Here is an 84,635-nt window from a genome sequence, read left to right on the forward strand (position 1 = left end):
CTCCCGATCGCCGGCCTGCCAGCGCGCCAGCCACTTGTAGCCGACGTCAGGACTGATGTTGAACCGACGGCACAGTTCGCGCCGGTTGGCGCCCTCCTGCAAAGCCAGCCGCACAAACTCGTGACGCTGATCCATCACTGACACCTCGCTCCAAGGCATGGACGGCCTCCCGAATCGGACCAATCCAGCCAATGTTGATGTGTCAGCTATGTCTCCGAACACCCGTCAGTGATCTGTCCGGGCTAAACACTTCGCGGGCGATGACAGTGATGGATGCGGCCAGCAGCGTTTGCTCGGGCTGACATCGCGCCACGGCTTCGGCAAGTCCTGCCCAACAAGTCCTGCCCAAGACGGCAAGATCTACCGATGCCGAGATATCCCTGAACGCCAAAACACCAGTCTCTTCAAGGCTCCGACATCGGCCCAGGAATTGCTCTCTTAGGTTGAGTCCCAAAGACTCGGATTTAGTGGGAAGGAGCGTTCCATGATTGCAGGTCTATCCAGCGCGGCGTTGCCCTATCTGCGTCCTGCATCAACGTCCGGTTCCAATGCGACAACGACATCAGATCTCCAGCCGGAGGCGTCGACTGCAACTGACGCTGCGACCAGCAGCCCCGGAATCAGCGTGTCGCAACTCAAGCCGCTGCAAGGCGCCAAGCCGATCTCGGTGGCGGATAACCCGGTCCTGCGCGACCTGATGGCAACGAATTGGCTGATGACCCACGGCGCGAACGCGACCCAACCGGCCGTCTCGGACGATGCGCCTGAAAATACCTATGCCCAGGTGAAGGTTGACGGCAAGGTGGTGGCCACACTGTACAATGGCGGGTCCTCGACGATGACCAACGCGGCGGCCGCAAAGATCGGCAAGCTCGAGGATCCTCCCGGTCTGAGTGGACCTGATCTGGCGCAATGGCGGGCCGACAATTACGCCAAGCTGCTTGGCGGCACCGTCGAAAAAGCGTCCACCGCGATCACGCAATCGCAATGGACACCGCGTCAGAGCAATTCTGCGACCTATAGTCGCGATCAACTCGACGCGGCCTTCCAGGCGATGCTGGCCGAGGGCCAGAAGGCCGCCGTGCAACTGCAATCGTCCTATCTCGCCTCGCGCGCGCAGCCGGGGACAGGCGCAGATATCAGCGCCTGACCTGAGAGATGGTTTGAGGACGCGCGGCATCCAGGCGACGAATTTTGTCAAAGCACATCAAGCAAAATCATCCCGTCAAGCAAAATCATCCCGGCTAACGCCGAACAACGAGCAGCCATCGTCGGCGTTCAACGCCCGCGATGTCGCGCGACAAGAGCTGCTCGCCTGGATAGTCCGATGGTCGGTCGTTCGGGAAAATCGGGAAGCGTGGCACGAGACGCACTGATGTCGCCCCGTCCTCCGCTGTCATTCCCCGCGAAAGCGGGGAATCCAGTACGCCGCGGCCTCTCGATTCAATCACTACGGCCTCTGGGATACTGGGTCGCCCGGTCAAGCCGGGCGACGACAGTGAGTGTTGGGCTAGCAGCGAGGCCTAGTCTGCGACGAGGATCAATCCTCGACCCCATAGCGGTGCAGGTCGTTGCCGTGCGTATCGAGCCACTTCTTGGCGCGCTCCATCGACGGGCAGGCCTTTCCGCAGACGCGCCAGAACCGCGCCGAGTGGTTCATCTCAACGAGATGGGCGACCTCGTGCGCGGCGAGGTAGTCGAGCACGTAGGGCGGCGCGAGGATCAGGCGCCAGGAGAACGACAGCGAGCCAGCCGAGGTGCAGGAGCCCCAACGGCTGGACTGATCGCGGATCGAGAGGCGCTTGACCCTGACGCCGAGCTCGACGGCATAGGCCTCCGCCGAGCGCTGGAGATCGTGGCGCGCCTCGCGCTTGAGGAAGTCGCTGACGCGGCGGTCGACATGCTCGATCCCGCCGGCGACGCAGAGAATGCGTTCACCGCTGTCGCGCACTTCTGTCCATACCGTGCCGCGCGTGCCGGCACGATGAACGATACGATGGGCCGTGCCGCGTAGCGGTATCACTGTGCCGGGTTGGAACGGCGCAGCCTTCGGCAAACGACCAAGACGTGCAGCGATCCACGCGCCGTGACGTTGTGCGAAGTCCTTGGCTTCGGCCAGCGTGCCGCGCGGCGGGATGGTGAGGATGGCTTCGCGATCGCTTGGATGAATTCTGAGCGTGTAGCGGCGCGCGCGGCGGTGCCGGCGCAATCGAATCGCAAAAAACTGCGATCCATGGGTGATGACCAGGGTCTTCGGCTCGTGGGGCCGTCGATAGAGGAGTGCGCGAGTGGCCATGTCTGTCAGTCCGGGGGGCAGGAGGGCGCCCGGATTCTGCCATAACCGCCGCCAGGGAAAGCGCTCGGCGCAAAAACAAATCATTTGCCCAATATACAGCGGTCTAGCGTCCGGGAGACCCTACAGACTGGGGTTGGAACCCGGTTTTTTCGCCCCCGCTGAACGCATGCGGCACCCCCAAGGGCTGAGGTGGGAATCACTCCTATGAAGCTACCTAAATACCGCGAATCTGGAGGGAACCAACCCCTGCCGGAACCTCCGACAGGGCGCCGATTTTCAGCGGGAAAGCCGAAAAACGCGCTTATTCGGCCGCGAGGGCCTGCAACGAGCTCGGATTCGCAGCCGAGACCATGAAGTCATGGATGCGCGGCACGATTTCCGACTTGAAGCGCGAGCCGTTGAACACGCCGTAATGCCCGACGCCCTTCTGGACGTAATGAACGCGGCGGTGATCGGGGATCGAGCTGCACAATGTGTGTGTTGCTTCGGTCTGACCGAGCCCGGAGATGTCGTCGTTCTCGCCTTCGACCGTCATCAGCGCCACGCGCGTGACCTTCGAGGGGTCGACGCGTGTTCCGCGATGGGTCATCTCGCCCTTCGGCAGCGAGTGCTTCACGAACACGGTGTCGACCGTCTGCAGATAATACTCGGCGGAGAGATCCATCACCGCGAGATATTCGTCGTAGAAGTCGCGATGCTTGTCGACGAGGTCGCCGTCGCCCTTCACCAGATTGGCAAACAGGCGCTTGTGGGCGTCCATGTGCCGGTCGAGGTTCATGCTGATGAACCCGTTGAGCTGCAGGAAGCCCGGATAGACGTCGCGCATCATGCCCGGATGCGGGAACGGCACCTTGGTGATGACGGTGTTGCGGAACCAGTCGATGCCGCGCTCCTGGGCGAGCTTGTTCACCCCGGTCGGATTGCGGCGGGTGTCGATCGGGCCGCCCATCAGCGTCATCGAGGTCGGCACGAAGGGGTCGCGCCGCGCTTCCATGATCGAGACGGCGGCAACGACGGGAACGGAGGGCTGGCACACCGCCATGACATGGGTGTTGCCGCCAAGGACGTGCAGCATCTCGATGACGTAGTCGATGTAGTCGTCGAGATCGAAGCGGCCATCGCTCAGGGGCACCATGCGGGCGTCGGCCCAATCGGTGATGTAGACCTCATGCGCCGGCAGGAACGCCTCGACCGTGCCGCGCAGCAGCGTCGCGTAGTGGCCGGACATCGGCGCCACGATCAGCACGCGCGGCTGCGGGCTGCGCAAGGGACGGGCGAACTTGCGATCGAAGTAGAGCAGCTTGCAGAACGGCTTTTCCCAGACCGAGCGGACCTCGACGGGAACGCGGATGCCGTTGACCTCGGTGTCGTTGAGGCCCCATTCCGGCTTGCCGTAACGGCGCGTGGTGCGTTCGAACAATTCACAGGCCGCGGCGACGGACTTGCCGACCTCGGTGCGCGCCCACGGATTGAGGGGATTCTGAAACAAGAGCTTGGTCGCATCGGTGACCGCGCGCGCCGGATTGAGAGAGGCCTGCCCCATCTCGTACATCCAGTACATCGGCGTCGTCAGGACCGGACTGCCTTCGGCCGCCAGGGGCGGCGCGCCGCCGAACTCACCAATAGGCATTGTTAAAATCCTCTTCGCATCGCAACATACTGCCGAATGCGTAATATTGCGTCAATGCATGGTTCCGTACATCTACGGAGCCGGAACGGCTAAATCAGCCTGAATCCACGGGAAAGTGAGATTATTCACCGCTCGAGAGCAGCGAGCCGTGCTTCTTGGCGCTCCGCAAAAGGGCAAGGAATGCCCCAAAAGATGCAACCAGCAGCACCGCATTGATGGCCAACGCACGCAACATCAGATCGATCCGGAGGGTCTGTTCGATCAGGAGCGCCCGCATTCCCTCGAACACATAGGTCGGCGGCAGCGACCAGGCGACGTATTGCAGCCATGCCGGCAGCACGCTGACGGGATAGTAGACGCAGGCGAGCGGCATGATCGCGAACATCAGGGTCCAGACGATGCTCTCGGCGCCAAGGCCGTTTCGTAAGACCAGCCCCGAGACGAAGATGCCGACCGCCCAGCTGGTGAAGATCAGATTGCAGAAGAATGCAATCAGCGGCAGACCGAGGGCGTAGACGTTGAAGTGAAACAGGAACAGCGCGAGCAGCGTCATCGGGATGACGCCGATCGCGAGCCGGATCATGCTCATGATCATCAGCGACAGCAGAAACTCGATCGGCTTCAACGGGCTCATCATGAGGTTGCCGATGTTGCGCGCCCACATCTCCTCCAGGAACGAGATCGAAAAGCCGAGCTGGCCGCGGAACAGGATGTCCCAGAGGATGACGGCGCCGATCAGCGTGCCGCCGGCGCGTGCGAAGAAATTGGCGTTCTCGGCGATGTAGAGCTGGAGAAAGCCCCAGGTGATGACCTGGAGCGCGGGCCAATAAAGCAGCTCGAGCAGCCGCGGCCAGGACGACATCAACAGGTACCAGTAGCGCAGGATCATCGCGCCGATGCGATGGATGGAAATGCCGCGGTGAAGGGAGAGCTCGGTCATCGCGCCGCCTCCTTCGCACCGTTCACCCGCCCGCGCGCGACGTCCAGGAACACCTCCTCCAGCGTGGTGCGGTTGTAGCGCGCCATGATGGCCTCCGGCGTGTCGTCGTCCTCGATGCGGCCGCGCTTCATGATGATGACGCGGTCGCACAGACGCTCGACCTCGAGCATGTTGTGCGAAGCCAGAAGGATGGTCGCGTTGTTCTCCTTGCGATAGCGCTCCATATGCGCCCGCACCCAGTCGGCCGTATCCGGGTCGAGCGAGGCGGTGGGCTCGTCCAGCAACAGCAGCGCGGGCTGGTTGATCAGCGCCTTCGCCAGCGCGACGCGGGTCTTCTGCCCGGCGGAGAGCTTGCCGTTGGCGCGGTCGATGAATTCGGTGAGATCAAGCTCGTCGGCCAGCCTGGCGATGCGATCGGAGACGTTCTTCACCGCATAGAGCTTGCCGAACACGGTGAGGTTCTGCCGCACCGTGAGGCGCATCGGCATGTCGACATAGGGGCTCTCGAAATTCATCCGCCCCAGCACCGCCGCGCTCTGCTCCGGCATCCGATGCCCGAGCACCTGCACGCGGCCGGAGGTCGGCAGCACCAGGCCCATGATCATCGCGATGGTCGTGGTCTTGCCGGCACCGTTGCCGCCCAGGAGCCCGGTGATGCTGCCACGCGGCAGCGAAAAGGAGATATCGTCGACGGCGCGGGTCTGCTTGTAGACCTTGACGAGGTGATCGACCGCGATGGCCGCAGAGGAGCCGCGCTCCGCGACAGTCGGCGGACTTGAAGCTTTGTCGTTCCCGGTCATGCTAGCCGTTCTTCTGCTATTGCAGCGGATAGCGCAAGGCTTGTAATCCGGGTGGTTCCGCGAGCCCCGCGTTTGTGACCGAGAAGGCACCGCCACATTGGCCGAGATGACCGAGACTGCCGATACCGATTTCCGCCACGCACAGCGGCATATCCGCCTGGACACGATCCTGCGGCTGCGCTGGCTGGCGGTGCTCGGCCAGCTCGCGGCGATCTTCATCGTGGCACAGGGGCTGGAGTTCAACGTCGAGATCGTCCCCTGCGTCAGCATCATCGCGCTGTCGGCGGCGCTCAACCTGGCGCTCCAGACCGTGTCCAATCCGCTGCAACGGCTGGAGCCGATGCAGGCGGCCGGACTGCTGGCGCTGAACATCGTGGAGCTGGCGGGGCTCTTGTTCTTCACCGGCGGACTGCAGAACCCGTTCTCGTTCCTGTTCCTCGCGCCCGTGCTGATCTCGGCCACGGCGCTGCCGGCCCGCCWCACCTTCGGCCTCGGCCTGCTCGCGGTGGCCTGTGCTTCGGTCCTGTTCTTCTTCCATCTGCCGCTGCCCTGGGATTCGGACGATCCCCTGGTGCTGCCGCCGATTTATCTCATCGGCATCTGGCTCTCGATCGTGCTCGCGATCGGCGTCACCAGTCTCTACTCGTTCCAGGTGACGGAGGAGGCGCGCAAGCTCGCCGACGCGCTGGCTGCGACCGAGCTGGTGCTGACACGCGAGCAGCATCTGACCCAGCTCGACGGCCTGGCTGCCGCAGCCGCGCACGAGCTCGGCACGCCGCTCGCGACCATCTTCCTGATCTCGCGCGAGCTGGAGAAGACGGTGAAGGACCCAAGCTTCGCCGCCGACCTGAAAACCCTGCGCGAGCAGACCCAGCGCTGCCGCGACATCTTGAGCAAGATCACCCAGCTTTCCTCCGAAGGCGCACCGTTCGACCGCATGAAAATGTCGGAGCTGATCGAGGAGGTGGTGGCCCCGCACCGCGATTTCGGCGTCGACATCAAGGTGCGGATCGCAGTGGCGGCCTTCGCCGAGCCGATCGGCTCGCGCAACCCCGCGATCCTCTACGGGGTCGGCAACATCGTCGAGAACGCGGTCGATTTCGCCCGCACCACCGTCGAGGTGAATGCATGGTGGAACAAGGACACGATCGAGCTCGTGATCTCCGACGACGGCCCGGGCATTCCGCCTGATATCCTTAACCGGATCGGCGAGCCCTATTTGTCGCGGCGGCGCAATCTGGATGACGGCGGCGGCGAGCGGCGCGGGCTCGGACTTGGCGTGTTCATCGCGCGCACCTTGCTGGAACGCACCGGGGCCAAGGTCTCGTTTACCAACCGGACCTTTCCGGAACACGGTGCTGTGGTTCACATCAATTGGCCGAGAGAGCGTTTTGAGACTATCGAGACGCTCGAAGAAACAATAGGATAGGCCGCGACCTTGCGTCGCACAGCAGGGCCGATCGACTATTTGCGGCCTTGGCACCGCCTGATTGCGACGCCATATGTAGATGTGCAGAGAGAGGACAACACCTTGAACGCCATCGCCGAACTGAACGAACAGACCGACCGCTCGCTTCTCATCGTGGAGGACGACAAGCCGTTCCTGGAGCGGTTGTCGCGCGCGATGGAGACCCGTGGCTTTGCGGTGACGTCGTGTGACACCGTCTCGGATGGCCTCGCGCAGATCGGCAAGGCCGCGCCCGCATTCGCCGTGGTGGATCTGCGGCTCGGCGACGGCAATGGTCTCGACGTCGTCTCCGCGCTGAAGAAGAAGCGCCCCGAAGCCCGCGCGATCGTGCTGACCGGCTATGGCAACATCGCCACCGCCGTGACCGCCGTGAAGATGGGTGCGATCGATTATCTGTCGAAGCCCGCGGATGCCGACGACGTCGTCGCCGCCCTGCTCTCGACCAGCTCGGAGAAGTCCGAGTTGCCGACCAACCCGATGTCCGCCGACCGCGTCCGCTGGGAGCACATCCAGCGCATCTACGAGATGTGCAACCGCAACGTCTCGGAGACGGCGCGGCGGCTGAATATGCACCGTCGTACGTTGCAGCGGATCTTGGCGAAGCGCGCGCCGAGGTAACGGTCTCGTAGGGTGGGCAAAGGCGCGTAGCGCCGTGCCCACCGCTTCTACTTCAATCCTGATCGGCTTGGATGGTGGGCACGCTTTCGCTTTGCCCACCCTACGGCGTCCGCGTTCGCCGCGCCGCTACTCCCAAAAATCCGCGTGGCCCTGCGGGTCGACCAGACGGTTGATCCGCAGCGCTGCCGCCATCGCGAAACGCACCGTCATCTGCTTGCGCGTGGCAGCGGCGATCTTGTGCTCGGGCGCCTCGCACTGCATGTGCGCGCCATAGGCGTCCGCGATGATCAGGCCGGTGTCTTGCGGAAAAATCTCGCACGGCAGATCCTGCGTGAAGGCGAAGAACAGCCGGTCGCAATGGGCGCGGTATTCGTGCCATTTCTGGTCGGCACGCAAATCCTCGACCGACGATTTGATCTCCACGATCCAGATCTCGCCGCGCTCGTTGAGCGCCACCAGATCGGCGCGCCGGCCCGACGGCAGCGGCAGTTCGCTGATGCAGGTAAAGCCGAGCGAGCGCAGCAGCCGCGCCGTGCCGCGCGCGATCGCCAGCGCCGTCTCGGACTGGCGGCGGTCAGGCGGCGGAACCAGGGCGATGTTGCGGGCGGGGCTGTCCATGGGGGGAGCTTAGCCGATTCCGGTGGGCCCGTCATTCCGGGGCGCGACGCAGTCGCGAGCCCGGAATCCATAGCCACAGGGAGAAGTTGTCGGGTGAGCAGGTAACTCCGAGTTTTGGCCAAACTACTCCCTGTGGTTATGGGTCCCGGGCTCGCGACTACGTCGCGCCCCGGGACGACAGCGGAGTGCGGGAACCTCGCCTCCCCCACGCACTTATCACGCAGCCGCCACACCTCGGCGGAGCATCGAGGCTGCTCGCGCATGATCGACGATCTCTGGTACAAGAACGGCGTGATCTACTGCCTCTCCGTCGGCACCTATATGGATGCCAACAGCGACGGCGTCGGCGACTTCAAGGGCCTGCTGCGGCGGCTCGACTATTTGCACGGCCTCGGCATCACCACGATCTGGTTGATGCCGTTCCAGACCTCGCCGGGCCGCGACGACGGCTACGACATCGCCGACTATTACAGCGTCGATTCCCGCTACGGCACGCTCGGCGATTTCGTCGAGTTCACCCACGGCTGCAAGCAGCGCGGCATCCGCATCATCATCGACCTCGTCGTCAACCACACCTCCGACCAGCATCACTGGTTCAAGGAGGCGCGGCGCGACAGGAATTCGCTCTATCGCGACTGGTATGTGTGGTCGGACAAGAAGCCGGCCGGCGCCAACAAGGGCATGGTGTTTCCCGGCGTGCAGAAGTCGACGTGGACGCGCGACAAGGAAGCCGGCGCCTGGTTCTTCCACCGCTTCTACGATTTCCAGCCCGATCTCAACACCTCAAATCCGCATGTGCAGGCCGAAATCCTGAAGATCATGGGCTTCTGGATCCAGCTCGGCGTCTCCGGCTTCCGCATGGACGCCGTGCCGTTCGTGATCGCCACCAAGGGCGCGAAGGTGAAGAAGCCGGTCGAGCAGTACGACATGCTGCGCGCGTTCCGCGAATTCCTGCAATGGCGGCAGGGCGACGCCATCATCCTCGCCGAAGCCAACGTGCTGCCTGAGACGGACATGGAATATTTCGGCCGCGACGGCGACCGCATGCACATGATGTTCAACTTCCACGTCAACCAGTATCTGTTCTATGCGCTGGCATCCGGCGATTCGCGTCCGCTGGCGAAGGCGTTGAAGGCGACCAGGCCGCGGCCGGCCAGCGCGCAATGGGGTCTGTTCCTGCGCAATCACGACGAGCTCGATTTGGGACGCCTGACCAAGGCGCAGCGTGACATCGTGTTCAAGCGCTTCGGCCCCGACAAGGACATGCAGCTCTACGACCGCGGCATTCGCCGCCGCTTCGCGCCGATGGTCGGCGGCGACCGAAGGCGGCTCGAGCTCGCCTACAGCCTGATGTGCACGTTGCCGGGAACGCCCGTCATCCGCTACGGCGACGAGATCGCGATGGGCGACGATCTCTCGCTCCCCGAGCGCAATTGCGCGCGCACGCCGATGCAATGGTCGACCGAGCCGCATGGCGGCTTCACCAAGAACGATAAGCCGGCATGCCCGGTCATCGACACGGGCCCCTACGGCTACGAGCACGTCAATGTCGCAAAACAGCGGCGCGATCCCAATTCCATGCTGAACTGGACCGAGCGCATCGTCCGCATGCGCAAGGAGGTGCCCGAGATCGGCTGGGGCGACTTCGTGATCATTCCGACGCGCGATCCCTCCGTGTTCATCATGCGTTACGACTGGCGCAACAATTCCGTGCTGTTCGTTCACAATCTGGATGAGAAGCCGCGCGAGATCGCATTCTCGGCGGGGCTGTCCGGCGAGGCCGGCGCGCACCTGATCAACCTGCTCGCGGAAGATCACAGCCACGCCGACAAGCGCGGCCAGCATCGCGTCGTGCTGGAGCCCTATGGCTATCGCTGGTACCGCGTCGGAGGGCTGGATTATTTGCTGAAGCGGAGCGACATCGACGGGAATGCCGCGGGTAACAAGCATCCGGGGTAGGTGCATCTCCGCACACGGCCGTCGTCCCCGCGAACGGCTACATGTGTGGCGGCATCACCACCACGCCCTCGTTGCCGCGCAGATCCAGCACGCCTTCCAGCCTCTCGCCCTCGCGATCCAGAAACGTCGACAGCAATATCTCGCTGTTGAAACGGATCGCGCTGGTGGTCACGGCGATCGGGTCGGGCCCGAGATTGAGCACGACGATGATCGCGATGCCCTCGGCCTCGCGGCGATAGACCAGCAGATCGCCTTGCGCGGCGATCGGATGGTAGTCGCCCTCGACCAGCGCCGGAGATGCCTTCCGCAAGGCAATCAGCCGCTTGTACAGACTGAGGATCGAACGCGAATCGGCTTCGAGATCGGTGACGTTCTCGCGGATATGGTCCTCCGGCAGCGGCAGCCAGGGCCTTACGCCGGAGAAGCCGCCGGTCTGCGAAGAGTCCCACTGCATCGGCGTGCGGCAGCCGTCGCGACCCACCCCGATGCCGGGCACATTCTTCTCGAAGGGATCGCGCACGTCCTCAGGGGAGATCGCCAGCTGGTGCATGCCGATCTCGTCGCCGTAATAGAGCGTCGGCGTACCGCGCAGCGTCAGCAGCAGCATGGCAGCGACGCGGGCCTGCTCCGGCCCGACGCGGCTTGCGACGCGCGGACGGTCGTGATTGCCGAGCACCCAGTTCGGCCAGGCGCCCTTCGGCAGCGCCTTCTCGTAATCCTCGACGATTGTCTCGATCGAGCGCGCGCTCCAGAACGTCGAGAGCAGCGCGAAGTTGAACGGCATCTGCGCGCCGGTGAGATCGTTGCCGTAATAGGCCATCAGCCGGTGCAGCGGCAGATAGATCTCGCCGATCAGCACGCGATCGCGATACGCGTCCGTGACGCGCCGCATCTCGGCGATGACGTCATGCACCTCCGGCTGGTCGGTGGAGTATTGCGTCAGGATCCTCTCGTTCGGCGGCCGGCCCTCGACGTAATGCGGGTTCGGCGGGTTGTCGCGGAATTCGGCATCCTTGATCAGGTGCCAGATCACGTCGACGCGGAAGCCGTCGACGCCCTTCTCCAGCCAGAACCGCATCGCGTCGTAGATCGCCGCGCGGACATCCGGATTGCGCCAGTTGAGGTCCGGCTGCTCGGCAAGGAAGGCGTGGTAGTAATATTGACCTGTCGTCTCGTCGAAAGCCCACGCGCTGCCGCCGAATTCGGACAGCCAGTTGTTCGGGACACCGCCATCGGCGGCCGGATCGCGCCAGACGTACCAGTCGCGTTTGGGATTGTCGCGCGAGGACCGGCTCTCGACGAACCAGGGGTGCTGGCTTGATGTGTGGTTCGGCACGAGGTCGAGGATCAGCTTCAGCCCGCTGTCATGCGCAGCCGCGAGCAGCGCATCGAAATCCGCCATCGTGCCGAACAGCGGATCGATGCCGGTATAGTCGGAGATGTCGTAGCCGAAATCGGCCATCGGCGACGGAAAGATCGGCGACAGCCAGATCGCATCGACGCCGAGTGATTTCACGTAAGGCAGCCGCCGCAAGATGCCGGCGAGATCGCCGACGCCGTCACCGTCTGAGTCCTGAAAGGAGCGCGGGTAGATCTGATAGAAGATGCCGTCGCGCCACCAATTGTCGCCGCCCTGAGCCATGCCGGAAAACCCACCCAAAAATCTGCGTCTCGCGCGAGTGAACGCGGAACGAACGCCGCGGTTCAAACCAGCAGGCGAATTGGGACGGCCGTGTGACGGCGGGTGCGGCTGTTCCCGGGCGAGGCACGAATCTTTTGCTTGGCGGCATGGCAAAAATCGGCATTGTGAGGCCCATGACCGAGCAAAACGACACCCAAGAATCCCAACAAGCCAAGGCCGGCGCGATCATCGTCCCCGTGACGCTGTTCGAGCAGAACTGCACCATCATCTGGGACGAGCCCGGCAAGAAGGCCGTGGTGATCGACCCCGGCGGGGACGTGCCGAAGATTCTGGACGCGATCAAGCAGACCGGCGTCACCGTGGAGAAGATCTGGCTGACCCACGGCCATATCGACCATGTCGGCGGCGCGGCCGAATTGCGCGATGCGCTGAAGGTGCCGATCGAGGGGCCGCATATCGCGGATAAATTCCTGCTCGACAACGTGGTCGAGAGCGGCGCGCGCTTCGGCATGACGGAGGTGCGCAATTTCGAGCCGGACCGCTGGCTCGACGAGGGCGACAGCGTGTCGATCGGCGGCCTGCAGTTCGACATTCTGCACTGCCCGGGCCACTCGCCCGGCAGCGTGGTGTTCTTCAACAAGGACTTGCGTTTTGCCCATGTCGGCGACGTGCTGTTCGCCGGCTCGGTCGGGCGCACCGACCTGCCCGGCGGCAGTCACGCCACGCTGATCAACTCGATCAAGACCAAGCTCCTGCCGCTCGGCGACGACGTCGGCTTCATCTGCGGCCACGGCGCCGGCTCGAGCATCGGCCAGGAACGGATGACCAATCCGTTCATCACCGGCGAGATGTGAGCGTTACTCGGCGGCTTCCGCCAACGCCGCGGTGTCACTGAGGTTGCGTTCGCCCCATTCGCGGATGGCCGCAACGACCGGCACAAAACTCTTGCCCTTGCGGGTCAGGCGATACTCGACCTTCGGCGGCACCTCGCCAAAATCCTTGCGGTCGATCAGGCCGCTTTGGGTCAGCGCCTTCAATTCGCGGCTGAGCACGCGCGGGGTGATCTCGGCGCTGCCGGCCGCGCCGCGCAACAGGCCGCTCCTGATCTCGCCATAGCGGCGCGGGCCGACCCTGAGGTCCCAGACGATGCGGAGCTTGTACTTGCCGCTGATCATCTTCTGAAAGGCCGTAACCGGACAGGTGCGCGCCGGGGTTGCCCTTGCCATGTCGCCTCCTCCATACGCAGCCAGCGATTCTTGTTTTGACGCGTTTTCTTTACGCGAACCGGTATCCACTTCGCTCGAAAACGCTATGCGATAAGGATAGGAGCGACGTCGAAAAAGTCCATACTATCAATTTTGTCCATACTTGCAGGATCGCCTGCACGGCGCAGATGATGGCGCACCAGACGAACAGGGAGCGTCACATGAAGCACTTCATGATCAGGTACGAATTCAGGAACGGCACGACGGAAGCCTGGCACCAGGAGATCGGCCGCTTCATCAAGGCGATCGAGGGCGATCCGGAGTTGAAGGGGCGGATCGGCTATCGGGTCCTGAAGAACCGCGACGACGCCAGCTATTTCCACCTCGCCAGCGTCACCGACGAGGCCGCGCAAAAAGCGCTGCAATCGCGCGACTTCTTCAAGGCCTATCAGGAGATGACGCGGAAGGTCGCCGGCGGCGAGGTGACGGTGGCGCCGATCGAATGGATCGATCAGACGGCGTAGCCGTCATTCCGGGCTCGCGACTACGTCGCGCCCCGGGGCGACAGTGGGCTACTTCATCAATCCCGCAGCGGTGAGTGCGCGCGTGATGATCTGGCCGAGATCGAAGCCGCGCGCCGCCTCGCGCTTCGGCTCGGCCGGCTCTTCGGCGACGGCGGCGCGGATCGAGCGGGCGAGATGCGGCGCGGGTGAAAGCGCCGGCTTCGACGTCCCAGGCCCGGCCTTCTTCCCGGCCGCGTCCGGAATCCAGCCGGTGAGGCCGAAGAACTTTGCGATGTGGTACGACGAGGAAATACCGGCCTCGATCAGGAATGCGCCTTCGATGCCGTAGCGCTGATCATTGTCGGCGAGGCCGAGCGGCGTGCCGTGGGCCATGTCGGTGATGGCGTAGGACTCGACCAGCGTTTCGCCGTCCTTGTTCCACCAGGCCTGGCGCGGATAGCCATCGACGATCGTCTCCGCCATCGGCACGGCCGGCAGATCGTGCAAATCGAGCCACTGCTTGACGATCTCGCTGGCGTTGCCGGGATTGACGGTGCGGTCGGCGCTGCCGTGCCACACCGACATCTTCGGCCACGGCCCGCGATGGTTCGAGGCACGCCGCACGAAGTCGCCGAGTTCGCGCTCCGGCCGCTGCGGCGAATGAAACATGCCGTCCAGCGCCTCGCGCAGATTCGAGGCGATGCCATAGGGCAACCCGGCGATCACCGCACCGGCCGCGAAGACTTCGGGATAGGTCGCGAGCATCACCGACGTCATGCCGCCGCCGGCGGAGAGACCGGTGATGAAGACGCGCTTGGGATCGATGCGGTGTGCTTCCGCCATATGCGCGATCATTTCGCGGATCGACCGCGCCTCGCCGCCGTCCCGCGCAGTGTCTTCCGGATTGAACCAGTTGAAGCAGGTGTTGCCATTGTTGACGCGTTGCTGCTCGGGCATCACCAGCGCGAAGCCGTAATGCTTCGCGAGCGTCGACCATCCCGCGCCGAGATCGTAAGCAGCGGCGGTCTGGCCGCAGCCATGCAGCACGACGACGAGCGCGCGCGGCTTCTGGAGCTGCGCCGGCACGAACGCGAACATGCGCAAGTTTCCGGGATTGTCGCCGAAGCCCGTGACTTCTTCCAACGGGCTGGACACGTCCGCGCTCCGGCCGAATTCGGCAAGGCGCAGACCATCCACCTTTGGCAGATGTCTCAAGAGAGCGAGATTTTTGGCAAGCGACACGGCAACTCCTGGCAGGCGACGTTCAACGTTCACCCAAACCAAATAGTTGCTGCGGTGCAAAATAAAAAGCCCGTGTGCTGTCTATCACCCGAAATCACGCAAAATCCGCAGGAATACGCATGAATTAACCGCAATGCCTCAACTTCGTGCAGAGACGCGGCGCATCCACGCCAGAAATGCGGCGCAGATCGTGATTAACGCCGCAAACGCGGCGAGCGAAACGAAGAAGCCTGCGCGCGCCGATTGCAACGCTTCAACCGCGAAGAACGCCGCGCCGATTGCGGCCACTCCGGCCGCATTTCCGATCTGCGCCGTCGTGCCGTACATGCCGGACGCCGAGCCTGCCGCGACAGGCTTCACCGTCGAGAGCACCGCACCGGATAGCGGCGCCATCACCATCCCCTGGCCGCAGCCGAAGATGATCATGACGAGCGCGAGCAGGATCGGCGCGGGCGCATCGATATACCCCGTGACCAGCGCGAGTGCAGCGAGGCCCGCGATCTGCAGCATGCAGCCTTCGATCAACACCTTGGTCCCGCGATGGCGCGCCCGCGCGCCGCTGTGGCGCGACGCGACCACGAAAGCCAGCGCGAGCGGAATGAAGGCCATGCCGGCTGCGAGCGGCGGGATCTTCAGGCCGCGCTGCATGAACAGCGTCATGACCAGATAGAACGAGAGGTTGGCGACGAAGAAAAAGAACGCCGCGCCGAGCCCGCGCAGGAAGGCTGCATCGGACAGCAGCGTCAGATCGATCAGCGGCATGCCGCCGGCGCGCGCCACCGCATGCTCGAGTTTCAAGAAGGCGAAAAGGATCGCGCCGCCGCTTGCCATCACGGCCCAGAGCCACGGCGCCCAGCCGACATCGTGACCGAACAGCAGCGGTCCGATCAGGCACAACAGCCCCGCGAACAGCACCATGCTCCCTTTGATGTCGAGCCGCGTGCCGGCCCGGCGCGGCACTGACGGCATGATGCGCCAGGCGGCAGCCGCAATGACGAGGCCGCAGGGCACGTTGACGAAGAACACCGAGCGCCAGCCGGTACCGGCGAGGTCGATCGTGACCAGGAGACCACCGAGCAGGAAGCCCGCGGCGCCCGCAAGCCCGAGCACGATGCCGTAGATGGCGAAAGCGCGGCTGCGCTGTTCGTCGGTGAACAGCAGATGCAGCGTCGCCAGCACCTGCGGCACCATCAGCGCTGCAGTCGCGCCCTGCGCCAGCCGCGCGATGATCAGCTCCGCGCCCGATTGCACCAGCCCGCACCACAGCGAGGTCACCGTGAAGCCGAGCACGCCGGCCAGGAAGACATTCTTCGTGCCGTGGATGTCGCCGAGGCGGCCGCCGGTGACGACCAGCGTGGCGTAGGCGATCAGATAGATCGCGATGACGGATTCGATCTGCGCCGGCGTCGCGTGCAGGTCCGCCGCGATAGTGGGAATGGCGACGTTCACGATGAAGGCATCGACGCCGAACATGAACTGCGCGGCGACGACGATCGCCAACACGCCCCAGCGGCGCGACGAATCGACTTGTTTTGTGACGGTTTGATGCATTTTCGCGCGAGCCTTCGGCGATTTATTTGCGCGCAAAACTCGCAGATCGGCGTCATCGGCGCGATTACCTCCGAGGTAGGACTTGCCGCTTTGGCCCGATTGCTGCATGGCAATTCCCGCTGGTTTTGCGGGCTCGGAAGTTTTCCGGATGTACGACTACGACATGGTGGTGATCGGCTCGGGCCCGTCGGGGCGCCGGGCTGCGGTGCAATGTGCCAAGCTCGGCAAGGCCGTGCTGGTGGTGGAGAAGGGCCGGCGGGTCGGCGGCGTCTCGGTCCATACCGGGACGATTCCTTCAAAGACCCTGCGCGAGACCGTGCTCAATCTCTCCGGCTGGCGCGAGCGCGGCTTTTACGGCCGCTCCTACAAGGTGAAGCAGGACATCGCGGCAAGCGACCTGATGATCCGTCTTCAGAAGACGCTCGACCATGAGGTCGAGGTACTCGAGCATCAGTTCAGCCGCAACCTGGTGCGCACCGCCAATGGCGAGGCGCGGCTGGTCTCACCGCACGAGGTCGAGATCACGAGCTCAAATGGCGAGGTAAAGGTGGTGTCGGCCGCCTTCATCCTGATCGCCTGCGGCACGCGCCCGTTCCGCCCCGACTACGTGCCGTTCGACGGCACCACCGTGCTCGACAGCGACGAGATCATCGAGCTGGCAAAGCTGCCGCGCAGCCTGGCTGTGATCGGCGCCGGCGTGATCGGCGTCGAATACGCCACCATCTTCAGCGCGCTCGACGTGCCCGTCACACTGATCGAGCCGCGGCCGACCTTCCTCGATTTCATCGACAAGGAATTGATCGACGAATTCGTGCACGAGCTGCGCGACCGCAACGTCGCGCTGCGGCTCGGCGCCAAGGTCAATTCGATCGAGAAGACTGCGCAGGGTGGCATCGTCACGCATTTGTCGGACGGGCGGCACGTCACCACTGAAATGCTGCTGTTCGCGGCGGGGCGCGTCGGCGCCACCGATCGGCTCAACTTGGAGGCCGCCGGCATCGTCGTCGACCATCGCGGCCGCATCTCGGTCGATCCCGTGACCTTGCAGACCAGCGTGCCGCACATCTACGCCGCCGGCGACGTGATCGGCTTTCCGAGCCTTGCTTCCACCTCGATGGAGCAGGGACGCGTCGCCGCCTGCCACGCGCTCGGCATGGAGCCGCTCGCGCCGCCGGAGTTCTTCCCTTACGGCATCTATTCGGTGCCGGAGATATCGACCACAGGGCTCACCGAAGAAGAGGTGCGCACGCGCGGCATTCCCTACGAGGTCGGCATCGCACGCTTCCGCGAGACCTCCCGCGGCCACATCATGGGGCTGAACAGCGGCATGATGAAGATGATCTTCTCGACCAAGACGCGCCGGCTGCTTGGCGTGCACATCCTCGGCGAAGGCGCCACCGAGCTGATCCATATCGGCCAGGCCGTGCTCAACCTCAAAGGCACCATCGACTATTTCATCCAGAACACGTTCAACTATCCGACGCTGGCGGAGGCGTACAAGATCGCCGGGCTGGATGCGTGGAACAGGATGACGCGGTAGCGGCGTTCTTCGCGGCGAATTTGGCGAACAGTCCCATTGCGGCCATTTAGACCCTCATGGTGAGGAGCCCGCGAAGCGGGCGTCTCGAACCATGCAGGCCAAGCAGGTCGTTGCAGCGTCTCAACGCATGCCTGCATTCCGCCGCGCGGGACACCGCGCGATTGCGTTAAGTGCCCCCACCACGTAGCCTCGCCACCTCAACAAACAGAAAATTCAGCCGGAGAGAACGCCATGGCGCGCCTGAAGTTCGGAGCCTTCCTTGCCCCGCATCACCCGATCGGGGAGCATCCGATGCTCCAGTTCCGGCGCGATCTCGACCTGGTCGAGCAGCTCGACGCGCTCGGTTATGACGAGTTCTGGTGCGGCGAGCACCATTCCTCCGGCTGGGAGATGATCGCCTCGCCCGAGATGTTTCTGGCCGCGGCCGGCGAGCGCACCAAGCGGATCAAGCTCGGCACTGGCGTGGTGTCGCTGCCCTATCATCATCCCTTCAACGTCGCCCAGCGCATGGTGCAGCTCGACCACATGACCGGCGGCCGCGCCATCTTCGGCTCCGGCCCCGGCGCGCTGGCGTCGGACGCGCACACGCTCGGCATCGACCCGATGACGCAGCGCGACCGCCAGGACGAGGCCATCGGCGTGATCCGCCGCCTGTTCAACGGCGAGCGCGTCACCGCGAAGAGCGACTGGTTCACCATGAACGACGCCGCGCTCCAGCTCCTGCCCTTGCAGGAGGAGATGCCGTTCGTGGTGGCCTCGCAGATCTCGCCCTCGGGCATGACGCTCGCCGGCAAATACGGCATCGGCATCATCTCGCTCGGCTCGATGACGACGCAGGGGCTGATGTCGCTGCAACAGCAATGGCAGTTCGCCGAGGACGCCGCCAAGAAGCATGGCACCAAGGTCGATCGCGCGAACTGGCGCGTGCTGCTGACCTGGCATGTTGCCGAAACGCGCGAACAGGCCCGCCGTGAGGCCGGCGCCGGCCTGATGCGCTGGCACAACGAATATAATGTCGGCACGCTGCAGCGGCCGGGCCTGACCGCGTTCGCCTCGCCCGACGAGGCCGTGGACAAGACCGCTTTCGTCGACGGTGCGGCCTCCGTCATCGGCACGCCGGACGACCTCGTCAAGATGATCAAGAACGTGATGCAGGTGTCGGGCGGCGTCGGCGCCGTGATCGGCTTCGTGCACGATTGGGCCAATCCCGAAAATACCCGCCGAAGCTGGGACCTGGTGGCGCGCTACGTCGTGCCGGAGATCAACGGCTATATCGACGGACTGCGCAAGTCGCAAAAGTTCGTGATCGAGAACCGCGCGATCTTCGAACGCGCCGGGCAGGCCGTGATGGCGAAGATCATGGAGAACGAAAAGGCTGCAGAGGCCTTGAAGGTGACCGGCGCCGGCCGCGTCGCCATTCCCGCCGTCAACGCCCCGGATTTGCAGAAGGAAGCGGCGAAGCGGTAGGCCCGTCGGAACTACGCTTGTAACGACGTTCACAAGAAAGACATACCGGCCTGTGCTATGCTGACCCCCGTCAGCTGGCGCGGGTCGTAGTCATCTGTGTTCGCGCGCCTGTTCGGTCGGTCAACCGGAGCAATCGTCATGTCGATGCAGAATGTCGCCCCTGCGCTTCCGTTCACCGCACCCAGGCGCAACGAGCTGACGCACATTCCCGGCGACGAGGGCTGGCCGATCATCGGCAAGACCTTTCAGGTGCTCGCCGATCCCAAGGGGCATATCGAGGCGAACGGCGCCAAATACGGCCCGGTCTACCGCACCCATATTTTCGGCGAAACCAATGTCGTGCTGCTCGGGCCCGAGGCCAACGAGCTCGTGCTGTTCGACCAGCAAAAGCTGTTCTCGTCGACCCATGGCTGGAACAAGGTGCTGGGCCTGTTGTTTCCGCGCGGCCTGATGCTGCTCGATTTCGACGAGCACCGGCTGCATCGCAAAGCGCTGTCGGTCGCGTTCAAGTCGGGGCCGATGAAGTCGTACCTGAGCGATCTCGACCACGGCATCGCCGCGCGCGTCGCGCAGTGGAAGGCGAAGCCTGGCGAGATGAAGCTCTATCCGGCGATGAAGCAGCTCACGCTCGACCTCGCGGCGGCGTCGTTCCTCGGCGCCGACATCGGGCCGGAGGTCGACGAGATCAACCGCGCGTTCGTCGACATGGTCGCGGCCGCCGTCGCCCCGATCCGCCGGCCGCTGCCGGGCACGCAGATGGCCGCCGGCGTGAAGGGACGCAAACGCATCGTCGCCTATTTCCGCGAGCAGATCCCGCTGCGACGCGGCAATCACGGCGGCGACGATCTGTTCTCGCAGCTCTGCCGCGCCACCCACGAGGATGGCGCCCTGCTCTCCGAGCAGGACATCATCGACCATATGAGCTTCCTGATGATGGCGGCGCACGACACGCTGACCTCGTCGCTGACCTCCTTCATCGGCGAGCTCGCCGCCAATCCGGACTGGCAGGATAGATTGCGCGCAGAGGTTCTTGCGCTGGGGCTCGCACCGGGTTCGCCGAGCAGCTTCGACGACCTCGAAAAAATGCCGCTGTCGGAGATGGCGTTCAAGGAGGCCCTGCGGATCAAGCCGCCGGTGCCGTCGATGCCGCGCCGCGCGATGCGCGATTTCACCTTCAAGGGCTTTACGATTCCGGCCGGCACCGCCGTCGGCGTCAATCCGCTCTACACCCACCACATGAAGGACATCTGGCCGGAGCCGGATCGCTTCGATCCCTTGCGCTTCACCGAGGAAGCCCAGCGCAACCGGCATCGCTTCGCCTGGGTGCCGTTCGGCGGCGGCGCGCATATGTGCCTCGGCCTGCACTTCGCCTACATGCAGGCGAAGTGCTTTGCCCGGCACTTTTTGCAGAACCTCGAAGTATCGCTGGAGCCGGGCTACAAGCCGGACTGGCAGATGTGGCCGATCCCGAAGCCGCGGGATGGCTTGAGGGTGCGGGTGAAGGCGGCGTAGGCGCCGCTCTCTTGTCCCGGACGCGCTGCAGCGCGTAGCGCTGCTGCGCAGAGCCGGGACCCAGTATCTTGCGACACCGTCCGCTCCGAGAGATGGGCCCCGGCTCTGCAGCGCACCGCTGAAGAAGCGCTGCGCTGCGTCCGGGGCACGAGACCTGCCGCGAGCGCAGGTCTCGTACGGTGGGCAAAGGCGCGCAGCGCCGTGCCCACGATTTGCCGCCACGATCTGCCGCGATGGAAAGAATTGGTGGGCACGGCGCGCGAAGGGCGCGCCTTTGCCCACCCTACGGCACCGCCGCCTATCCGCTACGCCCCCTGATCGAACGCCTTGCGCATGGCGACGTAACCCTGCTGCTGCTGGCTCCAGTTGCGGCCGCCGGTGACGGCGCCGTCGACGACGAGATCGTGTCCGTTGACGAAGCTGGATTCGTCGCTCGCCAGAAACACCGCGGCCTGCGCGATGTCATCGGGGAGGCCCGCGCGCGGGATCGGCTGTGCGGTCTTGAAGACTTCGCGCATCACGGCAGGCGTCGCCTCCGCCGCATCGGTCGCGAGCCCCAGCGCCTTGCCGAAAATGCCGGTCGCGATCGCGCCGGGCGAGATCGAGTTGACCCGCACGTTGGACTCGCCGAGCTCCATCGCCACGCATTTGGTGAGATGGATCACCGCCGCCTTGGCCGCGCCATAGACGACCGAGGAGGAAAAGCCGGCGAGACGGCCTGCGATGCTGCCATTGTTGATGATGCTGCCAGACCCCTGCTTCTTCATGACGGGCGCGGCATGCTTCATGCCGAGCATGACGCTGCGCACCAAGGTCGCCATCGCCGCGTCGAACCGCTCGACATCGAGGCCTTCGATGCCCCCGGTCTGCGCCGGGCCGCCGGCATTGTTGAACAGGCAGTCGATCCGGCCGAACCTCTCCACCGCGAGCGCGATCAGCGCCTGCATCTGCGCTTCGACCGTCACGTCGGTCTGGCGAAAGATGCAATTGACCCCGAGCTGCTTCGCCAGCGCCTCGCCTTCCGGTATGCGCCGCCCCGCGATCACAATTTTGGCACCTTCGGCAACGAAGACTTCCGCGGTACGCAGGCCGATCCCGCTCGTCGCGCCTGTAATCACCGCAACCTTGCCATCCAACCTACCCATGGAATGTTCCTGTTTTCGAATGATTTGATGTCAAATGGCGGACGCCGATCGATCTCGGCGCCGCGACAGTCACTATTCCTGCCGGTCTGCGACAAGGCAAGCTTTGCTTGTGCATGCGACATGCGTAACATTCCCGCTCCTTTCTCGATTTACGCGCGCATAGCGCAACCGGGCCGGGCATGGAGAAGCTGATCGACGAATTCCGCAAGGGCTGGCAGGGCGTGGCAGCGCCATCGCTCGCTCTGAGCCTCGGCTTCGCGGTCGCCTGCCTGCTGGTTGCGACGGTGGCGCGCTGGGGTCTCGCGCATGTGCGGCCCGACGTCTACTTCACCCCGTACTTTCCGGCCGTGTTCTTTGCCGCCGCATTCGGCGGCTTGCGGATCGGCATCATCACCGCGCTGGTCGGCGGCGTGCTCGGCGTCGTCGTCAATTTCAGCGACGCTCTTGCCGATCGCTCCAGGTTCACCTTGCTGACCCTTTATTGGGGCGTCTCCGCCCTCACCATCTGGGGCGTCGAGCATTATCGCGGGATGCTGGCGGCACAGCGCCGGATTTCCAAACGCCTGATCGAGGAAGAAGAATACCGCAAGCTGCTGGTCGACGAGCTCCAGCACCGGCTGAAGAACAAGCTGTCGACCGCGCACGCCGTGCTGCACCAGGTGCTGCACGACCAGCCGCAGGTCTGGGCCCGGATCGATCCGCGGCTACGGTCGCTGGCCGCAACCGACGATCTGATCTCGCGGATCGACAAGGGCGGCTGCGATATCCGCGATCTCCTGATCGCGGAGCTCGGACCTTACGGCCATGTCCGCTTCACGCTCAACGGCGACCGGCTGTTCCTGCCGCCGAAGCTCGCGGTCACGCTGTCCCTGATGTTTCACGAGCTCGCCACCAACGCGGGCAAATATGGTGCGTTCTCCGCGCCGCGCGGATTATTGCAGGTGTCGTGGACCGTCAGCGGCGACCGTCTGACCGTCACCTGGGACGAAACCGAGGGCCCGAGCATCGACAAGGTCTCCGAGCCCGGCTTCGGCACCAAGCTACTGAAGTCAGCGCTGTCGGCTTTCGACGGCAAGTCTGAGGTCTCGTATCTCAAGACCGGCCTGCATTGCATCATGCAATGCCGCATCCCGCAGAACGGTTAGACGCGGCACGAGCGCAAGAGATGCGCGCCCCGCTCGCAGTTTCGTTGCGCGCGTTGACGCTCCGTTAATGACGATGGGTCGGGCGCGTCGCATCGCCGCAAAACACCCCCGTATTTCTCCGTACCCCTTAACCAAACCTAAGAGGGAACTGCGCAAGATCGCGTCCATTGCAAAGGCGCGTTGAAACAACAAGATTCATGACTTCTATGAACGACAACAGATATTCCGGCGCGAGTGAAGCCGAACTCGGATTTCTCAAGGAAATCGTTAGAATGCTGCCTGCCGGCCTGACCGTGCAGGACGCGCAGGGCGAGCTTCTGCTGGTTAACGATGTCGCGGCCGCCCAGCTCGGCATGGACGGCAGCCGTCCGTCGCCCGATCTGACGCCGCGCCGGGCAGCCTGCCAGCGGGCACTGAGGTCCGGCGAAGCGGTCATCTCCGAGGAAGCGCTCCACGACGGAGCTGCACGCCAGGTGCTGCTGACCACCCATCGCCCCGTCCGCGTTGCCGGACGCGAGCTGCTGATCTCGGCGTCCTCCGACATCACCGAACAGAAGAATTTCGAGGACCAGCTATTTCGCTCGGCCTATTTCGACGAGCTGACCGGCCTGCCCTCGCGGCGCGTGATCGAGCATCGCGCCGGCAGCCTGCTCGCGCGCGACGGCAAAGGCGAGCGTTTCGCGCTCGCCTTTCTCGACGTCGACAATTTCAAGCACATCAACGACTATTACGGCCACGCCGTCGGCGACGCGCTGCTGGTCGAGCTGTCGAAGCGGCTCGGGCGCGACCTGCGCGATTCCGACATGCTGTCGCGCATCTCCGGCGACGAATTCCTGCTGCTGCTCTCCCCGATCCAGAGCCAGGAGGAAGTCGCCGAATTCATGCAAGCGACGCTGGAGCGGCTGACCGCACCGTTCTTCATCGACAATTCGGAGGTCTTCGCCTCCACCTCCGTCGGCGTCAGCCTCTATCCCGACCACGGCCGCAGCTTCGAGACGCTGCGTCAGAACGCCGACATCGCGATGTACCGCATCAAGAACAGCGGCAAGGGATCAGCGGCCTTCTTCGACGCCAGCATGGAGCGCGAGGCGCTGGCGCGGATGAAGATCGAGCAGTCGCTGCGGCTCGCCATCCTCGAAAAGCGCTTCTGCTGCGCGTTCCAGTCCAAGGTCGACATCCGCACCCAGGCCGTGACGGGCATCGAGGCATTGGTGCGCCTGCGCGACGACGAGGGCGTGATCCAGGCGCCGGGCTCGTTCATCAACCTTGCCGGCGAATTGGGACTGATCGACGAGCTCACCCATCTCGTGCTCGCCGAGATCGTCAAGTCGATCGACCTGATCAACGACAGCTTCGGCGCGGAAGCGACCATCAGCATCAACGTCGCCGCCAAGCAGGCCGGCAACCCCGAATTCATGCGCAGTTTCGCGCGGGCGCTGGACGAGACCGGCTTTCCGCAGCGCTTCATGATCGAGGTGACGGAAGACGCCTTCGTCGCCAAGAATCATTTCCAGGCCGAGATCCTGCCGATGTTCCGCAAGCTCGGCGTCGGCATCTCCATCGACGATTTCGGCACCGGCTATTCCTCGCTCTCGGCGCTCGCCGACATCACCGCCGACGAGATCAAGATCGACCGCTCGTTCATCACCGACATCCATAAGCGCCCGCGCAGCCAGGGTATCTTGCGCGCGATCGAATCCCTGAGCGAAGCGCTCGGCATGACCGTGATCGCCGAAGGCCTCGAATCCTTCGAGGAGCTGGCCTATCTCCAGGCCGCGACCAAGATCCGCTACGCGCAAGGCTATTATTTCGCCCGGCCGATCTTCCTGGAGGAGCTCAAGCTCGCGACCCCCGCCTCCAGCGAATCCCGTCCCGGCGTGTCCAACCGCCCGACGCAGCAGAACCGGCAGGGCTATTCGCGGGCGAGCGGGTACCGGCGGTAGGGCGACAACGGCGCAACGAGTACCGCCGTCGTCCCGGGGCGCGCAAAGCGCGAGCCCGGGACCCATAACCCCAGGGAGCAGATGTGGAGCGAGGCTCCCACTCCTAGTCTTCGCCAAACTTCTCCCTGTGGGTATGGGTCCCGGGTTCGCTTCGCGCCCCGGGACGACGGCAATTGCTGAGCTGCTTACGTGCCATTTCCCCCTTTGAAATTGCTGCCCTTTTGCTAATACACAGGCGGACTTCCCTGAGGTACGCCATGCCCTCCTCCCCCGACGTCAGCGATCCCGCCTATGTCCGCGCGCGGGCGATGGTGACGCTGTTCGAACGGCTGGAGCATCTGTGCGAGGGCGCGATCGCGATCGACCGCGGCGGACGGGTGATCTACGTCAACGAGAAATATCTGGCCTCGCTCGGCCTCAAGCACACCACCGAAGCGATCGGCCGGCCGATCGAGGAGATCATCCCGAACAGCCTGATGCGGAACGTCGCCGAGAGCGGCGAGCCGATCCTGCTCGACATCATGGAGCTCGGCGGCGAGCAGCTCGTGGTGACGCGCATGCCGATCGAGGACGAGGACCGCAACGTCATCGGCGCGATCGGCTTCGTGCTCTACGACCACCTCGAAAGCCTCAAGCCGCTGCTCGCCCGCGTCACCCAGCTCGAGAGCGATCTGCGGCTGGCGCGGCGGCAATTGTCCAACGCCCGCGCGGCGCGCTTCACCCTTGCCGATTTCGTCGGCACGACACCGGCGATCGCGCAGGCCAAGGAGTTCGCCAAGCGCGCGGCGCGGCAGAGCGTGACCGTGCTGCTCACCGGCGAGACCGGCACCGGCAAGGAGCTGCTGGCGCAGGCGATCCACAATGCGTCCTCGCGCGCGGAAAAGCCGTTCGTCAGCGTCAATGTCGCGGCGATCCCGGAAACGCTGATCGAGTCCGAATTCTTCGGCACTGCGCCGGGCGCCTATACCGGCGCCGACCGCAGGGGGCGCGAGGGCAAGTTCCGGATCGCCGATGGCGGCACGCTGTTCCTCGACGAGATCGGCGAGATGCCGCTGCAATTGCAGGCCAAGCTGTTGCGCGTGCTGCAGGAGCGCGAGATCGAGCCGCTCGGCTCGGACAAGATCAGCAAGGTCGATGTGCGCGTCATTGCCGCGACCAACGTGGACTTGCGCAAGCGCGTCAGCGACGGCGCCTTCCGCGCCGATCTCTACTACCGCCTCAACGTGCTCTCGATCGACCTGCCCCCTCTGAGAAAATGCCTCGACGATCTGCCCGACATCTGCGCGCGGCTGATCGAGGACATCAGCGCCTCCGGCGATTTCCTCAATGCCAGGATCACGCCGAGCGGATTGTCGGCGCTCGCGCGCTACGACTGGCCCGGCAACGTCCGCGAGCTCCGCAACATTCTGGAACGCGCACTGATCCTGAGCGATTCCGGGCGCCTGACCGGCGACGATTTCGTTCACATCCTGCCGGTCAGCGCGGAGGCCGGCCCTGGACCGGCGCCGCAGATGACCGGCTCGGTCGTGCCCTATGCCGAAGCCGAGGCGGAGTTCGAGAAGCAGACGCTCGAACATGCGCTCGCCGCCAGCAACGGCCAGATCTCGGAAGCCGCGCGGATGCTGCGCATCTCGCGCGCGACGTTCTACAAGAAGCTCGCCAAGTTCGGACTGGCGTCGGGATCGCCGCCTGTCTGATTTTCGAGACGGCACGTGTCCGGAGTCTCGGACTCCTGACACCGCCATATCGGCGCTCGCCTGTGGCATTCGCGCGTGATCCGCCGCAATTTCAGCCATTCCCGCGCCAAGCCCCGGATCTGGCGCAGGGCTTGCTCTGAGGCGGCCTGAGGAAACGCATGGGCTGATGTGAAGCCAGGGGATCGTTAACGCGAACTCATCGCGGCCTGCGACGATCCGGCACGCGCACGTCAAGAGACTGTCACATGAGCCTCGTGCAAGCTCCGCCGGAAGGTGGAATTGCAATGTATGCACACTTGTGCAAATCGCTGTGATCAAGGCAGTTCATTCAAGGAGGAAATCATCGTGCGTCGATCGCTCATTCTCACGGCAGCCATCCTCGGCCTGGCCGCGAACACCTCCGCGCAGGCCGACGACCTCAAGGTCGCACTGATCTACGGCAAGACCGGCCCGCTCGAAGCCTACGCCAAGCAGACCGAAACCGGCCTGCAGATGGGTTTTGAATACGCCACCAAGGGCACCATGATGCTCGACGGCCGCAAGATCGTCGTCATCACCAAGGACGACCAAGGCAAGCCCGACCTGTCGAAGGCCGCGCTCGCGGAAGCCTATCAGGACGACAAGGCCGACATCGCGATCGGCACGACCTCGTCCGCCGCGGCGCTCGCCATCCTCCCCGTCGCCGAGGAGAACAAGAAGATCCTGATCGTCGAGCCCGCGGTCGCGGACCAGATTACCGGCGAGAAGTGGAATCGCTACATCTTCCGCACCGCGCGCAACTCGTCGCAGGACGCGATCTCGAACGCGGTCGCGATCGGCAAGCAGGGCGTCACCGTGGCGACGCTGGCGCAGGACTACGCCTTCGGCCGCGACGGCGTCGCCGCTTTCAAGGAGGCGCTCGCCAAGACCGGCGCGACGCTCGCCGCGGAAGAATACGCCCCGACCAACACCACCGACTTCACCGCGGTCGGCCAGCGCCTGTTCGACGCGCTGAAGGACAAGCCCGGCCGCAAGGTGATCTGGGTGATCTGGGCCGGCGCCGGAAATCCGCTGGCCAAGCTGCAGGACATGGACCCGAAGCGCTACGGCATCGAGCTGTCGACCGGCGGCAACATCCTGCCGGCGCTCGCGGCGTATAAGGGCCTGCCCGGCATGGAAGGCGCGACTTATTACTACTACGAGATCCCGAAGAACCCGGTGAACGACTGGCTGGTCGCCGAGCACCAGAAGCGCTTCAATGCGCCGCCGGACTTCTTCACCGCGGGTGGTTTTGCCGCCGCGATGTCCGTCGTCGCCGCCGTCACCAAGGCGAAGTCGACCGACACCGAGAAGCTGATCACGGCGATGGAAGGCCTGGAGTTCGACACGCCGAAGGGCAAGATGGTGTTCCGGAAAGAGGACCATCAGGCGCTCCAGAGCATGTATCACTTCAAGGTCAAGGTCGATCCGAACGTCGCCTGGGCCGTGCTCGAGCCGGTGCGCGAGCTCAAGATCGAGGACATGGACGTTCCGGTCCGCAACAAGCGCTGATATCGAATCCCCTCTCCCCGCCCGTGCGGGGAGAGGATCCTTCCCTATTCCAGAGTTATCCTCATGGCCCTGACGTTAGAGACGCGCGACCTCACCATCCGCTTCGGCGGCCATGTCGCGGTCAACAACGTCACCTGCACGTTCCGCCCCGGCGAGCTCACCGCCATCGTCGGGCCGAACGGCGCCGGCAAGACCACCTATTTCAACCTGATCTCGGGCCAGCTGCGCGCTTCACACGGCAGCATCCTGTTCGACGGCACCGACATCACCCAGCATTCCGCGCCGCTGCGCACCCGCGCGGGCCTCGGCCGCGCCTTCCAGCTCACCAACCTGTTTCCGAATCTCACCGTGGAAGAGAACGTCCGCCTCGCGGTGCAGGCGGCCAGCGGCACCCATTACGACATGCTGCGGCCCTGGATGGTCCGCCGCGACCTGATCACCCGCGCCGATTCCATCCTCGACCAGGTCGCACTCGGCAATCGCCGCGGCGTCGCGGCGACTGCGCTGTCGCATGGCGACCAGCGCAAGCTCGAGGTGGCGCTGATGATCGCGCTCGAACCCAAAGTGTTCATGTTCGACGAGCCGACCGCGGGCATGAGCATCGACGAGGTGCCGGTCGTGCTGAACCTGATCGCGCAGCTCAAGCAGGACAAGAGCAAGATCATCCTCCTCGTCGAGCACAAGATGGACGTGGTGCGCTCGCTCGCCGACCGCATCATCGTGCTGCACAACGGACAACTTGTCGCCGACGGTCCGCCGGCCGAGGTGATCGCCTCACCGATCGTGCAGGAAGCCTATCTCGGCGTTGCTCCAAAGAGTGCCGCATGACCGATCTGCTCAAACTCTCCGGCGTGCACACGCATATCGGCCGCTACCACATCCTCCAGGGCATCGACCTCGCAGTCCCCCAGGGCCAGACCACCATGCTGCTCGGCCGCAACGGCGCCGGCAAGACCACGACGCTGCGCACCGTCATGGGCCTGTGGCAGGCCTCCAGCGGCGAAATCACGCTTGCGGGCGAGCGCATCGAGAGCCGCGCCACGCCCGACATCGCGCGGCTCGGCGTCGGCTACGTGCCGGAGAGCATGGCGGTGTTTTCCGACCTCACGGTGAAGGAAAACCTGGTGCTGGCGGCGCGCGACGGGCCGCTCGACGATACCCAGCTCGACTGGATCTTCGGCTTCTTCCCCGCACTGCGCCGGTTCTGGCTGTCGCGCGCGGGAAGCCTCTCAGGCGGACAGAAGCAGATGTTGTCGATCGCGCGCGCCATCGTCGAGCCGCGCAAGCTGCTGCTGATCGACGAGCCGACCAAGGGATTGGCGCCCGCGATCGTCATGGCACTGATCGAGTGCCTGAAGGAGATCAAGCGCAAGGGTGCGACGATCCTGCTGGTCGAACAGAATTTCTTTGCCGCCCGCGAGCTCGGCGACAACGTGCTGGTCATGGACAACGGCACCATCGTTCATCGCGGCGAGATGGCGGCGCTCGCCGCCGACGTGCCGCTGCAGGAGCGGCTGCTCGGCCTGAGCCTGGAGGCGCATCAGTGACTGAACTCGCCGCAAATGATCCGCTGCCGAAGCCGAAGCGCGATCTCGCGCCGATCCTGCTGCCGATCGCGCTGGCGCTTGCGATGATTCCTCTGGTGGGGTCACCCAGCACCTGGCTGACGCTGACCGCCGCGAGTCTCGCCATGGGCATGATGATCTTCATCATGGCTTCGGGGCTGACGCTGGTATTCGGCCTGATGGACGTGCTCAATTTCGGCCACGGCGCCTTCATCGCCGTCGGCGCCTATGTGGCAACCCTCGTGCTGGCGCCGTTCGCGGCCTCGATGCAGGCGGATTCACTGTGGATGAACCTCGCCGTGCTGGCGCCGGCAGCGCTGCTGTCGATGGCAGTGTCCGGCGCGCTCGGCCTGGTCGTCGAGCGCGTGCTGATCCTGCCCGTCTACGGCCAGCACCTGAAGCAGATCCTGATGACGACGGGCGGCCTGATCGTCGCCGAGCAGACGCTCTATGCGCTGTGGGGGCCGCAGATCATCCCGACACCCCTGCCGACCTCGCTGCGAGGCTCCTTCATCCTCGGCGACGTCGCGATCGCCAAATACCGTGTGCTGGCGATGCTGATCGGCCTCGCGGTCTTCATCGCGATCCAGCTCGTGCTCAACCGCACCAAGCTCGGCCTGCTGATCCGCGCCGGCGTCGAGAACCGCGAGATGGTCGAGGCGCTCGGCTATCGCATCCGCCGCCTGTTCCTCGGCGTGTTCATGACGGGATCGGCGCTCGCCGGCCTCGGCGGCGTGATGTGGGCGCTCTATCGCGAGCAGGTCCATGCCTCCATGAGCGACGACCTCACCGTCCTGATTTTCATCGTCGTCATCATCGGCGGCCTCGGCTCGATCGGTGGCTGCTTCATCGGCGCCATCCTGGTCGCGATGGTCGCCAATTACGGCGGCTTCCTGGTGCCGAAACTCGCCCTCGTCTCCAACATCCTGCTGATGGTCGCCATTCTGATGTGGCGGCCGCGCGGCCTCTATGCGGTGACCAGCCGATGATGCTCCTGTCAGGCGATCCGCCGAAGAGCCGCGTGCTCACGCTTCTCCTCATCGTCATCATCCTGGCGCTGGCGGCGACGCCGTTCCTGTTCCCGGGCGCCAAGGCGCTGAACGTCGCGGCCAAGATCTGCGTCTTCGCCGCGCTCGTCGCCTCCTACGACCTCCTGCTCGGCTATACCGGCTCGGTGTCGTTCGCCCACACCATGTTCTACGGCATCGGCAGTTACGCGATCGCGATCGCGCTGTACGGGATGGGCCCGAACTGGGCCGCGGTCGCAACCGGCATCGTCGTCGGCCTGCCGCTCGCGGCGCTGCTCGCGCTCGCGATCGGCCTGTTCTCGCTGCGGGTCGCCGCGATCTTCTTTGCCATGATCACGCTCGCCGTCGCCTCCGCCTTCCAGGTGCTGGCCTCGCAGCTCTCCTGGCTGACCGGCGGCGAGGACGGGCGCAGCTTCCAGCTGCCGGAATTGCTGCGGCCCGGCACGGTGCTGATCTCCAAGAACCTGTTCGGATTCGAGATCAACGGCCGCATCCTCACCTTCTACCTGGTGTTCGCCGTCTCGGCCCTGATGATCCTCGCTTTGTTGCGTGTCGTGAACTCGCCGTTCGGACGCGTGCTCCAGGCGATCCGCGAGAACCGCTTTCGCGCCGAGGCGCTCGGCTTTCGCACCGTCTTCCACCTGACCTACGCCAACTGCCTCGCCGCGCTGGTCGCCGCCAGCGCCGGCATTTTGAACGCGCTGTGGCTGCGCTATGCCGGTCCCGACACCTCGCTCAGCTTCTCGATCATGCTGGACATCCTGTTGATGGTGGTGATCGGCGGCATGGGCACGATCTACGGCGCGATCATCGGCGCCACCATCTTCATCCTCGCCCAGAACTATCTGCAATCGCTGATGGGCGTCGCCTCCAAGGCGGCGAGCGAAGCCGGCCTGCCGTTGCTGCCGGGGCTGTTGCATCCCGATCGCTGGCTGCTGTGGCTCGGGCTGCTGTTCATCGCCAGCGTCTACTTCTTCCCGACCGGCGTCGTCGGACGTCTGCGCAATGCCGGCCGCGACAAGAGTGCGGGCGCTTCGCATTAAGCTGCGGTTAATGATGCAGCGCAGCGGTTGTGATGGGCACGGCACAACCGCGACGTGATTCCCGCCCCACTGCATACGGGCGCGACTGCACAACCGGATTAATGCTTAGGTAACTGGCTTTCCTAAGGTTTGCGCCATTTGTGCGGTGTATTCCTGTCCTTCCAGGGAGGGGGGAAATGCGCCAGGTCTTTTCCACGGTGACAGCCGGAATGTCATCAGCCGCGACCAACGGCTGGGCGGCCTTGGCGCGGCGTGGTCCTGTCCTCTGGCTGACCCTGTGCGGTGTGTTGCTGGTCGCCGGGATCTTCGCCGTGACCGCCATGGCCGTCGGCGAATTCCGCGAGCGCACCCTGGCCAACCGCGAGCGCGAGCTGGAAAACACGGTGCAGCTGATCGCGCGGCACTTCGATCAGCAATTCCAGGATTCCGACGTCGTCGCCGCCGACCTGATCGGGCAGATGAACCTGCCGGAGATCACTTCGCCGGCGATGTTCCGCGAGCGCATGTCCGGGCTCGCGACGAACCAGATGCTGCGGAGCAAGATCAGCTCCGTCTCCTATCTCGGCGACATCGCGATCTACGATGCCGACGGCGAGCTGATCAACTGGTCGCGAGCCGAGCCGCTGCCCAAGATCAACGTCTCCTCGCGCGCCTATTTCCAGACGTTCAAATCCGATCCGATGGCCGAATCGGTCATCCTGGAATCGGTCCGCAGCTTCATCATCGGCAAATGGACCACGATCGTCGCGCGGCGGCTGAGCGGCGCGGACGGCACCTTCCTCGGCGCCATGGTCCGGCGGATCGATCCGGACAGCTACCGGCAGTATTTCGCATCTGTCGCGCTTGCCGAGGGTACGGCGATCTCGCTGTTCGATCGCGAAGGCAAGATGCTGGCCCGCTATCCGCATGTCGAAGAGCTGATCGGCAGGAATTTCAAGGACGCGCCGCTGATGCGCAAGATGCTGGCCGAGGGCGGCCGGCACACGCTGCGCGTCAAGGGACCGATCGACGGCGAGGACCGCCTCGGCTCGGGGGCCTCGCTGTCGCATTTCCCGCTGGTCATTGTCGCGACCAACACCACGAGCGCCGCGCTGRCCGACTGGCGTCAGCAGACCGGCTTCATGGTCACCACGGCAACGCTTTCGGCGATCGTGATCGCATTGATCCTCTTCCTGATCATCCGCCAGATCAGCCGGCAGAACCGGGAAGCCCAGGAGCGGATCGAAGCGGAACGGCTGCGGCTCGACACCGCCCTGAACAACATGTCGCAAGGGCTGATCCTGTACGATGCCGCCGGATTTATCGTCACCTGCAACCGCCGCTACTCCGAGATGTTCGGCCTGTCCGACGACATCATCAAGCCCGGCTGTCACATCCGCGAGGCGATGCAGCATCGCAAGGAGCATGGCACGTTCGGCGGCGACGTCGAGACGTTTTGCACCGATGTGATGCGGGTCGTCGCCGAGGGCAAGGCCTCCAGCAGGATCCACGAACTGCCCAACGGCCGCGCCTTCCAGGTCATCAACACCCCGCTGGCGCAGGGCGGATGGGTCGCCACGATCGAGGAAATCACCGAGCGGCGCAATCTGGAGCAGGAACGCGACCGCAACTACATGTTCCTGCGCGAGATCATCGATCACATCCCCTCGCAGATCACGGTGAAGGATGCCCTGACGCGGCAATATCTGCTGGTCAACCGGACCGCCGAGGAGCAGTTCGGCCAGTCGGGTGACGTCATCGTCGGCAAGACTCCTTTCGACATGTATCCGGAAGCCGCCGCCAGGATCGTCAACGACGACGACAGCAAGGCGCTGCAGGCGCCCGGGGGATTGTTCAAGGACGAGCACGCCTGGCAGAGCCAGACCAAGGGACCGCGCTACATCACCTCGACCCGGATCGGCATTCGCGACAAGTCCGGCGAGCCGCGCTACCTCATCAGCGTCGTCGAGGATGTCACCGAGCGGCGGCGCGCCCACGACAAGATCGCGCATATGGCGCATTACGATGCGCTGACCGACCTGCCGAACCGCACGCTGTTCCGCGAACAGATCGAACGCGAGCTGGCGAAGGTCGCCGGCGGCGAGCAGTTCGCGCTGCTCTATATCGACGTCGACGAATTCAAGGGCATCAACGATTCGCTCGGCCATCACGTCGGCGACGAGCTGCTGAAGGCGATCGCGACCCGGCTGCGCGGCTGCCTCAAGAAGAGCGACCTGATCGCGCGGCTCGGCGGCGACGAATTCGCGGTGATCCAGAGCGGAATCCAGTCATCTGCGGACGTGCTGTCATTCGTGACGCGGATCTACGAGGCGATCCGCCAGCCCTATCACTGCCTCGGCCATCAGCTCTCCACCGACGCCAGCATCGGCATCGCGCTGGCGCCGCAGGACGGAACCGATCTCGACCAGCTCATCAAGCACGCCGATCTTGCGATGTACGGCGCCAAGGCCGAAGGACGCCGCACCCATCGCTTCTTCGAGCCGGAGATGGATGCGAGCGCCAAGGCGCGCCTGACCATGGAGCAGGATCTACGCCAGGCGCTGGTGAACGGCGGCTTCGAGATCCACTACCAGCCGCTGGTCGACCTGCGCACCAACGACGTGTCGGGCTGCGAGGCGCTGCTGCGCTGGCGGCATCCCGAACGCGGCTGGGTGTCACCGGCGGAGTTCATTCCGATCGCCGAGGATACCGGCCTGATCAACGAGCTCGGCGACTGGGTGCTGCGCATGGCCTGCAACGAGGCCGCGACCTGGCCGGCGCATGTGCGGATTGCGGTCAACGTCTCGCCGGTGCAGCTCAAATGCGACACGCTGGCGCTGCGGATTGCCGGCGCACTCGCCGCCTCCGGGCTCTCTCCCTCCCGGCTCGAGCTCGAAATCACCGAGGCCGTGCTGATCCGCGACGACGAGGCCGCGCTCTCGATCCTGCACCAGCTCCGGTCGATCGGCGTGCGCATCGCGCTCGACGATTTCGGCACCGGCTATTCCTCGCTGAGCTATCTGAAGCGCTTCCCGTTCGACAAGATCAAGATCGACCGCTGCTTCGTCGCCGACATCGCGGAGACCAGTGGCGCGCCCGTGATCGTGCAGGCGGTGGTGAACATCGCCGCGGCGAGCCACATGACCACCGTCGCCGAGGGCGTCGAGACCGAGGCGCAGCGCGAGATGCTGCGCGCGCTCGGCTGCACGGAGATGCAGGGTTATCTGTTCAGCAAACCGAAGCCCGCCGCCGAGGTGCGAAAGCTGTTCGGTCCGAACGATGCCGCGCCGGTGGCGGCGGTGGCCTGAGATGGCGAAGCCGCGGAAAACGTCAGCGAAAGGCGTCGACGTCGCGGATTCCTATGCCGTGCGGCTGATGCAGCATCTGGTGGTGCCGACCTTCGTGATCGACCCCAAGCGCCGCGTCGTGATCTGGAACAGAGCCTGCGAGCGGCTGACCGGCGTTCCCGCCGCGGAGGTGATCGGCACGACGAAACACTGGCAGGCCTTCTACGAGACCCGGCGCCCCTGCCTCGCCGACCTGGTCGCGCTCGACCGTCCCGAGCAGCTGCCGGAGTTTTATTCGGAATATGCCGCACGCGGCCACAACGGGCTCGGCTTTTCCGCGGAGAACTGGTGCGTGATGCCCAAGCTCGGCAGCCAGCTCTATCTCGCGATCGACGCCGGTCCTATCCACGACGAGGCCGGCCATCTGATCGCCGTGGTGGAGACGCTGCGCGACCTCACCGATCAGAAGCGCGCCGAGATGGCGCTGAAGGAGCTCGCCACCAAGGACGGGCTGACCGGCCTGTCGAACCGGCGCGCCTTCGACCAGATGCTGATGAGCGAATGGGCTCGCGCCCAGCGGACGCAGAAGCCGATGGCGCTGCTGTTCGTCGACGTCGATCATTTCAAGCTGTTCAACGACCGGCACGGCCACCAGAGCGGCGACGAATGCCTGCGTGCGGTCGCTGATGTCGTCAGCCGCCACGCCGTGCGCCCGCTCGACCTCGCCAGCCGCTATGGCGGGGAAGAGTTCGCGCTGATCCTGCCCGACATGGATTGCGATGCCGCCTGCGCCATCGCCGAGGAGATCCGCGGTGCCGTCATGACCTTGCGGATCGCTCATGGAGCTGTTGGAGCCGGCGACCACGTCACCCTCAGCGTCGGCGTCGCCAGCCATATTCCCACTGAGGCCGACGGCAGCCCCGACCGGCTGCTGGGTGCGGCCGACGAGGCGCTCTATGCGGCAAAACGGCTCGGCCGCAACCGCGTCATCTGCTCCGAACGCCTGCTGGCCGAGTTCGCGCGCGCCGATCGCGGCTCGCCCGGGATTCAAGTCGCCGCCAATCGCCGGTCCAGCCGCGGCTGACGTTCATCCCACCGAAGGTTCTATTGCGTTCGGCCTGACCAACAGGTGATGTTGCGCCGGAACAACACTCACATTTTCTTCTCGAAAAGCCGCAATTTCTCGGGCGCTCGTTTGAATATAGATAAGTCGTTGCCTGGAGCCGTATTCGCTTTGAAATTTCCCTGTCCATCTCGCAGTGCCCTCCCCTCCGCCAAAAACGCCATCGCCTGGTCGCGAGTGACGGCCGAACCCGGCTCGGCCGCCAAGACCAACCGCTGATGACCGAAGCAGCCGGTTCGTTTCGCGGACGTGTCCACCGCGGAACGCAGCAAATTGGTGGCACCTGCATCGAGCTCGAGGCCGCGGGCGAGCGAATCCTGCTCGACCTTGGCCTTCCGCTGGATGCCGACGGCGCGTCCGACGATCTTCTCCCGCCTGTGGCCGGGCTTCGCGTCGAAGATCCAACCCTGCGTGCGGTTGTCCTGTCGCACGGACACGGCGATCATTGGGGTTTGCTCCCCCTGTGCAGACCCAATGTCCCCCTCGCCATGGGCGCTGCGACCGCGCGCATCATGTGTGCGGCAGCTCCTTTCGTGCCCAACGCCTTCGTGCCCAATGTTTCATTCGAGCTGAACGATCGCAGAACCTTCCAGATCGGCCCGTTCAGCATCACGCCCTATCTTGTCGATCACTCGGCCTATGATGCCTATGCGCTGCTGATCCAGGCTGCCGGCCGGCGTCTGTTCTACAGCGGCGACATCCGTGCGCACGGTCGCAAGGGCGGTCTGTTCGAACGTTTGGTCAGCCATCCGCCCCGCGATATCGACACGATGCTGATGGAGGGGTCGAGCCTCGGCCGTCTCGACGAGCACACGCAATTCCCGACGGAGGACGACATCGAGGCGAGGCTGACCCAGAGTTTTAAACAGCCAGGCTTCGTCATCCTCTCGGCGTCCGCGCAGAACATCGATCGCATCGTCAGTATCTATCGCGCCTGCAAGCGCAGCGGCCGGACGCTGCTGCTGGACCTCTATGCGATGGAGATATTGCGGGCCACCGGCAACGAGCGCTTGCCGAACGCCGGCTGGCCCAATTTGTCGGTCTATGTGCCGGAATATCAGCGGCGACAGATCGCAAGGAACAAGCGCTTCGACCTGCTGGATCCCTACAAATCCGCACGGATCTACCGCGAGCGCATCACCGAGATCGCCGATCGCACCGTGATGCTGTTTCGTCCGGCAATGGCCCACGACGTGGAGGCCGCAAATCTCTGGCCCGGCACCAGAGCGATCTGGTCGCAATGGGACGGATATCTGAAGGACGGTCCTGGCGCCAGACTGAAGGTGGATCTCGCGACACGCGGCGTTCCCATCGAGATCATCCACACCTCGGGCCACGCCAGCATCCTGGATCTCAAGCGGCTCGCGAACGCAATACAGCCGGACAGGCTGGTGCCCGTTCACACATTCGAAGGCGACAGTTTCTCCAGATATTTTGACAACGTCACGCGACGCAGCGATGGCGAATGGTGGGAGGTATGAGATGAGCTTCAGACGCGGAATCCGGGGCGACGACTTTCGCAAGGCACTCGAGACACTCGCCCAGCAGGATGGCTGGTGGAAAGACGTTCTCGCCGATCCCACACTCATCATCGGCATTCGGGACGAATACCTTAACGTCTATTGGCAGGGGCAATCCATCTTCAAAGTGTCATTCAAGGGCGGGAAAGTGACCGCCTCGACGCACGAAAAGTATCTGCTGAATCCGGACTTGAAGGATCAGATTTCGCTCGTCGAGGGGAAGTTCTCCTTCGGCAAGGCCGAGCAAAGGATGCTGACGCGCGACTACGAAGGCGCAGAGACGCTGGCGAAGCTCAAAAGGGCTGCATCGGCCTATTCCGGACAGGAGAAGGAAGGCGTCCACGAGATCGCGACGTCCAATCTCTCCGTCGTCGACGTGGAGATTGCGATCAACGCCTCGGGCATCCCCGGTATCAAGCGGAAGCTCCCCCGCATGGACCTGGCGAACTTCGAAACGACGGCAAACGGCGTCGATCTGGTGTTCTGGGAGGCCAAGATGTTCAGCAACCCCGAGCTGGAAAATCGCGATATTGTCGGTCAGATCGAGGACTATCAGAAGGTGATCGACGCTCACAAGACGGAGATCGATGACAGCTATCGATGGGTTGCGAAGAATCTGGCCAAGATGGCGGAATGGAGCAACGGGCGTCGCAGCGCAGTTGGAGCGATCAGCGCCGTTGCGGAGGGGGGGCAGCTCAACGTGAACAGCGCCAATATCGGACTGCTCGTCTATAATTTTACCGAGGATCAACGCGATCGCAAGGACGAGGGCGGCAAGAGGCTGAATGACAGAGTGATTGAATCGCTCGCGCAGGTGGGCGTGGGCCCGAAGCGGATCAGGTTCAAAGGCACGCCAAAGGGTCTCACCATCTGAGTTGGCACGAGAGAGAAACCTGGCTTTGCCCCTTCCCGAAGACGAACTGCTCACCTTCGCGATCGGCGACATCCACGGCTGCTTTGACAAGCTGACGTCGCTGCTCGCCGCGTGCGAGGAGCTTCGCGGCGAGCGGAGCGCGCAGTTTGTGCTTGTCGGAGACTATATCGACCGGGGACCCCAAAGCCGCGAGGTGATGGATTTTCTCGTCGCCAGCGAGGGGAAGCAGGACTGCCCCTTCGTCTGTCTGCGGGGCAACCATGAGGAGATGCTGCTTCGCGCGGCCGACATGGAGCGCACCGACCGCGACCTCATGAATTGGTGGGGCAACGGCGGCGAGCAGACGCTCGACAGCTACGGGATCGACGATCCCGCCGATCTGCCGAGCGAGCATCTCGACTGGATACGCGCGCTTCCGCTGACGAGAATCGAGCATGGGCGGCTGTTCGTCCATGCTGGACTACGGCCGGACGTGCCGCTGGCGTCACAATCCGAGCGGGACCTGCTGTGGATCCGGGTACCCTTCCTGTCGTCGGATCAAGACCACGGGCTTTTCGTTGTCCATGGCCATACGCCGGTCCGGACCGGGACACCCGATCTGCGGGCCAACCGATTGAACCTCGATACCGGCGCCTGCTTCGGCGGCCCGCTCACGGCGGCCGTGTTCGCCACCTCGGAGACGGGCCCGTTGATGTTCGTGACCGATTCCGGCGAGATCTCGGGACCGGCCGCCCTCCGGGATTGAAGAGCGAAGCATAAGACCAGGAATTGGGCGATGCCGGGCGTCCGGGCCCGGGCAAAGCGGAGGTTGCCCACCCCCCGCCAATCGGCTAAATGAACCTCGACTAGCACCCGTAGCTCAGCTGGATAGAGCGTTGCCCTCCGAAGGCAAAGGTCACACGTTCGAATCGTGTCGGGTGCGCCAGTCTCCTTTCTCTTTACCGAGACTGTACTCTTTACCGAGACTGTGTGCGGGGCCGAGATTGTGTGCCGGCTTTTGACGCTGTGACGGCACCATCCATCAAATGTTGCGGCTCGCAATCTGGCCTTCGCAACGTCGCGCGCGCGTCCGGCTAAGCATATCGAATGGAAAAGCGGTCACAAATCTCTGACCAATTGCGCAATTGATTGCACCCTTAAATTGTACTATTGTTCATGGGTTGCGGAAAATGAGCCTGATCGCGGCACGTTTCTGGTCGCGATCATCGGGGCAGGTCCGGTTGTAGGCGTGATGTCGCAGACCGATATCCGGTTATTGTCGGACTGAATCACCCCAGGAGCGCTCGTCCCGCAAGCAATGAGCCAACACTGAACCTGCTTGACGACGTCAGTCCAGTGGCGGCGCCAGGAACAGGGCTTCGCAATCAACCAAGTCGGGAGGGGTGCTTCAGATGAAAACCATCGCCCAGTTCGTCGAGGATCGCATTACGACGCTTTCCGACCTGAAAGACGCACTCCAGACCGCGATGCAATTGGAGTTCTCCACCATCCCGCCTTATCTTTGCGCGCAATGGTCGATCAACAGCGACCCGGGCGGCGTCGGCGGTATGATTGAGGACATTGTGGTGCAAGAGATGTATCACTTTGCCCTGGCAGGCAACATGCTGACCGCGATCGGCGGCGTGCCATCCATTGCCAATGCGACCTTCATTCCGAGCTACCCGACCAATGTCCTGCCCGGAGAAATTCTGCAAAAGTTGCCCGTTGATCTGAAGCCGCTTACGCCAGATCAAGTTCAGGTCTTCATGCAGATCGAGTATCCGGAATTTCCACCGGTTGCGCTCGCCGCAAGAACGGGACCCGCGACGATCGGTGATTTCTACGATGCGATCGCCGAGGGTTTCACCACAGTCAATCCCGCGATCAATGCCAGCGCCTTCGCGGTCAATTCGGGGGAAGCAACGCCGATCAAGAGCATCGCCGATGCGCAGGCGGCGATCCAGCTGATCAAGGCCGAAGGTGAAGGTACGGAAGGCTCTCCTAACCAACCCCCAACCGGTAATGCAACATTCGCCCACTATTATGTCTTCAAGGAAATCTACACCGAGAAAACGCTGGTGCAGGATGCGGCGGGCCACTGGAGCTTTACGGGAGCACCAATCCCGTTTCCGACCTGGTTCGATTTTCAGCAATCGACCGTCACACCGAGTCCGTCGCTTGCGTTCAATCAGGCCCTGTCGCAGCTCTTGATCGGCCTTCAAACTTGCTGGACAAGCGGTACAAGACCCAGCATCGGCGCCATGTTCACACTTCAGTCGCTTGGCACGGACCTCATCCAGCAGGGCATTCGTCCTGAGTTCCTATGGGCGCCTCCGTCGGCATGAACTCCGGATCTGCCGCCGGCCTCCCAGAACAAGCACTCACGTCAGCATCGAGATGATCGACTGGATCTGATCGGAGGCGGACGTCACCAGGGCGTCATACGACGTATGACCGTGCGCGGCAGCCTTCAAAATGCATTCGGCGACAGCGGCTTTCAGACCGAACACCGACTGATCGGCTGGTACGCTCGCCATCACGGTCTCGAGGGCCTGGCGCATGGTCTGAATGAGCTCGGAGCTGTATTGCATTGGCTGTCCTCCGCGCTCCCATGTAGGAACGCGTGCCTAGGCTCGCCACTCACAAGCCTGAGATTGCCCTTTGATGAGCCTTGGACAAATCGCCTCAATTCAAGCGCCAGATGGCCGCATTGAGCAGGCCGGCAAAGGCGACCCAGGCTGCGTAAGGCACGAACAACGCGGCGGCCAGCCTGTCCCGTGACATCTCGATACTGATGTAGGTCACGATCGCAACGAACAGGCAAATGAGTATGACGAGCGCGGCTCCAATCTGGTGCATCGTGAACATCGCCGGAGACCAGACGAAATTGAGCGCCAGCTGCGCGGCCCAGACCTGCATCGCTCGACCCGACGGCTCACGGCGAAAAGTCCGCCAGCCCGCAACCGCGATCATGATGTAAAGGATAGTCCACGCCACCGGGAACGCCCAGTTCGGCGGCACGAAACCCGGCTTGGCAAGGGCCGCATACCATTCTCCCGGAAGATTGGTCGCACCGATCAGCCAGCCGATGCCGACCACACCGACGACGAAGGCCAATAGCTGAAGCATCCATCACCTCGCGCTTCTCTTCGGGCAACTGTATCATCGTTCCATGAGCGAATCCGGCACGGTGACTGGCGATGTCTCGCCCGTCCGCAAGATCATCCATATCGACATGGATGCCTTCTATGCGTCCGTGGAGCAGCGCGACAATCCGGAGCTGCGCGGCAAGCCGGTCGCCGTCGGCGGCTCCGCGGAACGCGGCGTCGTCGCGGCCGCGAGCTACGAGGCCCGCAAGTTCGGTGTTCGCTCCGCGATGCCGTCGGTGACCGCGAAGCGGCAATGTCCCGACCTGATCTTCGTCAGGCCGCGCTTCGAGGTCTACAAGGCGATCTCCAGGCAGATCCGCGACATCTTTGCCGAGCACACGCCAATCATCGAGCCATTGTCGCTCGACGAGGCCTATCTCGACGTGACCGAGAATTTGCAAGGCATCCCGTTGGCGCGCGACGTCGCCTTGCTGATCCGTGAGAAGATCAAGGCCGAGACCGGCCTCAACGCTTCGGCGGGCATCTCCTACAACAAGTTTCTTGCAAAGCTCGCCTCCGATCATCGCAAGCCCAACGGTCAGTTCGTGATCTCGCCGGAGATGGGACCCGCCTTCGTCGAGACGCTGCCCGTCGGCAAGTTCCACGGGATCGGCCCGGCGACCAGTGCGAAGATGAATGCGCTCGGCCTGTTCACCGGCCTCGATATCCGCAACCAGACGCTGGAGTTCATGAATGCGAATTTCGGCAAGTCGGGCGCCTATTACTACTGGATCTCACGCGGCGTCGACGAGCGGCCGGTCCGGGCTAACCGCATTCGCAAGTCGATCGGCGCGGAGACGACGTTCTCGACCGACCTCGACGAATACGGCGCGCTGGCCGCCGAGCTCAAGCCGCTCGTCGACAAGGTCTGGCGCCATTGCGAGACGACCGGCAACCGCGGCCGCACCGTCACCCTGAAGATCAAGTTCGCCGACTTCGAGATCATCACGCGCGGCAGGTCCGTCACAGCGCCGGTTGCGGGCCGGGACGACCTGGAGCGGCTGGCCTGCGGCCTGCTCGAAGCCGAGATGCCGCTGCCCAAGCGCGTCAGGCTCCTGGGGGTATCGCTGTCTGCCCTCCAGGACGGCGACGATGCGGAGCCGCAGCTGACTTTCGGCATTTGAACCAGCCTGGAAAGCCCCGCCGCGAACGCGAAATCCTTGTCCGCGGCGCGGCTCCAAACCAGTCATGGAAGGTGGCGGGATTTTCAGACCCGCCACCCGTAGAAGCCGATCCGCTCGGGCCAATCAATGCCTCACATGCTCGAACACGACGATCACACCCGTCGGCTCCGGCTCATGGGCCATCAGGCGCGTGAGGTCGGCATCGCTCCAGTCGGCGAGGCTGACGACTTCGCCGGTCTGGCACTCGGCGCTGACCGACGGCGTCGGCTCGAGCACCTTCAGGCCCGTTTCGTCGACGAAGAAGGTGTGTTCGCCGAACATGCTGTTGAGCTGCGGCATGGCGGGATGTTCGTCGGGCAGCACCTGGGCGCCGAGTTGGTTGACGGTCTGCTTCACCTGTTCGGATGTGAGCTTCATGCGCTGCTCCGTTTCTGTCGTGCCGGGTTTCAGTGAGTTGAGCCAAAACGGGCGTTCCCTGCGCCTGTGTCGCCTGGCTCAAATTCCCGAACGGGTGTTGCGCACGAATGTTCCGGAAAAATGCATTTCGTGATCGCGAGTTTCATCTGCCGCGCTCACGGCACGGGATCGCCACACGATGCACATGATCCGCCTGTCGATGCCGCTATTCGACGGCTTCGACGATCCGGATGTCGCGGTCGGCACCGTCGCCGAGCAGGTCGTGAGCGGCCTTGTAGGCGGGACTTTCATACGCCGCCTTGGCTCGCTCGACGCTGTCGAACTCGATGAGAACGACGCGTTCCATCAGGCCATGCTCGTAGGCCGCAACCGGCATCCCGCGCGCGAGCACGCGTCCACCGGCGGCCTCGATGGCCGGACGCGACAGCTTGGCATAGGCCGCCATGGCGTCGGGGCTCTTGATCGCGCGATAGGTCGCAACCCAATAGGCTTTTGCCATTTTTGTTCTCCTGGTTTCTCGTGACTTAGTGTTCGCCTCGGTTCTCGCCAACCGAGAGCGCGCAGATGCGTGACAGATATGTGTATGGCAGACCGGTCTCCTCGGCCCACGCGTTGAACTGTGCCTGCACCTTTGCGAGATCGCCCTTTGATTTGACCTCTTCGGCGATGTCGAGGCCGGCATCGCGCAGGCAGGCGACGACATCCCTGGAGGTGACAAAACCATCCCAGCCGACGAAGCGCAGCAGCATCTGCCCGGTGTTGCCGCCGAGCCGGCTGCCGCGCTTGGTGAGGAGATCGAGAAGGCCGACCTCGTTGGATGGCGGCCATTTCGCCAGAAACTTGCCGAAGCTGCCGTGCTCTTTCGCGATCTCCTGGACGAAGGCCGCGTTGTCGCGCACCGACATGATTTTGGCGCCGTTGCGCACGATGCGCGCGTCGCGCAAGAGGCCCTCCCAATAGTCCTCGGGCTGGAAGGTGAGCTTGGCCGGCTGGAAATGCAGGAACACCTCTTCAAATCCGTCCCATTTCGAATCGATCACGCTCCAGGCAAAACCCGCGCAAAACACCCGCCTGGTCATCTCGGCGAGGATGCGATCGTCGCCGAGCTTGGCCAGCCCCTTCAGGTCGGGCTTTTCGGGCATCAGCTTGTCCAGTGCCTTGGGGCCGCCCTTGCGTTTCTCGGCGCGGGCACGAATGGTCTTGAAGGAGGTCATGCGGATACGGGCGTTTGAGGATGCGCCACGACATCAGAATTCGATGACACGGTCCAGCCCCGCGGTGCCAGGCTACTTGCGCACGCCAATGCACCGCAGCATGCGGCCGGCCATTGGCCTGACGAAGAAAGCAGCCATTCTGGTCTGCTTCTTGCTTTGTAAATAACGTTTTGGAATTTCCAGACCTTTTCAAACCCGCCCATGGATTTTCAATGCGTTGCCTGGTCGTGGCCGATTTGCACTACTCGCTGCCGCAGCTCGACTGGCTGGCCAGCGCGGCGCCGCAGTTCGACCTCGTGATCTTCGCCGGCGATGCACTCGACATCGGCTCGATGGTGGATTTTCGCGCGCAGATCGTGGTGGTGAAGAAATACCTCGCGTTGCTCGCGGCGCAGACCCGCGTGATCCTCTGCTCCGGCAATCACGACCTCGACGAGCGCAATGCGGAGGGTGAAAAGATCTCGCGCTGGATCTCGGAGGTGCGGGAGCTCGGGATCATTTGTGACGGCGACAGCCTCACCATCGGCGACACGCTGTTCACGGTGTGCCCGTGGTGGGATGGCCCGCTGGTCAAGCAGCGCATCGTCGCGCAGCTGCGCGACGCCGCCGCCAACCGTCCGCAGCGCTGGATCTGGGCCCATCACGCGCCGCCGGCGAATTCACCGACGAGCTGGGGCGGCAAGCGCTTCTTCGGCGATGTCGATCTGGTGCAGTGGATCATGCAGTATCAGCCGTCGATGGTGATCTCGGGCCATGTGCACCAGTCGCCCTTCATCGCCGACGGCTCGTGGTTCGACCGGCTCGGGCAAACATGGGTCTTCAACGCCGGCCTGCAACCGGGCCGGCCGCCCACGCATATCGTGCTGGATCTCGCTGCGGACAAGGCGTTCTGGCTGGCTGCGGGCGAGGCGCAGTGGATCGACCTCGGCGCGCCGCTGAAGCGGCCCGCAAACACCGTCGAGGAGCCGCCGGACTGGCTCACATCCTTGGATCGGATTGCCGATCCGAGCCTGGCGACACCTCGAGCGGTGGCAGGTTGATCATGCTCTGGAGCACCTCGCCGACCATGGCGAGATGCGTGCCGTGGCCGGCATATTGCCGCTTGAGATCGGCCAGATAAGTGTTGGCGACGTTGAGCCGCTGCGCCAGCGTGCGCGCGAGCAGCAGCGCGACCTCGGGCCGCTGGATGAGGAATGACGCCGCGTCCTCGAACTCATAGATGACCGAATCCGAGCTGGCCCGCACCGTCGCGGTGTGCGGCAGCCCGAGCAGCACGGACATCTCGCCGAACACGGCGCCGGGCTCTGTGATGGCCGCGACCACCGTGTCGCCCTTGAGAACGTCGAGCTTGCCCTCGACGAGCACGTAGAGGTGGCCGCTGCTGGTGCCGCCCTCGGTGACGACCGACGTGCCGGCCTTGACCTGCCGCTCCGTTCCGCCGGTGCAATGATCCAGAACTGCGCGCATCGCCGATGCTCCCATCGCTGGGGAAATCCAGGCGATACTAGAGCACGATCCGTGCCAGGCGGCAACGCGCGGACGGCTATCGCGACAAGCGCTTTGCGAGGTGAACCGACTGCCAGTCTCCGAGGCCGGTATCCCGGAAGCCCGCCTTCTTTGCCAGACCGCGCATCTCGGCATTTGTCCGCGCAGTCTCGGCGGCGATCATCTCGTGGCCAAGATCGGTCGCACGCGTCTCCATCGCGGTCATCATCTGCAAGCCAAGGCCCAGGCGCCGGAACGCATCGGCGACCGAGATGGCAAACTCGCCATGCCGTGCAGGCGCATCATAGGCGTAGTTCGCTTCGCCGATGATGGTGTGCTGCCCATCCTGCCTGACTTCGGCGAGCAGGGTGAAATGACCGGGCCGGCCCGTCCTCGCCACGCATTCGGCCGCGACCAGGACGAAGTCGGTACGCGCGCCCATGAAGCGCTTGTTGCGCGACGTCGTGGACAGGCCGGTGAAATAGACCGACAGGTTCTCGACGTCGGATACGCTGGCGGTCCTGATGCAGACCATGCCCTTCGCTTCGACCAGTTCGACCGGCTCGACGACGGCTCCCGGAAACAGCTGTGACATGCGTGATGCTCTCGGCAGGTTGCGTGGACCGCACACCTAACCGAGACCGCGCTTCCGCGGCTTGGACACCACTGCCAATCATGCGGCTGAAAACGAACAGCTCGTTGTCCCGTGCCGTGCATCACACACGGGAGAGTGACGGCACCTCGTCGGGCATGATCGCTTGGAGGCCGCCGAAGCGGCGCTCGCGGCCGTGGAACGACGCCAGCGCCGCGGAGAGATCGCCCGCGTCGAATTCGGGCCACATCCGCTCGGTGAAGTGCAGCTCGGCATAGGCGCCTTCCCAGAGCAGGAAGTCCGACAGCCGCTTCTCGCCGGAGGTGCGGATGATGAGATCGACGTCGCGCAGGCCGGCTTCACCGGTGACGAGCTGGGAGAAGGCTTCGCGGGTGAGGCTCGTCAGTGCCGCCGCCTTCGCTGCGGCGTTGAGGATGGCATCGCGCGCGGAATAGTCGACCGCGATGCGCAGGTGAAGCGTGCCGCCCTGCGCGGTGGCGTCCTCCGCGCGCGCGATCGCATTGGCGATGCCGTCGGGCAGACGGTCGCGGCGGCCGATCACAGTGAGGCGCACGCCGTTCCTGGCGAGGCTCTGCACCTCGTTGGCGAGATAGAAGCGCAGCAACGTCATCAGCGCGGCGACTTCGGTTTTCGGCCGTCGCCAATTGTCGGTGGAGAAGGCGTAAAGTGTCAGCGTCCCGATGCCCTGCTTGGGTGCGGCCTCGACGATGCGGCGGATCGCCTCCACGCCGGCCTCGTGGCCGCGCAGGCGCGACAAGCCGCGGCGCGTCGCCCACCTGCCGTTGCCGTCCATGATGATGCCGACGTGAAGCTTCTCGTTGCGAGAGGTCATGTCGCTTTGCATTGCAAAGTCTCCGGTCAAAAAAGGGGGGATCAGGTCGAGATGATACCGAGACGGCCGAGCGGCGGCGCGTCGCGGCCGGCGGCCTTGGCGGCGTCGCGCACCAGCCGCTCGAGCACGGCGAGATAGTCGAGGAAGCGGCGGCGGCCGGCCTTGGTCAGGCGGCAGGTCGTGTGCGGGCGGTTGCCCTCATAGCCCTTGGTCACCTCGACGAGGCCGGCCTCCTGGAGCACGGCGAGATGCCGGCTGAGATTGCCGTCGGTGAGGCCGCAGAGCTGCTTGAGGTCGGCGAATGCCAGGCCCTTCGGATGCGCCATCAGCGAGGTCAGAAGCCCGAGCCTCGCCTTCTCGTGGATAACGCGGTCGAGCCCTTCATAGGAAAAGGGTGCGCTGTCAGTCTTCGACATCATGGTCTCCGGACGCGAAATACAGAATGCCCGCCATCACCGACTGCCCGATCACGAAGGGCAGCCCCATGGTCCACGGCGATAGCGTGTGAGTCCGGCTCGCGAGCACCACGACCGCGAAGCCGGAAATGAAATACCAGGCGCCGGCGAGCGCGACGGTGCGCGGCAGCGAGCGGACGGAAGCGAAAATGCCGAGCGACACCAGGATCTGCCACAGGCCGGGCAGCAGCCACAGCGTCTCGCTCGCGAACTTCCACATCACCACCGCGAGCAGCACGCCGGCGACGCCCGCGGGCAGGAACTGCTCGACCGCCTGATGGATCATGGCATCGGCCAGGCCGGAATGATGACGGCGCGAGCGCGCGCGCATCTCGATGCCGATCATCAGAACGGAGAGCACCGCGGCCATGAACCAGCCGAAGAAGAAGCCGACCGGCTCGCTTGTGGGATCGCCGAGCAGCCAGAATTGGAGGATTGCGGTAAGAAGCGCGACGGCGCCCGTCGCAGCGATCGTCGCCGGGCCATAACCGCGGAACGCCGTGCCCGCCGCAATCTGGTTGCGGATCGCCACGATGTCGGCCAGTGCCTTGTCGAGATCGCGCATTGGCAACGCCAAAACCCCGCTCCGCCCAATTGTCCGGGACCGCCCGCCCCGCTACTTTGTATTGCAAAGTATATAGCACCGCAAAGTAAAGGCAAGCCCGGCGAGGAGGTCCTGTCCGGACAAACAACTGCCGATTGCACTGCGTATCCTCCCGCGGATAAGATGGATCGAAAAGCATTATGGGGGGATGGTATGTGGCTTAAGTCGTTTGTCGTTGCATCGCTTTTGCAGGCGAGTGTCGTCGGAGCTGCCCATGCGAAAGGACCATTCGGCAGCGTCAATGTCGGCAACTGGATCGGCGGCGCCTTCAGCAATGACGAGACGGGCGCTTTCTCCCATTGCGCCGCGACGACGCCTTATGCGAACGGCGTCATCCTCGTCGTGAGCCAAAATGCAGCCGGCACATGGTCACTCGCCTTTGCGAGTCCCAGCTACCGCTTCAACAAGGGCGAGAACGCCGCGATCGACGTGACCTTTGACGGGCAGGAGCAAGCCAGGCTGTTCGCCACGGCGTACCAGCCCAACATGCTCACGGCCATCATGCCGGTCAATGTTGTGCGCACGTTTCAGAAGGCGAGCCTGATGGTGGCGACAGCCGGCCGCGCCGTTCTGAATTTCGATCTGACCTCGACCGGGCCGGTGATCGCCGCATTGGCCAATTGCGTGACCAAGGTGAAAGCCGACGGGCTCGACAAGGCCGGCGACTTCACCAAGGTCGCCGCCAAGCCGCAGCCTGCGCCGGACAAGCAGGCGCCGCCGGCCGGCGGCAAAGTTGCCAGGGCCAAGACCGGCACCGGCTTCGTGGTCAGTGCGAACGGCCACGTCGTCACCAACAACCATGTGATCGACGGCTGTGTCGGCGACATCAAGGGCAACCTCACCGGTGAGGCCGCGATGGTGCTGCGCGTCGTGTCGAGCGACGTCAACAACGATCTCGCTTTGTTGCAGGCGCCGTCGACGACGACATTCAAGGACTTTGCGCGGATCCGCGATCGCTCGATCCGCTCCGGCGATTCCGTCATCGTAATCGGCTTTCCCTTCCATGGCTTGCTCACGTCGGACTTCACCGTGACGACCGGTATCGCGAGCTCGCTCAGCGGCATGCGCAACGACACGCGTTTCCTGCAAATCAGCGCGCCGGTGCAGCCCGGCAATAGCGGCGGCCCGCTGTTCGACACCACCGGTCAGATCGTGGGCGTGGTCACCGCAAAGATCCCCGCACTGCGCATCGTCGCTGCGACCGGCAACATTCCGGAGAACATCAACTTCGCCATCAAGACCGGCATGCTGCGCGACTTCCTCGACAATTCCGTGGTGCCCTACCAGACCGCCGAACCGAAGGGCGAGCTCAAGACCACCGACATCGCCGGCAACGCGCGGCCGTACACGATGCTGATCTCGTGCAACGGCACGGGGCAGGCCGACGCCAAGCGGTAGACTGCGCTTCAGCCTCCGCTGTCATGCCCCGCGACCCGGCTACGCCAAGGCTTTGCCGGGGCTTCAGTCTAGGGGCGCCGAAGCTTCAGCGTCGGCGGCGAGCGGGGCATCCAGTACGCCGCGGCTTCTAGATTCGACACGACCGTCTCGGAGTACTGGATCGCCCGGTCAAGCCGGGCGATGACACCGTTGGTGTGGGCACAGGGCACCCGCCGTCTCACCCGTGGCAGCACGCTCCCTTCGCCTGCGGCTCGTACTGGTCGCGCAGGCGGACCCAGTCCATCGGATAGGGCAGGCCGTCCTCGTGACGACCGAGCGGGGTGAGGTCGAGATATTGATAGGCCGCGTTCATCATGTCGAGACCGCGGGCGAAGCATGAATAGGTATGGAAGATCTCGCCGGCCTCGTTGCGGTAGAACACGCTGATACCGGGCAGCTCCGGACCGTAGAACGGCGTGGTGCCGAAATTGTATTTCGACACGCCCTTGTCGATCTGCTCGCGCGTGAACGAGACCTCGTAGTCGTAGTTGAAGTCGTTGCTCCCTGACGAGACCCAGTCGAAGGTCCAGCCCATCCGCTTCTTGAAGGCCTCGAGCTTGGCGCTAGGTGCCAGTGAGATCGCAACCGTGGAGGTGTCGCGCGCGGCGAGGTGCGGCACCATGCGATCGAGACCGTCGGCCCAGAACGAGCAGCTCTTGCACGCGGCCTCCCAGTCGGGTGCGAACATCACATGCTGCACCACGAGTTGCGGGCGGCCCCCGAAGAGATCGCCGAGCGTCACCTTGCCGTTCGGTCCGTCGAACACGTAGTTCTTGTCGACCTTCACCCAGGGCAGCGCGCGGCGCTGCTCGGCGAGGCGCTCCCGGGCCTGGCTGAGCTCCTTCTCATGCGCCAGGTGGGCCTTGCGGGCCGCGATCCATTGCTCGCGCGAGACGATCTGATGTTGCTGCACGGTATCCTCCTTGGTGTCAGGCGACGAAGGCGTCGAGCTTGTCGAGGCACGAGCTCCAGCCGCGCTGGTGATTGTCGCGTGCGGTTTCGTCGAAGAACTGGGCGTGATGGAAGATCATCAGCGTGCCGGCGCTATCCGGCTTCAGCGTGATCGTCACCAGCGATTCGCGCTCCGGCGTCGAATGCCAGGCCCAGGTGAACACCAGCCGCTCGTTCGGCACGACCTCGCGATAGATGCCGCCGGCCTCGAAATATTCGCCGTCGTCACCGGTGAAGCTGATGCGGTAGCGGCCACCGGTACGTACATCGAGCTCGGCGTCCAGCGTCGCCGGCTTCATGTTCGGCGGCCCGAACCACTGGACTAGCTGCGCGGCTTGCGTCCAGGCGGCGTAGACTTTCTCCGGCCGTGCGCGGAGCCGGCGCGTGAGCGTGAGGCTTGGACGTTCGTTTGGACGCTCGCTTGGACGTTCGGCTGTGCGGGGATCGGCGTTGACGGCTGCGTTGGCCATGTCTTGTCCTCCACGAAGGTGGCGAGGCGGTCGAACTTCTCGGACCAGAACTGCGCGTAGCGATTGAGCCAGTTCATCGCCTGCTCCATCGGCTGCGCGGTGAGCCGGCAGGACACCGTGCGTCCGGTCTTCTCCCGCACGATCAGGCCCGCATCCGTGAGCACGTCGAGATGCTTCATGATCGCCGGCAGCGAGACCGGAAACGGCGCGGCCAGCTCGCTCACCGACAGGCCGTCCCGCTCGCCGAGCCGCGCGAGAAGGGCACGCCGCGTCGGATCGGACAGCGCCGCAAAGGTCCGGTCGAGCGTCTCGCCTCTATACTTAACCATTTGGTTTAGTATAAACGTGAACGAGAAGGCGTCAAGCAGGAACCCGCGCGTCCGGATCTGCACGACTGCGTGATCAGGCAGTGCTCAGTGTGAGGCGCGACTAGTACGGACGAACGTACCGACCGCGTAGTGACGGCTGAAGCGGAGGCCGTACGGCCACCTGGGCAGGATTTTGCGCGCAATATCCCTTGCGGCCCGACGCGCTCATCTGACACTGCTCGCGGGTCTGATAGGAGCAGTCGCCGGGATAGCCGTATTCCGAGTTCTGAATGCACCACGCGTAATCATAGTCCGCGCGCGCCGGGCTCCCGCCAGCGAGCCACACAAGGACTATGGTGCCCAGCACAAATTGCGCCTTGCCCATGACCGACCTCCCATGTTCGCCGCGCGACATCCGACCTCACAGAGTGAAAGGCTCGCGGAGCCGGTTTATTCCGGAGCGATCGCGCAAAAATACGCGGCTGCGCAATGCGCGCGGCTAGTACGGTGCGACGGGCCGCGCGCGACGGTGCGGCCGAGGTTGCGGCTGCGGCGCCTGGCCATAGGCCACAAGCGGATTGGGCCCGCAGTACAGCAAGCGGCCGGAGACGCTGGCCTGGCATTGCTCATAGGTGCTGTAGGCACATTCGCCGGGATAGTCATACTCGCCGCCCTGGGCGCACCAGGGATAGTCGCGGGCCGCCGCGGGCGTGACGGTGACGAAGCCGGCAAGGACCGTCGCGCCCAGCGTCAGCAGCGCCAATTGCGTCTTGCGCATGATCCAGACTCCTCTCTTCACAGGGCGAGATACGCGCCATGTATCATCAGGTTTCGCCGCGCCGTTTTATTCCAGATCAACGGAACGAAGTACGCAAGAAAAAAGCCCTGCCAGGCGGCAGGGCTCCAATCTCAGGGATCACAAGATCGCTACTCGACCTTCAGGCCGGCGAACTCGACGACCTTCTTCCACTTCTCGGTCTCGGCCTTGATCTCCTCGCCGAACGCCTCCGGCGTCTGCACCCGCGGCTCGCCGCCGAGTTCGACCAGTCGCTTGGTCATGTCGGGCTCCTTCATGAGCGTATTGATCTCATTGTTGAGCTTGGCGATGATCTCCTTGGGCGTGTTCTTCGGCGCGCCCATGCCGAACAGCGCGCTGGCCTCGTAGTCCTTCACGGTCTCGGCGATCGCCTGCACGTCGGGCAGCTGCGGCGAGCGCTCCGTGGTGGTGACGCCGATCGCGCGAAGCGAGCCGGAGCGGATGTGCTGGATGATCGAGGGCATGTTGTCGAAGATCACCTGCACCTGGCCGCCGAGCATGTCGGTGATCGCCGGCGCCGCGCCGCGATAGGGCACGTGCTGCATCTTGCAGCCGGTCAGCGCCATGAACATCTCGCCGGACAGATGCACCGAGGTGCCGTTGCCGGACGAAGCCATGTTCACCTTGCCGGGATTGGCCTTCACATATTCGATGAACTCGGCGACGTTCTTGGCCGGAACGTCCTTGTTGACGGTCATCACGTTCGGCACCCGCTGGAACGAGGCGACCGGCGCGATATCGCGCACGAAGTTGAATTTGAGGTTGGTGTAGAGCGAAGCGTTGATGAAGTTGGCCGGATTGACCAGTTGCAGCGTGTAGCCGTCGGGCTCGGCATTGACGACCGATTCGGTGCCGATATTGTTGCCGGCGCCCGGCTTGTTCTCGATGACGAATTGCTGGCCGAGCCGTTCCGACAGCCGCTGACCGATCAGCCGCGCCAGGATGTCGGTGGCTCCGCCCGGCGGATAGCCGACCACCCATTTCACGGGCCGGGCCGGATAGTCGGCGGCAAGGGCCTTCGACAGCGGGGTGGCTGCAAGCGGACTGGCTGCGAGCAGGCCCAGCGCGGTACGGCGAGTGATCATCTCAAGGGTTCTCCCAACGTGTTGTTCTTGAAAGCCAGATGGCTTCAAAGTCGACGCGGTTGTAACAAAGCTTGCCGCAGGCGGAAAGTGCGCCCGGCGCATCACGACGAAAGGATAAGGCGTGCCGGTCAAGGTCGAAGCCCTCGATCATCTCGTCATCAACGTCGCCGACGTCGCAGTGACCGCCGAGTGGTACCGCAGGATTCTCGGCATGGAAGTCAAGGTGTTCGACCCCGGCGGCGGCAAAGCGCCGCGGACTTCGTTGCAATTCGGTAACCAGAAGATCAATGTCCGGCCGCGCGATGCCGACAAGGTGGAGTGGTTCACCGCGGACCATCAGACCGCCGGCAGCGAGGATCTGTGTTTCCTCACCTCTGCCGCGCCCGACGAGGTGGTGGCGCATTTGACGGCACAAGGCGTCGCGATCGAGGAAGGCCCGGTTCCCAAGCAGGGCGCCCGCGGCACGCTACGCTCGGTCTATTGCCGGGATCCCGATGGCAGTCTGATCGAGATTTCGTCGTACGAGGACGGTGGTCGATAGGGCCGCGCTGCCGGTCCAAGCGCCGTCATTGCGAGGAGCCCTTGCGACGAAGCAATCCAGACTGCCCCCGGCGGAGACAGTCTGGATTGCTTCGCTGCGCTCGCAATGACAATGGAGAGAGCGGGCGCTACACCTCCCCCGATTTGCTCCCCGCGCCATCCGATGGCAGGAAGACGCAATAATCAAAAGGCAGCCGCCATCAAGATGCAGGCTGCACGGGGAGGATTCATGCCTATCCAACAGACCGCAGCCGGACTCGTAGGACCGTTCGACGGGCTCGACGTGCCCTGGCTGCTGAAGCTGCGCGCAGAAGTGCGACGCGATCATGCGTTCCTGATCTGGGCGCCGTTCGGCGCGCCGGCGCGGCGCTGGAGCTATGGCGAGTTTCACGAGCGCGTCGGCGCGCTCGCGGCGGGGCTGGCGAGGCGCGGCGTGAAGCCGGGCGAATATGTGCTCATTCATCTCGACAATTGCATCGAGGCGCTGCTGGCCTGGTTCGCCTGCGTCGAACTGGGCGCCATCGCGGTGACCACCAACACCCGCTCGGCACCGGCGGAGATGGAATATTTCGCCGATCATTGCGGCGCGGTCGCCGCGATCACGCAGCCGGCCTATGCCGAGCTCGTCGCGCAAAGCTGCCGCAACATCCGCTGGCTGGCGGTGACCTCGCACGATGCGGGCGCGGCGCCCGCGCGAGCGGCCTCGCGCGGCGACAGTTTCGATGCACTGTTCGCCGATAGCGCTGACCGGCCGCTTCGCGCGACCGACCCGTTCGCGCCGTGCAGCGTGCAGTACACGTCAGGCACGACCTCGCGCCCGAAGGCGGTGCTATGGACCCACGCCAACGCGCTGTGGGGCGCCAAGATCAACGCCGCGCATGAGGACCTTCACGCCAGCGACGTGCACCAGACCTATCTGCCGCTGTTCCACACCAATGCGCTGGCCTATTCGATGCTGGCAACGCTGTGGGTCGGCGCCACCTGCGTGATCCAGCCGCGGTTCTCTGCGAGCCGCTTCTGGGGCGTCGCGCGCGAGCACGGCTCGACCTGGACCTCGACGATCCCGTTCTGCATGAAGGCGCTGCTCGAGCAGGAGATCCCGAAAGACCACAAATTTCGCCTGTGGGGCACCGCGATCAACGAGCCGCCGGCGTTTGCTGCGTTCGGCGTCAAGATGATCGGCTGGTGGGGCATGACCGAGACCATCACCCACGGCATCGTCGGCGAGGTTGACCAGCCCAACATCCCGATGTCGATCGGGCGCGCCGCGCCCGAATATCAGATCCGCATCACCGACGATGACGGACGGCCGACCGAGGTCGGCGACACCGGCAATCTCGCGATCAAGGGCATCCCTGGGCTGTCGCTGTTCGCCGAGTATCTGCACAATGAAAAGGCGACGCGCGAAAGCTTCGACGAGCACGGCTTCTTTCTCACCGGCGACCGCGTCGAGCGGCTGGAGAACGGCTTCATCAGGTTCGGCGACCGCGCCAAGGACATGCTGAAGGTCGGTGGCGAGAACGTCGCGGCCTCCGAGATCGAGCAGGTGATCGCGGTGGTAGCAGGCGTGCGCGAGGCCGCGGTGGTGGCGAAGAAGCACCCGATGCTGGACGAGGTGCCTGTTGTCTTCATCATCCCGCACGGCGGCGTCGCGGGCGCTGCGCCTGATCTGCATGATCGCGTGATGGCGGCCTGCGGCGCGGGACTCGCGGATTTCAAGGTGCCGCGCGAAATCAGGCTGGTCGACGACATGCCGCGCTCGACGCTGGAGAAGGTGGCGAAGGCGGAGTTGCGGAAGATGGTGGGGTGAGCGGCCGCGCCAAACGACGACTCTCGTAGGGTGGGCAAAGCGGCTTGTCCGCCGTAGCTCGAAGAGCGAAGGCGGAAGCGTGCCCACCATTCATGCAGCGAATGAGGATACATGGTGGGCACGGCGCGCGAGGGGCGCGCCTTTGCCCACCCTACGGCATCGTGCTCAGAACGATCCCAGCGCCACCGGCCGGAACGCCTGCAGCAGTTGCTGATCCAGCTTGCCGCCCATGCCTTCCATCATCGTGAAGGCGCGCGAGTGGGTGAAGGGCATGCGGTAGGCGCGCTTCTCCACCAGTGCCGCGTAGATGTCGACGATCGTCGTGACCCGCACGATGTCGCTGATCTGGTTCGACGACAGGCCGTTCGGATAGCCAGAGCCGTCGAGGAATTCGTGGTGATGCAGCACGACGTCGAGCATCTCCGGCGGGAAGCCGCCCTGCTCCGCGAGCGCGTCATAGCCGCGGCGCGGATGCTGGCGGACCTCGGCCATCTCCTCGTCGGTGAGCTTGCCCGGCTTGTCGAGCAGCACGGAGGGAACGAAGGCCTTGCCGACGTCGTGCAACAGCGCGGCGCGGGTCAGGCGACGCTGGTCGTCCTCGCGCATGCCGAGATGCTGCGCAAAGGCGACGGCGAAGCCGGTGACGAACAGGCAGTGGCGGTAGCTGCCGACATGATGGCAGCCGACGGTGGTGAGCCATTCGCGCAGCGATGAATGCTTGATCGCCTTCAGGATCTTGCTCTCGGCGGCGATGACGTCGTCGAAGGTCAGGGGCACGCCGAGCGGCAGCTTCTCGAACATCTTCCTCAGCACCGCATGCGCCGCCTCGACGCCGCGATTGAGCGTCTTGCCGCGATCGGTTGCGTCGTAAGTGGCGGTGTCGGGGAACGCGGCGCGGATGCGCTGAAGAATTGCATCGGGCTGAAGCGGCCGCGAGATCGTGTCGGTGGCGCCCAGTGCCCAGGCCTGCATGGTGCCGTGATGCAGGGCATCGGCGAGCACGAACAGCCGCGGCATCGTGCGATAGGCATCGCCGCGCAGCTTGTTGCGCACCCGCTGCACGCTCTCAGGCGAGCGCAGATTGATGTCGACCACGAGACCGGACAGATCGCGCGACGGCTGCTCGGGAATATCCTGCGTCGTCACCGTCGAAACGTCGCCCACGGCCTTCAGGATGCTGGCAAGCTCGGTGCTCTCGTCGCTCCGGTCGGAAGCGAGCAAGAGCCGGCGTTTGGCGGCGGATTTGGCTGGCGCGTTCATGGCTTCCCCAGAGCACGGGAGTATATTTGGCGTCAGCCTAAGCCGGATCAGGTTCTCCGGCCCTTAAGAGGCGTGCTCAACGGAACCCTCCGGAATTGGGTGCAATTTTAGGGATTTTGGGTCCCCGCCCTGCTTCCAGTCAAAACGGCGAAAACAACCCCATGCACAGTAGAACCGGCCTTGATGGCAAAGGGATATTTCAAGCACCCAACTTCGTCATGGCCGGGCTTGTCCCGGCCATCCACGGCCTTGGCCCGCGGCACGAAGAACGTGGATGCCCGGGACAAGCCCGGGCATGACGGTGAATGTGGGATGCACAGGATCCCAAAACAAATCCGCCGGAAGTTGCCCTCCGGCGGATCAGCTTACTTGGCAATTGCGCCTCGCCTCACGCCTTCATCGCCCCCTTCACGGCCTCGGCCGTGATCGGCAGGGCCCGGATGCGGGCGCCTGAGGCGTTGAAGATGGCGTTGCCGATTGCCGGGGCAATGACCGTCACAGCGGGCTCGCCGACGCCGGTGGCCTTTTCGCCGTTGGCGATCACGGCGACGGCGACCTCGGGCATCTGGCTCATGCGCAAGGGCGTGTAGCTGTCGAAGTTGGTCTGCTCGATGCCACCGTCCTTGAGCGTCGCCTTCTCGTACATCGCCAGCGACAGGCCCCACAGCGCCGCGCCCTCGACCTGGGCACGGATGTTGTCGGGATGCACCTGCGTGCCGACGTCGGTTGCGACCGTGAGCTTCTTCACGGTCACCTCGCCCGACGGCGCCACCGCGACATGGGCGACGCACGCCGTCCAGCTCGCGGTCGCGCGCTCCTGCGAGGAGACGCAGGCGACGCCCATGCCCTCGCCTTTCGGCAATTGCTTGGTACCGTAGCCGGACAGCCCCATCGCGGCGAGCAGCGTGTTGCGCAGCCGCTGCGCGCCGCCGTCGTTCTTGCCCTTGCCGTCGAGCAGCGCGATGCGGAACTGCGCCGGGTCCTTGCCGGTCGCAGCTGCGATCTCGTCGATCATGCTTTCGACTGCCCAGAACGTCCAGCCGGGCGCCACCGAGCGAAGCTGCCCGGACGGCGTCGCATTGTGCGCGAGCTCGTTCTTGATCGCGCGCACATAATGGTTGGGCACCGTGTAGAAGAAGTCGGCCCCGTTCACCGTGAAGGAATCGAGCGGGCCCTTCTTGTCGACCGAGGGCGTCAGGAAGTCGGGGATGCCCCAGCGCGCGGTCGGCCAGGCCGAGACGACGTCGTGGCTGAGCACTGTGAGCTTGCCGTCGCTATCCACGCCGGCCTTGACCTTCTGGTAGGTGAGCGGACGCGAGAAATCCATCGTCATGTCGTTCTCGCGCGTATAGATCACCTTCACCGGCTTGCCGATGGCCTTCGCCGCCTGCACCGCCGGCACCATCATGTCGGCATCGAGCCTGCGGCCAAAACCGCCGCCGAGCCACATCTGGTGCATCACCACGAACTTCGGATCGATCCCGGCGGCGCCTGCTGCAATCGCGCCGGAGCGCGTCGCGAACTGGTTGCCGGAATAGATGTGCAGGATGTCGCCCTTGAACTCCGCCGTGGCGTTCATCGGCTCCATCGGCGCGTGGATGTTGATGCTGGTGGTGTACTCCGCCTCCAGCACCTTTGCGGCCGAGCCGAACGCCGCGTTGGGATCGCCGTCCTTGACGAAGAACTGGCCGGAATCCTCGAGCTTCTGAAGCCGCTTGGCTTCGTCGAGCAGCGACTCGCTCGAGACCTTCGCGTTCGGACCGCCGTCATAGGCGATCTTCAGCGCCGCGGCCGCTTTCTTGGCGTTGGCATAGGTGCTGGCGACCGCGACGACCCAGCCCGATGTCGTGCCGGTCTTGTCGTCGAGGGTGATGGCCTTGATGAAGCCCGGCACCTTCTTCGCAGCCGAGTCGTCGACCGACTTCACGGTGGCGCCGAAGCGCACCGGCGGCGTCACCACCGCGCCATAGGCCATGCCCGGCAGCATCACGTCGATGCCGTACTTGGCCGTGCCGTTGGTCTTGGAGGGGATGTCGAGCTGCGGCACCGACACGCCGATCATGGTGTACTGATCCGGCGTCTTCAGCTTGATCGCCTTCAGCTCGTCCGGCGTGAAGGTCTTGGTCGCCTTGCCGCTCTTCACGACATCGGCGAACGACATCTGCTTCTTCGACTTCGGATGCGAGATCACGGAATCGCGCACCACGAGCTCCGACGCCGGCACGCCCATCGCGGCCGCCGCGCCTTCCGTCAATGCCGTCCGTCCGGCTGCGCCGGCCCGGCTCATCGCGTCGAAGTTCATCATGGTCGACCAGCTGCCGCCGGTGATCTGCGCACCCAGCACGGGGTCGTTGAACTTCGGATCGTTGGAGGCAAGCGCGACGCGCATATCGCTCCACTTCGCGCCCAGCTCCTCGCAGACAATCTGCGCCATGGTGGAGGCGATGTGCTGGCCCATGTCGGCCTTGCCGCAGGTCACGGTGACCAGGCCATCGGGCGCGATCGCATACCAGACGCTCGGCTCGAAGTTCGAAGGCGCAGCGAGCGCCTCACCGATGCCGGGCACGCCGGCATAGCCGAGCACGAGGCCGGTCGCGGCCGTGCCGACCAGGAAGGAGCGGCGGCTGAGATCGGTCGCCTCGGGTGTGACGGTGTTCACGTGCTTATTCATGTGGGCCTCCGTTCGTTGCCGGAGACGGATGCGGTGCGCATCTCGGTAGCGGCGCGCATGATCGCCTTCTGGATCCGCGAATAGGTCATGCAACGGCAGAGATTGCCGTCCATATGCGCCACGACCTCCTCCTTGGTCGGATTGGCATTCTTGGCCAGCAGCGAGGCCGCCTGCATGATCTGCCCGGACTGGCAGTAGCCGCATTGCGGCACCTGCTCGGCGATCCACGCCTTCTGCAGCGGATGATCACCCTTGGCGGAAAGGCCTTCGATGGTGGTGATCTTCTTGCCGGCGACATCGCCGACCATGGTCTGGCACGAGCGCACGGCTTCGCCGTTGACGTGCACGGTGCAGGCACCGCACAGCCCGGCACCGCAGCCGAACTTGGTGCCGGTCATCTGCAATTGCTCGCGGATCGCCCAGAGGAGCGGCGTGTCGTTCGCCGCATCCACGGACAGACTCCGCCCGTTGATGGTGAGAGTTGGCATAGGCGTCTTCCCCTGCCGGTGCATGAAGCCGCTTACGGCGGCAACTTGAACAATGGACGCCCACCGGGCTGGCGCCCACCTTGATCGCAAGAATGATCGGGTTCGCAGCCAGAGGCAAATGCAATTTGGAATCGATCGAAACTATCGCGGCAGCTCAGTGTTGTGCGTTGCGACAACGGCACCCGATGCAGCGACTGGACGCAACAGAGAATGCATCAGGCATGCGTGCCATCGCGTTCAGGCAGTTTCTTCCAGGTAACTTGACCGGCTAGAATGTAACCGCCGACGCGGATGCCCCTTCTCCCCTTGTGGGAGAAGGTGGCGCGAAGCGCCGGATGAGGGGTATCTGTCCGCGAACTCGATGGGCAGTTTCGCGTGCGGAGAGATACCCCTCACCCGTCTCGCCGCTTACGCGGCGAGCCACCCTCTCCCACAAGGGGCGAGGGTGCACCGTCATCGTGGCTAGATAGAACAACAAGGGCGGAAGCAATGCCAAAAATCGATCGGGACGGTGTCGGGATCTACTACGAAGTTCACGGCGACGGTCCGCCGCTGCTGCTCACCCACGGCTATTCCTCGACCTCGGCGATGTGGCATGGCCAAGTCGACGCGCTCGCGAAGGACCACAAGCTCGTCCTGTGGGACATGCGCGGCCACGGCCAGTCCGACTATCCCGACGATCCTCATGCCTATAGCGAAGCGCTCACCGTCGGCGACATGGCCGCGATCCTCGATGCGGTCGGCGCCGGGCGCGCCATCATCGGCGGGCTCTCGCTCGGCGGCTACATGTCGCTCGCGTTCTATCGCGCTTATCCGCAACGCACCCGTGCCCTGCTGATCATCGACACCGGCCCCGGCTTCAAGAAGGACGACGCGCGCGAGGCCTGGAATGCACGGGCGCTTGCGACCGCCGACAAGCTCGACCATGAAGGTCTCGACATGCTGAAGTCGGCGACACGCGAGCGCGCCACCGCGAGCCATCGCAACGCCAGGGGATTGGCGCTCGCCGCACGCGGCATGCTGACCCAGCGCGACGCCCGCGTGATCGAGCTGCTCCCCGACATCAAGGTGCCGTCGCTCGTCGTGGTCGGCGCCGACGACGCGCCGTTCCTCGCGGCGTCCGACTACATGGCCGCAAAAATCCCCGGCGCACAAAAGGTCGTGATCCCCGCCGCCGGTCACGCCGTCAACATCGATCAGCCCAAGGCTTTTATTGACGCGGTGACGCCTTTCCTGAAGAACTTGCCGGGATAGGACGGTCGGACAGGGACACTGGCAATGAAGCAAGCGATACTGGCTGCGAGCGCGGTGCTGCTATCGATGTCTGTGCAGGCTGAGCCGTTCGGCGGCACGCCGCCGCGCCGGCCCTTCGTTGCGACCTTGTCGAACAACACGCCGCTCGCCTTCGGCATGGATGCCGAGCAGACCGCGCGGGCACTGGGGCAGCCGCTGCAATATGTGCGCGGACGGCCCGGCAACGAGATCTATCTCGCGCTTCGCAACCTCGGCGGCAGCGGTCTGATCCCCTACCGCCATCGCCTGTTCCTGCAGTTCCGTCACGGACGGCTGGCGGGATGGAAGGAAGACTACGGCGAGAACTGGATGTGGGAGTGAGAGCGACGCACAGCCGCCTCCCCTCATCCTGAGGAGCTTGCGGAGCAAGCGTCTCGAAGGATGAAGGCCCCCGCTGCTGCTTCTCGGCCTCCATCCTTCGAGACGCGCTGACGCGCTCCTCAGGATGAGGGGAGAGATTAGAGTTCGTAGTAACCAAGAAGGACAACCCGCGTGGGACAAGACATCAAGCTGACGGCTTCCGACAATTTCCAGCTCGGCGCCTATCGCGCCGATCCCTCAGGCGCCCCGAAGGGCGCGGTGGTGGTGATCCAGGAGATCTTTGGGGTCAATCACCACATCCGCTCGGTCTGCGACCGTATCGCCGGGGAAGGCTATGTCGCGATTGCGCCGTCGATCTTCGACCGGACCTCGCCGAACTTCCAGTCGGGCTACACGCCCGACGAGATCGCCGAGGCGCGCAAGTTCGTCGCCAGTCCCGACTGGGACGCGATGCTGCGCGACACCCAGGCCGCGATCGACGCGGTGAAGAGCGTCGGGCCGGTCGGCATCATCGGATTTTGCCTGGGCGGCAGCGTCGCCTTTGTCGCGGCGACGCGGCTGTCGGGCCTGAAGGCCGCGATCGGCTACTACGGCGGCGCCGTGGTGCGCTTCGCCGACGAGAAACCGAAGGTGCCGACACAACTGCATTTCGGCGAGAAGGACGCCGGCATTCCCCTGACCGACGTCGAGACCGTCAAGGCGAAGCGACCGGATGTGGAGGTCTTCATTTATCCAGGCGCCCAGCACGGCTTCCATTGCGACGAGCGGCCGAGCTACGACAAGGCGAGCTCGGATGTCGCCTGGCCGCGCAGCCTGGCGTTTTTCGCGAAGCATTTGAAATAGCGCGCGCGGCTCTCTCCGCTGTCATTCCGGGATGCGCCGCAAGGCGCAGGCCCGGAATCCATAACCACGAACTGGGGTTATGGATTCCGGGCTCGCGACTTCGTCGCGCCCCGGAATGACAGAGCGAGTGCGTGCGCCTGGCCTCAAAGCAGGAATCGGGTGGCTGCATCACGGCGCCCGGCGATAGAGCTGGCCGATCAAGCCAACTCGCGCCGGGAGATCACCATGCAGCAAGCCATCACGCACCTCGTCATTCGCAATCCGTTCGGAACCATGGACGTCCCGGGCCCGGACGATTCTGAAGTCATGGACTACGCGGCGACCGCCACGCTGGCCGGCGATGCGGCCGACATCAACGCGGCGGCATGGACATCCATTGCCGCCCTCTCCGATCCGCTCGAGGGCATCTGGGCTAGCAGATGGAATGGCGGCGCCGATCCGACCATTGCGGGCGATACGCCGGACAGATGGAAAGAGGGGCACGCCGAAGTCCGCGTCGCGGGGAGCCGGATCTATCTGCGTTTCGACTGGGACCATGGCCGCCGGCACGGCCTGATCGATGCTGCGCGCGAGGGCGCGCGCCTGGCTGGAAAGTACATCAACCTGACTACGCCTGCGATCACGCGGCCATGGGTCGGGCACGTGGTCGATGGCACGCGCATCGACGGATGCTTTCCGAACGGGCGGCTGGATTTCAGGCGGTGAGCTAGAACCAGCGCTCGCCGACGAACACGGTGTCGCCGGGGCTCAAGGGAGTGCCGAGCGGGACGATGGCGCGCATCGCGCCGCCGGCTTCGGTGTGCGTGACGGTGACCACGTCGCGCTTGGCGCGGGGCGAGAAGCCGCCGGCGATCGCGACCGCGCTTTCGACCGTCATGTTCGGCACATAAGGATATTGGCCGGGTGCGGTGACTTCGCCGAGGATGAAGAACGGGCGGTAGGCTTCGATCTCGACCGCGACCGAGGGCTCGCGGATGTAACCGTTGCGGAGGCGCGCGGCGATTTCACCGGCGAGACCCGCCGGGGTGCGGCCGCGGGCCGGCACCCCGCCGATCAGCGGCATGGTGATCGAACCGCCGGCATCGATGGCGTAGCTGTTGGTGAGGCCTTCCTGGCCGTAGACCACGACGCGCAGCCTGTCGCCTGCATCGAGATGATAGGAGGAGTCGTAGCGCACTGGCGCCGCCATCGGCGCGGCGTAGCCGACCGGCATGGGTGCAGGCGACGAGGCAAAGGAATTGCGCAACGCGCCGATGGCGCCGCCACCGTCGGCGACGACGACCGGCTGTGGTGCGCCATAGGGCTGACCATAGGCCATGGAGTCGAGATCGGCACGGGGCTGCATGACCGCGACGGGACCGGCGGTCTGCATGCAGCCGCCGAGGGCAAGCGCGGCGGACGCTGCCAAGGAGGCTGTCAAGATCGACCATCGAAACGCGCGTGCAACCGGCACCGGACCTAATCCCTCGAAACGAGACGGCCCCAGTCTTGCACTGGTTATGGTTAACAAAGCGTTGAGGGGGGCAGCGCGGCAATGCGGATGCGATGACACCGCACACTCCGTCATGCCSGGGCTTGTCCCGGGCATCCACGTTCTTGGTGCCGCACGAAGATCGTGGATGGCCGGGACAAGCCCGGCCATGACGAGTTGTTCGTGGCGAACTTACGCGCTCACGCCCACGCCGATCGGGCAGGACACGCCGGTGCCACCGAGGCCGCAATAGCCGGCGGGGTTCTTCGCCAGATATTGCTGATGGTAGTCCTCGGCGAAATAGAACGCGCCGGCGGGCGCGATCTCGGTGGTGATGGCGCCGAGACCTTTTGCAGCAAGCGCCTTCTGATAGAGCGCCTTCGATTCATCGGCCGCTTTCTTCTGCGCATCAGAGTAAGTGTAGATCGCGCTTCGGTACTGCGTGCCGACATCGTTGCCCTGGCGCATGCCCTGCGTCGGGTTGTGGCTCTCCCAGAACGTCTTCAGGAGTTTCTCGTAAGAGATTTTCTTCGGATCGAACACGACCAGCACCACTTCGGTGTGGCCGGTGCGTCCCGAACAGGTCTCCTCATAGGTCGGGTTCGGCGTGTGGCCGCCGGCATAGCCGACAGCGGTCGCGTAAACACCGTCGCCGAGCTGCCAGAATTTGCGCTCGGCGCCCCAGAAGCAGCCGAGCCCGAACACGGCCTGCTCGAGGCCCGCGGGATAGGGCGGCTGCAACTTCGCGCCGTTGACGAAATGGGTGGTCGCGGTGGGAATGGCTTGCGCACGGCCCGGCAGCGCCTCCGTGGCGCTCGGCAATGCGGTGGTCTTGCGCATGAACAGCATGATTGGCTCTCCGAGACGAGCTGTCCGTCGCTTGAGCCAATGCAAGAAGCCAAGGGCTCAGGCGGCGCGCTCGCGATCAAGGTGGGAATATAGGTATCTACGCAGGAGGGGGCAGCTCTGTTACGGCTGCCGTCAACGCGAAGTTCAGTCTCGGCGGGAATTGAAAGATCAATCCCGGGAATAACCGATCAGCGGCTTCCGCGGGCGGAACAGGATCATCAGCAGGATGCCCAAAATGCCGAGCACGGCGAAAACCGGCTGATCCAGCACGAGGCGGATCACCGAGGTCCAGAGCCAGGGCGCCTTGGCCTCGACCCAGGTCCGGAACGCCGTCTGGCTGGCCTGGTTGATGTCGTTCCAGAACTGGCCGAACCGGGTGAACCGCAGGGTCTGGTCGGCCACCCAGCGGGCGCCGTCATAGACCATGAAGATGAACCCGCCGGCCAGCAGCAACAGCCCAATCAGTCGGAAAAAGCCGCGGATCATGCCTCACCTATATGGTCGTCCGATCGGACGACCTCTGCAATGCCGCCAGCCAATAGCCGGGCGACGGCAGAAATTCAACCTCTTCAGGGCGTTACGGCGCGCGCTAGAGCGCCCAAGGCCCGTTTTCCAGCCCCGGAAAGCGTTGACGGTGCCGCAGACCCCCTCTATAAGGGCGCCAACTGGCGGTGGGCGCAATCCTGCCGCCGCTGTTCTTTGAGCAGTTGCAGGCTCCATGAGCTTTAATGGCTTGGAGCCTCAGAGACGACCGCAAGGCCGTCGCTCATGTTCCGGGAACAGCCCAGCAACCGAACACCCTAAATCCGAGCGTCGATTAAGCGGTCAAGCAGCCGGCGCTACCCGACCAAGACGCGACCGGTACCGCAAAGGATATTGAGACCATGGCCAATACCACTTCCGCCAAGAAAGCGACGCGCAAGATCGCCCGCCGCACCGCCGTCAACAAGTCGCGCCGCACCCAGATGCGCGGTGCCGTGCGTACCGTCGAGGAAGCCATCGCGACCGGCGACCGCGCCGCCGCGCTGAAGGCGATGGCGAGCGCCGAGCCCGCGCTGATGCAGGCCGCGCAGCGCAACATCGTTCACAAGAACAACGCGAGCCGCAAAGTCTCCCGGCTCACCGCGCAGATCGCCAAGCTCGCGAAGTAAGCTCGTCGAGTCATCCGATCGACTRATCGGATCGACATCGCGCTCGTCAATCAGCCCGGCTCGCGCCGGGCTTTTTGTTGCCTGTCACAATTCACGCTTGCGGTCGTTGGGCGACTACTCTTCCGTTGGAAGACTCGTGTCGTCTTCGCTGCGCTGCGCCCGTAATTTCACTGGCGGATGTTTTTGCAACAGCGGAAACTTTCACTGCGCTGCGAAAAATCCCTGCGGGGCGGGCTTAAGTTGAATCCGCGCGCGCGAGAGTTCTGCACACCGTAGTTTTCCCGGAACCGGTTCGCGATGGAGTTACCCTGCGAAACGAGACTCAAAAAGCGGTGTCTCAATAATCACTTATCGACATAGCGCCGACAAGCATTTGGAAAAATTGCCCGCAAGGCGTGCGCGTGACGCTTTTGTAAAAAATTTTTGGCGGTGGCGGAGATTTGTCACATGACGCGCGGCGCCTTCGAATCTGTGCACGGATTCAAACTCTTGCTCGCAAGCCTGTGCACAACTCCCGCGCGCCGTTAACGCTGGTCAAGTTTTTAGTCGCCTCAAGTGTGAATCAATTTCGTTGCGAGTCTTTCCGCATAGTGTATTCCTTAAGTCGTCCGCAGCGCCCACGATCTCAAGACCAGCGCGGTTTTAGAAACGGGGCGAGCGTGCAAATCGGCGGCGGTGTGCACGTAGGCGACGCTTCAACAAGCGATTGTCGGTTCAAAACCCATAGCAATATGGGAACGGTAGCTCTTTGTCTGAATGTCTCCAAGTGGGATCTTCGATCCCGCTCGCGCCAGACGCAAACGAGAGATGTCATGAAACTACCGCGACACACGTGATGGCGTAGCCGAGCGGACGAACAGTGCAGACGGGCGGGACATCGGCGACTTCAGTCGCAGTTGTCTTCAGGACACGCAGGACCTTGCCGTGAGCAATCACGGCAGGACGGGGAGGGTATCATGTCTTACGGACTCAACGCGGTATTGAAACAAGCCACCTATTCCAACGATGCCGGTTTAGATCAGCCCAACCTCCAGCCTCCCGCGTGTGACGGAGCGCCGAGTACGCGCTGACCTCGCGACCCCTCCATCTCTGACATCGCCAATCCGACCCGCGGCGTTCGCGCCGAACGGCGGAGCTGTGTCCGACGATGGAATCGCTCGAGGTCGTGCCCTTTGAAGGATCCTGGCGGGACCCCTTCATGGCACTCACAACGCAACTTTATCTCTCAATAGAAGTTTTTTGACGATGAACACATCGGAACAGGATCGCTGGTCACGCGTGAAGAGCCGGCTGCGCTCGAACGTAGGCGAAGACGTCTATACGAGCTGGTTCGCCCGTATGGATCTGGAAGGCGTGCAGGAGGAGAGCGTGCGGCTCTCGGTGCCGACGCGCTTCCTGAAGAGCTGGATTCAGGCGCATTATGCCGAGCGCGTACTGTCGTGCTGGCAGGCCGAGGCGCCGGAAGTTCATCGCATCGATCTCACCGTTCGCTCCGCGGTGCGCCCGGTTGTGCAGCAGAAGGAGACGCCTGCGCCGGTCGAAACACGCCGCGCACCCGCGCCGGAACTGCGCTCGACGGCGACTGCGCCGGTCTCCGCAAATCATGACGCGCTCGGCGGCTCGCCGCTCGATCCGCGCCTGACCTTTGCAAGCTTCGTCGTCGGCCGCTCCAACACGCTGGCGCATGCGGCGGCTCGTCAGGTCGCCGAAGGGCGTCGCGGCGATCCCGTCATGTTCAACCCGCTCTACATCCATGCCGGCGTCGGCCTCGGCAAGACGCATCTGCTCCAGGCCGTGACCTGGGCCGGCAATTCCGGCAACGAGCGCAAGGTGCTGTATCTCACGGCCGAAAAATTCATGTACGGCTTCGTCGCCGCGCTGAAGACGCAGACGGCGCTCGCCTTCAAGGAAGCGCTGCGCGGCATCGACGTGCTGGTGATCGACGATCTCCAGTTCCTGCAGGGCAAGTCGACCCAGGCCGAGTTCTGTCACACGCTGAACGCGCTGATCGATGCCGGCCGCCAGGTCGTGATCGCGGCCGACCGTCCGCCGTCCGACCTCGAAAGCCTCGACGATCGCGTGCGCTCGCGTCTCGCCGGCGGTCTCGTGGTCGAGATGGGCTCGCTCGGCGAAGAGCTGCGGCACGGCATCCTGAAGTCGCGCGTCGCCGCGGCCCGCGCCCATCACGCCACCTTCGACGTGCCGGAGGAGGTGCTGCTCTATCTGGCGCGCACCATCACCCATAACGGCCGCGACCTCGAAGGCGCGATCAACCGGCTTCTCGCGCATTCGAAGCTGAACAACCAGCCGGTGACGCTGGAGATGGCCGAGCGCGAGGTCCGCGATCTGGTCCGGCCGCAGGAGCCGAAGCGGATCAAGATCGAGGACATCCAGCGCGTGGTGGCGCGGCAGTATAATGTCAGCCGTTCCGACCTCCTGTCCTCGCGCCGCACCGCCAACGTGGTCCGTCCGCGCCAGGTGGCGATGTATCTCGCCAAGACGCTGACCCTGCGCTCGCTGCCCGAGATCGGCCGCCGCTTCGGCGGGCGCGACCACACCACGGTGCTGCACGCCGTGCGCAAGATCGAGGCGCTGGTCAACAAGGACACGGCGCTGTCCGAGGAAGTCGAGTCGCTGAAGCGCCAGCTTCAGGAATAAACGCCTAAGGCTCCTGCCATTCTCCCGCCGCCCCGGCCATGCCTGGGCGGCGGTGTTCGTTTGCCGGGACGGCCGCCCTCCTTTTGGGCTGTAAATCGTGGGGAACCACCCCGCAATCCCTTGAAACGGATGGCTTTCCGCGCCACCTTGCGCGACCCTGACGGCTTTGGTCATATCGGCTGGATGATCCGGCTTTTCGGGGTCTTCGATGCCGTGGCGCGCGTCCCGCCGCCCGGCTTTTCCAACGTTGTGTTTCCTTGGGGATCGGGCGAGTAGTGCAATGAAGGTTACGGTCGAACGCGCGCAACTCCTGAAATCGCTGGGTCATGTCCACCGCGTGGTCGAGCGCCGCAACACCATTCCGATCCTCGGCAACGTGCTGGTCCGCGCCGAGAACGCGAAATTGTCGCTGAAGGCGACCGACCTCGACCTCGAGGTGACCGAGACGCTCCCGGCCGAAACCGCGACCGCGGGCTCCACCACCGTGCCGGCGCACATGTTCTACGACATCGTGCGCAAGCTGCCCGATGGCTCGCAGATCGTGCTGGAGGCCGACGGCGACCGCGCCGTGCTGGCGATCCGCGCCGGCCGCTCGCGCTTTACGCTGCAGACCCTGCCGGAGAATGATTTCCCGGATCTCGCCGCCGGCGACATGTCGCATTCGTTCTCGCTCGCCGCCAAGGACGTCAAGCGGCTGATCGACCGCACCCAGTTCGCGATCTCGACCGAAGAGACGCGCTATTACCTCAACGGCATCTATCTGCACGCCGCGGGCACGGCCACGGCCGCCACCCTGCGCGGCGTTGCCACCGACGGCCACCGGCTCGCCCAGCTCGACCTGGTCCAGCCCAAGGGCGCCGACGGCATGCCCGGCGTGATCGTGCCGCGGAAAACCGTCGGCGAGGTGCAGCGACTGATCGAGGACAACGAGGCCGAAGTCACGATCGAGCTGTCGCAGGCAAAGATCCGCTTCACCATCGGCAATGTGGTGCTGACCTCGAAGCTGATCGACGGCACCTTCCCCGACTATGGCCGCGTGATCCCGCAGGGCAACGACAAGGAACTCGTCGTCGACAAGAAGGATTTCGAGAACGCGGTCGACCGCGTCTCCACCATCTCCAGCGAGCGCGGCCGCGCCGTGAAGCTCTCGCTGTCGCCGGGCAAGCTGGTGCTATCGGTCACCAACCCGGATTCCGGCAGCGCGACCGAAGAGCTCGAAGTCGAATACGCCTCCGACGCCCTCGATATCGGCTTCAACTCGCGCTACCTGCTCGACATCGCCGCCCAGATCGAAGGCGACGTCGCCACGCTGAAGCTCGCCGACCCCGGCTCGCCGACGCTGGTGCAGGACAAGGACGACAAGAGCGCGCTGTACGTGCTGATGCCGATGCGGGTGTGAGGGACGTGTTCCCTCGCCAGCGCACACTGCCTTTAGAACCAAGCGCGATGCACGTTACTGCGCCCTCTCCCCTTGTGGGAGAGGGCTGCACCGGTGTTTGACGCAAACTCACTTGGGTGAGGGGTTGGTGCCACGAGACCCGTCCCATCGACCTACCTCCCCGCCTCTCCGCCAATTTGCACGGAAGATGCGGCACGAGCCGACTGACGCCGAAAGGGCAATGTGGCGCTTGCTGAGGGATCGTCGGCTCTCCACATTCAAGTTTCGCCGACAGCAGCCGTTCAAGAACTACATTCTCGACTTTGTCTGTTTCGAGAAAAGACTCGTGATCGAGATTGACGGAAGCCAACATGCAGAATCAGAAAGCGATGCAGCTCGAGACGCGGCCTTGTCCGCCGAAGGTTTCGCCATAGCCCGCTACTGGAACAATGACGTGCTACAGCAGCCCACTTCTGTGTTGGAAGACATCCTTGCAAAGCTTGCCGGGCGGTAAGATACCCCTCACCCGTCGCCTCACTTCGTGAGGCGCCACCCTCCCCCACAAGGGGGGAGGGAAGGCACTGCCCGGCAATGACGAGTTAAAATGACCCCCTCCCGCATTCAACGCCTGACGCTGACGCATTTTCGCAATTATCGGGCGGCGGGGCTCGAGACGGCGGCCGACATGGTGGCGCTGGTCGGGCCGAACGGGGCCGGCAAGACCAATTGCATCGAGGCGATCTCGTTCCTGTCGCCAGGCCGCGGCTTGCGGCGCGCCACGCTGGAAGATGTCGCCGACAACCAGGGCGACGGCTCCTGGGCCGTGTCGGCGCAGGTCGAGGGCGCGCTGGGGCTCGCCACGCTCGGCACCGGTATCGACGCGCCGCGCCCCGACAGCACGATCAGCCGGCGCTGCCGCATCGACCGCGAGCCGGTGAATTCGGCCACCGCCTTCGGCGACCATATTCGCATGGTGTGGCTGACGCCGGCGATGGACGGGCTGTTCATGGGCGCGGCCTCCGAGCGGCGGCGCTTCTTCGACCGCCTGGTGCTGGCGATCGACAGCGAGCATTCCAGCCGCATCTCCGCGCTCGAACGCTCCCTGCGGTCGCGCAACCGCCTGCTCGAGACGCGCAATTACGACGACCATTGGTGTGACGCAATCGAGCGCGAGACCGCGGAGCTTGCGGTCGCGGTCGCCGCAACGCGCGGCCAGACCGCAGCGCGCCTCACCGGCATGCTCAACGCGCGCGCGCAGGAATCTGCCTTTCCGTCCGCTCAAATCGCGCTGGACGGCTGGATGGAGAACGCGCTGCTCACGGAGACCGCGACGTCGGTCGAGGACCGCTACCGCCAGATCCTGCGCGACAACCGCCCGCGCGACGCCATCGCCGGCCGCACCACCGACGGCCCGCATCTCACCGATCTCCAGGTGATCTATGCGCCGAAGAGCATGCCGGCGCGCGATGCCTCGACCGGCGAGCAGAAGGCGCTGCTGATTGGCCTCGTGCTGGCGCATGCGAGCCTGGTCGCCGAGATGACCGGCATCGTGCCGCTGCTGCTGCTCGACGAGGTCGTCGCGCATCTCGATCCGAACCGGCGAGCGGCGCTGTTCGAGGAGCTGCGCAAGCTCGGCGCGCAGGTGTGGCTGACCGGCGCCGACCCCGCCGCCTTCGCCGACATTGGCGCAGGCGGCGATGTCTTTGACGTCGAGAGCGGACGTGTCTCCGCCCGGCGATAGACCGCGCCGTTGAACCCGGCCGTTTGCAATCGCGACTAGCCTTTGAGGCCGCGGCGATGCCTGTCACGGCCTTCGCCAGCGCGCAAATGACATCACGCGCGAATACCCTGGAGAATGAGATGCGGACGGTAAGGACCGGGGTGCGAGTCCCGGCTCAATGGCTGGCCTTTGCGTGCGGCCTCCTCTTGCTCGCGGTCTGCATGCTCGCAGCAAGCGCCAGCGCCTGGGTGCCGCATCTGTCGCCGCTGTTCGCGTCGGCGCTCACGCCGGACCCTGCTGCCAAGCTGCCCGCGCCGACCCGTTACAGCTACCGAGGAACGCACACCACCGTCGTCAAGGGCGTTGAAACGCCGCTCCGCACCAGGCTGGAGGCCACCGTGCCCGCCGAGCTCGGCGACGTCCTCGCCTTCTACCGCACCGAGCTCAGCAAGCTCGGCTGGCAGGAGCAGCGCGATGGCGCGGTGGTCTCCGCCGATCACGTCAAGCTCGCCTTCGCCTCCCCGCTCGGACCTGGCATGCTGGCGCTCGACCGCAAAGACGCCAGCACCGCCGTCAATCTCGTGCAGAAGAATGCATCTGTCGCGGCCAATGCGAACGTGATGCCCGAGCCCGGCCAAGCGAAGCTGGTGTTCTCCAATATCAGCGAAACGGAAGCCACGCTCACGATCAACGACCGGACCATCAGGCACGCCGCCGGCGCCTACGCGGTTTCGCTGGATCTGCAGCCCGGGAGATATTCCTACGAGGTGAGCGTGCCGGGCCATCCAGCCACGACGAACATCCTCAACTTCGCTGCCGGCGATACCTGGGAGCTTACGATCGGGCGCGACGGAGAGGCTTGGTCGCCGCTCCTGCTGTATTGAACCTCACGGGTTTCTGCCGCGACTTCTCGTCTGAGGCCGCGCCGACGGTGTCGCAGGCTGCAAATGCGCACGCCTGAGCCGTGCGCGATATCCTGGAGACGTGATGATGTCGATGATCCCGCGCGGGACCCAAGTCCCGGCACGATGGCAGCTGCTTGCCTGCGGCGTTGCCCTGATGGCGAGCTGCTCGATCGCGGCCGCTGCCGACGGAGGCATTGTCGACGTCCATGCGCTGCCGCAGCTCGAGGGCGCGGTGGAAGACACCTCGCGCCCCGATCCCTACCGCGTCGAATACCGCATGCCGACGCCGGAAGCCGTGACATCGCCGGCGGTGAAGAAACTCCTGAGCGCCGACGGCTGGGTGCCCTATGTGAGGCCGCTGGAGGAGAAGAGCACCACGCTGAACTTCAAGAAGGGACGGCAGGGCCTTTCGGTTCACTTCACGCAGGCCCTCGGCCGGCCCGATCAATCCGTTGTCTACTACACGACCGACCGGATCTACGGGAACGTGCCGTTTCCGGACGGCGCGAGCGACATCATGTTCGATGGGACCCGGCCCTATCTCGGCTGCATCGCGCCCAGCGCGCTCGATGCGACGTCGGATTTCTACACCAGCCAGATGGCTGCGATCGGCTGGCAGAAGCTGACGCCGGAAATCGCCGCACGCTGGACGACCAGCCTGGATGAGACCGTTCCCAACGGACTGCGCGCCTTCTACGCGCACCCCGACGGCAAGGACACCGGCTTCTACCAGCAGAAGCCGGTCATGCTGACGCTGACGCGCCGCGACGACGGCCGCACCAATGTCGATATCCGCGTCGCGCCCTTCGCCCTGCCCAGCGAGCTCAAAGCCGATAGCGATCTGGCCGGGCTGCCGCGGCCGAACCCGACCAAGACGGCCAGGGGCCTCGGCAGCGCAAGCTCCAACAAGCGCGAGATGTCGGCCGCCGCGATGGCCGAGCTGCCCGCCGTGCTGGCCTTCTATCACCGCGAGCTCGCCGCGCGCGGCTGGCAGGAGGATGGCAGCGCGCCGCTCGCGCCCGGCGACGAGGTCGCGATCAAGATCTCCAACGCCGAGGAAACCGGCGTGCTGCGGCTCGGCCGCAAATACGATTTCACCATGGTCAGCCTGACCGCGCAGGTGAAGGACTCCGCGCTTGCCGCCCGCGCCAAGGCGAAGAAAGAAGCCGATGAGAAATTTCTTGGTGACGCGCTCGGTGCGGCCAAGCAACTCATCGCCGCCGACGAAGCGCGGCGCAAAGTGCAGGCCGGCGCGCTGTCCGACGCGCCGCTCAATGCGCTCGCCGACAGCAAGACGCCGGTGCCGCTGCCCGAGACCGCCGAAGGCGTGACGTTCGAAGGCGGCGACGGCCGGCTCGAATTCTCTTCCACGTCGAGCGTGAAGGCTCTCGGCAGCTTCTACCGCGCATCGTTGAAGAACGCGGGCTGGAAAGAGCAGCCCTCCGTCATCAACCAGCCCAACATGGCGGTGATGGAATTCTCCAAGGCCGGCAAGTCGATCTCGATGACCGTGATGCAGATGGGCCCGAAGGTGAATGTCAGCGCCAACGGCACCGGCCTCATGGTGGCTGCGGCGAAGCCGGTTGAGGCCAAATCGGCAGAAGCAAAGCCGATCCAAGCCAAATCGACCGAGCCGCTGAAGCCCGATCCCGATTCCGCCCTGCCGGTGCCGACGCAGCGCAGCTCGAGCGGGATCAGCTCGACGAAATTCCCCGGCAGCGACCAGTCGTTCCGCAAGGAGCTTGAAGCCAGCATTCCGGCTGAGCTCTCAGATGTCCTCGCCTTCTATCGCGCAGAGCTCACCAAGCGCGGCTGGCAGGAAAAGACTGACGGCGCGACGGTCACCGCCGATCGAGCGGAGCTGGCGTTCACCTCGCCGGAAGGTCCGGCCATGCTGAAGCTCGGCCGCGCCAGGGAGGAGACAACGGTCAGCCTGGTGCAGCGGAATCCGCAGGCCGCGGCCAAGGCCGACATCATGCCCAAGGCGGGCCAGGCCAGGCTGATGCTCGGCAATATCGGGCCGAAGGAGGCGTCGCTGACGATCAACAAGCAGACCATCAAGATCGCGGCCGGCGCCGGCGGCCCGCAATCGCCGAAAGGCCCGATGCTCGACCTGCCGCCCGGCAAGTACCAGTACGCGCTGCGTATGCCCGGTCAGCCCGCCCGCACCGACACCCTCACCGTTGCCGCCGGCGATGCCTGGGGCCTCCTGGTGGGGCCAAGCGGCGACGTGCTTCCGCTGCAAATGTATTGAGGTGCGACGAAGCAGGTGCGCCCACGCGCAGCCGGCGTTTCGGACCCGTGGGCGGAAAGTTGATCTAGATCAACAGAGCGTTGCGGCATTGCCTCCCGAATAGGCGTCAACAGGGTTCTGACGTCTCCAAGAGGGAGCTTGCAATGACGCGTACCCGTCACGTTGACGATAGCTCAAAGCCAGAAAGCCGCTTACTAAACCACCGCAACTTGCTGCTTTGTGGCACCGCACTGACCGTCGCTTTTTGGCTGTGTGCTCTGGAGACGACCTGCCTCGCGCAGCAAACCACCGGCACGCCGGGTTCGCCGAGCGCCACGACAACCATCGATGGCAAGCAGCTTCCGCCTGAACCTCCGAAGTTCGAAGGCGTGATCAAGGAAGATGCCGCGGACTCCAAGCCATACTGGCCACCGTCCGTTGTGCCGCCCAAAGGCGCGCCGAACGTGCTGCTGATCATGACCGACGACCAGGGTTATGGCGTGACCGGCACCTTCGGTGGGGTGGTCCCGACCCCGAACATGGATCGCATCGCCAAGGCGGGCCTGCGTTACACGCAGTTTCACTCGACAGCGCTCTGCTCGCCGACGCGGGCAGCGCTGATCACCGGCCGCAACCACCACTCGGTCGGGTTTGGCGTGATCGGTGAAATGTCCACCGGCTATCCGGGCTACGATTCCGTCATTGGCCAGGAAAGTGCGACGATCGGGACCATTCTGCGGGATAACGGATTTGCCACCTCGTGGTTCGGCAAAAACCATAACACCCCAACCTATCTGTACAGCTCGGCCGGGCCGTTCGACCAATGGCCGGTCGGAATGGGATTCGAATATTTCTACGGCTTCATGGGCGGCGAGACCGACCAGTGGACGCCTTACCTTTTCCGCAACACGAGCCAGGTTTTTCCATGGGTCGGCAAGACCGGCTACAACCTCATCACCGACATGGCGGATGACGCCATCAACTACATGAACGGACTGAACGCGGCGGCGCCCGAGAAGCCGTTCTTCGTCTACTACGTGCCTGGCGGCACCCATTCCCCGCATCAGCCGAAGAAGGAATGGAGCGAGAAGTTCAAGGGCAAGTTCGACATGGGTTGGGAGAAGCTGCGCGAGCAGATCTTCGCCAACCAGAAGAAACTCGGGGTGATCCCGGCGAACACCCAGCTCACCGCCTGGCCGGATACGCTGCCGAAATGGGACTCGCTCTCGTTCATCCAGAAGAAATTGTACGCGCGCGAAGCCGAGGTGTTTGCCGGCTATGCGGCCTATACCGACTACGAAATCGGCCGCGTCATCCAGGCGGTCGAGGACATGGGCAAACTCGACAACACCCTGATCATCTACATCAGCGGCGACAATGGCACCAGCGCCGAAGGCACGCTCGAGGGCACGCCGAACCAGATGACCGCCTACAACGGCATTCTGAAACTGCCCGAAACCGAGCTGATGCTGCATTACGAGGATTGGGGCTCCGACAAGACCTACCCGCATATGTCGGTGGCGTGGTCGTGGGCCTTCGATACCCCGTTCAAATGGACCAAGCAGGTGGCATCGCACTTCGGCGGCACCCGGCAAGGCATGGCCATCTCATGGCCCGGTCATATCAAGGACGTTGGCGGCATCCGCAGCCAATTCCATCACATGATCGACATCGTGCCGACGATTCTTGAAGCCACCGGCATTCAAGCTCCCGACACCGTCAATGGCATCAAGCAAAGGCCCATCGAGGGCGTCAGCATGGCCTATACGTTCGACCAAGCTAACGCCAACGCGCCGTCAAAGCGCAACACGCAGTATTTCGAGATGTTCGCGAACCGCGGCATCTATCACGATGGTTGGTATGCATGTACGACGCCGCCTGCGCCTCCCTGGCTTCTGGGCACCGCCAAGCTGCCGGGGATCAATGAATACAAGTGGGAGCTTTACAACATCGCCGAGGATTACTCGCAGGCCGATGATCTCGCAGCCAAGAATCCCGACAAGCTCAAGGAGTTGCAAGCGTTGTTCCTGTCGGAGGCGGCGAAATACCAGGTCTTTCCGCTGGACAACTCGGTCCTGCCCCGCATTGTGACACCGCGCCCAAGCGCGACCGCCGGACGAACCGTTTTCACATATTCTGGTGAGAACGCTGGCATCCCTGACGCTAACGCTCCGAGCCTTCTCAATAAGGATTACACGATCACGGCCGAGGTTACCGTTCCTAAGGGCGGCGCGGAAGGAATGATCGCAACTCTAGGCGGTCGCTTTGGCGGATACGCCCTCTACCTGCTCAAAGGCAAGCCGGTCTTCGTATACAACTTGCTCGATCTAGAACGGTACCGCTGGGAAGGCGGCATTGGCGGTCGCGACTTGTTTACCGATGCGCTCAAGCCGGGCAAGCACACCATTGTATTCGACTTCAAGTACAACGGACCCGGCCCGGGCAAGGGTGGCACCGGTGTACTGACGGCCGATGGCAAGCTGGTGGCCGCAAAGACGATCCCGCACACGATTCCGTTTCTTATGGCCATTGACGAAACGTTTGACATCGGCAGCGACACCCGCACGACGGTGGACGACAGCTATAAGCTGCCCTTCCGCTTCACCGGCAAGATCGACAAGCTGACCTTCAAGCTTGGCGCGACGCAAATGACGGAGGATGAGCAAAAGGTCATTCGACACGCGCTCGAAAGGGCGAGGGACTAAGCGCGACAAGTCGTGGCGATTCATGTCGGCCCCAACGCCACGACTCATCCTTCTTCGCTAGGAAATCGTTCGGCGGGATCCGCTTCGAAAGCCTGCGCGAAATATCATCGCGTATAGAAGGGAGCGCCGGCAGTGGATTCTTCATTTGGCGCGCTGGATGCGTTGCCGGCGCCGGCGGCCCGCAATCGCCGCAAGGCCCGATGCTCGACCTGCCGCCCGGCACCTACCAGTACGCGCTGCGCCTGCCCGGGCAGCCCGCTCGCAACTGGACCCTGACCGTAGCCGTCGGCGACGCCTGGGGCCTCCTCGTGGGGGCCAAGCGGCGAGGTGCTGCCGCTCCAGACGTATTGATCCCGCCGCCTGTGGCTTTAGCGGCCAGGTTGAACCTGTCCGGTTCGCGAGGCGACTAGTCGTCCGGAGGCCGCGGCGACCAGGTCGCAGCCGCTGCATCGCGCGAAGATCACGACGTGCGACATCCCCGGAGAGTAGGCATGACGACGGTGAGGCGTGTGATGAGAGGTCCGGCACGGTGGTTGCCACCGCTGTGCGGCCTCGCTCTTCTCGCGGGCGGCCTGGTCGCCGCAGGCGCCGGCGGATGGCTGCCGCACCCGTCACCGCAAACTTCGGCCGCACTCACACCGGCGGATCCAGACGCCGAGATGCCGGTGCCGAAGCAACACAACTTCTCCAGCTCCAACACCACCCATATGACCGGCATCGAAATCCCGCTGCGGGTCGGGCTCGAAGCCCATGTGCCGGCCCAGCTCAGCGATGTGCTCGCCTTCTACCGCACGGAGCTCGCAAAGCGCGGCTGGGAGGAAAGGCCTGAAAGCAGTGTGGTTGCCGCCGATCATGTGCAGCTCGCCTTCGCCTCCCCCAAGGGGCCGGCCACCCTGAAGCTCGGCCGCGCGCAGGACGAGACCATTGTCAGCCTGGTGCAGCGGAATACGGAGGCCGCAGCCAAGGCCAATTTCCTGCCGATAGCAGGACAAGCGCGGCTGATATTCGGCTATCTCGCGCCGGACACGGCTTCGCTCACGATCAACGATCAGACCATCAAGATCGCGGGCGGCGTCGATCACCCACAAACGCTGGATCTGCCGCCCGGCAAATATTCCTACAAGCTGGTCGTGTCGGGCTATCCGGTGCGCACCGATACCATCACCGTGGCCTCAGGCGAGGCCTGGTCCCTCAGCTTGGGCGACGACGACAAGAAGCCGGATCAGATCTACTGAACCCAGTGACCTGTTCAGAGGCGCCACGGCGCCTGGGAACGCGCTTCTCCGCCCCGCAAAATCCACGCCTTCAAGAGCTAAAAACAGGACCTCGAATCGCCCTTTTCGCAAGCCCCAGAATCGGCCTTCGAGAGCCTTGAAAACCGGCAAAAAATCCCTATTTCGTCAAAGGGTTGCCGGAAGATACTTTGCGCTAGGCGCAAGCGGTCTTTCATGGCACAAATAGCCTGCAAATCAGCGCCTTTTGCGCGGCTGATTCGGGCGACATCTCGAAGGCCTCTCATGACAGAACCTGCTCGGCAGACGCCTGCCGAAAACGAGCCCTCAAATCCGAGCGATTACGGGGCGGAATCGATCCGCGTGCTCAAGGGTCTCGACGCCGTCCGCAAGCGCCCGGGCATGTATATCGGCGACACCGACGACGGCTCCGGCCTGCATCACATGGTCTACGAGGTCGTCGACAACGCGATCGACGAGGCGCTCGCGGGCCACGCTACGCGCGTCGACGTCGTGCTCAATGCCGACAATTCCGTCACGGTGCGCGACGACGGCCGCGGCATTCCCGTCGACATCCACAAGGGCGAAGGCATCTCCGCGGCCGAGGTCATCATGACCCAGCTCCATGCCGGCGGAAAGTTCGACCAGAATTCCTACAAGGTCTCCGGCGGCCTGCACGGCGTCGGCGTCTCTGTCGTCAACGCGCTGTCCAGCAAGCTCGGCTTGCGCATCTGGCGCGACAACAAGGAGCACTACATCGAGTTCGCCCATGGCGATGCGGTCGCACCGCTGGTGGTGGTCGGCGACGCGCCGGGCAAGCGCGGCACCGAGGTGACGTTCCAGGCCTCGACGGAAACCTTCAAGAACATCGAATATGATTTTGCGACGCTGGAGCACCGGCTGCGCGAGCTCGCCTTCCTCAATTCCGGCGTCAACATCGCCCTCTCCGACATGCGCCATGCGGTCGAGAAGCGCGAGGAGATGCACTATTCCGGCGGCGTCGAGGAGTTCGTCAAATATCTCGACCGCAACAAGAAGGCGATCGTACCGGCGCCGATCATGGTGCGCGCGGAGGCCAACGGCATCGGCGTCGAGGCCGCACTGTGGTGGAACGACAGCTACCACGAGAACGTGCTGTGCTTCACCAACAACATCCCGCAGCGTGACGGCGGCACCCATCTGGCCGGTTTCCGCGGCGCGCTGACGCGCCAGGTCAACGGCTATGCCGAGGCCAACGCCAAGAAGGAAAAGATCGCGCTGACCGGCGACGACTGCCGTGAAGGCCTCACCGCCGTTCTCTCGGTGAAGGTGCCCGATCCGAAATTCTCGTCGCAGACCAAGGACAAGCTGGTGTCCTCGGAAGTGCGTCCCGTGGTCGAGAACGTCCTCAACGAGGCGCTCCAGGCCTGGTTCGAGGAGCACCCGTCCGAGGCCAAGATGATCGTCGGCAAGGTGATCCAGGCCGCCGCGGCGCGTGAAGCCGCACGAAAGGCGCGCGAACTGACGCGCAAGAGCCCGCTGTCGGTCTCCTCGCTGCCCGGCAAGCTCGCCGATTGCCAGGAAAAGGATCCGGCCAAGTCCGAACTCTTCATCGTCGAGGGCGACTCGGCAGGCGGCAGCGCCAAGCAGGGCCGCAACCGCGAATTCCAGGCGGTACTGCCGCTGCGCGGCAAGATCCTCAACGTCGAGCGCGTCCGCCCCGACAAGATGCTGGGCAGCGAGCAGATCGGTACGTTGATCACCGCGCTCGGCACCGGCATCAGCGACGAATTCTCGATCGAGAAGCTGCGCTATCACAAGATCATCGTGATGACGGACGCCGACGTCGACGGCGCCCACATCCGCACGCTGCTGCTGACCTTCTTCTACCGGCAGATGCGCGACATCATCGACGGCGGCTACCTCTATATCGCACAGCCGCCGCTCTATAAGGTCAGCCGCGGCAAGTCCGAGCAGTATCTGAAGGACGAGCGGGCGCTCGAGGATTATCTGATCGACACAGGCCTCGACGACTGCGTCTTCATTCCCGGCGTCGGCGGTGATCGCACCGGCCGCGATTTGCGCTCGCTGGTCGACGACGCCCGCACCGTCCGCAGCGTCCTGCGCAATCTGCACAGCCGCTACAATCGCAAGGTGATCGAGCAGGCCGCCATCACCGGCGTGCTCAACAAGGCGATCTACGGCGATCCCGAGAAAGCCGCCGCAGCGGCACAATACATCGCGGGACGGCTGGACAACCAGGCCGAGGAGGTCGAGCGCGGCTGGGTCGGCCAGTACGTGGAAGGCCAGGGTTTCCAGTTCGAGCGCACCGTGCGCGGCGTCAAGGAAGCCGCCGTCATCGACGCCGCCTTCCTGGGCTCGGTCGAAGCCCGCAAGCTCGACGAATACACCGTGAAGCTCCAGGACGTTTATGCCCGCCCCGGCAAGCTGCGGCGCAAGGACGTCGAGCACATGGTCTACGGCCCGGTCGACCTGTTCGAAGCGGTCACCGACGCCGGCCGCAAGGGCATCACGCTGCAGCGCTACAAAGGTCTGGGCGAGATGAACCCGGAGCAGCTCTGGGAAACGACGCTGGACATCGATGCGCGCTCGCTGCTGCAGGTGAAGGTCAAGGAGGTCGACGAGGCCGACGACATCTTCACCAAGCTGATGGGCGACGTGGTCGAGCCGCGCCGCGACTTCATCCAGGAACACTCGCTGAGCGCGACGATCGATATCTGAGGCGCGCTGCTTCCGCAGCGTCATGGCCGGGCTTGTCCCGGCCATCCACGCCTTGCTCCGCGGAACAAAGAACGTGGATGCCCGGGCCTTCGCCTCGCCGAAGCGGCTTCGGCCGCGCAGGCGGGACAAGCCTGGGCATGACGGTTAGGCCGATCCCAGCATCGCTGAACCTCACCCCCCACCATCGCGACGAAACGGCATGAACCCGTAAGGCCAATTCCGGCCGGGAAAACGCCATGCCATGATCGCCTCCGCGTCGACCAGTTCCGCCCTCCCCTCCCGCCGTCTCGGCATCATCGGCAGCATTGTCGGTGTGCTGGCGCTGATGGCGGCGGTGCTGCCGCACTGGGTGGTGCCGATGATCTTCCCGCCGCCCCCGGCGGACCAGGTCATCGTCGACAGCGGCCATCGCATCAAGGACCGCGTGATCGCGCGCGTGAAGGGCGTGGAGTATCAGGCCCCCAAGGTCGAGAAATCGGCTGGACGGAGCTGGAGCGAAACCGCTTCGGCCACCGCGATCTCGCTCGGCCTGCTCGCCATCCTGCTCTCGGTCCTCGCGCTGATCTTTCGGGAGGAGCGGCTCCTTGCCGCCGTGGCCGCCATCCTCGGCACCGGCGCCATCGCGATCGAGATTTCCTTCGTCATGATCGGCGCGCTGATCCTGATCGCGATCCTGTATGTGGTCGCGAATATCATCGGGCTGTTCTGACCACCCGCGCCTACAAGCACCCAGCCTCATCCTGAGGAGCCCGCGAAGCGGGCGTCTCGAAGGATGGCCGCGGGCGAGATATCCGGGCCTTCATGGTTCGAGACGCGCGTTCCGCGCTCCTCACCATGAGGGATTGGCAGCCTCTCCGAGGCTAACGGATCGGCAACGGCCGGTGGCCGCCGCAATTGCTCCCGCGCTCAATTCTCTGTAGTTTCCGCCCGAAACAGCCCCACCCAACAGGACAGCGAGAACCCCGTGGCGCCCATCCAGTACATTGTCGAGGGCGGTCACCGGCTCTCGGGCTCGATCGAGCCGTCCGGCAACAAGAATTCGGCGCTGCCGATCATCGCCGCCGCCCTGCTCACCGAGCATCCGGTGACGCTGGAGAACGTGCCGCGGATCCGCGACACCGAGACGCTGGTCGAGCTGATCCGCTCGGTCGGCGCGGCGGCGGAATGGACCGCCCGCAATACGCTGCACATCCACGCCAAGAGCATCCGCGCCGCCGACCTCGACCCCGAGCTCTGCGTCCGTATCCGCGCCTCGATCCTGCTCGCAGGCCCCCTGCTCGCCCGCTGCGGCGAAGTGATGCTGCCGCCGCCCGGCGGCGACGTCATCGGCCGCCGCCGCCTGGACACCCATGTGCTCGCGCTCGAACAACTGGGCGCCAAGGTCACCGCGACCGACCGGCTCGAATTCCGCGCGGCAAAGCTCGCCGGCGCCGACGTGTTTCTGGACGAGCCGAGCGTCACCGCAACCGAGAACGCGCTGGTCGCGGCGGTCGCCGCCGACGGCGTCACCCATTTGCGCAACGCGGCCTCCGAGCCGCATGTGCAGGACCTCGCCAATTTCCTGGTCGCGCTCGGCGCGCGAATCGAGGGCATCGGCACCAACACCATGATCGTGCATGGACCGGCGACGCTGGGCGCCACGACCTACCGGATCCAGCCCGATCATATCGAGGTCGGCTCGCTGATCGGGCTTGCGGCCGTCACGCGCTCCCCGCTTCGCATCGTGCGCGCCGGCGTCGAGCATCTGCGCTCGATCCGCATGGGGTTCGAGCGGCTCGGCATCGTCTGCCGCATCGAGGGCGACGATCTCATCGTGCCCTCGAACCAGACGCTGAAGATCCAGGACGATTTCGGCGGCCACGTGCCGAAGCTGGAAGACCAGCCCTGGCCGGCCTTCCCGGCCGATCTGATGTCGATCGCGATCGTCACCGCCACGCAATGCGACGGCGTGATCCTGATGTTCGAGAAGATGTTCGAATCGCGGATGTTCTTCGTCGACAAGCTGATCGCCATGGGCGCGCGAATTGTTCTCTGTGATCCTCATCGCGCCATCATCGCCGGCCCCAGCCGCCTGCGCGGGGCATCGATGATCTCGCCCGACATCCGCGCCGGCATGGCGATGCTGCTCGCCGCGGTCTGCGCCGAGGGCACCTCCACGATCAACAACGCCGACCAGATCGAGCGCGGCTACGAGCGCATCGACGAACGCCTGAACGCGCTCGGCGCGAAGATCAGGCGCGTGCCGGAGAGGAAGGGCTGAGGGCTCCTCTTCCCTTCTCCCCTTGTGGGAGAAGGTGGCGCGAAGCGCCGGATGAGGGGTATGTCTCCGCGAATCCACTCTGATTTGAATTCGCGGAGACATACCCCTTGTAAGTCGAAGCGCCGCAGGTCTGCTATTGTAGACGTTGCGGTGACGGACGGGAGCCCGCAAACCCCCAGGTCGTTGCAGGCCGTGGGTGAGAGAGGTGCCCCGTCCGTTAGTCCATTGAACCCGAACAGTCGCCTGGGCCGCAAAGTGCGAAGCCCGATTAGGCAAGGAAGGGTGACCATGGATATCATCGCGGTTGGTATCGACG

Annotated in this window: 77 protein-coding genes, 1 tRNA gene and 2 pseudogenes; 46 read left to right on the forward strand and 34 right to left on the reverse strand. The window is 64.3% G+C overall.

Annotated elements, in window-relative coordinates:
- The coding region (locus AC1DW2_RS32925; protein WP_477008055.1) for a helix-turn-helix domain-containing protein at positions 1-159 on the reverse strand (159 nt) is incomplete at its 3' end.
- A 325-nt stretch (positions 160-484) separates the two neighbouring features.
- Between AC1DW2_RS32925 and AC1DW2_RS32930 the strand changes: the two genes are divergently transcribed.
- Positions 485-1,150 carry a hypothetical protein gene (locus AC1DW2_RS32930; RefSeq protein ID WP_441497890.1) on the forward strand — a complete coding sequence of 222 codons (666 nt, stop codon included), beginning with the start codon at positions 485-487 and terminating at the stop codon, positions 1,148-1,150.
- Positions 1,151-1,540: 390 nt separating this feature from the next.
- On the opposite strand, the gene AC1DW2_RS32935 is transcribed toward AC1DW2_RS32930, so the two are convergent.
- The 4 genes from AC1DW2_RS32935 to AC1DW2_RS32950 form a co-directional block, all read right to left on the reverse strand.
- Positions 1,541-2,380, reverse strand: a complete 840-nt coding sequence (locus AC1DW2_RS32935; RefSeq protein WP_441497889.1) for a M48 family metallopeptidase — start codon at positions 2,378-2,380, stop codon at positions 1,541-1,543.
- Positions 2,381-2,597: 217 nt separating this feature from the next.
- Positions 2,598-3,926 (reverse strand): polyhydroxyalkanoate depolymerase, encoded by a 1,329-nt coding sequence (locus AC1DW2_RS32940; protein WP_063980052.1) that lies wholly within the window; start codon positions 3,924-3,926, stop codon positions 2,598-2,600.
- Positions 3,927-4,047: 121 nt separating this feature from the next.
- Positions 4,048-4,866, reverse strand: coding sequence for an ABC transporter permease (locus tag AC1DW2_RS32945; protein ID WP_063980053.1), 819 nt, complete (start codon positions 4,864-4,866; stop codon positions 4,048-4,050).
- Positions 4,863-5,666 (reverse strand): ABC transporter ATP-binding protein, encoded by an 804-nt coding sequence (locus AC1DW2_RS32950; protein WP_354177166.1) that lies wholly within the window; start codon positions 5,664-5,666, stop codon positions 4,863-4,865. Before AC1DW2_RS32950 ends, AC1DW2_RS32945 begins: the two co-directional genes overlap by 4 nt.
- A 106-nt stretch (positions 5,667-5,772) precedes the next feature.
- Between AC1DW2_RS32950 and AC1DW2_RS32955 the strand changes: the two genes are divergently transcribed.
- Both AC1DW2_RS32955 and AC1DW2_RS32960 read left to right on the forward strand, forming a co-directional pair.
- The gene (locus AC1DW2_RS32955; RefSeq protein WP_477008056.1) at positions 5,773-7,095 is read left to right on the forward strand and encodes an ActS/PrrB/RegB family redox-sensitive histidine kinase; all 1,323 of its coding nucleotides are present in this window, start codon (positions 5,773-5,775) and stop codon (positions 7,093-7,095) included.
- Between the two features lie 102 nt (positions 7,096-7,197).
- Positions 7,198-7,752, forward strand: a complete 555-nt coding sequence (locus AC1DW2_RS32960; RefSeq protein WP_014491094.1) for an ActR/PrrA/RegA family redox response regulator transcription factor — start codon at positions 7,198-7,200, stop codon at positions 7,750-7,752.
- Positions 7,753-7,878: 126 nt separating this feature from the next.
- On the opposite strand, the gene AC1DW2_RS32965 is transcribed toward AC1DW2_RS32960, so the two are convergent.
- Entirely contained in the window at positions 7,879-8,370 is a 492-nt protein-coding gene (locus AC1DW2_RS32965; RefSeq protein WP_477008040.1) for an MmcB family DNA repair protein, read from the reverse strand.
- A gap of 261 nt (positions 8,371-8,631) precedes the next feature.
- On the opposite strand from AC1DW2_RS32965, the gene AC1DW2_RS32970 reads away from it, so the two are divergent.
- Positions 8,632-10,329 (forward strand): alpha-amylase family protein, encoded by a 1,698-nt coding sequence (locus AC1DW2_RS32970; RefSeq protein ID WP_477008041.1) that lies wholly within the window; start codon positions 8,632-8,634, stop codon positions 10,327-10,329.
- A gap of 37 nt (positions 10,330-10,366) precedes the next feature.
- On the opposite strand, the gene AC1DW2_RS32975 is transcribed toward AC1DW2_RS32970, so the two are convergent.
- The gene (locus AC1DW2_RS32975; protein ID WP_477008042.1) at positions 10,367-11,971 is read right to left on the reverse strand and encodes an alpha-amylase family glycosyl hydrolase; all 1,605 of its coding nucleotides are present in this window, start codon (positions 11,969-11,971) and stop codon (positions 10,367-10,369) included.
- A 173-nt stretch (positions 11,972-12,144) separates the two neighbouring features.
- On the opposite strand from AC1DW2_RS32975, the gene AC1DW2_RS32980 reads away from it, so the two are divergent.
- Complete coding sequence (locus AC1DW2_RS32980; protein WP_441497884.1) at positions 12,145-12,825, forward strand: MBL fold metallo-hydrolase; 681 nt, start codon at positions 12,145-12,147, stop codon at positions 12,823-12,825.
- A gap of 3 nt (positions 12,826-12,828) precedes the next feature.
- Here AC1DW2_RS32980 and AC1DW2_RS32985 read toward each other — a convergent pair whose 3' ends face one another.
- Entirely contained in the window at positions 12,829-13,197 is a 369-nt protein-coding gene (locus AC1DW2_RS32985; protein WP_441497883.1) for a winged helix-turn-helix transcriptional regulator, read from the reverse strand.
- 200 nt (positions 13,198-13,397) lie between these two features.
- Between AC1DW2_RS32985 and AC1DW2_RS32990 the strand changes: the two genes are divergently transcribed.
- Complete coding sequence (locus AC1DW2_RS32990; RefSeq protein ID WP_223153830.1) at positions 13,398-13,700, forward strand: hypothetical protein; 303 nt, start codon at positions 13,398-13,400, stop codon at positions 13,698-13,700.
- 48 nt (positions 13,701-13,748) lie between these two features.
- Here AC1DW2_RS32990 and AC1DW2_RS32995 read toward each other — a convergent pair whose 3' ends face one another.
- Both AC1DW2_RS32995 and AC1DW2_RS33000 read right to left on the reverse strand, forming a co-directional pair.
- Positions 13,749-14,921: an extracellular catalytic domain type 1 short-chain-length polyhydroxyalkanoate depolymerase gene (locus AC1DW2_RS32995; RefSeq protein WP_441497882.1), complete on the reverse strand. Its 1,173-nt coding sequence runs from the start codon at positions 14,919-14,921 to the stop codon at positions 13,749-13,751.
- A gap of 138 nt (positions 14,922-15,059) precedes the next feature.
- Positions 15,060-16,472: an MFS transporter gene (locus AC1DW2_RS33000; RefSeq protein ID WP_477008043.1), complete on the reverse strand. Its 1,413-nt coding sequence runs from the start codon at positions 16,470-16,472 to the stop codon at positions 15,060-15,062.
- A 148-nt stretch (positions 16,473-16,620) separates the two neighbouring features.
- Here AC1DW2_RS33000 and sthA point away from each other — a divergent pair, with 148 nt between their 5' ends.
- The 3 genes from sthA to AC1DW2_RS33015 all read left to right on the forward strand — a co-directional run bounded on the left by sthA (position 16,621) and on the right by AC1DW2_RS33015 (position 20,991).
- Entirely contained in the window at positions 16,621-18,012 is a 1,392-nt protein-coding gene (sthA, locus tag AC1DW2_RS33005) for a Si-specific NAD(P)(+) transhydrogenase (protein ID WP_441497897.1), read from the forward strand.
- Between the two features lie 231 nt (positions 18,013-18,243).
- Positions 18,244-19,479: an LLM class flavin-dependent oxidoreductase gene (locus tag AC1DW2_RS33010; RefSeq protein ID WP_441497880.1), complete on the forward strand. Its 1,236-nt coding sequence runs from the start codon at positions 18,244-18,246 to the stop codon at positions 19,477-19,479.
- A 138-nt stretch (positions 19,480-19,617) separates the two neighbouring features.
- Positions 19,618-20,991 carry a cytochrome P450 gene (locus AC1DW2_RS33015; RefSeq protein WP_477008044.1) on the forward strand — a complete coding sequence of 458 codons (1,374 nt, stop codon included), beginning with the start codon at positions 19,618-19,620 and terminating at the stop codon, positions 20,989-20,991.
- A 305-nt stretch (positions 20,992-21,296) separates the two neighbouring features.
- On the opposite strand, the gene AC1DW2_RS33020 is transcribed toward AC1DW2_RS33015, so the two are convergent.
- Positions 21,297-22,136: an SDR family NAD(P)-dependent oxidoreductase gene (locus AC1DW2_RS33020; protein ID WP_354239771.1), complete on the reverse strand. Its 840-nt coding sequence runs from the start codon at positions 22,134-22,136 to the stop codon at positions 21,297-21,299.
- Positions 22,137-22,315: 179 nt separating this feature from the next.
- Between AC1DW2_RS33020 and AC1DW2_RS33025 the strand changes: the two genes are divergently transcribed.
- From AC1DW2_RS33025 to AC1DW2_RS33070, 10 genes are all read left to right on the forward strand, one after another.
- Positions 22,316-23,281, forward strand: a complete 966-nt coding sequence (locus tag AC1DW2_RS33025) for a sensor histidine kinase (RefSeq protein ID WP_441497878.1) — start codon at positions 22,316-22,318, stop codon at positions 23,279-23,281.
- 206 nt (positions 23,282-23,487) lie between these two features.
- Positions 23,488-25,224: a putative bifunctional diguanylate cyclase/phosphodiesterase gene (locus AC1DW2_RS33030; protein WP_477008045.1), complete on the forward strand. Its 1,737-nt coding sequence runs from the start codon at positions 23,488-23,490 to the stop codon at positions 25,222-25,224.
- Positions 25,225-25,481: 257 nt separating this feature from the next.
- Positions 25,482-26,921 (forward strand): sigma-54 interaction domain-containing protein, encoded by a 1,440-nt coding sequence (locus AC1DW2_RS33035; RefSeq protein ID WP_354239768.1) that lies wholly within the window; start codon positions 25,482-25,484, stop codon positions 26,919-26,921.
- Positions 26,922-27,266: 345 nt separating this feature from the next.
- A complete protein-coding gene (locus AC1DW2_RS33040) occupies positions 27,267-28,451 on the forward strand; it encodes a substrate-binding domain-containing protein (protein ID WP_354113292.1) in 1,185 nt (394 codons plus the stop codon).
- Positions 28,452-28,514: 63 nt separating this feature from the next.
- Positions 28,515-29,279: an ABC transporter ATP-binding protein gene (locus AC1DW2_RS33045; protein WP_441497876.1), complete on the forward strand. Its 765-nt coding sequence runs from the start codon at positions 28,515-28,517 to the stop codon at positions 29,277-29,279.
- A complete protein-coding gene (locus tag AC1DW2_RS33050) occupies positions 29,276-29,998 on the forward strand; it encodes an ABC transporter ATP-binding protein (protein ID WP_212095247.1) in 723 nt (240 codons plus the stop codon). Before AC1DW2_RS33045 ends, AC1DW2_RS33050 begins: the two co-directional genes overlap by 4 nt.
- The gene (locus AC1DW2_RS33055; RefSeq protein WP_085404082.1) at positions 29,995-31,005 is read left to right on the forward strand and encodes a branched-chain amino acid ABC transporter permease; all 1,011 of its coding nucleotides are present in this window, start codon (positions 29,995-29,997) and stop codon (positions 31,003-31,005) included. Before AC1DW2_RS33050 ends, AC1DW2_RS33055 begins: the two co-directional genes overlap by 4 nt.
- Positions 31,002-32,087 (forward strand): branched-chain amino acid ABC transporter permease, encoded by a 1,086-nt coding sequence (locus tag AC1DW2_RS33060; RefSeq protein WP_028149341.1) that lies wholly within the window; start codon positions 31,002-31,004, stop codon positions 32,085-32,087. The genes AC1DW2_RS33055 and AC1DW2_RS33060 overlap by 4 nt, the downstream gene beginning before the upstream one ends.
- 176 nt (positions 32,088-32,263) lie before the next feature.
- Entirely contained in the window at positions 32,264-35,374 is a 3,111-nt protein-coding gene (locus tag AC1DW2_RS33065) for a bifunctional diguanylate cyclase/phosphodiesterase (RefSeq protein ID WP_477008046.1), read from the forward strand.
- Position 35,375: 1 nt separating this feature from the next.
- Positions 35,376-36,437, forward strand: coding sequence for a sensor domain-containing diguanylate cyclase (locus AC1DW2_RS33070; protein ID WP_477008047.1), 1,062 nt, complete (start codon positions 35,376-35,378; stop codon positions 36,435-36,437).
- Positions 36,438-36,505: 68 nt separating this feature from the next.
- Here AC1DW2_RS33070 and AC1DW2_RS33075 read toward each other — a convergent pair whose 3' ends face one another.
- Positions 36,506-36,922 (reverse strand): hypothetical protein, encoded by a 417-nt coding sequence (locus AC1DW2_RS33075; RefSeq protein WP_441497899.1) that lies wholly within the window; start codon positions 36,920-36,922, stop codon positions 36,506-36,508.
- Between AC1DW2_RS33075 and AC1DW2_RS33080 the strand changes: the two genes are divergently transcribed.
- The 5 genes from AC1DW2_RS33080 (at position 36,815) to AC1DW2_RS33100 (ending at position 41,194) form a co-directional block, all read left to right on the forward strand.
- Positions 36,815-37,957 carry an MBL fold metallo-hydrolase gene (locus AC1DW2_RS33080; protein ID WP_477008057.1) on the forward strand — a complete coding sequence of 381 codons (1,143 nt, stop codon included), beginning with the start codon at positions 36,815-36,817 and terminating at the stop codon, positions 37,955-37,957. The two genes, AC1DW2_RS33075 and AC1DW2_RS33080, sit on opposite strands and share 108 nt — an antisense overlap.
- Positions 37,935-38,870 carry a hypothetical protein gene (locus AC1DW2_RS33085; RefSeq protein ID WP_441497873.1) on the forward strand — a complete coding sequence of 312 codons (936 nt, stop codon included), beginning with the start codon at positions 37,935-37,937 and terminating at the stop codon, positions 38,868-38,870. The genes AC1DW2_RS33080 and AC1DW2_RS33085 overlap by 23 nt, the downstream gene beginning before the upstream one ends.
- Positions 38,871-38,895: 25 nt before the next feature.
- A complete protein-coding gene (locus AC1DW2_RS33090; protein WP_477008048.1) occupies positions 38,896-39,615 on the forward strand; it encodes a metallophosphoesterase family protein in 720 nt (239 codons plus the stop codon).
- Between the two features lie 103 nt (positions 39,616-39,718).
- Positions 39,719-39,795: transfer RNA gene (locus AC1DW2_RS33095), tRNA-Arg, on the forward strand.
- 466 nt (positions 39,796-40,261) lie between these two features.
- Positions 40,262-41,194, forward strand: a complete 933-nt coding sequence (locus AC1DW2_RS33100; protein WP_166347686.1) for a ferritin-like domain-containing protein — start codon at positions 40,262-40,264, stop codon at positions 41,192-41,194.
- 36 nt (positions 41,195-41,230) lie between these two features.
- Here AC1DW2_RS33100 and AC1DW2_RS33105 read toward each other — a convergent pair whose 3' ends face one another.
- A complete protein-coding gene (locus AC1DW2_RS33105) occupies positions 41,231-41,440 on the reverse strand; it encodes a hypothetical protein (protein WP_014491045.1) in 210 nt (69 codons plus the stop codon).
- 94 nt (positions 41,441-41,534) lie between these two features.
- Positions 41,535-41,978 carry a TspO/MBR family protein gene (locus tag AC1DW2_RS33110; protein ID WP_175627419.1) on the reverse strand — a complete coding sequence of 148 codons (444 nt, stop codon included), beginning with the start codon at positions 41,976-41,978 and terminating at the stop codon, positions 41,535-41,537.
- Positions 41,979-42,021: 43 nt separating this feature from the next.
- Here AC1DW2_RS33110 and dinB point away from each other — a divergent pair, with 43 nt between their 5' ends.
- Complete coding sequence (gene dinB, locus AC1DW2_RS33115; protein WP_166347683.1) at positions 42,022-43,122, forward strand: DNA polymerase IV; 1,101 nt, start codon at positions 42,022-42,024, stop codon at positions 43,120-43,122.
- Between the two features lie 123 nt (positions 43,123-43,245).
- Here the strand turns inward: dinB and AC1DW2_RS33120 are convergent, their stop codons facing one another.
- From AC1DW2_RS33120 to AC1DW2_RS33130, 3 genes are all read right to left on the reverse strand, one after another.
- A complete protein-coding gene (locus AC1DW2_RS33120) occupies positions 43,246-43,539 on the reverse strand; it encodes a hypothetical protein (protein ID WP_166347680.1) in 294 nt (97 codons plus the stop codon).
- A 205-nt stretch (positions 43,540-43,744) separates the two neighbouring features.
- Positions 43,745-44,038: a DUF1330 domain-containing protein gene (locus tag AC1DW2_RS33125; protein WP_166347677.1), complete on the reverse strand. Its 294-nt coding sequence runs from the start codon at positions 44,036-44,038 to the stop codon at positions 43,745-43,747.
- Positions 44,039-44,063: 25 nt separating this feature from the next.
- Entirely contained in the window at positions 44,064-44,753 is a 690-nt protein-coding gene (locus AC1DW2_RS33130; RefSeq protein WP_166347674.1) for a DNA-3-methyladenine glycosylase I, read from the reverse strand.
- Between the two features lie 212 nt (positions 44,754-44,965).
- Between AC1DW2_RS33130 and AC1DW2_RS33135 the strand changes: the two genes are divergently transcribed.
- Positions 44,966-45,793 carry a metallophosphoesterase family protein gene (locus AC1DW2_RS33135; protein ID WP_166347671.1) on the forward strand — a complete coding sequence of 276 codons (828 nt, stop codon included), beginning with the start codon at positions 44,966-44,968 and terminating at the stop codon, positions 45,791-45,793.
- Here AC1DW2_RS33135 and AC1DW2_RS33140 read toward each other — a convergent pair.
- From AC1DW2_RS33140 to AC1DW2_RS33160, 5 genes are all read right to left on the reverse strand, one after another.
- Positions 45,732-46,220, reverse strand: a complete 489-nt coding sequence (locus tag AC1DW2_RS33140; RefSeq protein WP_166347668.1) for a Crp/Fnr family transcriptional regulator — start codon at positions 46,218-46,220, stop codon at positions 45,732-45,734. The two genes, AC1DW2_RS33135 and AC1DW2_RS33140, sit on opposite strands and share 62 nt — an antisense overlap.
- A gap of 76 nt (positions 46,221-46,296) precedes the next feature.
- Positions 46,297-46,833 carry a GNAT family N-acetyltransferase gene (locus tag AC1DW2_RS33145; protein WP_166347665.1) on the reverse strand — a complete coding sequence of 179 codons (537 nt, stop codon included), beginning with the start codon at positions 46,831-46,833 and terminating at the stop codon, positions 46,297-46,299.
- A 121-nt stretch (positions 46,834-46,954) separates the two neighbouring features.
- Positions 46,955-47,695: a di-trans,poly-cis-decaprenylcistransferase gene (locus AC1DW2_RS33150; protein WP_166347662.1), complete on the reverse strand. Its 741-nt coding sequence runs from the start codon at positions 47,693-47,695 to the stop codon at positions 46,955-46,957.
- Positions 47,696-47,724: 29 nt separating this feature from the next.
- Positions 47,725-48,099, reverse strand: a complete 375-nt coding sequence (locus tag AC1DW2_RS33155; RefSeq protein ID WP_063985952.1) for a winged helix-turn-helix domain-containing protein — start codon at positions 48,097-48,099, stop codon at positions 47,725-47,727.
- Positions 48,086-48,703, reverse strand: coding sequence for a hypothetical protein (locus AC1DW2_RS33160; protein WP_028155350.1), 618 nt, complete (start codon positions 48,701-48,703; stop codon positions 48,086-48,088). Before AC1DW2_RS33160 ends, AC1DW2_RS33155 begins: the two co-directional genes overlap by 14 nt.
- A gap of 192 nt (positions 48,704-48,895) precedes the next feature.
- Here AC1DW2_RS33160 and AC1DW2_RS33165 point away from each other — a divergent pair, with 192 nt between their 5' ends.
- A complete protein-coding gene (locus tag AC1DW2_RS33165) occupies positions 48,896-50,140 on the forward strand; it encodes a S1C family serine protease (RefSeq protein ID WP_477008049.1) in 1,245 nt (414 codons plus the stop codon).
- A 217-nt stretch (positions 50,141-50,357) separates the two neighbouring features.
- Here the strand turns inward: AC1DW2_RS33165 and AC1DW2_RS33170 are convergent, their stop codons facing one another.
- The 6 genes and pseudogenes from AC1DW2_RS33170 to AC1DW2_RS33195 all read right to left on the reverse strand — a co-directional run bounded on the left by AC1DW2_RS33170 (position 50,358) and on the right by AC1DW2_RS33195 (position 53,810).
- Positions 50,358-51,092, reverse strand: a complete 735-nt coding sequence (locus AC1DW2_RS33170) for a DUF899 domain-containing protein (RefSeq protein WP_441497869.1) — start codon at positions 51,090-51,092, stop codon at positions 50,358-50,360.
- Between the two features lie 16 nt (positions 51,093-51,108).
- Positions 51,109-51,441 (reverse strand): annotated as a pseudogene (locus AC1DW2_RS33175) (SRPBCC family protein); the annotation flags it as partial.
- A gap of 11 nt (positions 51,442-51,452) precedes the next feature.
- On the reverse strand, positions 51,453-51,929 hold the full coding sequence (locus AC1DW2_RS33180) for an ArsR/SmtB family transcription factor (RefSeq protein WP_477008050.1): 477 nt from the start codon (positions 51,927-51,929) through the stop codon (positions 51,453-51,455).
- A 100-nt stretch (positions 51,930-52,029) separates the two neighbouring features.
- A complete protein-coding gene (locus AC1DW2_RS33185; RefSeq protein WP_321576601.1) occupies positions 52,030-52,323 on the reverse strand; it encodes a DUF3551 domain-containing protein in 294 nt (97 codons plus the stop codon).
- Between the two features lie 84 nt (positions 52,324-52,407).
- Positions 52,408-52,686 carry a DUF3551 domain-containing protein gene (locus AC1DW2_RS33190; RefSeq protein ID WP_247305812.1) on the reverse strand — a complete coding sequence of 93 codons (279 nt, stop codon included), beginning with the start codon at positions 52,684-52,686 and terminating at the stop codon, positions 52,408-52,410.
- 149 nt (positions 52,687-52,835) lie between these two features.
- Positions 52,836-53,810, reverse strand: a complete 975-nt coding sequence (locus AC1DW2_RS33195) for a Bug family tripartite tricarboxylate transporter substrate binding protein (RefSeq protein ID WP_071908968.1) — start codon at positions 53,808-53,810, stop codon at positions 52,836-52,838.
- Between the two features lie 121 nt (positions 53,811-53,931).
- On the opposite strand from AC1DW2_RS33195, the gene AC1DW2_RS33200 reads away from it, so the two are divergent.
- On the forward strand, positions 53,932-54,351 hold the full coding sequence (locus AC1DW2_RS33200) for a VOC family protein (protein ID WP_441497868.1): 420 nt from the start codon (positions 53,932-53,934) through the stop codon (positions 54,349-54,351).
- A 228-nt stretch (positions 54,352-54,579) separates the two neighbouring features.
- Complete coding sequence (locus tag AC1DW2_RS33205) at positions 54,580-56,160, forward strand: AMP-binding protein (RefSeq protein ID WP_441497867.1); 1,581 nt, start codon at positions 54,580-54,582, stop codon at positions 56,158-56,160.
- A 165-nt stretch (positions 56,161-56,325) separates the two neighbouring features.
- Here AC1DW2_RS33205 and AC1DW2_RS33210 read toward each other — a convergent pair whose 3' ends face one another.
- The 3 genes from AC1DW2_RS33210 to AC1DW2_RS33220 all read right to left on the reverse strand — a co-directional run bounded on the left by AC1DW2_RS33210 (position 56,326) and on the right by AC1DW2_RS33220 (position 60,579).
- The gene (locus tag AC1DW2_RS33210) at positions 56,326-57,420 is read right to left on the reverse strand and encodes an HD-GYP domain-containing protein (protein WP_166066153.1); all 1,095 of its coding nucleotides are present in this window, start codon (positions 57,418-57,420) and stop codon (positions 56,326-56,328) included.
- 388 nt (positions 57,421-57,808) lie between these two features.
- A complete protein-coding gene (locus AC1DW2_RS33215; RefSeq protein WP_477008051.1) occupies positions 57,809-60,091 on the reverse strand; it encodes a xanthine dehydrogenase family protein molybdopterin-binding subunit in 2,283 nt (760 codons plus the stop codon).
- Positions 60,088-60,579 carry a (2Fe-2S)-binding protein gene (locus AC1DW2_RS33220; protein WP_014491023.1) on the reverse strand — a complete coding sequence of 164 codons (492 nt, stop codon included), beginning with the start codon at positions 60,577-60,579 and terminating at the stop codon, positions 60,088-60,090. The genes AC1DW2_RS33215 and AC1DW2_RS33220 overlap by 4 nt, the downstream gene beginning before the upstream one ends.
- 489 nt (positions 60,580-61,068) lie before the next feature.
- Here AC1DW2_RS33220 and AC1DW2_RS33225 point away from each other — a divergent pair, with 489 nt between their 5' ends.
- The 4 genes from AC1DW2_RS33225 (at position 61,069) to AC1DW2_RS33240 (ending at position 63,741) form a co-directional block, all read left to right on the forward strand.
- Positions 61,069-61,833, forward strand: coding sequence for an alpha/beta fold hydrolase (locus AC1DW2_RS33225; protein ID WP_441497865.1), 765 nt, complete (start codon positions 61,069-61,071; stop codon positions 61,831-61,833).
- A 24-nt stretch (positions 61,834-61,857) separates the two neighbouring features.
- Entirely contained in the window at positions 61,858-62,193 is a 336-nt protein-coding gene (locus AC1DW2_RS33230) for a hypothetical protein (RefSeq protein ID WP_441497864.1), read from the forward strand.
- Positions 62,194-62,364: 171 nt separating this feature from the next.
- On the forward strand, positions 62,365-63,036 hold the full coding sequence (locus tag AC1DW2_RS33235) for a dienelactone hydrolase family protein (RefSeq protein WP_477008052.1): 672 nt from the start codon (positions 62,365-62,367) through the stop codon (positions 63,034-63,036).
- A gap of 225 nt (positions 63,037-63,261) precedes the next feature.
- The gene (locus AC1DW2_RS33240) at positions 63,262-63,741 is read left to right on the forward strand and encodes a hypothetical protein (protein ID WP_441497862.1); all 480 of its coding nucleotides are present in this window, start codon (positions 63,262-63,264) and stop codon (positions 63,739-63,741) included.
- A 1-nt stretch (position 63,742) separates the two neighbouring features.
- On the opposite strand, the gene AC1DW2_RS33245 is transcribed toward AC1DW2_RS33240, so the two are convergent.
- The 3 genes from AC1DW2_RS33245 to AC1DW2_RS33255 form a co-directional block, all read right to left on the reverse strand.
- Entirely contained in the window at positions 63,743-64,489 is a 747-nt protein-coding gene (locus tag AC1DW2_RS33245; RefSeq protein ID WP_028151117.1) for a polysaccharide biosynthesis/export family protein, read from the reverse strand.
- A 210-nt stretch (positions 64,490-64,699) separates the two neighbouring features.
- Positions 64,700-65,356, reverse strand: coding sequence for a peptide-methionine (S)-S-oxide reductase MsrA (msrA, locus tag AC1DW2_RS33250; protein ID WP_063980097.1), 657 nt, complete (start codon positions 65,354-65,356; stop codon positions 64,700-64,702).
- A gap of 168 nt (positions 65,357-65,524) precedes the next feature.
- Positions 65,525-65,842 carry a hypothetical protein gene (locus AC1DW2_RS33255; protein WP_007616084.1) on the reverse strand — a complete coding sequence of 106 codons (318 nt, stop codon included), beginning with the start codon at positions 65,840-65,842 and terminating at the stop codon, positions 65,525-65,527.
- 398 nt (positions 65,843-66,240) lie between these two features.
- Between AC1DW2_RS33255 and rpsT the strand changes: the two genes are divergently transcribed.
- The 13 genes and pseudogenes from rpsT (at position 66,241) to murA (ending at position 84,319) form a co-directional block, all read left to right on the forward strand.
- The gene (rpsT, locus tag AC1DW2_RS33260; protein ID WP_028151115.1) at positions 66,241-66,507 is read left to right on the forward strand and encodes a 30S ribosomal protein S20; all 267 of its coding nucleotides are present in this window, start codon (positions 66,241-66,243) and stop codon (positions 66,505-66,507) included.
- Positions 66,508-67,752: 1,245 nt separating this feature from the next.
- Positions 67,753-69,165 (forward strand): chromosomal replication initiator protein DnaA, encoded by a 1,413-nt coding sequence (gene dnaA / locus AC1DW2_RS33265; protein WP_063980098.1) that lies wholly within the window; start codon positions 67,753-67,755, stop codon positions 69,163-69,165.
- 280 nt (positions 69,166-69,445) lie between these two features.
- On the forward strand, positions 69,446-70,564 hold the full coding sequence (gene dnaN, locus AC1DW2_RS33270) for a DNA polymerase III subunit beta (RefSeq protein ID WP_014491013.1): 1,119 nt from the start codon (positions 69,446-69,448) through the stop codon (positions 70,562-70,564).
- A 127-nt stretch (positions 70,565-70,691) separates the two neighbouring features.
- The gene (locus AC1DW2_RS33275; protein ID WP_441497861.1) at positions 70,692-71,057 is read left to right on the forward strand and encodes an endonuclease domain-containing protein; all 366 of its coding nucleotides are present in this window, start codon (positions 70,692-70,694) and stop codon (positions 71,055-71,057) included.
- 90 nt (positions 71,058-71,147) lie between these two features.
- Positions 71,148-72,284 (forward strand): DNA replication/repair protein RecF, encoded by a 1,137-nt coding sequence (recF, locus tag AC1DW2_RS33280; protein ID WP_441497860.1) that lies wholly within the window; start codon positions 71,148-71,150, stop codon positions 72,282-72,284.
- A 119-nt stretch (positions 72,285-72,403) separates the two neighbouring features.
- A complete protein-coding gene (locus tag AC1DW2_RS33285; protein WP_477008053.1) occupies positions 72,404-73,147 on the forward strand; it encodes a hypothetical protein in 744 nt (247 codons plus the stop codon).
- Positions 73,148-73,253: 106 nt separating this feature from the next.
- Positions 73,254-75,422, forward strand: a complete 2,169-nt coding sequence (locus AC1DW2_RS33290) for a hypothetical protein (protein ID WP_477008058.1) — start codon at positions 73,254-73,256, stop codon at positions 75,420-75,422.
- A gap of 143 nt (positions 75,423-75,565) precedes the next feature.
- Complete coding sequence (locus tag AC1DW2_RS33295; protein ID WP_477008054.1) at positions 75,566-78,106, forward strand: arylsulfatase; 2,541 nt, start codon at positions 75,566-75,568, stop codon at positions 78,104-78,106.
- 164 nt (positions 78,107-78,270) lie between these two features.
- A pseudogene (locus AC1DW2_RS33300) lies at positions 78,271-78,457 on the forward strand (hypothetical protein); the annotation flags it as partial.
- 140 nt (positions 78,458-78,597) lie between these two features.
- Positions 78,598-79,341, forward strand: coding sequence for a hypothetical protein (locus AC1DW2_RS33305; RefSeq protein ID WP_441499530.1), 744 nt, complete (start codon positions 78,598-78,600; stop codon positions 79,339-79,341).
- Positions 79,342-79,623: 282 nt separating this feature from the next.
- Positions 79,624-82,059 carry a DNA topoisomerase (ATP-hydrolyzing) subunit B gene (gyrB, locus tag AC1DW2_RS33310; protein ID WP_166347611.1) on the forward strand — a complete coding sequence of 812 codons (2,436 nt, stop codon included), beginning with the start codon at positions 79,624-79,626 and terminating at the stop codon, positions 82,057-82,059.
- Positions 82,060-82,300: 241 nt separating this feature from the next.
- Positions 82,301-82,768, forward strand: coding sequence for a hypothetical protein (locus AC1DW2_RS33315; RefSeq protein WP_441499531.1), 468 nt, complete (start codon positions 82,301-82,303; stop codon positions 82,766-82,768).
- A gap of 255 nt (positions 82,769-83,023) precedes the next feature.
- The gene (gene murA, locus AC1DW2_RS33320) at positions 83,024-84,319 is read left to right on the forward strand and encodes a UDP-N-acetylglucosamine 1-carboxyvinyltransferase (protein WP_014491005.1); all 1,296 of its coding nucleotides are present in this window, start codon (positions 83,024-83,026) and stop codon (positions 84,317-84,319) included.
- Positions 84,320-84,635: the final 316 nt, after the last annotated feature.

It is taken from the genome of Bradyrhizobium sp. P3_C3, assembly GCF_056402655.1.

Bases quoted from the DNA above. Each gene is read 5' to 3' on its own strand.
- AC1DW2_RS32930 (WP_441497890.1), top strand. From the start codon at position 485: ATGATTGCAGGTCTATCCAGCGCGGCGTTGCCCTATCTGCGTCCTGCA.
- AC1DW2_RS32935 (WP_441497889.1), bottom strand. From the start codon at position 2,380: ATGATTTGTTTTTGCGCCGAGCGCTTTCCCTGGCGGCGGTTATGGCAG.
- AC1DW2_RS32940 (WP_063980052.1), bottom strand. From the start codon at position 3,926: ATGCCTATTGGTGAGTTCGGCGGCGCGCCGCCCCTGGCGGCCGAAGGC.
- AC1DW2_RS32945 (WP_063980053.1), bottom strand. From the start codon at position 4,866: ATGACCGAGCTCTCCCTTCACCGCGGCATTTCCATCCATCGCATCGGC.
- AC1DW2_RS32950 (WP_354177166.1), bottom strand. From the start codon at position 5,666: ATGACCGGGAACGACAAAGCTTCAAGTCCGCCGACTGTCGCGGAGCGC.
- AC1DW2_RS32965 (WP_477008040.1), bottom strand. From the start codon at position 8,370: ATGGACAGCCCCGCCCGCAACATCGCCCTGGTTCCGCCGCCTGACCGC.
- AC1DW2_RS32970 (WP_477008041.1), top strand. From the start codon at position 8,632: ATGATCGACGATCTCTGGTACAAGAACGGCGTGATCTACTGCCTCTCC.
- AC1DW2_RS32975 (WP_477008042.1), bottom strand. From the start codon at position 11,971: ATGGCTCAGGGCGGCGACAATTGGTGGCGCGACGGCATCTTCTATCAG.
- AC1DW2_RS32980 (WP_441497884.1), top strand. From the start codon at position 12,145: ATGACCGAGCAAAACGACACCCAAGAATCCCAACAAGCCAAGGCCGGC.
- AC1DW2_RS32985 (WP_441497883.1), bottom strand. From the start codon at position 13,197: ATGGCAAGGGCAACCCCGGCGCGCACCTGTCCGGTTACGGCCTTTCAG.
- AC1DW2_RS32990 (WP_223153830.1), top strand. From the start codon at position 13,398: ATGAAGCACTTCATGATCAGGTACGAATTCAGGAACGGCACGACGGAA.
- AC1DW2_RS33000 (WP_477008043.1), bottom strand. From the start codon at position 16,472: ATGCATCAAACCGTCACAAAACAAGTCGATTCGTCGCGCCGCTGGGGC.
- sthA (WP_441497897.1), top strand. From the start codon at position 16,621: ATGTACGACTACGACATGGTGGTGATCGGCTCGGGCCCGTCGGGGCGC.
- AC1DW2_RS33010 (WP_441497880.1), top strand. From the start codon at position 18,244: ATGGCGCGCCTGAAGTTCGGAGCCTTCCTTGCCCCGCATCACCCGATC.
- AC1DW2_RS33015 (WP_477008044.1), top strand. From the start codon at position 19,618: ATGTCGATGCAGAATGTCGCCCCTGCGCTTCCGTTCACCGCACCCAGG.
- AC1DW2_RS33020 (WP_354239771.1), bottom strand. From the start codon at position 22,136: ATGGGTAGGTTGGATGGCAAGGTTGCGGTGATTACAGGCGCGACGAGC.
- AC1DW2_RS33025 (WP_441497878.1), top strand. From the start codon at position 22,316: ATGGAGAAGCTGATCGACGAATTCCGCAAGGGCTGGCAGGGCGTGGCA.
- AC1DW2_RS33030 (WP_477008045.1), top strand. From the start codon at position 23,488: ATGAACGACAACAGATATTCCGGCGCGAGTGAAGCCGAACTCGGATTT.
- AC1DW2_RS33035 (WP_354239768.1), top strand. From the start codon at position 25,482: ATGCCCTCCTCCCCCGACGTCAGCGATCCCGCCTATGTCCGCGCGCGG.
- AC1DW2_RS33045 (WP_441497876.1), top strand. From the start codon at position 28,515: ATGGCCCTGACGTTAGAGACGCGCGACCTCACCATCCGCTTCGGCGGC.
- AC1DW2_RS33050 (WP_212095247.1), top strand. From the start codon at position 29,276: ATGACCGATCTGCTCAAACTCTCCGGCGTGCACACGCATATCGGCCGC.
- AC1DW2_RS33060 (WP_028149341.1), top strand. From the start codon at position 31,002: ATGATGCTCCTGTCAGGCGATCCGCCGAAGAGCCGCGTGCTCACGCTT.
- AC1DW2_RS33070 (WP_477008047.1), top strand. From the start codon at position 35,376: ATGGCGAAGCCGCGGAAAACGTCAGCGAAAGGCGTCGACGTCGCGGAT.
- AC1DW2_RS33075 (WP_441497899.1), bottom strand. From the start codon at position 36,922: ATGATCGCCGTGTCCGTGCGACAGGACAACCGCACGCAGGGTTGGATC.
- AC1DW2_RS33085 (WP_441497873.1), top strand. From the start codon at position 37,935: ATGGCGAATGGTGGGAGGTATGAGATGAGCTTCAGACGCGGAATCCGG.
- AC1DW2_RS33100 (WP_166347686.1), top strand. From the start codon at position 40,262: ATGAAAACCATCGCCCAGTTCGTCGAGGATCGCATTACGACGCTTTCC.
- AC1DW2_RS33105 (WP_014491045.1), bottom strand. From the start codon at position 41,440: ATGCAATACAGCTCCGAGCTCATTCAGACCATGCGCCAGGCCCTCGAG.
- AC1DW2_RS33110 (WP_175627419.1), bottom strand. From the start codon at position 41,978: ATGCTTCAGCTATTGGCCTTCGTCGTCGGTGTGGTCGGCATCGGCTGG.
- dinB (WP_166347683.1), top strand. From the start codon at position 42,022: ATGAGCGAATCCGGCACGGTGACTGGCGATGTCTCGCCCGTCCGCAAG.
- AC1DW2_RS33120 (WP_166347680.1), bottom strand. From the start codon at position 43,539: ATGAAGCTCACATCCGAACAGGTGAAGCAGACCGTCAACCAACTCGGC.
- AC1DW2_RS33125 (WP_166347677.1), bottom strand. From the start codon at position 44,038: ATGGCAAAAGCCTATTGGGTTGCGACCTATCGCGCGATCAAGAGCCCC.
- AC1DW2_RS33130 (WP_166347674.1), bottom strand. From the start codon at position 44,753: ATGACCTCCTTCAAGACCATTCGTGCCCGCGCCGAGAAACGCAAGGGC.
- AC1DW2_RS33135 (WP_166347671.1), top strand. From the start codon at position 44,966: ATGCGTTGCCTGGTCGTGGCCGATTTGCACTACTCGCTGCCGCAGCTC.
- AC1DW2_RS33140 (WP_166347668.1), bottom strand. From the start codon at position 46,220: ATGCGCGCAGTTCTGGATCATTGCACCGGCGGAACGGAGCGGCAGGTC.
- AC1DW2_RS33145 (WP_166347665.1), bottom strand. From the start codon at position 46,833: ATGTCACAGCTGTTTCCGGGAGCCGTCGTCGAGCCGGTCGAACTGGTC.
- AC1DW2_RS33150 (WP_166347662.1), bottom strand. From the start codon at position 47,695: ATGCAAAGCGACATGACCTCTCGCAACGAGAAGCTTCACGTCGGCATC.
- AC1DW2_RS33155 (WP_063985952.1), bottom strand. From the start codon at position 48,099: ATGTCGAAGACTGACAGCGCACCCTTTTCCTATGAAGGGCTCGACCGC.
- AC1DW2_RS33160 (WP_028155350.1), bottom strand. From the start codon at position 48,703: ATGCGCGATCTCGACAAGGCACTGGCCGACATCGTGGCGATCCGCAAC.
- AC1DW2_RS33165 (WP_477008049.1), top strand. From the start codon at position 48,896: ATGTGGCTTAAGTCGTTTGTCGTTGCATCGCTTTTGCAGGCGAGTGTC.
- AC1DW2_RS33180 (WP_477008050.1), bottom strand. From the start codon at position 51,929: ATGGTTAAGTATAGAGGCGAGACGCTCGACCGGACCTTTGCGGCGCTG.
- AC1DW2_RS33185 (WP_321576601.1), bottom strand. From the start codon at position 52,323: ATGTCGCGCGGCGAACATGGGAGGTCGGTCATGGGCAAGGCGCAATTT.
- AC1DW2_RS33190 (WP_247305812.1), bottom strand. From the start codon at position 52,686: ATGCGCAAGACGCAATTGGCGCTGCTGACGCTGGGCGCGACGGTCCTT.
- AC1DW2_RS33195 (WP_071908968.1), bottom strand. From the start codon at position 53,810: ATGATCACTCGCCGTACCGCGCTGGGCCTGCTCGCAGCCAGTCCGCTT.
- AC1DW2_RS33205 (WP_441497867.1), top strand. From the start codon at position 54,580: ATGCCTATCCAACAGACCGCAGCCGGACTCGTAGGACCGTTCGACGGG.
- AC1DW2_RS33210 (WP_166066153.1), bottom strand. From the start codon at position 57,420: ATGAACGCGCCAGCCAAATCCGCCGCCAAACGCCGGCTCTTGCTCGCT.
- AC1DW2_RS33215 (WP_477008051.1), bottom strand. From the start codon at position 60,091: ATGAATAAGCACGTGAACACCGTCACACCCGAGGCGACCGATCTCAGC.
- AC1DW2_RS33220 (WP_014491023.1), bottom strand. From the start codon at position 60,579: ATGCCAACTCTCACCATCAACGGGCGGAGTCTGTCCGTGGATGCGGCG.
- AC1DW2_RS33225 (WP_441497865.1), top strand. From the start codon at position 61,069: ATGCCAAAAATCGATCGGGACGGTGTCGGGATCTACTACGAAGTTCAC.
- AC1DW2_RS33230 (WP_441497864.1), top strand. From the start codon at position 61,858: ATGAAGCAAGCGATACTGGCTGCGAGCGCGGTGCTGCTATCGATGTCT.
- AC1DW2_RS33240 (WP_441497862.1), top strand. From the start codon at position 63,262: ATGCAGCAAGCCATCACGCACCTCGTCATTCGCAATCCGTTCGGAACC.
- msrA (WP_063980097.1), bottom strand. From the start codon at position 65,356: ATGCTGTTCATGCGCAAGACCACCGCATTGCCGAGCGCCACGGAGGCG.
- AC1DW2_RS33255 (WP_007616084.1), bottom strand. From the start codon at position 65,842: ATGATCCGCGGCTTTTTCCGACTGATTGGGCTGTTGCTGCTGGCCGGC.
- rpsT (WP_028151115.1), top strand. From the start codon at position 66,241: ATGGCCAATACCACTTCCGCCAAGAAAGCGACGCGCAAGATCGCCCGC.
- dnaA (WP_063980098.1), top strand. From the start codon at position 67,753: ATGAACACATCGGAACAGGATCGCTGGTCACGCGTGAAGAGCCGGCTG.
- dnaN (WP_014491013.1), top strand. From the start codon at position 69,446: ATGAAGGTTACGGTCGAACGCGCGCAACTCCTGAAATCGCTGGGTCAT.
- recF (WP_441497860.1), top strand. From the start codon at position 71,148: ATGACCCCCTCCCGCATTCAACGCCTGACGCTGACGCATTTTCGCAAT.
- AC1DW2_RS33285 (WP_477008053.1), top strand. From the start codon at position 72,404: ATGCGGACGGTAAGGACCGGGGTGCGAGTCCCGGCTCAATGGCTGGCC.
- AC1DW2_RS33290 (WP_477008058.1), top strand. From the start codon at position 73,254: ATGTCGATGATCCCGCGCGGGACCCAAGTCCCGGCACGATGGCAGCTG.
- AC1DW2_RS33295 (WP_477008054.1), top strand. From the start codon at position 75,566: ATGACGCGTACCCGTCACGTTGACGATAGCTCAAAGCCAGAAAGCCGC.
- AC1DW2_RS33305 (WP_441499530.1), top strand. From the start codon at position 78,598: ATGACGACGGTGAGGCGTGTGATGAGAGGTCCGGCACGGTGGTTGCCA.
- gyrB (WP_166347611.1), top strand. From the start codon at position 79,624: ATGACAGAACCTGCTCGGCAGACGCCTGCCGAAAACGAGCCCTCAAAT.
- AC1DW2_RS33315 (WP_441499531.1), top strand. From the start codon at position 82,301: ATGATCGCCTCCGCGTCGACCAGTTCCGCCCTCCCCTCCCGCCGTCTC.